The organism is Enterococcus sp. DIV1368f (assembly GCF_051712245.1).
Lineage (GTDB): Bacteria > Bacillota > Bacilli > Lactobacillales > Enterococcaceae > Enterococcus > Enterococcus faecalis.
In genome coordinates this window covers 1,288,529-1,403,871 of the sequence record NZ_JBIOON010000001.1, presented here as the reverse complement: position 1 = coordinate 1,403,871, position 115,343 = coordinate 1,288,529, and the positions used below count along the sequence as shown (strand labels likewise).

At 37.8% G+C, this 115,343-nt stretch carries 110 protein-coding genes, 1 riboswitch and 1 other annotated feature (2 of these 112 running past the window's edge); of the genes, 12 read left to right on the top strand and 98 right to left on the bottom strand.

Going from position 1 to position 115,343, the window contains the following annotated elements:
• The 19 genes from IGL07_RS07060 to IGL07_RS06970 form a co-directional block, all read right to left on the bottom strand.
• Nucleotides 1-204 carry the beginning of a cation:proton antiporter gene (locus tag IGL07_RS07060; RefSeq protein ID WP_002360309.1) on the bottom strand. It extends 1,851 nt beyond the left edge of the window, so the window shows 204 of its 2,055 coding nt (coding positions 1-204); it begins with the start codon at nt 202-204; the stop codon falls past the left edge of the window.
• Between the two features lie 35 nt (nt 205-239).
• The gene (locus IGL07_RS07055; protein ID WP_002357572.1) at nt 240-572 is read right to left on the bottom strand and encodes an ACP phosphodiesterase; all 333 of its coding nucleotides are present in this window, start codon (nt 570-572) and stop codon (nt 240-242) included.
• Between the two features lie 77 nt (nt 573-649).
• On the bottom strand, nt 650-1,126 hold the full coding sequence (locus tag IGL07_RS07050; RefSeq protein WP_002369392.1) for a hypothetical protein: 477 nt from the start codon (nt 1,124-1,126) through the stop codon (nt 650-652).
• 11 nt (nt 1,127-1,137) lie between these two features.
• Nucleotides 1,138-1,332, bottom strand: a complete 195-nt coding sequence (locus IGL07_RS07045; protein WP_002357574.1) for a hypothetical protein — start codon at nt 1,330-1,332, stop codon at nt 1,138-1,140.
• A gap of 193 nt (nt 1,333-1,525) precedes the next feature.
• Nucleotides 1,526-2,374 carry a DegV family protein gene (locus IGL07_RS07040; protein ID WP_002382324.1) on the bottom strand — a complete coding sequence of 283 codons (849 nt, stop codon included), beginning with the start codon at nt 2,372-2,374 and terminating at the stop codon, nt 1,526-1,528.
• Between the two features lie 75 nt (nt 2,375-2,449).
• On the bottom strand, nt 2,450-3,622 hold the full coding sequence (locus tag IGL07_RS07035) for an LCP family protein (protein WP_010817284.1): 1,173 nt from the start codon (nt 3,620-3,622) through the stop codon (nt 2,450-2,452).
• A 143-nt stretch (nt 3,623-3,765) separates the two neighbouring features.
• The gene (gene pheA / locus IGL07_RS07030) at nt 3,766-4,614 is read right to left on the bottom strand and encodes a prephenate dehydratase (protein WP_002374851.1); all 849 of its coding nucleotides are present in this window, start codon (nt 4,612-4,614) and stop codon (nt 3,766-3,768) included.
• Between the two features lie 7 nt (nt 4,615-4,621).
• Nucleotides 4,622-5,128, bottom strand: coding sequence for a shikimate kinase (locus tag IGL07_RS07025; RefSeq protein ID WP_010817283.1), 507 nt, complete (start codon nt 5,126-5,128; stop codon nt 4,622-4,624).
• 19 nt (nt 5,129-5,147) lie between these two features.
• On the bottom strand, nt 5,148-6,434 hold the full coding sequence (aroA, locus tag IGL07_RS07020) for a 3-phosphoshikimate 1-carboxyvinyltransferase (RefSeq protein WP_025189530.1): 1,287 nt from the start codon (nt 6,432-6,434) through the stop codon (nt 5,148-5,150).
• A 6-nt stretch (nt 6,435-6,440) separates the two neighbouring features.
• Complete coding sequence (locus IGL07_RS07015) at nt 6,441-7,535, bottom strand: prephenate dehydrogenase (RefSeq protein WP_010817281.1); 1,095 nt, start codon at nt 7,533-7,535, stop codon at nt 6,441-6,443.
• Nucleotides 7,536-7,568: 33 nt separating this feature from the next.
• On the bottom strand, nt 7,569-8,735 hold the full coding sequence (aroC, locus tag IGL07_RS07010) for a chorismate synthase (RefSeq protein WP_002357582.1): 1,167 nt from the start codon (nt 8,733-8,735) through the stop codon (nt 7,569-7,571).
• A gap of 1 nt (nt 8,736) precedes the next feature.
• Nucleotides 8,737-9,813 carry a 3-dehydroquinate synthase gene (gene aroB / locus IGL07_RS07005; protein WP_010817280.1) on the bottom strand — a complete coding sequence of 359 codons (1,077 nt, stop codon included), beginning with the start codon at nt 9,811-9,813 and terminating at the stop codon, nt 8,737-8,739.
• Nucleotides 9,814-9,835: 22 nt separating this feature from the next.
• Complete coding sequence (aroF, locus tag IGL07_RS07000; protein WP_010817279.1) at nt 9,836-10,861, bottom strand: 3-deoxy-7-phosphoheptulonate synthase; 1,026 nt, start codon at nt 10,859-10,861, stop codon at nt 9,836-9,838.
• Nucleotides 10,862-10,897: 36 nt separating this feature from the next.
• The gene (gene aroE, locus IGL07_RS06995; protein WP_002377421.1) at nt 10,898-11,764 is read right to left on the bottom strand and encodes a shikimate dehydrogenase; all 867 of its coding nucleotides are present in this window, start codon (nt 11,762-11,764) and stop codon (nt 10,898-10,900) included.
• 487 nt (nt 11,765-12,251) lie between these two features.
• Nucleotides 12,252-12,707: a hypothetical protein gene (locus IGL07_RS06990; RefSeq protein ID WP_002357586.1), complete on the bottom strand. Its 456-nt coding sequence runs from the start codon at nt 12,705-12,707 to the stop codon at nt 12,252-12,254.
• An 89-nt stretch (nt 12,708-12,796) separates the two neighbouring features.
• Complete coding sequence (locus IGL07_RS06985) at nt 12,797-13,171, bottom strand: thioesterase family protein (RefSeq protein ID WP_002398291.1); 375 nt, start codon at nt 13,169-13,171, stop codon at nt 12,797-12,799.
• The gene (locus tag IGL07_RS06980) at nt 13,171-14,391 is read right to left on the bottom strand and encodes a CCA tRNA nucleotidyltransferase (protein ID WP_025189529.1); all 1,221 of its coding nucleotides are present in this window, start codon (nt 14,389-14,391) and stop codon (nt 13,171-13,173) included. The genes IGL07_RS06985 and IGL07_RS06980 overlap by 1 nt, the downstream gene beginning before the upstream one ends.
• The gene (gene dapB, locus IGL07_RS06975; protein ID WP_438747274.1) at nt 14,388-15,167 is read right to left on the bottom strand and encodes a 4-hydroxy-tetrahydrodipicolinate reductase; all 780 of its coding nucleotides are present in this window, start codon (nt 15,165-15,167) and stop codon (nt 14,388-14,390) included. Before dapB ends, IGL07_RS06980 begins: the two co-directional genes overlap by 4 nt.
• Nucleotides 15,160-15,510: a nucleotide pyrophosphohydrolase gene (locus IGL07_RS06970; RefSeq protein ID WP_002363944.1), complete on the bottom strand. Its 351-nt coding sequence runs from the start codon at nt 15,508-15,510 to the stop codon at nt 15,160-15,162. Before IGL07_RS06970 ends, dapB begins: the two co-directional genes overlap by 8 nt.
• 123 nt (nt 15,511-15,633) lie before the next feature.
• On the opposite strand from IGL07_RS06970, the gene IGL07_RS06965 reads away from it, so the two are divergent.
• A complete protein-coding gene (locus tag IGL07_RS06965) occupies nt 15,634-16,518 on the top strand; it encodes a YitT family protein (RefSeq protein WP_002357595.1) in 885 nt (294 codons plus the stop codon).
• A gap of 37 nt (nt 16,519-16,555) precedes the next feature.
• Here IGL07_RS06965 and IGL07_RS06960 read toward each other — a convergent pair whose 3' ends face one another.
• The 10 genes from IGL07_RS06960 to IGL07_RS06915 all read right to left on the bottom strand — a co-directional run bounded on the left by IGL07_RS06960 (nt 16,556) and on the right by IGL07_RS06915 (nt 27,167).
• Nucleotides 16,556-17,095: a ReoY family proteolytic degradation factor gene (locus tag IGL07_RS06960; protein ID WP_002361802.1), complete on the bottom strand. Its 540-nt coding sequence runs from the start codon at nt 17,093-17,095 to the stop codon at nt 16,556-16,558.
• Between the two features lie 9 nt (nt 17,096-17,104).
• Nucleotides 17,105-18,361 carry a tetratricopeptide repeat protein gene (locus IGL07_RS06955; protein WP_002377424.1) on the bottom strand — a complete coding sequence of 419 codons (1,257 nt, stop codon included), beginning with the start codon at nt 18,359-18,361 and terminating at the stop codon, nt 17,105-17,107.
• Between the two features lie 9 nt (nt 18,362-18,370).
• Nucleotides 18,371-19,411 (bottom strand): hypothetical protein, encoded by a 1,041-nt coding sequence (locus IGL07_RS06950; RefSeq protein WP_002377426.1) that lies wholly within the window; start codon nt 19,409-19,411, stop codon nt 18,371-18,373.
• Nucleotides 19,412-19,717: 306 nt separating this feature from the next.
• Nucleotides 19,718-19,993: an HU family DNA-binding protein gene (locus IGL07_RS06945; protein WP_002357604.1), complete on the bottom strand. Its 276-nt coding sequence runs from the start codon at nt 19,991-19,993 to the stop codon at nt 19,718-19,720.
• Nucleotides 19,994-20,240: 247 nt separating this feature from the next.
• Nucleotides 20,241-21,551 (bottom strand): ribosome biogenesis GTPase Der, encoded by a 1,311-nt coding sequence (gene der, locus IGL07_RS06940; protein WP_002357608.1) that lies wholly within the window; start codon nt 21,549-21,551, stop codon nt 20,241-20,243.
• A 173-nt stretch (nt 21,552-21,724) separates the two neighbouring features.
• Nucleotides 21,725-22,936 carry a 30S ribosomal protein S1 gene (rpsA, locus tag IGL07_RS06935; protein WP_002360341.1) on the bottom strand — a complete coding sequence of 404 codons (1,212 nt, stop codon included), beginning with the start codon at nt 22,934-22,936 and terminating at the stop codon, nt 21,725-21,727.
• A gap of 113 nt (nt 22,937-23,049) precedes the next feature.
• The gene (gene cmk / locus IGL07_RS06930) at nt 23,050-23,730 is read right to left on the bottom strand and encodes a (d)CMP kinase (protein ID WP_010817276.1); all 681 of its coding nucleotides are present in this window, start codon (nt 23,728-23,730) and stop codon (nt 23,050-23,052) included.
• A gap of 236 nt (nt 23,731-23,966) precedes the next feature.
• Nucleotides 23,967-24,614 (bottom strand): LysM peptidoglycan-binding domain-containing protein, encoded by a 648-nt coding sequence (locus IGL07_RS06925; RefSeq protein WP_010710394.1) that lies wholly within the window; start codon nt 24,612-24,614, stop codon nt 23,967-23,969.
• A gap of 75 nt (nt 24,615-24,689) precedes the next feature.
• Nucleotides 24,690-26,132, bottom strand: coding sequence for a RecQ family ATP-dependent DNA helicase (locus IGL07_RS06920; RefSeq protein WP_025189528.1), 1,443 nt, complete (start codon nt 26,130-26,132; stop codon nt 24,690-24,692).
• A complete protein-coding gene (locus tag IGL07_RS06915; protein WP_010712448.1) occupies nt 26,133-27,167 on the bottom strand; it encodes a helix-turn-helix domain-containing protein in 1,035 nt (344 codons plus the stop codon).
• A 35-nt stretch (nt 27,168-27,202) separates the two neighbouring features.
• Between IGL07_RS06915 and IGL07_RS06910 the strand changes: the two genes are divergently transcribed.
• Nucleotides 27,203-27,421, top strand: a complete 219-nt coding sequence (locus tag IGL07_RS06910) for a ferredoxin (protein WP_002357617.1) — start codon at nt 27,203-27,205, stop codon at nt 27,419-27,421.
• A 22-nt stretch (nt 27,422-27,443) separates the two neighbouring features.
• Here the strand turns inward: IGL07_RS06910 and IGL07_RS06905 are convergent, their stop codons facing one another.
• From IGL07_RS06905 to IGL07_RS06870, 8 genes are all read right to left on the bottom strand, one after another.
• The gene (locus tag IGL07_RS06905) at nt 27,444-28,775 is read right to left on the bottom strand and encodes a zinc ribbon domain-containing protein (protein ID WP_025189376.1); all 1,332 of its coding nucleotides are present in this window, start codon (nt 28,773-28,775) and stop codon (nt 27,444-27,446) included.
• A 255-nt stretch (nt 28,776-29,030) separates the two neighbouring features.
• On the bottom strand, nt 29,031-29,696 hold the full coding sequence (locus IGL07_RS06900; RefSeq protein ID WP_002382314.1) for an ECF transporter S component: 666 nt from the start codon (nt 29,694-29,696) through the stop codon (nt 29,031-29,033).
• A 71-nt stretch (nt 29,697-29,767) separates the two neighbouring features.
• A riboswitch (FMN riboswitch) is annotated at nt 29,768-29,887 on the bottom strand.
• Between the two features lie 152 nt (nt 29,888-30,039).
• Nucleotides 30,040-30,756 carry a pseudouridine synthase gene (locus IGL07_RS06895; RefSeq protein ID WP_002357624.1) on the bottom strand — a complete coding sequence of 239 codons (717 nt, stop codon included), beginning with the start codon at nt 30,754-30,756 and terminating at the stop codon, nt 30,040-30,042.
• Nucleotides 30,757-30,759: 3 nt separating this feature from the next.
• Nucleotides 30,760-31,365 (bottom strand): SMC-Scp complex subunit ScpB, encoded by a 606-nt coding sequence (gene scpB, locus IGL07_RS06890; protein WP_002357625.1) that lies wholly within the window; start codon nt 31,363-31,365, stop codon nt 30,760-30,762.
• The gene (locus IGL07_RS06885; RefSeq protein ID WP_025189526.1) at nt 31,362-32,156 is read right to left on the bottom strand and encodes a segregation/condensation protein A; all 795 of its coding nucleotides are present in this window, start codon (nt 32,154-32,156) and stop codon (nt 31,362-31,364) included. The genes scpB and IGL07_RS06885 overlap by 4 nt, the downstream gene beginning before the upstream one ends.
• Nucleotides 32,157-32,220: 64 nt before the next feature.
• Nucleotides 32,221-33,111, bottom strand: coding sequence for a site-specific tyrosine recombinase XerD (gene xerD, locus IGL07_RS06880; RefSeq protein ID WP_002360354.1), 891 nt, complete (start codon nt 33,109-33,111; stop codon nt 32,221-32,223).
• A gap of 168 nt (nt 33,112-33,279) precedes the next feature.
• Nucleotides 33,280-34,209, bottom strand: a complete 930-nt coding sequence (locus tag IGL07_RS06875) for an alpha/beta hydrolase (RefSeq protein ID WP_002357629.1) — start codon at nt 34,207-34,209, stop codon at nt 33,280-33,282.
• Nucleotides 34,210-34,403: 194 nt separating this feature from the next.
• Nucleotides 34,404-35,495, bottom strand: a complete 1,092-nt coding sequence (locus IGL07_RS06870; protein ID WP_002360357.1) for a DUF871 domain-containing protein — start codon at nt 35,493-35,495, stop codon at nt 34,404-34,406.
• 181 nt (nt 35,496-35,676) lie between these two features.
• Between IGL07_RS06870 and IGL07_RS06865 the strand changes: the two genes are divergently transcribed.
• The gene (locus IGL07_RS06865; RefSeq protein WP_010712445.1) at nt 35,677-36,426 is read left to right on the top strand and encodes a peptidylprolyl isomerase; all 750 of its coding nucleotides are present in this window, start codon (nt 35,677-35,679) and stop codon (nt 36,424-36,426) included.
• A 43-nt stretch (nt 36,427-36,469) separates the two neighbouring features.
• Here the strand turns inward: IGL07_RS06865 and IGL07_RS06860 are convergent, their stop codons facing one another.
• The 5 genes from IGL07_RS06860 to obgE all read right to left on the bottom strand — a co-directional run bounded on the left by IGL07_RS06860 (nt 36,470) and on the right by obgE (nt 40,833).
• Nucleotides 36,470-36,844, bottom strand: a complete 375-nt coding sequence (locus tag IGL07_RS06860; RefSeq protein ID WP_002357632.1) for a YxeA family protein — start codon at nt 36,842-36,844, stop codon at nt 36,470-36,472.
• A gap of 142 nt (nt 36,845-36,986) precedes the next feature.
• On the bottom strand, nt 36,987-37,532 hold the full coding sequence (locus IGL07_RS06855; protein ID WP_002360361.1) for a TetR/AcrR family transcriptional regulator: 546 nt from the start codon (nt 37,530-37,532) through the stop codon (nt 36,987-36,989).
• A 218-nt stretch (nt 37,533-37,750) separates the two neighbouring features.
• Nucleotides 37,751-39,049, bottom strand: coding sequence for a PTS sugar transporter subunit IIC (locus IGL07_RS06850; protein ID WP_002363934.1), 1,299 nt, complete (start codon nt 39,047-39,049; stop codon nt 37,751-37,753).
• Between the two features lie 26 nt (nt 39,050-39,075).
• Nucleotides 39,076-39,378 carry a hypothetical protein gene (locus IGL07_RS06845; RefSeq protein WP_010817272.1) on the bottom strand — a complete coding sequence of 101 codons (303 nt, stop codon included), beginning with the start codon at nt 39,376-39,378 and terminating at the stop codon, nt 39,076-39,078.
• Between the two features lie 138 nt (nt 39,379-39,516).
• Nucleotides 39,517-40,833 (bottom strand): GTPase ObgE, encoded by a 1,317-nt coding sequence (gene obgE / locus IGL07_RS06840; RefSeq protein ID WP_002384537.1) that lies wholly within the window; start codon nt 40,831-40,833, stop codon nt 39,517-39,519.
• Between the two features lie 287 nt (nt 40,834-41,120).
• On the opposite strand from obgE, the gene gap reads away from it, so the two are divergent.
• Entirely contained in the window at nt 41,121-42,131 is a 1,011-nt protein-coding gene (gene gap / locus IGL07_RS06835; RefSeq protein ID WP_002357638.1) for a type I glyceraldehyde-3-phosphate dehydrogenase, read from the top strand.
• 50 nt (nt 42,132-42,181) lie between these two features.
• Here the strand turns inward: gap and fur are convergent, their stop codons facing one another.
• The 12 genes from fur to IGL07_RS06775 all read right to left on the bottom strand — a co-directional run bounded on the left by fur (nt 42,182) and on the right by IGL07_RS06775 (nt 60,602).
• Nucleotides 42,182-42,631 (bottom strand): ferric iron uptake transcriptional regulator, encoded by a 450-nt coding sequence (gene fur / locus IGL07_RS06830; protein WP_002357640.1) that lies wholly within the window; start codon nt 42,629-42,631, stop codon nt 42,182-42,184.
• 115 nt (nt 42,632-42,746) lie between these two features.
• Entirely contained in the window at nt 42,747-43,628 is an 882-nt protein-coding gene (locus IGL07_RS06825; protein ID WP_002361792.1) for a CvfB family protein, read from the bottom strand.
• A 73-nt stretch (nt 43,629-43,701) separates the two neighbouring features.
• Nucleotides 43,702-45,765, bottom strand: a complete 2,064-nt coding sequence (locus tag IGL07_RS06820) for a cell division site-positioning protein MapZ family protein (protein ID WP_010817271.1) — start codon at nt 45,763-45,765, stop codon at nt 43,702-43,704.
• A gap of 151 nt (nt 45,766-45,916) precedes the next feature.
• Nucleotides 45,917-47,023 carry an RNA polymerase sigma factor RpoD gene (gene rpoD, locus IGL07_RS06815; protein ID WP_002360364.1) on the bottom strand — a complete coding sequence of 369 codons (1,107 nt, stop codon included), beginning with the start codon at nt 47,021-47,023 and terminating at the stop codon, nt 45,917-45,919.
• Nucleotides 47,024-47,131: 108 nt separating this feature from the next.
• The gene (gene dnaG, locus IGL07_RS06810; RefSeq protein ID WP_010712442.1) at nt 47,132-49,018 is read right to left on the bottom strand and encodes a DNA primase; all 1,887 of its coding nucleotides are present in this window, start codon (nt 49,016-49,018) and stop codon (nt 47,132-47,134) included.
• A 316-nt stretch (nt 49,019-49,334) separates the two neighbouring features.
• On the bottom strand, nt 49,335-51,671 hold the full coding sequence (locus IGL07_RS06805; protein WP_002366662.1) for a cation-translocating P-type ATPase: 2,337 nt from the start codon (nt 51,669-51,671) through the stop codon (nt 49,335-49,337).
• 128 nt (nt 51,672-51,799) lie between these two features.
• On the bottom strand, nt 51,800-52,417 hold the full coding sequence (locus tag IGL07_RS06800; protein WP_010817270.1) for a lysozyme family protein: 618 nt from the start codon (nt 52,415-52,417) through the stop codon (nt 51,800-51,802).
• Nucleotides 52,418-52,643: 226 nt separating this feature from the next.
• On the bottom strand, nt 52,644-54,641 hold the full coding sequence (gene nagE, locus IGL07_RS06795; RefSeq protein WP_010817269.1) for an N-acetylglucosamine-specific PTS transporter subunit IIBC: 1,998 nt from the start codon (nt 54,639-54,641) through the stop codon (nt 52,644-52,646).
• A gap of 36 nt (nt 54,642-54,677) precedes the next feature.
• Nucleotides 54,678-55,511, bottom strand: a complete 834-nt coding sequence (locus tag IGL07_RS06790) for a PRD domain-containing protein (RefSeq protein ID WP_010817268.1) — start codon at nt 55,509-55,511, stop codon at nt 54,678-54,680.
• Between the two features lie 963 nt (nt 55,512-56,474).
• Complete coding sequence (locus IGL07_RS06785) at nt 56,475-58,127, bottom strand: peptide ABC transporter substrate-binding protein (RefSeq protein ID WP_002398278.1); 1,653 nt, start codon at nt 58,125-58,127, stop codon at nt 56,475-56,477.
• A 17-nt stretch (nt 58,128-58,144) separates the two neighbouring features.
• Complete coding sequence (locus tag IGL07_RS06780; protein ID WP_010817267.1) at nt 58,145-59,521, bottom strand: transglutaminase-like domain-containing protein; 1,377 nt, start codon at nt 59,519-59,521, stop codon at nt 58,145-58,147.
• 16 nt (nt 59,522-59,537) lie between these two features.
• A complete protein-coding gene (locus IGL07_RS06775; RefSeq protein ID WP_010817266.1) occupies nt 59,538-60,602 on the bottom strand; it encodes a dipeptide epimerase in 1,065 nt (354 codons plus the stop codon).
• A 274-nt stretch (nt 60,603-60,876) separates the two neighbouring features.
• Here IGL07_RS06775 and IGL07_RS06770 point away from each other — a divergent pair, with 274 nt between their 5' ends.
• Nucleotides 60,877-61,221 (top strand): metal-sulfur cluster assembly factor, encoded by a 345-nt coding sequence (locus tag IGL07_RS06770; RefSeq protein ID WP_002357660.1) that lies wholly within the window; start codon nt 60,877-60,879, stop codon nt 61,219-61,221.
• Nucleotides 61,222-61,409: 188 nt separating this feature from the next.
• Here the strand turns inward: IGL07_RS06770 and IGL07_RS06765 are convergent, their stop codons facing one another.
• Both IGL07_RS06765 and lysA read right to left on the bottom strand, forming a co-directional pair.
• Nucleotides 61,410-62,402: an alpha/beta hydrolase gene (locus tag IGL07_RS06765; RefSeq protein WP_025189525.1), complete on the bottom strand. Its 993-nt coding sequence runs from the start codon at nt 62,400-62,402 to the stop codon at nt 61,410-61,412.
• Between the two features lie 145 nt (nt 62,403-62,547).
• A complete protein-coding gene (gene lysA, locus IGL07_RS06760) occupies nt 62,548-63,858 on the bottom strand; it encodes a diaminopimelate decarboxylase (protein WP_025189524.1) in 1,311 nt (436 codons plus the stop codon).
• A 197-nt stretch (nt 63,859-64,055) separates the two neighbouring features.
• On the opposite strand from lysA, the gene IGL07_RS06755 reads away from it, so the two are divergent.
• Together IGL07_RS06755 and IGL07_RS06750 are read left to right on the top strand one after the other, a co-directional pair.
• A complete protein-coding gene (locus IGL07_RS06755) occupies nt 64,056-65,936 on the top strand; it encodes a fructose-bisphosphatase class III (protein WP_010817263.1) in 1,881 nt (626 codons plus the stop codon).
• A 154-nt stretch (nt 65,937-66,090) separates the two neighbouring features.
• A complete protein-coding gene (locus tag IGL07_RS06750) occupies nt 66,091-66,972 on the top strand; it encodes a serine hydrolase (RefSeq protein WP_025189523.1) in 882 nt (293 codons plus the stop codon).
• A gap of 57 nt (nt 66,973-67,029) precedes the next feature.
• Here the strand turns inward: IGL07_RS06750 and IGL07_RS06745 are convergent, their stop codons facing one another.
• The 10 genes from IGL07_RS06745 to IGL07_RS06700 form a co-directional block, all read right to left on the bottom strand.
• A complete protein-coding gene (locus tag IGL07_RS06745; protein ID WP_010817261.1) occupies nt 67,030-67,440 on the bottom strand; it encodes a hypothetical protein in 411 nt (136 codons plus the stop codon).
• 72 nt (nt 67,441-67,512) lie between these two features.
• Complete coding sequence (locus IGL07_RS06740) at nt 67,513-68,148, bottom strand: V-type ATP synthase subunit D (RefSeq protein WP_010712427.1); 636 nt, start codon at nt 68,146-68,148, stop codon at nt 67,513-67,515.
• 4 nt (nt 68,149-68,152) lie between these two features.
• A complete protein-coding gene (locus IGL07_RS06735) occupies nt 68,153-69,529 on the bottom strand; it encodes a V-type ATP synthase subunit B (RefSeq protein WP_002357674.1) in 1,377 nt (458 codons plus the stop codon).
• The gene (locus tag IGL07_RS06730) at nt 69,522-71,303 is read right to left on the bottom strand and encodes a V-type ATP synthase subunit A (protein WP_002366646.1); all 1,782 of its coding nucleotides are present in this window, start codon (nt 71,301-71,303) and stop codon (nt 69,522-69,524) included. Before IGL07_RS06730 ends, IGL07_RS06735 begins: the two co-directional genes overlap by 8 nt.
• Nucleotides 71,304-71,320: 17 nt before the next feature.
• A complete protein-coding gene (locus IGL07_RS06725; RefSeq protein ID WP_002357676.1) occupies nt 71,321-71,632 on the bottom strand; it encodes a V-type ATP synthase subunit F in 312 nt (103 codons plus the stop codon).
• On the bottom strand, nt 71,622-72,623 hold the full coding sequence (locus IGL07_RS06720) for a V-type ATPase subunit (RefSeq protein ID WP_002361773.1): 1,002 nt from the start codon (nt 72,621-72,623) through the stop codon (nt 71,622-71,624). Before IGL07_RS06720 ends, IGL07_RS06725 begins: the two co-directional genes overlap by 11 nt.
• 16 nt (nt 72,624-72,639) lie before the next feature.
• Entirely contained in the window at nt 72,640-73,221 is a 582-nt protein-coding gene (locus IGL07_RS06715; RefSeq protein WP_010817260.1) for a V-type ATP synthase subunit E, read from the bottom strand.
• A 16-nt stretch (nt 73,222-73,237) separates the two neighbouring features.
• Nucleotides 73,238-73,711, bottom strand: a complete 474-nt coding sequence (locus IGL07_RS06710; protein ID WP_002363905.1) for a V-type ATP synthase subunit K — start codon at nt 73,709-73,711, stop codon at nt 73,238-73,240.
• A 27-nt stretch (nt 73,712-73,738) separates the two neighbouring features.
• Nucleotides 73,739-75,718 carry a V-type ATP synthase subunit I gene (locus tag IGL07_RS06705; protein WP_010817259.1) on the bottom strand — a complete coding sequence of 660 codons (1,980 nt, stop codon included), beginning with the start codon at nt 75,716-75,718 and terminating at the stop codon, nt 73,739-73,741.
• Nucleotides 75,708-76,031, bottom strand: coding sequence for a V-type ATPase subunit F (locus tag IGL07_RS06700; protein WP_002381927.1), 324 nt, complete (start codon nt 76,029-76,031; stop codon nt 75,708-75,710). The genes IGL07_RS06705 and IGL07_RS06700 overlap by 11 nt, the downstream gene beginning before the upstream one ends.
• A 116-nt stretch (nt 76,032-76,147) precedes the next feature.
• Nucleotides 76,148-76,195 (bottom strand) — a sequence feature (sodium ion sensor (DUF1646 type); this cis-regulatory element may regulate processes involved in with the transportation of sodium ions).
• Between the two features lie 208 nt (nt 76,196-76,403).
• Here IGL07_RS06700 and nrdI point away from each other — a divergent pair.
• Both nrdI and IGL07_RS06690 read left to right on the top strand, forming a co-directional pair.
• Complete coding sequence (gene nrdI, locus IGL07_RS06695; protein ID WP_010817258.1) at nt 76,404-76,847, top strand: class Ib ribonucleoside-diphosphate reductase assembly flavoprotein NrdI; 444 nt, start codon at nt 76,404-76,406, stop codon at nt 76,845-76,847.
• A 58-nt stretch (nt 76,848-76,905) separates the two neighbouring features.
• A complete protein-coding gene (locus IGL07_RS06690; protein WP_002357684.1) occupies nt 76,906-77,085 on the top strand; it encodes a hypothetical protein in 180 nt (59 codons plus the stop codon).
• A gap of 65 nt (nt 77,086-77,150) precedes the next feature.
• Here the strand turns inward: IGL07_RS06690 and IGL07_RS06685 are convergent, their stop codons facing one another.
• Nucleotides 77,151-78,500: a glucose-6-phosphate isomerase gene (locus IGL07_RS06685; protein ID WP_002357685.1), complete on the bottom strand. Its 1,350-nt coding sequence runs from the start codon at nt 78,498-78,500 to the stop codon at nt 77,151-77,153.
• 181 nt (nt 78,501-78,681) lie between these two features.
• Nucleotides 78,682-80,028: an NADP-specific glutamate dehydrogenase gene (gdhA, locus tag IGL07_RS06680; RefSeq protein WP_010712422.1), complete on the bottom strand. Its 1,347-nt coding sequence runs from the start codon at nt 80,026-80,028 to the stop codon at nt 78,682-78,684.
• A 137-nt stretch (nt 80,029-80,165) separates the two neighbouring features.
• On the opposite strand from gdhA, the gene IGL07_RS06675 reads away from it, so the two are divergent.
• Complete coding sequence (locus IGL07_RS06675; RefSeq protein ID WP_010712421.1) at nt 80,166-81,452, top strand: NAD(P)/FAD-dependent oxidoreductase; 1,287 nt, start codon at nt 80,166-80,168, stop codon at nt 81,450-81,452.
• A gap of 40 nt (nt 81,453-81,492) precedes the next feature.
• Here IGL07_RS06675 and abc-f read toward each other — a convergent pair whose 3' ends face one another.
• Nucleotides 81,493-82,959, bottom strand: coding sequence for a ribosomal protection-like ABC-F family protein (gene abc-f, locus IGL07_RS06670; protein ID WP_025189522.1), 1,467 nt, complete (start codon nt 82,957-82,959; stop codon nt 81,493-81,495).
• A gap of 245 nt (nt 82,960-83,204) precedes the next feature.
• Between abc-f and IGL07_RS06665 the strand changes: the two genes are divergently transcribed.
• Entirely contained in the window at nt 83,205-83,711 is a 507-nt protein-coding gene (locus tag IGL07_RS06665) for a hypothetical protein (RefSeq protein ID WP_002357693.1), read from the top strand.
• Between the two features lie 25 nt (nt 83,712-83,736).
• Here the strand turns inward: IGL07_RS06665 and IGL07_RS06660 are convergent, their stop codons facing one another.
• Nucleotides 83,737-85,131, bottom strand: a complete 1,395-nt coding sequence (locus IGL07_RS06660; RefSeq protein WP_010712419.1) for a 6-phospho-beta-glucosidase — start codon at nt 85,129-85,131, stop codon at nt 83,737-83,739.
• Between the two features lie 141 nt (nt 85,132-85,272).
• Here IGL07_RS06660 and IGL07_RS06655 point away from each other — a divergent pair, with 141 nt between their 5' ends.
• Nucleotides 85,273-86,271, top strand: coding sequence for a LacI family DNA-binding transcriptional regulator (locus IGL07_RS06655; RefSeq protein ID WP_002357697.1), 999 nt, complete (start codon nt 85,273-85,275; stop codon nt 86,269-86,271).
• 35 nt (nt 86,272-86,306) lie between these two features.
• Here the strand turns inward: IGL07_RS06655 and IGL07_RS06650 are convergent, their stop codons facing one another.
• The 28 genes from IGL07_RS06650 to IGL07_RS06515 form a co-directional block, all read right to left on the bottom strand.
• The gene (locus tag IGL07_RS06650) at nt 86,307-87,569 is read right to left on the bottom strand and encodes an ABC transporter permease (RefSeq protein WP_002357698.1); all 1,263 of its coding nucleotides are present in this window, start codon (nt 87,567-87,569) and stop codon (nt 86,307-86,309) included.
• A complete protein-coding gene (locus IGL07_RS06645; protein ID WP_010712418.1) occupies nt 87,562-88,461 on the bottom strand; it encodes an ABC transporter ATP-binding protein in 900 nt (299 codons plus the stop codon). Before IGL07_RS06645 ends, IGL07_RS06650 begins: the two co-directional genes overlap by 8 nt.
• A gap of 104 nt (nt 88,462-88,565) precedes the next feature.
• Nucleotides 88,566-88,823 (bottom strand): DUF3884 family protein, encoded by a 258-nt coding sequence (locus IGL07_RS06640; protein WP_010712417.1) that lies wholly within the window; start codon nt 88,821-88,823, stop codon nt 88,566-88,568.
• Between the two features lie 151 nt (nt 88,824-88,974).
• On the bottom strand, nt 88,975-90,771 hold the full coding sequence (gene uvrC / locus IGL07_RS06635; RefSeq protein WP_002366633.1) for an excinuclease ABC subunit UvrC: 1,797 nt from the start codon (nt 90,769-90,771) through the stop codon (nt 88,975-88,977).
• Nucleotides 90,772-90,935: 164 nt separating this feature from the next.
• Nucleotides 90,936-91,250 carry a thioredoxin gene (gene trxA / locus IGL07_RS06630; protein ID WP_002357703.1) on the bottom strand — a complete coding sequence of 105 codons (315 nt, stop codon included), beginning with the start codon at nt 91,248-91,250 and terminating at the stop codon, nt 90,936-90,938.
• 97 nt (nt 91,251-91,347) lie between these two features.
• Nucleotides 91,348-93,714, bottom strand: a complete 2,367-nt coding sequence (locus tag IGL07_RS06625) for an endonuclease MutS2 (protein WP_002377617.1) — start codon at nt 93,712-93,714, stop codon at nt 91,348-91,350.
• A 110-nt stretch (nt 93,715-93,824) separates the two neighbouring features.
• Nucleotides 93,825-94,373, bottom strand: a complete 549-nt coding sequence (locus IGL07_RS06620; protein WP_002357705.1) for a CvpA family protein — start codon at nt 94,371-94,373, stop codon at nt 93,825-93,827.
• Between the two features lie 19 nt (nt 94,374-94,392).
• Entirely contained in the window at nt 94,393-94,836 is a 444-nt protein-coding gene (zapA, locus tag IGL07_RS06615) for a cell division protein ZapA (protein WP_002357706.1), read from the bottom strand.
• Nucleotides 94,837-95,104: 268 nt separating this feature from the next.
• On the bottom strand, nt 95,105-97,207 hold the full coding sequence (locus IGL07_RS06610; RefSeq protein WP_010712414.1) for a heavy metal translocating P-type ATPase: 2,103 nt from the start codon (nt 97,205-97,207) through the stop codon (nt 95,105-95,107).
• A gap of 121 nt (nt 97,208-97,328) precedes the next feature.
• Complete coding sequence (locus tag IGL07_RS06605; protein ID WP_010712413.1) at nt 97,329-98,333, bottom strand: ATP-binding cassette domain-containing protein; 1,005 nt, start codon at nt 98,331-98,333, stop codon at nt 97,329-97,331.
• Entirely contained in the window at nt 98,330-99,001 is a 672-nt protein-coding gene (gene modB / locus IGL07_RS06600) for a molybdate ABC transporter permease subunit (RefSeq protein WP_002357709.1), read from the bottom strand. The genes IGL07_RS06605 and modB overlap by 4 nt, the downstream gene beginning before the upstream one ends.
• An 8-nt stretch (nt 99,002-99,009) precedes the next feature.
• Nucleotides 99,010-99,810: a molybdate ABC transporter substrate-binding protein gene (gene modA, locus IGL07_RS06595; RefSeq protein WP_010712412.1), complete on the bottom strand. Its 801-nt coding sequence runs from the start codon at nt 99,808-99,810 to the stop codon at nt 99,010-99,012.
• 18 nt (nt 99,811-99,828) lie between these two features.
• Complete coding sequence (locus tag IGL07_RS06590) at nt 99,829-100,800, bottom strand: molybdopterin-binding protein (protein WP_010817256.1); 972 nt, start codon at nt 100,798-100,800, stop codon at nt 99,829-99,831.
• A gap of 3 nt (nt 100,801-100,803) precedes the next feature.
• Entirely contained in the window at nt 100,804-101,286 is a 483-nt protein-coding gene (locus tag IGL07_RS06585) for a MogA/MoaB family molybdenum cofactor biosynthesis protein (protein ID WP_010712410.1), read from the bottom strand.
• Nucleotides 101,279-101,713, bottom strand: coding sequence for an MOSC domain-containing protein (locus IGL07_RS06580; protein ID WP_002357714.1), 435 nt, complete (start codon nt 101,711-101,713; stop codon nt 101,279-101,281). Before IGL07_RS06580 ends, IGL07_RS06585 begins: the two co-directional genes overlap by 8 nt.
• A 2-nt stretch (nt 101,714-101,715) precedes the next feature.
• Entirely contained in the window at nt 101,716-102,690 is a 975-nt protein-coding gene (gene moaA, locus IGL07_RS06575; protein ID WP_075575360.1) for a GTP 3',8-cyclase MoaA, read from the bottom strand.
• Nucleotides 102,687-103,196 (bottom strand): cyclic pyranopterin monophosphate synthase MoaC, encoded by a 510-nt coding sequence (gene moaC / locus IGL07_RS06570; protein ID WP_002369470.1) that lies wholly within the window; start codon nt 103,194-103,196, stop codon nt 102,687-102,689. The genes moaA and moaC overlap by 4 nt, the downstream gene beginning before the upstream one ends.
• Nucleotides 103,197-103,959: 763 nt before the next feature.
• Nucleotides 103,960-105,162, bottom strand: a complete 1,203-nt coding sequence (locus IGL07_RS06565) for a molybdopterin molybdotransferase MoeA (protein WP_002397253.1) — start codon at nt 105,160-105,162, stop codon at nt 103,960-103,962.
• Nucleotides 105,163-105,179: 17 nt separating this feature from the next.
• Nucleotides 105,180-107,900, bottom strand: coding sequence for a formate dehydrogenase subunit alpha (fdhF, locus tag IGL07_RS06560; protein WP_010712408.1), 2,721 nt, complete (start codon nt 107,898-107,900; stop codon nt 105,180-105,182).
• 2 nt (nt 107,901-107,902) lie between these two features.
• Entirely contained in the window at nt 107,903-109,201 is a 1,299-nt protein-coding gene (locus IGL07_RS06555; protein ID WP_010712407.1) for a complex I 51 kDa subunit family protein, read from the bottom strand.
• A gap of 11 nt (nt 109,202-109,212) precedes the next feature.
• Nucleotides 109,213-109,701, bottom strand: a complete 489-nt coding sequence (locus tag IGL07_RS06550) for an NADH-quinone oxidoreductase subunit NuoE family protein (protein ID WP_002357722.1) — start codon at nt 109,699-109,701, stop codon at nt 109,213-109,215.
• Nucleotides 109,689-110,270, bottom strand: coding sequence for a hypothetical protein (locus IGL07_RS06545; protein WP_002377626.1), 582 nt, complete (start codon nt 110,268-110,270; stop codon nt 109,689-109,691). Before IGL07_RS06545 ends, IGL07_RS06550 begins: the two co-directional genes overlap by 13 nt.
• On the bottom strand, nt 110,260-111,084 hold the full coding sequence (locus IGL07_RS06540; protein ID WP_002357725.1) for a formate/nitrite transporter family protein: 825 nt from the start codon (nt 111,082-111,084) through the stop codon (nt 110,260-110,262). The genes IGL07_RS06545 and IGL07_RS06540 overlap by 11 nt, the downstream gene beginning before the upstream one ends.
• 15 nt (nt 111,085-111,099) lie before the next feature.
• Nucleotides 111,100-111,675: a molybdenum cofactor guanylyltransferase gene (mobA, locus tag IGL07_RS06535; RefSeq protein WP_002361748.1), complete on the bottom strand. Its 576-nt coding sequence runs from the start codon at nt 111,673-111,675 to the stop codon at nt 111,100-111,102.
• Nucleotides 111,676-111,815: 140 nt separating this feature from the next.
• Nucleotides 111,816-112,844, bottom strand: coding sequence for a lysylphosphatidylglycerol synthase transmembrane domain-containing protein (locus tag IGL07_RS06530; RefSeq protein ID WP_002360426.1), 1,029 nt, complete (start codon nt 112,842-112,844; stop codon nt 111,816-111,818).
• A gap of 19 nt (nt 112,845-112,863) precedes the next feature.
• The gene (locus tag IGL07_RS06525) at nt 112,864-113,130 is read right to left on the bottom strand and encodes a DUF1294 domain-containing protein (protein WP_010712406.1); all 267 of its coding nucleotides are present in this window, start codon (nt 113,128-113,130) and stop codon (nt 112,864-112,866) included.
• A gap of 145 nt (nt 113,131-113,275) precedes the next feature.
• Nucleotides 113,276-114,505: a peptidase T gene (gene pepT, locus IGL07_RS06520; protein ID WP_010712405.1), complete on the bottom strand. Its 1,230-nt coding sequence runs from the start codon at nt 114,503-114,505 to the stop codon at nt 113,276-113,278.
• 28 nt (nt 114,506-114,533) lie between these two features.
• Nucleotides 114,534-115,343 carry the 3' portion of a Nif3-like dinuclear metal center hexameric protein gene (locus tag IGL07_RS06515; RefSeq protein WP_010712404.1) on the bottom strand. It continues 309 nt past the right edge of the window, so only the last 810 of its 1,119 coding nucleotides appear in the window; the start codon falls outside the window, past its right edge; its stop codon occupies nt 114,534-114,536.

Here is a 115,343-nt window from a genome sequence, read left to right as displayed (position 1 = left end):
TTCTCTAAATAAAAGCGGTGCAATAATCATTACTAAAAACACTTCAGGCTCAAATTCAATTTCCTGCCCCATTTTAGTTAAACCAATCAGAACGCCTACAATAATTTGCACAATTGGCAGCGGAATGACGGGAACAATCCGGTTGAATATGTTTGAGAAGGTAATAGACAGTGCAAAAACAATGATTAGAAAGGTAAATTCCATCCTATCATTCCCTTCTATATTAAATTTTTATTGACTTACCGATCAAAACATTTAAGTAATTTTTTCTTTTTAAGAATAATTTTCTTTTCGACTTCTTCTAACTCAGAACTGCGTTCGCAAAGTTCCAATTGAGCGCGTCGTGCTTCTAAACGAAGAAGTTCTCCTTTAATTAATTCAATTTTTTTGTAGCGTAAGAAATTTTTCTTTTGCATACGTTCTGCAAAGTGTTGTCGTTTTTCTTCAGGGATTGCTTGATATTTCTTTTTCAAGTCAGCGACACACTTTTCAAATTCTTCACTCACCGAAACAACTTCCTTCCAAAATTTAATCTGACTAATTATAACAAATTTTACCAAAAGTACAAGCAAAATTGCTTTCTTTTTTTCAAAAGAAATTCAGACAAAACTTAACGCGGGAAAAGCTGATTTCTAGGAGCTGAACATGGTTAATCTTCATTAACAATAATATCAATTTCTGCCTCTTCATTCATCCGTGTTGAAAGAAAAAGAACCATTTCTTCTAGTGGCGCAGAAAAGCGTAAAACCACCCCTCTTCTGCCTTTTTTTAAATACCCTAAACGAATACCGTTCGGCTTTTGAACAAGGACAATCTTTTCGATATCTTTAAAGGCCGTGCCCCGATTGTCAAAAGGATGCGTAATAATACAGTCCTCCGCAAAACCTCTTGCATCGTAAAGAAAACTGAAGATGATCAAAATATATAACACACTTCGAATCATTTCAATTTTATCTCCTGCCGAAAATGCATTGGCCAGAATCATTAAACTAAAAAAAGCAACTAGATATTTTGTTGTAGGATGTTTTGCAGCCGGAATTACAATACTTTTACGTACGAAGTAAAAGTAACCATACATAACGACGACAAATAAAAATAGCAATAACGTAAATCCATCGATAATCACAAACGACTCCTTTATTTCTTTTTCTTTTGAATATCTGTTAATATATCATTTATTTCTTTAATTTCTTTTTTTGATTCGTTAATCTTTTTGATAACCGCCTCACGGTTTTTTCCAGGCGGTAAGTCAATTGATTCTTGGTAGTAGTTTGCTAAAGCTTGAACTTTTTTCATTTTTTCGCTTTGCAACAAGGCTATATTTCTTTTCATTTAACCGCCTCCTCTTCCTTAGTATACATTACTTTGTAAGGAATTGCTTAATTTGCAAGATATTTTCTAATAAAAAGGAGTAATTTTACATTTTCTTATAAACAAAAAGTATTCGGCTGAGTAACAGCAGCAAACGATAAAATAATAGAATAAAAGATGAGACAGAAGTAGTTCACTTTTGTCTCATCTTTTATTATTGAGCTGAAATCGCTAAACCAATTGCTTTTTCCCCTAGGTGGGTCCCAATAACTGGACCAAAATGACCGATTTCAATTTCTGCATTTGGGTATAGCTTTTGTAATTTTGCTTGTTCTTTTTCAGCAACGATGCGGTTATTGGCATGAATCACATACAGTTTAACTGGTGCTTCAATCCCTGCGTTTCGTTCACCAATAATCTTTTCTGCACGAGCAAAAGCTTTCTTTGTTGAACGGATTTTTTCAAATAATACAATTTTTCCATCTTCAAAAGTCAAGATAGGTTTAATCTTCAATAGCCCAGCGATCAAGGCTGCGCCATTCGTTAAGCGACCGCCACGAACTAAGTTGTTCAGATCTTCTACAATTAGATATGCATACGTATTGTCACGAATTAAATCTAATTTGGCAAAAATTTCTTCTAAGCTGGCTTTTTCTTCTGTTAAATCTAAAGCAGCTTCTACCATGTGTCCCATTGGCATACTTGTAATTTTTGAGTCATATGGATACAAAGCAACGCCTGGGATTTCATCAGTAAGTCCGTGCAATGTATGAACAAAACCAGAGATTCCTGAAGAAAGATGAATGCTGATGATGGTGTCGTACCCTTGTTCAGCGATTGATTTGTAAAGCTCTAACACTTCTCCTAAAGCAGGTTGTGAAGTCGTCGGAAATTCTTTACTATTATTTAGCAATGCATAATATTCATCTGCTTCAATGTCAATGCCTTCGTTGTATATTTTTCCATCTAAAATGACTGGGATGGGAATTACAAAAAGATTCGGATGATCTTTAATGCGCTCGGGTAAATAAGCTGTACTATCTGTCACAATAGCAATTTTCATTTTGTAACCTCGTTTCACTAATTTTCCACGTTGTTTCTAATATAGCATAAAAAAGGATATTTTAAAATGCTTTCCTTATTCGTTCAGGAATTTTTCGATGGCGTCAGCATTTTTTTGTTCATCTACTTCTAAAATACTGCCTGCATAAGAGGATTCACCAAAATTCCAAGAATCTGGTACCGGAACCGATAATGACTCAACCCCTGCTTTTCCTTTAATCAACAATGATGGTCCATTCGTTAACATGAAACTAACAGGCACATCTGTCGACATATAGCCGACTAATTTCCCAAGTGATTCTGGGGTTCTTAATAAAGTCATTGGGTTTTTCATTTGGCTCATTACAGCTGACATAACTTGTTGTTGGCGACGAACCCGACCAAAGTCGCCTTCTTCATCCATCCTAAAGCGAGCGTATTGAAGTAAGACATGTCCATCCATGACCTGTTGCCCTTTTTCAATATCAACGCCATCTAAATTCAGTGATTTTTCTGCATCGATTTTGACACCTTTTGGAAACATAGAGTCAACAATTTTTTCAAATGATTGGAAATCTACCTTAGCATAATATTTCGTATCTAAATTAAAGTTTTGTTTTAACGTTTCACGAACCAATTCAGCACCGCCATAAGCGTATGCGGCATTAATTTTATTCGGCCCGACACCAGGAATGTCCACGAATGTATCACGCATAAATGAAATTAATTTCGGTTTTTTTGATGGTCCATTTAGTTGGAGAACCATTATTGTGTCGGCTCGTCCAGCATCTTCCCCACGTGTATCGCTGCCAAGAATTAAAATATTCTTAGCCCCATTGCTACTTTTGACACCATTAAATGTTTCTACTTTTTCTTGAGGCAACGAGTCATCATGTTCTGCTGCAGATTTTCCTTTTAAAAACATGACTGTACTATAGGCAAATAACAGAATCAATAGGATCACTAGCCATTTGAAAAAGCGTTTTGTTTTTGATTTTTTACGTTTCTTTTTTGGTTTCTTGTCTTTTTTTCCGCGGGGTGGTTGGTCAGAACCGTTGCAACCACCTGAATCTGTTTGATGTCGCCTCTCACTTCTGCGACTGTCCTCAGTATAGCTGTCTTCGTAAACTGGCTCTTGAAGGCTTTCAGCTAGTTCTTCTGGTTCTTCTTCTCTATGTTCACCCATTGATTTTCGGGGATTAAAGGTCTTTTTATGCTCTGCTGGTCTCGATTTTTCATGAATATGTTTATAACGATCTACACGACTCATCGTGTCACTCCTTTACCTCTGTGTTTTATCACCTTTCTTAGGATACCTCATTTCGCAGGAAATTCCTATTACAAATATGTAATTTAATAAAAAATGAAACTCACTTTATCTAATAAGTAAGCTTCATTTTCATTTTTAACTCTTTAAAGTGTGGACAAAACATAGATCGGGTAATCCCCTAAAATTTTTATTTCTGCGCCAATCAGTTCCAGTTCTGTTAAAGCTGCTTCAATTAGTTTTTCTGGTTGATCATTCACTAAGTCCATTAAAAAGAAGTACTCTCCGAGCTTTGTTTTCAACGGCCGCGATTCTATTTTGCTAAGATTAATCCCTCGCCAACTAAACACGCTTAATGCTTTGTGTAAAGAGCCAGGAACATTACTTGGCATCGTAATCGCCAGCGTTATTTTTTTCTCAGATAGCGGGAAAGAAATCGCTAAATTTTCAGAACCAAGAACCCAAAATCGGGTTTGATTTACCGATAAATCTTGTATATTTTTTTCAACAATGGTCAAATCATACATTTCCGCAGAAAGTTTTGGTGCAATAGCTGCAAAAGGTAATTCTGGATGTTCTGCAATGTATTTGGCGGCGTAAGCTGTTGAAGGCGTTGCTTCTAAAATCGCTTCTGGAAAGTTTTTCTCTAGAAACATCTGCGATTGAGCTAATGCTTGCGGATGTGATAAAATTTTCTGACTTTGTTGCCAGATCGCTTGATTCTCTTTTGCCACCATTAATTGTTGTTGAATCGGTAAAACTAACTCTGCTTGGACAGGTAACTGCGCTTGATGATACAAATAATCTATCGATGCGTTAACAGTTCCTTCAATCGTGTTTTCTATTGGAATAATGCTACATGCCACTTCTTGCTGTTCAATTGCTTTCAAGCAAGCTGGAATCGATGCGTACGGTATCAATGTAGCATCAGGAAAAGCAGCCAACGTTGCACTGTACGTAAAGGAACCAATCGGACCTAAATAACCAACTTTCATCGTTTCTCTACTCCTTTAATTGTTGCAGAATTTCATTGATAATTTCTTCTGGCGAGCGATTGGTCGTATCAATTGTCATCTTCGCACATTCTTCATAAAAATTTTTACGAGACTCAAATAAAGTAATGATTTCTTTTGAAGAACGTTCTATAGCTAAGGGTCGTTGGTTTTCAGTATCTTCTTTGATTCTTTTTAACAGCTCTTCTGGTGTCGCATGTAAATAAATTACTTGCTGAAAAGATTTTAATAAGCTACGATTTTCTGGTCCGACAACAATCCCGCCCCCAGTTGAAAGGACGGCTGTATTTTTTGACAGCTCCTTTAAAAGTTGGGTTTCCTGTTTTCGGAAAGCTGCTTCACCATATTTTTCGAAATAGTCAGGAATTGAGCGTCCTATTTTTTCAATTAACGCTGTATCTAAATCAAGATGAGGCATCTTTAGTTTATTGGCCAAACTTTGGCCGATAGTTGTTTTACCCGCACCCATGAAACCAATTAAAACAATGCTTTCCATGGTTCGTTATCCTCCTTCGTTAACAACTTAAACGTTCCAAGTCGTCAAAAAATGTTGGATAAGAAACTGAAACTGCTTCAGCCTTATCTAATTCAACAGTGCCTTCTTTTACAAGTAATGCAGCAATTTGTAACATCATCCCGATACGATGATCCCCGTAACTGGTAACTCTTCCACCATGTAAAGAAGTTGGTCCATGTATAATTAAACCATCATCAGTAGGCGTGATGTCGGCGCCTAAAATTGTTAATTCTTTCGCTACTGCATCAATCCGATTGGTTTCTTTGACTTTCAATTCTTCTGCATCTCGAATGATTGTCGTGCCAGTAGCCTGAGTAGCTAACAAAGCAATAATCGGTAACTCATCAATTAAACGTGGGATAATAGCGCCACCAATCTCTGTAGCTGTTAATTGACTCGTTTTTACAAGTAAATCGCCAGAGTGATTGGCCTCATCTTCATTTAAAATAGTGACGGAACCACCCATGTTTTTAATCACATCTAAAATACCTGTCCGCGTTTGATTTAAGCCAACATTTTTCAGAAGTATCTCGCTATCTGGGACTACTAAACCCGCAACTAAAAAGAAAGCCGCAGAAGAGATATCACCGGGAACTACCACGTTTTGACCTGTTAATTGTTGTGGTCCAGTTAACATAATTTTTTTATGGTCTACTTCAAGCGTCCCACCAAATTGTCGAATCATCTCTTCTGTATGATCACGTGTCTTTTCTTTCTCAACCACTACAGAAGTGCCCTCGGCTTGCAAAGCGGCGAATAAAATAGCCGATTTCACTTGAGCACTCGCAACAGGCATTGTGTAGTCAATCGGTTGCAAATTTTGAGTCCCGCGAATAGAAATTGGCGGAAACTCTGTTTGCTGAACCCCTTGACATTCCGCTCCCATTTGGTTTAAAGGAAGCATTACACGATTCATCGGTCGTTTGGCAATAGACGCATCACCAGCTAGGCGCGTTTCAAAGGGACAGCCAGCTAAAATGCCCAGCATTAGACGAATTGTTGTCCCTGAATTTCCAACATCAATTGTATTCTTCGCCTTTTTTAAGCCTGCAAATCCTTGCCCCTCAACGGTGATTGTCGTCCCGTCATCTTCAATGTTCACACCCAAAGAACGAAACGCCGCTAAGGTACTTAAACAATCTTCGCCTCTTAGAAAATTTGTAATCGTCGTTTTTCCAGAAGAAATCGCTCCAAACATAATACTTCTATGGGAAATCGATTTGTCGCTAGGAACCATCAGAGTCCCTTGTAAATGTTTCACATTTGTACGTAGTTGCACCCTCATCACCTCTTATTTTTCATAACACGTATAGTTCGTTTTTTTAGATAAAATTTGTTTTGCAGCTTGGCAGTCTGGTTGATTTTTAAAAGACAATTGAAGAATCCCATAGATTTCTTCTCTCGTTTCTAAAATTTTAATATTTGTAAGAGAAAGGTCCGCTTCGCCTAAAATTTGCGTAATTTCAGCAATGATTCCTGGTTGATCTGGTACATCAACAAACAGATCATAGAAAGCGGGGATTGCGCCTTCTTTATGAATGGGCAACTGAGCACGTGTTTCTTTGGCCTTATCAAAAAAATTACGAATAGCTGGGGCATTTTTTTCTGTTAACCATTGGCAAACAGTAGTCATCTCTTTTTGCCAATTTTCTAGTAAGTCCAATAATACTAAGCGATTGCTTAATAAAATATCCGTCCACATCGTTGCATCAGAGGAAGCAATTCGAGTAATATCTCTAAATCCTCCAGCCGCTAGCTGCTGTGCTCTAGGGTAAGTGGTATTCAGTTGCTGACTTTCGTTCACTAAAGCTGCGGCAACAATATGTGGCAAGTGACTTAGAGCACCAGTAATTTCATCATGTTCCTGTGCAGGCATCGTAATAAACTTCGCATGCGTTCCTTTTAGTAACGTTTGTAACTCCTGAATCTGTTTGCTTTTTTCGCCATGGTCATCGGTAAAAATATAGTAGGCATTTTCAAACAAACGTTCATCAGCGGCTGTTACGCCGGATTTATGTGAACCAGCCATTGGATGACCACCAATAAAATTTTTCATGTTAAGCTTTGTTGCTAACTGATTAATTTCCACCTTGGTACTACCCACATCTGTGATCAGAGCAGTTTCTAGTGATAATTGGTTTAATTCTTCTAGTTGTACTAAAGTTGCTTTAACTGGGGAACAAAGAAAAATAATCTCTGCTCGTCTTGCCCCACTTGTTAAAGATTCAGCTACCTCGTCAATTAGACCCGTTTTCTTAGCAAATTCAGTTGTATCCGCTTGATTATCGAAACCGATAATCTCACTGCTGGGATGTCCTTTTTTGATACACAAAGCCAGTGAACTCCCGATTAGCCCTAATCCTACGATTAAAATACGTTTCTTCATTTTTTTCCTCCATATACTTGCGACTTTCTTCCATTAAAAGTTTTGAGTATATAGACGATAACGTTTCACTGCTTCTTTCATTTGTTCAAATGAGTCACTATCAAATTTTTCGAGCATAGCCTTCGCTACTTCCGTTGCAACAACGGCTTCACAAACAACGCTAGCGGCCGGTACCGCCGTGCTATCAGAGCGCTCAACGCTGGCCTTATAAGGCTCTTTTGTATCAATATTCACGCTTTGTAATGGTTTATAAAGGGTTGGAATAGGTTTCATGACACCACGAACGATGATTGGCATTCCGTTGGTCATTCCTCCTTCAAAACCACCCAAATTGTTGGAAGTTCTGGTATAACCTGTACTTTCGTCCCAAACAATCTCGTCCATCACTTGACTACCAGGGCGTTGTGCCATTTCAAATCCAATGCCAAACTCAGCACCTTTAAAAGCATTGATGCTTACAACAGCTTGCGCAATTTTGGCATCTAGTTTACGATCCCATTGAACATAGCTACCTAAGCCAGCTGGAACGCCACCCACAAGTACTTCTACTACCCCACCAATTGTATCGCCATTTTTCTTGGTTTGGTCAATTAGTTCTTTCATTTTTTCTTCTACGGAAGGATCTAATACGCGAACGGCAGATTGTTCAGATCGTTCTTGAATTTCACGAATCGTTAAATTTTCAGGAATCGTAGCTTCAATCCCGCCTAATACCGCGACATGCCCAGCGACTTGGATATCCAGTTCAGCTAAGAGTTTTTTAGCAACCGCACCAATCGCCACACGCATCGTTGTTTCTCGTGCCGAAGACCGTTCTAAAACATTCCGTAAATCATCATGTTGATATTTCATGCCACCGACTAAATCAGCATGTCCTGGACGTGGTTTGCTGACGCGGCGGATTTTCTTTTGTTTTTCAGGAACTGGCTCTACTGACATCACGGAGGTCCAATTTTTCCAGTCTTTGTTTTCGACAATCAACGTTACTGGTGAGCCAAGTGTTTTACCATGCCGAATACCCGAAGTAATACGTACTTGGTCTTTTTCAATTTTCATCCGTCCCCCACGACCGTAACCGCCTTGACGTCTTGCTAATTCTCGGTTAATCTCTTCGCTACTTAAAGGCAAGCCGGCTGGTAAGCCTTCAATAATAGCAGTTAATTCAGGTCCATGTGATTCGCCTGCTGTAATAAAGCGCATCTTAAATTCCTCCTTCTCTATTTAAAAATGCTCGAATTTCTTCCGTTGGTAAAGAGACAATTTTCGCTTGACCAATTTTTTCTAAGACAATGATTTTAATCTGTCCCCCACGTGTTTTTTTATCATGTGTAATTGCTTGATAGAGACGTCCTTCTGGCCAACGATCTGTCGTTACTGGTAAATGAAACTTTTCTAGCATGGTGACCAACTCTTGGGTAGTCCCAAGTGGGGAAAGCCCTCGTTGTTCTGCGACTTGAGTTATTTGAATCATTCCTAAAGAAACGCCTTCACCGTGAGCAATCACCCCGTAACCAGCTGTATTTTCTAATGCGTGGCCGATCGTATGCCCAAAATTCAGAATCAAACGTAAGCCCAAATCTAATTCATCTTCTTCGACGACATCACGTTTAATCTTGCAACAGGCCGTGATAATTTCTTCTGCATGTACCACTAAATCTTGTTCATTTTCCAAAGAGGATAAACGATGCCACAATTCAACATCAGCGATAGCTGCTGATTTTACAATTTCTGCAATTCCTTCACGCACACGTCTAGGTTCTAATGTTTTAAGTGTATTAGGATCAATTAAAACCCCATCTGGTTGGGCAAAAGTACCGACAAGATTTTTGGCTTTTTTAGTATTAACCGCTGTTTTACCTCCAATGCTACTATCTACTTGTGCCAGTAAGGTTGTTGGTACTTGCAAAAAGTGAATGCCGCGCATATAGGTTGAAGCGACAAATCCAGCTAGATCTCCCACAACGCCTCCACCTAAAGCAATTAGACCATCACTTCGAGTCAATTGCTGTTCCGCTAAAAAATCATAAAGCAGTTGAGCTGTTTCGAGGCTCTTACTTTGTTCACCTGCCGCTACAGCAATCAATGATGTTTCAAAACCAGCAGCTTGCAATTCTTTCTCAACAGCTGCGCCATATAATTTATTCACCGTTTCATCGGTAATAATCGCTACCCGTTGTGGCTGCCACAGGCTACGTACCCAAGTGCCAATTTTATCTAAGGCACCTGTTTCGATGGTTAAATCATATGAATGTGTAGGTAACGTTACGGTTAATTTCATGTCCTCTACTCCTCTGTCTTTACTAATCTTCTAAAGCATTAATTTCTTTCATTGCTTTTTCGATGATATGAACTTCTTTCATCATACGTAGGTAAGTTTTTTCATTCAAGGATTGTGGCCCATCTGACCACGCATTCGCTGGATCTGGGTGAATTTCTACAATCAAGCCGTCCGCACCTGAAGCAACACCTGCTCGGGCCATTGGCGGTACTAAATCCCAGATACCAACACCATGACTCGGATCAACAATAATTGGAAAATGACTTAATTTTTTAATTAAAGGCACCGCACTTAAATCAAGTGTATTGCGCGTAGCGGATTCGTACGTACGAATCCCACGTTCAATGAAGATCACATTGAAATTTCCTTGCGCAGCAATGTATTCAGCTGCGTTTAGCCATTCATCAATCGTACCGGCAATCCCGCGTTTTAAGCCAATAGGTTTTCCAGTTTTACCAACCGCTTGTAATAACTTGAAATTTTGCATGTTGCGCGCACCGATTTGTAAAATGTCACTGTATTTTGCGACAAGTTCTAAATTCGCTTCATCCATCACTTCTGTAATGACTTGCATATCTAATTCATCAGCCGCTTGGCGAATGTATTTCAGTCCTTCTTCTTCTAGTCCTTGGAAAGCGTATGGCGACGTTCTAGGTTTGAATGCACCACCTCGTAAAATTGTTGCACCGCCAGCTTTAGCAATTCGCGCACATTCACGAATCTGATCTAAGCTTTCGATTGAACAAGGGCCCGCCATCATGGTCATACTGCCGTCACCGATTTTAACACCGTTCACATCAACCACTGTATTCTCTGGATGAAATAAACGACTCGTTAGTTTGTAAGACAACGAAATGCGGACACTTTTTTCCACGCCTTCTAATGCTGTTAACTCTGCTTCAACTAATTTTTCTGTATCACCAATCAAGCCTATCACTGTTTTTCCATTATCTTGACTTGTTTGAGTAGTTAAGCCTGCACCTGTTACTAAATCAATGACTTGTTTCATTTGCTTTTCGGTTGCATTTTCTTTCATAATTACGATCATTATATTCTCTCCTCATGCCTTTAAACGGCGCTCTTTTTATCTATTTTCAATTTTACGTTTTACGACTGATACAGGCATTTTTTGTCCTGTCCATTGTTCAAAAGCAGCAGCTCCTTGATAAAGTAGCATGTCCAAGCCGTTGCTTGTTTCTGCGCCACGTAAACGGGCTTCTTTTAATAACTGTGTTTCTCTGGGATTATAAATAGCATCATACACAAATAACTTTGGTTGAATCATTGCATAATTTTCTATAGGACTACTATGCGCATGTGGATGCATACCCACACTCGTTGCATTAACTAACAAGACGCTTTCAGCAACATCTTTTGCTAGTTTTTCAGTATCCGCTAAATCGTTTAAATGGATTACACAGTTGGTTCGTTCAGTGAAATTTGCCAGTTTTTTTTGACTGTCGTTAAACCCCGCGCTTTTCCTGTTGTAAACGGCGATTTCTTTCACGCCATCTAAAGCAGCTTGGGCAATGATTGATAAGGCTGCACCACCTGTTCCTAAGATGGTCATTTTATTCTGAAAAACGTCAACCTTTTTCTCTTTCAAACTCCACATAAAACCAGTACCATCTGTGCTGTCTCCGTAAAGTTTTCCATCTTTGTTGACAATCGTATTAATTGCGCCAACCAGTTGAGCGGTAGGACTTAGTTCATCCATATAACTTACAGCCGCCACTTTATTGGGCATTGATAAGTTGGCCCCTAACATGTGAAACGTTCGAATCGCTTCAATTGCTTGTGGCAATGTCTCTTGTCCAACGTCAAACGCCAGATACCGAGCATCAACTCCTAAATTTTGAAATGCTGTATTATGAATCAACGGTGAAATACTGTGTTGGCTGGGTTTCGCGAATAGCCCAGCTAAACGAGTAGATCCAGTTATTTCTTTCATCCTGTGTGCTCCTTTACGAAATTTTTTTAGTAAGTTTCTGAAATCCTAATTTTTGGCCAAACAAAAAGGATATTCACAGTAAATTTTAAGAAAAATCTACAGTGAATACCCTACAAAAAAGCAATATAAAAGCCACTATAGATTTTCTTAAATCTACATGGCTGAAAGTCATCTTAAATTTCCCTAGCCATTATAGATACAAACGTTTGTTGTCTGTACCCATAATGTTATGAATACAAACCTATCTAAAATAGCTAAAGTAAAAGTTATTCAGTTGTGTATGGTTTTTCTTCGTTGTTGTCATAAGAATCACTCCAAAACTGATTTAATTAAGAATTGTTAACAGTATACCGCTAGAAAAAACATGTGTCAACACTTATTCGCTTATTTTTTCGACTATTCCATTAAAACCAATGTTATTTTATTCGCCAAAAGACTAAAAAAGCCACAGGAACCAGTCATTTCACTGATTCCTGTGGAGCAAAAATTATTTTAATTCTTCAGCGTATACATCGTCAACTGTTTGTGTTGGGTCGATAACAATGTATAAGTTTTTAGTTTTTTCGCTGACTTTTGTAGATTGATAGATGTTATCCAAGCCCTCATCTGTTTTATCTTTGTAAGGGAAATAAACTAAATCTGGTGTGCCATTTTTGTAAAGAATTTCCATACGTTCGATATCTTCATATTTTAAAGCACGAGAGAACATCCCTAATTCTAAGCCACCTAAGTTAATATCGTGGGTTTGAACATGATCTCCTTCTTGGAAAATTTCAATTTTGAACCCTTCACATGGATGAATTTCAACAAATTCACTACCATGGATACGGCCAAAACTTGTTGTAATATGTTTGATCCATAAATCACCAATAAAACGACGATCAATCGTCCAAGTTTCACCATTTCTGAAATAAAATTTAAGTCCTGTCATTTCTCTAGCCATAGCACAAATCTCCTTACTTAAAAATAATTTCTTACATTATTAGTTTACCATACTTTTGATAAACGGTCACAAACTTTCGCTGTAGATTCTTAATCTTTTGTTATTCTTTTTAAAAAAGAATCAATCTCAACTACTGCACGTTGGTGAGAACCTTTGGCAATTTGTCGTTCTCCTTCATAAGCAACAAATTCATAGCGTATTTTGTGTGCAGTCTGTTCAATGCTGGTCATCGTAACAACGATTGTCGCCCCTACCGCGGATGGATATAAGTGGCGCAATTCTAACACCGTTCCGACAGTTGTTTCCCCAACTGATAATTGCTCCTTCACAGCTTCTTTGGCTGTTTGTTCAACCATGGCAGCTAAAGCAGGGGTTCCTAAAACTTCTAAGTCACCAGAACCGAGCATTTTAGCCGTTTGTGATTCTTTCACCAAAAATTCTTTTGTAAACATTTCTGTTGGCATTATGCTTTCTCTCCTTTTGAACGTTGTTTTTTGGCAAACGAAAGCAGAACTTCTTGTTTATTCTCTAAGCTACCTTCAACAACGTGTTGCTCGATTTCAGCAATCAGTTCCCCTAACCATTTGCCTGGTGTTTCTTCTAAGACGGCTAAAAGGTCTTTTCCTGTTATGGCCAATTCATGTCTTTGGTGGATGGGTAATGCCTTAACTAACTCTTTTGTTACTTGTACTTGACTCTCTTGTTGGTAATAATATAAAAGCCTTTCAACAAGTACTGCTGATTCTTCGCCTAATTCATAAAGCATCATTGGCTGCCAGTCGTTACTCAAGCGAAAACGCAAACCGCGTACTAATTGTGAAACGTTTTGGATTAATTGATTTGAAAGTTTCCAAGCCTTTAAGAAGGAGCGAATTTCTGCTTCTGGTAAATTCAATGATTGGATAAGTAACGTCCACGCTTCTGCTTCTGTTTCAATTTGAAGAGCAGGCAAGTCCATTAAACGAAAAAGTCCAGCCCCTTGTTCTCGTAATTTTGGACAGTATTGATAGCATTCTGTTTCAATAAACGGAGCTAAGCCACCTTGTCGATTAACCCCTAAAAGCATTTTTACAAATTCAATTGTAATGCGTTCTACTGAAATTTTTTCCAATAAAGGATGAAATTCAGCAATAGCGGCTAAGGTTTTTTCTTCAATTTTAAAATCTAATTGGCTAGCAAAGCGTAAGCCCCGCATCATCCGCAGAGCATCTTCATGAAACCGCTCATGGGGATTACCGACTGCACGAATGGTTTGACCAGTTAAATCTTCGATACCATCAAATAAATCAATGATTTCGCCTGTGCTGTCAAGCGCCAAGGCATTAATCGTAAAATCTCGTCGTTTTAAATCTTCTTTCAAGGAGCGAACAAAGGTGACTTCATCTGGTCGACGAAAGTCTTGATAAGTTGACTCGGTACGAAAGGTTGTTACTTCATACTGTTGGTCTTCCATCAATACAAGGACTGTGCCATGTTCGATGCCCACATCAACGGTTCGTTTAAAAATTTGCTTGATTTCTTCTGGATAGGCACTTGTCGCAATATCGACATCATGGATTGGTTTATTTAATAAAGCATCACGGACACTGCCCCCGACAAAATACGCTTCAAAGCCCTGTGCATTGATTTCACGAATAACGGGAGCGGCTTCTTTAAATTCGTTTGGAATAGTTGTCAATTTCATAGCATCTGTTCCAATCCGTAAAGTAGTTCTGTTCTCTGTACCACTTGCCGACAAGCTAACGCCACTCCTGTCATGAATGAACGCCGATCATAAGAATCATGCCGAATAGTGAGCCCTTCACCTACACTGCCAAATTGGACTTGTTGGTGTGCCACTAAACCAGGTAAGCGGACACTATGGATTCGCAGACCCTCGAAATCAGCCCCGCGTGCCCCTGGTATTGATTCTACCTCTTGCGGATTCCCTTGTTTTTTTGCTAGCCGAACTTCTTGAATCATTTCTGCAGTTTTTATAGCCGTTCCGCTCGGTGCATCCAATTTGTTATCATGATGTAATTCAATGATTTCCACATCTGGAAAATACTGCGCCGCTTTTTGGGCAAATTGCATCATTAAAACTGCCCCAATTGCAAAGTTTGGCGCAATTAAGCCGCCGATGGCTTTTTCTCGAGATAGGTTTGTCAATTCGTTGATTTGTTCCTCCGTAAAGCCTGTCGTCCCAACAACAGGCGCCATACCGTGTTCCAACGCAAAACGCGTATTTGGATAGGCGGCTTCAGGAACCGTAAAATCAATCCAAACATCTGGTTTGACAGCTAGGACTTCTTCTAAGCGCTGAAAAACGGGAATTGCGGTTTCATCATCGAAAGAAACAGTTTCTTGTGCTTCATGAGGATCATACACACCTACTAATTCAAAGTCTGCGGTTTCTAAGACCATTTGGGTAGCAGTACTGCCCATCCGTCCTTTAAACCCAGCGACAATTATTTTAATCATGTGTTTTCCCATCCTTTCTTTCAAAGCGATAGCGATCCCGCTTGTTAAATTTGGCCATATTTTCTTCAAAAACTTCGGTTAAATCAATCTCTAAAGAATTTGCCATGCTAATCAATACAAAAAAGACATCTCCAAGTTCCTCTGATACTGTCTTTGGTTTTTCGTCTGCTTTTTTCTGTTTTTCACCATAATAATGATTGACTTCACGGGCTAATTCTCCGACCTCTTCCGTCAAACGAGCCATTTGTCCTAATGGTGAAAAATAGCCTGTTTTAAACTGTTGAATATAATCATCAACTTCTGTTTGCATCGATTGCAAACTACGTTGTTCTGATTCTGACATTTTACCCCAACCTTTCTTACTCTACCTCCTACATCTTATCAAAAACTTGGCTATCTGGAAAGGTTCTACTTGTTGTTTTATATAGAGAATGATACAGTTTATACTGTAAAAGGACGTGATTAAATGGAAGAACAAAGATTTTATTTTAAAGATGTGTTATTTATTGTATTAGGAAGCTGTATCTATGCCTTTGGTTTGGTTACTTTCAATATTGCCAATGACCTAGCCGAAGGTGGTGTCACGGGGATTACTTTGATTTTAAGAGCCTTATTTCATTTTAACCCAGCATATACGACATTATTAATCAATATTCCGCTCTTATTAATTGGTGGTAAAATTTTAGGCAAACGTTCCCTCTATTATACGCTAATTGGCACCGTGTCGTTATCGGTATTTTTGTGGTTTTGGCAAAAATTTCCTGTTGAAATTAATTTAGATCATGATTTATTGATTGCTGCTCTCTTAGCTGGTTTGGCCGCAGGATTCGGTAGTGGCCTTGTTTACCGCGTAGGCGGAACCACTGGTGGGACCGACGTCATTGCCCGCATTTTCGAAAAATACTTTGGGATTAGCATGGGCCGCTCGTTGTTACTTTTTGATGTTGCAGTCTTACTCCTCTCGTTGACCTATATTGATGTCAAACGAATGATGTATACTTTAATTGTGTCCTTTGTTTTCAGTCGTGTTGTTGATTCTGTACTCGATGGAGCCTATGCTGCGAAAGGAATTTTAATTGTTTCCAATCATTCCGAAGAAATCGGTCAAAGTTTAATGGCTTCTTTAGAACGTGGGGTAACATATTTAAATGGTGAAGGTGCTTATTCACAAGTGGAAAAACGGGTTCTCTACACGGTAGTCAGCCCTCGAGAAATAATGGAAGTCAAACGGATTGCTAATGAAATAGATGAAAAAGCCTTTGTGTCCATCATTAACGTACATGAAGCAATTGGCGAAGGCTTTACTTATGCAAAACCCAGCAAACAACGGCGCTTTAAATTAAAACAATAAATAAAACCCAGCATTTATTGAAAATGCTGGGTTTTATTTATTGTTGTTTCAAACGATTTAATTCATCGGATAATTCTAAAAACGCTTCTTTGTTGCCTGTTTCTAAAGCATCATCAATTTGAGCTTTAATTAATGCCATTCGTTGCGTTTGTTCTTCTTGCTTAAAGTATTGATCAATCGCTCTGGCAACTTCCTGATCCACTTGTTCATTCCATGGCGCAAACGGATTATCTTCTAAAACAGATAAATACTGGCTCGTTTGCCAAGCCTCTGGAAATACACATTCTAAATAAAGAGCTTTCCTCCAATTCATCCGAATCTCATGAAAAATTTGTTCCGGATCTGTAAATTCTTGTGCTTGGATAAAAAGCAATAACGGCTCCTTACCTAAACCATCTGCTACCACGCGGATCCCTCGATCAGTCTTCTCTACGTTCTCAACAAAATGAACATTATTTAAAATCGCATCGTGCGTTAATAAGTAATTTAAAATCCACAGTACTTCTCTTCTTCCAAAAGGCACGGTATTTACTAACCAAGTTAAAAATTTTTTCTTTTCTGATAAACTAACAAACATCGTTGTTTCCTATCTTTCTTCCATATCTGCTAGCACAGATTGCATGTCGACATCACCAGGTTCATGTTCCAAATAATGGTGCAACAAGTGTTTTGCTTTTTCAAGTTCGCCTTCTTCTCGTAAGAACAATGCGTATTCTTTTAGAAATTCTGGTTCGTGAGACAATTCTTGCGCTGCTTGTTCGTAATGAACTTTAGCGACGGCAAAGTCTTCTAATTCGTTGTACGCTTTTGCTAAGTTCCATTCAGCATAAGGATGATCCGTTTCCTCTAAATCATTTAAGATAGTAATTACTTCCTCAAAACGCTCTTCCGTGATGTAGAGATTACTTAAGGTCAAACGACTTTCATCTGTTTTCTCACCTAATTCCAAAGCTTTTAACAACCAGTTTTCAGCACCAGCAATATCGTGTAAGCGATAGGCATTTTCAGAGGCAAATTGGTATAACTCTACTTGGAAGGGATTTTCCGCAATTCCTTCTTCGATCACCGCTTTTGCTTCCTCTAATTGCTCTTCTTCTTGGAGCGCTTCCGCTAAATATAGATAAAGTGATTGATAATGTGGGTTTAGTGTTTTTAATTGCTGGAACAACGCAATGGCTTTTTGATTCTCATGTAACTGTAAATAAGTGAAAGCTAATTGGAATAAACGATCATCTGTTTGTTCTTCTTTGACCGCGGCTTCCAAATAAGGAACTGCTTCTTCAAAATCACCTAACATGCTGTAACTACTTCCTAAGCGTTCATTCAAGGAAATAGCAGAGATTTGCGCTGTCCCGCTTTCTACAATGCTTTGATAACGAGTGATAGCCTCGACAAATTGACCATTTGTAAAATATAGTTCTCCCAAAGCAAATTGAATTAACGGCTCTTCTGGCATAAGATTGGCTGCTTCTTTTAATTTCGCTTCACTGACTTCTGGAATCCCTAAAACTTGGTACAAATCCGCAGTGACTAAGAGGCTTTGGACATAACTGTCACTAGTTTCTGGAATTTTTTCTAAATAGATGAATGCGTCATCTATTTCATTATTTTCAATGGCGATTTCTGCTAATGGAATGTTTAAGCCGTCTGCATCGGGAAATTGTTCCAACAATTGTTGGAAAATTTGTTTGGCTTCTTCTAGAAAACCTAAAGATAATAACGTTTCCCCTAAATCAGCTAAGGTATTTTCATCATCTTTCTTTAATGCTTCTTCAAACATCAACTGTGCTTCTGCTAAATTTTCAGCTTGTAATGCTTGAACCATTTTTTCACTATATGACATAATTTCCCCTCAAATCTCTTTTAAAATTTCTTGGTATCTTTCAATCGTTGTTAACAGTTGATCGGGCGTTGGCTTTAAAGCTACTCCTAGTTGACCGATTTTTTCCAACACCATAGGAGGACCTAGTGTTTCTGTGTGAGCCAAGACTTGTTCTGCGTAATCAGCACTTAAAATTTCTTTTGGAAACGCCACCGGAAAACCTAAGCGAATAAACCAAACGATAAAATTTTTAAATTGAAAGTCAAAGTGATTGACTTGCTGGCTCCATAAAACTTGTAACAATAATCCCAATAATCGTTTCATAGGACCTGATAACAAATGGCCATTTTCGGTTGTAGCAAAGGCCGCTTCAAAAACTCGGCCAAATTGATCCACTTTTTCCCCTGCTTGTTCATAAAAGGATAACAACTCGTCTAAAATACCATTAAATGACGTTTGATTCAACCGTTTTTTATCTGGATACGTTTGGTATAGCATTTGTAAATAAGCATAATCACAGACAAGACCCGCTCGAATAAAAACGAGCAAATCAATTAAAGGAGCGGCACCTTTTTTATTGGTCAAGGTACTATCAAACAAAATTTCTTCTGAATGATTTTCTATATGCATAGTTGCATGCTGTACTTGCTGAATTGTGACACTTGGTAAAAGTCCTTGGCGTAATGCTTGAACAGACACAGGCATCAGCCAACATTTGGAGGAACACTTACTTACTTGATGCAAAAATGCGGTTAATTGTAGTACCCCTTCATTACCCAAACCAATCAATAAAACATCCTGATTTTCTGGCCAATCAGCTAAGAAACGTAACACACTTTCTAATTCTGATAAGTCATTGCAATGAACATCATTGCGACAAATATACCAGTTTAATCCCAACTGTTCCCCAAAGGCATAATTAATCTTCTCCGAAAAAAGATCATAGTAACGCTGATTCGCCAAAACAACGATTGACTCCGTCGTTACTGGTCGTTTTTTTAGGACAGAAGCAAATGTTTCTCCATAAATAATAGCGACCTTGTTTTCCCCTCTAGAATAGTTGTATTTCATTGATTCACCACCTTAAGACTGTTTCCTCTTCCTTCACCCCAAGTCTAGCATAACCACTAAAAAACAGCTACTGGCAACAACTTATTTTTGTCCTTCATTCACAAATCTTTCTCTTTTTATCAAAAAAGCAAGGAGCGAGTGTCGAACCGTTCCCGCTTGATTCTCGGAGCGAAGCACGTTTTTCTCACCCAAGGTTCGTTACAATTTAGCCTTTTAGCGTGCTGTTTCGACCACCTCTTAAAATAACATTTTTTATGTATGATTCAAAAAAGAACCCTTGGAAACCAAGGGTTCTAATTGTCTGTCTTATTTCACTGCATCTTTCAATGCTTTACCTGGTTTGAATGCAGGTACTTTGCTTGCAGCGATTTGAATTTCTTGTCCAGTTTGTGGGTTACGTCCTTTACGAGCTGCGCGTTCGCGAACTTCAAAGTTACCAAAACCGATTAATTGAACTTTTTCACCTTTAGCAAGAGTTTCTTGAATTGTTGAAAAGACAGCGTCTACTGCTGCAGTAGCATCTTTTTTAGTTAAACCAGTTGAAGATGCAACGTTTTCGATTAATTCTGCTTTATTTGCCATGGATCATTTCACCTCCTCTATAAGAGATACGATGTTTTTACACACCTAAAGTTCCGTCTATTTTTGAGTGGTCCAAAAACAGACAGCAAATATTGATCTGGTTCAATATTCTGTTAACAAGATAGCATAAGAAAGTTGTAATAGCAAGGTTTTTAGTGTATTTTAACCAGTTTTTTCAAAAAATAATCATTTTTTCTCAAAGTTGATAAATTTATTTGAATATCTAAAAAAAGTATGGTAGAATGCACTATTTTCGGCGTCGCGGAATGATTTTAATCGGTGTACCCTCAAACGTAAATGCTTTTCTGATTTGATTTTCTAAAAACCGGGCATAAGAAAAGTGCATTAGTTCTTCTTCGTTGACAAAAATAACAAATGTAGGTGGTTTGACTGCCACTTGTGTTGCATAAAAAATCTTCAAACGTTTTCCTTTATCGGTTGGTGTCGGATTAATTGCTACAGCATCCATTACAACGTCATTTAACAACGCTGAAGGAATCCGTAAGTTTTGATTCATACTTACTGTTTCAATTAGTTCAGGCAGTTTGTTTAAACGTTGTTTGGTTAATGCAGACACAAAAATAATAGGTGCATAATCTAAATATTGGAATTCATCACGAATTTCCGCTTCAAAATCACGCATTGTATTTGTATCTTTTTTGACTGTATCCCATTTGTTGACCACGATAATAATACCACGACCTGCTTCATGGGCATAGCCCGCCACACGCTTGTCTTGCTCACGAATACCTTCTTCTGCATTCAAGACCATTAAAACAATGTCTGAGCGTTCAATGGCCCGCATTGCGCGCATGACGCTATATTTTTCAGTTGATTCGTATACTTTCCCACGTTTACGCATACCAGCAGTATCAATCATTAAGAACTTTTGACCTTCTTCAGATTCAAAATACGTATCGATTGCGTCTCGCGTTGTTCCTTCAATATCTGAAACAATCACACGATCTTCACCAAGAATAGCATTAATCAATGATGATTTACCGACATTTGGACGCCCGATTAAACTAAATTTAATTGTATCTTCGTCCTCTTCTTCTGAAGTGTTAGGAAAATGTTTAACTGCTTCGTCTAACACATCGCCAATGCCTAAACCATGACTACCAGAAACTGGGAAAGGATCCCCTAGTCCTAAAGCATAAAATTCATAAATATCATTACGCATTTCAGGATTGTCAACTTTATTAACAGCTAAGATCACTGGTTTATTACTACGATATAAAATTTTTGCTACTAACTCATCTGCATCAGTAATTCCTTCACGGCCACTAGCAACAAAGATAATCACATCTGCTTCATCAATCGCAATTTCTGCTTGGTGTTTGATTTGATCCATAAATGGTTCGTCACCTAAATCAATCCCACCTGTATCAATAATACTAAATTCACGCCCTAACCATTCTCCAGTTGTATAAATACGGTCGCGTGTTACGCCAGGAGTATCTTCTACAATCGAGATACGCTCACCGGCAATGCGGTTAAAAATAGTCGATTTACCGACATTCGGTCTACCGACAATCGCAATAGTTGGATTTGCCATTTGATTCCCTCCTTGAGAATTTCAATCCTTACTAGTTTACCTAATCAAACCTTAAAGTGCAAGAAAAGTTTTAGTTTCTGCTGATTTTCTAACCAATTCAAGAAAAAATGAGTTTGACATAGCCGATCTGTTTACGGCTATGTCAAACTCATAAATTTCAAGAAAGTAACGTGTTATTCCTCTTCTTTCGCATCAGATAAAGCGTCACCTAAAATATCGCCCATGGTAAAGCCAGTATTTTCTTCAGGCAATTCATATTCCTGTTCTTCTTTTGGTTCTTCTTGAGACTCAGGTTTTGGTTCTAACGCTTTGATACTTAAAGCAATACGATGTTCCTCTGGATTAACTTCTAAAACTTTCACTTGTACTTGATCCCCTTCATGAAGGACTTCATGAGGCGTTGCAATATGCTTGTGAGAAATTTGAGAAATATGCACTAATCCTTCCACACCAGGGAAAACTTCCACAAAGGCACCGAAGCTTGTTAGGCGTTTTACTGTTCCATCTAAAACAGTCCCAGCGGCTGCTTTTGTTTCGATATCTGTCCATGGTCCAGGCAATGTTTCTTTAATAGATAAAGAAATACGTCCTTCTTCTGGATTAATTGAAAGAATTTTTACTTGAACATCTTCGCCAACAGTTAACGCATCACTTGGTTTGCCCACATGCTGATGAGCAATTTCAGAAACATGAACTAAACCATCCACGCCACCTAAATCAATGAATGCGCCGAAATCTGTTAAACGAGCTACTTTCCCTTCAACAACGTCTCCGTCATGTAAAGAAGAAAGTAATTCTTCTTTTTTCGATTCTTTTTCAGCTTCAACAACTGCTTTATGTGAAAGAATTAAGCGGTTTTCTGAAGGTTCGATTTCAATAATTTTAAATGCTAGTGTTTGACCTTTATATTCAGAAAAATCTGCAACAAAATGATCTTCAACCATTGAGGCAGGAACAAATCCGCGAACACCGACATCAACAACCAAACCACCTTTAACAACATTTGTAACAGGTGCTTCGATTACTTTGCCCGCTTGGAAATCTTGTTCAATTTCTTCCCAAACTTTTTTAGCATCTAAACGGCGTTTTGACAGTAAATAACTGCCGTTTTCTTTATCTTTGCCAATTGATGTGATAACAACTAAATCTAACACATCACCGACTTTCACAAGTTCGTGTACATCTTCAACTGGTAAAGTCGATAATTCCTTTGCAGGAACAACGCCTTCAACGCCCGCTCCTTCAATGCCGACAACAACTTGTTTGTCTTCAATGGCTAAAACTTCGCCTTTAACAATATCGCCAACACTGACTTCTTGAACGCTGTTCATTGCATCTTCCATTGTTTCGTTGTTTGCTACTTGTTTGTCTTCAAAATCTGTCATGCCTCTTATCCTCCTATGCCAACAAAAATTCCAAAACTTAGCTATATATACTTACATAGTACGAGATTTTTGTAAAAAAATAAAGCGATTTCTTCTATTTTTCTTAAAATTCTTTAAAAAAGTTCAAAACCTTTTTGTTTAATCACATTTTGTATGGCGGCGACGACTTCTTCAATCGTCAACCCTGTTGTATCGATTTTCACAGCATCACTTGCTTGGACAAGGGGTGATACTTCTCTGGTTGAATCTAAATAATCCCGACGTTCAATCTCCGCCTTCAAGGTTTCAAAATCCGTCTTAATCCCTTTTTCTTGATTTTCTTTAAAACGACGTTCTGCACGTTCTTCAACGCTAGCCACCAAGAATATCTTTACTTCGGCCTTTGGTAGAACTGCAGTACCAATATCTCGACCATCCATGACAACTCCGCCGGCTTGACCAATTTTCTGTTGTAACGCCACCATTTCTTCTCTAACTTTTGCATGTTTTGAAACAGCTGAAACAGCATTCGTTACATCTGGCTGGCGAATCGCTTCGGTCACTTCATGACCGTCGATAAAAACACGTTGGCCATTCTCTGCTTGCTGAAAAGAAATAGCGTGGTTGACACAAAGCGCTACTAATGGTTCTTCCGCTTGAATGTCGATTTGATTTTGCAAGGCCAGATACGTAATCGCTCGGTACATGGCACCCGTGTCACAATACACATAATTCAATTGTTTTGCTAAAATTTTTGCAACTGTACTTTTGCCTGACGAAGCTGGTCCGTCAATAGCAATACTGATTTTCCCCATGAAAAAACTCCTTAACTGATATGCATCCTTTAAAATGCGCTTCTTCTTTTATATTAAAATCAGAAGAAAAGAACTTGGATTTAAACTGATGACGAGTCTCTAACGAAAAAGCAATAAGCCGAAATCCCTCGAAAGACGCAAAACATCTTTCGGAAATTTCTGCTTATTGGCATTCTCATGTAATCATCCGTCGCGGTTTAGCCCTTGAAAGTGCTGTCCAAACCTCTTTTTCTGGATTATTTAATACGTAATGGTTGTCCTGGATAAAACACAGAGGTATCAATCCCAGGATTTAACGCTAAAATTTGTTCTAATGTCATTCCGTTACGTTCGGCAACTTGACGTGCCCCTTCGCCACTTTGAACGGTATCATAAACAGGTTGTTGGTTCTGCGCTTGTTGCTGTTGTTGATTTTGAGCTTCTTGTTGTTGTTGCTGCTCTTGTTGTTGCTGTTGCTGTTGTTGTGCTTGTTGGTCCTGTTGTTGTGCTTGTTGGTCCTGTTGTTGCTGTGCAGCAGCATCTGAACTTGAAGGTGTTGTATTTTCAGCTGGTTGGCTACTTGCTGGTTCTGAGCTTTCCACTGATTTTGACGTACTTTCTTTTTTCTTCTCTTTTGATGATGATTGGACTAATGAAGAAGATGGCTGGCTATTTTTGCTAGCACTTTCGTTCGGTTTCTTGTCTTGCATCATCCATAAGAAAGTCCCAATTGGAATGGCAATAATTAATAATAGCAAAATAACTAAAACAGTTAGAAATAATGAATTTCCTCGTTGCTGTTGGCGTTTTGCTAAACGAGAACCACCACCATTTTGATCAGGTTCATAAATTGATTGTTCCCATGGCTCACGAGCTTGGTTTTTCTTTTTGTCCTTTTTACTCACTGCTAATTTCCTCCTAAACTTCTCTCGCTTGTTATTATATCATAGCTTTTGCCAACTGCCGACTAAAAAAATGAATTAATCACGTTCTTTAAATAATTTTAGAAATTTAGAACGCCAACCTTCTTCATTTTGATTGCTGGTCTTGTTCGATTTTACTATTGAATCTTGGTAAATGTCAAAGAATAACGCACAATTATCACAACAAGTTTCCGGTGATTGTTTTACAATCGGTTCTTGAAAATAAGTTTGAATCAACGTTCTTCGACAGGTTGTGGTTTCAATATACGTCAGCATCCCTCTTAATTGCGCTTGACGATCTTTTTCTTTCTCCTCTAAACGATGCTCTAGCTCTTCAAAAGAATAATCCTTGGCTAAATAGCCTTGAACCCATTTTTGTTGTAACTCGGTGGCATTTTCTAACAAACCTGCTTGTTCTTCTCCTTCAATCAGCGATTTTAAGGTCGCTCGATTCGCTCTTGTCTCTTCTAAGAAAAACCGATGAATAAATTCATCCCCTTTTTTATATAATAATAGCGCCCAACTTTTTTGACCATCACGTCCAGCTCGCCCGATTTCCTGCAGGTAATTTTCTAAGCTATCAGGCAAATCAAAATGAATCACTCCACGAACATCAGGTTTGTCGATCCCCATCCCAAAAGCATTCGTTGCACAAAGAATATCGATTTGATTATCAATAAATTGTTCTTGCAAGCGACTACGTTCACTAGCCTCCAAGCCCCCATGATAATAGGCTACCTTAAAACTGGTTTTTGCCTGAATAAGTTGACTGATTTGTTCTGTTTTGTTGCGCGTGGCGCAATAGATAATGATTTTACCAGCCGTTTTAGATAAGTAATCTAGTAACACTTCTTCTTTTTCTGACGTTTCCTTCACGAACAAGCCAATATTTTTTCGATTCACTGAAGAAAGAACTTCTTGATAGCTACCATGAGAAAATAATTGTTTTATAATTGCGTGCTGTACAACGGGTGTCGCTGTGGCAGTTAACGCCAAGGTCAAAGGAAAGTCTAACTGTTTTTGGACCAGATCTAATTTACTATATTCAGGGCGAAAATCGACGCCCCACTGATAAACACAATGGGCTTCATCCACCACAAATAATGCAATTTTTTGGCGTTGTAACACACTAAGTACTTCTTGCTGCAAAAGCATTTCTGGGCTTAAAAACAGATAATCGTATTGGAACATTTTCGCTAAAACATAACGCTTTTCTGAATATTGTAACGTACTGTTTAAGGCAACCGCACCTTTAATTCCTTGTCTTTGTAATTGACGCACCTGATCTTCCATTAACGAAAGTAAAGGAGAAACAATTACCGTTAGTCCCTCTAACTTCTGGCCCACAAATTGATAACACAATGATTTACCAGTCCCTGTTGGCAAAACAGCCAATGTATTCATACCGTCAAGTAAGTTTGTAATCACTTCTTTTTGACCAGGCTTAAATGCTGCATAACCAAATCGAGTGAATAATTCTTGTTCTAATGTCAACAACACTCACTCCTTTTCTTGCCAAATTTGTTGGATTTGATATAAGCGGAAATCTAAATAAGAAAGCGTCGCTTCTTGCGCTCGCCAATCCCGATACACCCACAACCGCGGATCTTGTTCTGTTTGAGCCAAGTTTTGGAGCATTGCCTCCTTTTCAAGATAAACAGACGCCTGCAGCTGCCCTTGAATAGCCAACTCTAATAGATGGTCATGAATGGTACTCAGTTTTATTTTTCGCTGCTCAGCAATTTCTTGAAGTGTCTTACCTTCCGTTAACAATCGTTGGGTTTCTTGCATACTTTGGTTTAGATTTTTTTCTAGATACGGCCATACAAGCGTTTGTAAAGCAGGATAATTTCCTCCGTACATTATCAACTGCAGTAAATGATGGACCGCTTGCGTGTGCCACAAACGCTGTTCAAGAGCTGTCTTATGGCTTGTTAATTGCTGAGGAACTTTGCCAGTTTGCTGATAACCAGAAAGTTGCGCAACCAAATAGTCGCTTTCTGCTTCAGGTAGTAACTCAAACCCTCGCAACAGTTCTTCTTTGATTGATTGAACGCGCTGCTCTTTCTTGTCTTGTTGTAACCATCGTTTCAAATATAGTTGCGGAATCGGTGTTGATAAAAGTGGAATATACTGTTTTTCCTCAAATGATAAATATGAAGTCACTTGCACGGTAAATTGAATGAGTTGCCAACTTTCTCGATCACTTCTGCCAAAACGATAAAGATCAATTGCAGGATAATCCAGCAACGAAAAATGGTGCTCCTTTAAAAATAGTTGCCCTTCTTTTGTTAGTTGAATCTCATTTGTCTCTTTGTGATACTGAATTTGTTTCGCCTTCGAAAGTTTTTCAAGAAATTGAAAATAGGCTTGTTCGGAAATCGTTGGCCACCAGCCAATGAATCGTAAACAATCATATAAAAAACCATAAATCAAAACAGAGCTAGTCCGTTTGCCTTTTAAAAGATGATACAAAGTTGATGCACGTACCTTGTATCCGTGAGATAATAACGCTAAAATAAAAGTTGCTTCCATAGTAAACCTCTTTTAGATAGGATGTGTCACTGTTTATGCAATCACGTTTAGTTCCTGAAAAATGTATTGCTTGTGGACTTTGTCAAGTTTATGCGCCCAATATATTTGATTATGATGATCATGGAATTGTCCTTTTTAAAGACGAGCCGCATGCTCGACAACAATTTATTCCAGAAAACGAACGCGAGAATGTGTTAAAAGCGTACCGCAAATGTCCCACGCGTGCAATAGAAATAAGCAAAAATGAGTGCTAAATAATTTAGCACTCATTTTTGCTTAGAGTATTTTTTCGAGCCAAGCAAGTGTTTGCTCATCTATCGAAACAAACTGTAATTGTCCTTCTTTTAGCGGTTCTTTGACTAGATGAATTTGATCATTTAGGCCATTGATCCATTCATAACGAAGACCATTTTCTTTTGCTTTAGAATTTTTGGCTTCTAAATAATAATTGACATGGTAATTTTCTTTACCATCCAATTGTAGCGTATTAATGGTTACTTCAAAATCTGGTGAAACATCGGTCGATTTCTTTTCACGTAATCGTTCAAGTGCTTCTATAAAAGAAGGAAATTGAGGATTATTTTCCCCACCAACGAGATATTTTTTAGCAAATTCTGTACTATCCGTATGACTTTTCACTTGTTTGGCAAATGCTTGATAAAAGGTTTCTAGTGCTTTGCGGGCATCATAGTCGCTAGCTAACGGAAAATTCAATTGTAGCGTTGGATTATCGGAGAGCGCTTCGACAAAATCATTTTCACCAATCGTTTCTTTTGATGTTTGAATTTCTTCTCCATTAATCGTCTTTTTAAGTTGAATCGTCATCCCTTTGGACCAGAACAAAGGGCCAATCGTTTTGCTTCCATTCGTTAGCGTACCAACTTTCCGACCATTAATATAAATATCTGCGTCTGGCAGATTGCTTTCCACAACAAAATTCATTCGTTTAAAATCTAAAGGAATACTAGAAATATAATTTTCCTCTTCTAATAAACGATACTCTTCTGTGATAACAGGTTCGCCGGTGCTATCTTTCACTGTGGCTGTAAAAGTATATTGTCCTGGCGCTAAGGGGCCCAATTCCTTTTGATAAGTGGTTGAGTCGGAAGTGCCCACTTCCCGCCCGTTCATTGCCAGCGTCACACCGCGCTGATTCGTCGTTAACTGAACAGAAACAGGCGTTAAAATGAATTGATAACGGTGAAAGAAAAATGCTGTTTGACTTGTTTCACGAATAGTTAAACCATGTAGCTTTTTATCCTTTAATAGCGCTTTTTCTAATTTTTTTAGCTCAGTTGGATTTTTTTGATAATAAGTGATTAAAGGCTTAATGCTTTGCGGATTCACTTGAAATTCAGACTCGTTCGTCCTCATTTTTTTACTTAATTCTTGGGCATCACCATTCTCAATCGCTTCAATAAAATGAGAAATTTGTTGTTCCTTAGAAAAATAATGCGTCCCGAGAAAATAGCTACCCGCTCCAAGAACGATGAACACAAAAAGAAACACCCAGATCCAGCTTCTTTTTGATCTGAGAGGAGTAGATTCGTTCCCTTTATTCATTGATGGTTGTGCTTGGTTTTCCTCTTGATGCATTGATTCATTCATTAGCGGAGCGCCGCATTCTTCACAAAAGGACTCCGTATCACGATTCACGTGACGACAATTTTTACACTTTTTCACTCAGGAAAACTCCTCTTTCTTTGATGGTTTCTATCATACCAAGGGAAAGTTAAAATTACAATGCAGATGGTTTAGTATTTTTTAACAGAATGATGACAGATTATGACAACCTCTTTTCTTTTAGGCGTAAATTTTAAAAACCCACTGTCAAACATTGTTCAACAGCAGGTTTTTTATCATTTATTTTGTTAACGGTGTTTTTTTCTGAATAGTATGTTGTTTTTTTGATAGCCATGGCAATAACTTCGCATGTAGTACTAGAAAAACACCACTGACTAAGAGGCCTTTAATAAGGTTGAATGGCACAATACCAATCGCCACATAGCTTGCTAAAGATGTTCCTAAAAATTGTTGTGTGGTCACACCATATAATTGTAAGTAAATGGGTGTAATGACAAAATAATTCGCAATACTCATGAAAATTGTCAAGGCTAAGATCCCACTTACTAAGCCCACTATCCGATTTGTACGGATATTTTTCTTTTTACCAAAGAAATAAAAAATTGGCAAGGTGAAGATACTACTTGCTAAAAAGCTAGCGAAATCTCCCACCATATTTTGCGGTGCTAGTCCGGTTAAGAACAGGTGTAGCAACGAACGAACAAAAGCAGTAATTACTCCTGCTAACGGTCCGTACAAGAACATTCCGAGTAGAATCGGAATATCACTAAAATCGATTTTCAAAAAACTAAACGCCGGCATAATCGGAAATGCCACAAATTGTAATACTGTACCGATTGCAGCCAACATTGCAATGCTGACCATTTTTTGTACCTTGTTGTTCATCTGAAATCCTCCAATTAAGGACCCATCTTCAACGAACTTTTTGATTCGCTTCTTTGTCATACAAAAAAACCCTATTTTTCTGCAGGGAAAAATAGAGTAGGATTATCTGATGAAAAAGCGTCTCAAATAAGCCCTATCTTCTTTATCCAGACTATACTGTCGGTATTGGAATTACACCAATTCAATCGTTAAAAACGAGTCGTGGACTATAACCACCGGTCGGGAATTACACCCTGCCCCTGAAGACGAACCTTGTATTATATTTTTTTACTTACTTAGTGTAACCGATTTGAACAATGAATGCAACTAACTAAGCCTTTTTATTAAATTTCATTGATTGTTTCGTTTCTCAAAAAAAAACAATCCCTCCGCCATAAGCGCGAAGAGATCGAGTCATTTTATCTTATTTAGCTTGATTTAATAATTGACTGATTTCTTTTTTAGTTAAATCACGATATTGCCCTGGTCGCAGACCTTGTAAGGTTAATTCACCGTAACGTTCACGTTTTAATTTTTGAACAGGGAAACCAACAGCTTGAAACATTTTCTTCACTTGATGATTACGCCCTTCATGGATCGTTAATTCCACGACACTGCTACCTGTTTTAATATCCGCTGAAAGAATTTGAAAATTGGCTGGTGCTGTGCGTTTGCCATCAATGCGAATGCCTTTGGCTAATGGCAATAGATCCCGTTTAGTTGGTACACCTTTAATTTTTGCTACGTAGACTTTATCTACTTCATGTTTAGGATGGGTTAATTTTTGTGAAAAACTTCCATCATTCGTTAAAAGTAACAACCCAGAAGTATCATAATCCAGACGACCGACTGGATAAATTCGCTCAGTAACATCTGTAAAATAATCCGTTACTACTTTACGGCCTTTATCGTCAGACACCGCAGAAATAACCCCTCTTGGTTTATAGAATAAATAATAACCATATTCTTCTTGATAAATTGGTACACCATCAACCTCAACAGTATCTTGTTTACTTACTTGTGTTCCTAATTCTTTGACCACTTGGCCATTGACTTTTACGCGACCTTTGACAATTAATTCCTCTGCTTTGCGACGCGAAGTCACCCCAGCATGAGCAATTGCTTTTTGTAATCTTTCCATTGTTTAAGCTTCCTCGCCTTCTGTTGTTTCAGACATTGGGTTCGTTTCTTGATAACGATCAAAAAATAGATCCATTGGTAGTTCTTCTTCTAATTCATCTTCCATTTGTTGGATATCTGGTAATTCATCTAAACTTTTCAACCCAAAGTAATCCATAAAATACTTCGTTGTGCCATACAAAATTGCTCTACCAGGACCATCTACGCGGCCTTTTTCTTCTATCAACTGACGGGCAACTAACTTTTGGATAGAGCCAGAAGTCTGTACGCCACGAATTTCATCAATTTCAATACGCGAAATTGGTTGCTTATAAGCAATAATGGATAATGTTTCTAGCGCCGCTTGTGATAAGGCGTTCGACATAGGCGATTGCGCATATTTTTTTAGTAATGAGGCATATTTTTTCTTAGTTGTTAAGACAAAATGATTGCCGACTTCTAAAATATTCAACGCCGATTTATTGTCAGAAGCATAATGTTCTTTCAATTTCGTTAATTCTTCATAGGTTTTTGCTGTTGACTTCTCTAATAAGTACGCAAGCTCTTCCAAGCCAATTCCTTCTTCGCCAACCACAAATAAAATTGCTTCAATTTGACTAACTAATGTCACTGTGTTTCCTCCACCTCTGTTGTATCTTCCTGCTGGGTTTCTGTATTAAATAACAAAATTTCACTATAATTATTTTCTTGTTCAACATAAATCGCGCCCGTTTTCATTAATTCTAAAAGAGCCATAAACGTTGTCACAATTTCTTGTTTGGAATAAGAATCGAAGAAAGAATCAAACGACACTGCCTTCCCTTTCTGTACTTGACGCATACGCTCTGAAATAGCGGAGATTTTTTCTTCGATGGAAACATCGTCACTGGCAACAGTTGTTTCAACAGGCTGGCGATTTTTTTTCTTTTCTAACATGGCATGAAAGGCTAGAAATAAATCAATTGTATTGATTTGATTAGGCGGTAGTGTTGTATCTTCCTCTTTATAATCATCCATATCCATTGGTTCTTTTGTATAATAGAGTTTACGTTCTTCTTCTTTTTCATGTAAAACAGTCGCTGCATATTTAAATTTCCGATACTCCAATAACTGAGCTACTAAAGCTTCCCGTGGGTCTTCCTCTTCAAAAAAATCTTCATCATCAATGATTTCAAGCTCTTGTTTTGGAAGCAACATCTGACTTTTAATAGCCATTAAGGTGGCAGCCATGACTAGATATTCTCCAGCGACTTCTAACTCTAAGGTTTGCATCGCATGAATATAAGACATGTATTGTTCAGTTACTGCTGTAATGGGAATGTCATAGATATCGATTTCTAATTTTTGAATTAAATGTAGTAGAAGATCCAGTGGTCCTTCAAAGACATCTAGTTTTAAATTAATTTCTTGCAAAAACGACACCTACTTTCTTTTCTCGACTTCCTAGTTTACCATAAATTTATTCGTTTGTGGGCATTCTCGCAAATTAAGCCCGAGGAAAATGTTCCTTATAAACATCTGCCATTCGTTGTTTGGTAATATGTGTATAAATTTGTGTCGTGGAGATATCTGCATGTCCTAATAATTCTTGCACGATTCTAAGATCTGCGCCATTTTCCAACAAATGTGTCGCAAAGCTATGCCGCAATGTATGCGGCGTAATATTTTTCTCTATCTGGGCTTCTCGAACAATCTGTTTTAAATTTTTCCAAATGCCCTGTCTAGATAACGGTTCGCCATGATGATTAACGAACAGGTGTGTTTCATTCGGATGGTTTTTAATCAATTGAGGTCTGGCTTCGTTCATATAGCGCTCAATCCATTGAATCGCATAATCGCCTAAAGGAATAATTCGTTCTTTGTCCCCTTTTCCGATTGTTTGCAATAAACCAATGGATAAATGCAGATCCCCTAATTTTATTTCAATTAGCTCACTAACTCGCAGGCCCGTTGCATACATCACTTCTAAAATAGCACGATTCCGCATACCTAGTGGTTTACTTGTATCAGGCGTTTCAATTAATCGAGTCACTTCGTCAACAGATAATGTACTTGGCAATTTTTGAACTTTCTTGGGGGAGTCAATATGTTGCATCGGATTATGTTCGCTTAAGCGTTCTTGACGTAAAAATTGATGAAATCCTCTCAAACTAGAAATCATCCGAATCACACTTGCTGAAGCTTGCTGTTCTTCGTGAAGGGATTGCAAAAATTCTGTAATCATGTAACGGTCAACTTCGTCCCAAGAATGCAAGCCTTGTTCTTGTAAAAAGGCTACGTATTTTTTTAAATCTCGTTCGTAACTCCGTCGTGTGTTATTTGATAAGCCCCGCTCTATTTGTAAATAGTGTAAATAATCGACTAATTGTTCTTCCATTATCCTTCCCTCATTTCTAGTACTATCCTATCAGATTATGCCCTAGATTGCATGGGTAAATTCCAACTTATTAAAAAAAATCAACTGACAACAAAAGACTTGTTCACTAAGTCGTTAACTTAAGAACAAGTCTTTTGTTTTTGCTACTATTAGTAAAGAATAAATTTGTTATTTTATATATTTATCTAGAAAAGCAGCTACTGTTTCCTTATATTTTTCTGGGTTTTTATTATAAGCTTTCGCATGCTCTGCTCCAGGCACGACATATTTCTCTTTAGGTCCTTGGGTTGCATTATAAACTTCGTCTAACATACTAAACGGCACAAACGTATCATTTTCACCATGAATAAAGAGCATTGGTAAATGATTCTTTTGCAATTGCTTAACAGCGCTTGCTTCCCCAAAGAAATAGCCAGCTCTAAGTTTCGTAATCCCGCTAGTAACATTAACTAATGGGAAACTTGGTAAATTGAAAAGCTCTTTCAATTGATATTGTAACTCCTGATTGACTGTAGAATAGCCACAATCTTCCACAATGGCTTTCACGTTATCTGGTAATTTTTCCCCGCTCGTCATCATGACTGTAGCAGCACCCATACTGACACCGTATAAAGTGATTTGTTCTTGCTGACCATTTTCGGTTAAAACTTTCTCAATCCATTGGACATAATCTTTACGATCGGGCCAGCCGAACCCAATATAATCTCCTTGACTTTTCCCGTGACCACGCGCATCTGGAGCTAACACATTGTAGCCCCAATCATGATACATTTTCGCAAAAACAGACATCGTTTCTGCCGAACCCATATAACCATGCGCCATAATAACGGTACGATTACTTTTTTTGTCGGCTGGTAAATAAATAGCCTTTAGACGTAGCCCATCTTCTGAAGTAATTGACCATTCTTGTCGATTTTTGTCATCTTTAAACCACGCGCCTTCAGGTGTCTGGACCACTTTTGACCCTGGGGTATTCTCATTTATAAAGTCTTTCTTTCCTGGAACTACTGCATAATTATAAAAATATAAGCCTGCCGCAATTAAACCAATTGCAATTACTACAATAAGCGCAATCAAAATTTTTAACCATCGATTCATCTACGTACTCCTTTTATTTAAACTGTATGATTCATTATAAGTTGTCGCCCTTTTTTTGACAACTACCATTCAAAGATTCAGCCATCTTTCTTTACCACTACAATGAGACAATTTTGTTGCGACAAAAAAAGCATAGCACAAAAATATTACCTTTTACGCTATGCTCCACTTATCTATTTATAGGAAACTAAAAATTATTTATTTTCAATAAGTTTAAAACTTGACCATGGTTTCAAAAATTCTAATAAGAAACGTTCGTCATCAGAAATACGACCAACCACATTTACACGGCCATCATTTTTCATTTCTTTTAAAGCAATTTGTGTTTCCCCTTTGTATTGTCCATAGCCAACGTTGTCAATCAAGACATCGCCTCGAACAATATCTCTCGTTGTATGAGCTGGGAAAGGACGATCTTTATAGTAAACACGTGTCATTGTTGAACGCAAAACGTAATCAGAACGATCTCCACGATAACTGTGTAAGTTATCGAACAATGCAATTCTTTCATCTTCTGTGATTTCTGGTTCTGTATCCACTTTGATCGAAGGATACGGTGCATGAAAGGCTTCTGCCATTGCTGCTAATTCTGCTTCTGAGGCATAAGCATTTCCGACAGAAATATCATCGATTAATCCTGTTAAAACTAAATGCTTAACTTGCGTTGCAATTTCTAAATCGCGGTGATCTTCCAAAGAACATAACCCATCTTGTGTCGGCCATGGCCCAAATGTAGCATCGTGTGAGTTCACAAACGCCATCGTATTTAAATTATATTTTCTAAATTTTTCTGAACAATAAACAAAATGCTCATAGCCTAAGCCGGTATAGCGATGTGGATAGAAATTATGTGAGCCTAGTAAATTTTCTGTGTTTGGTGAGTAGGCCATAATATTATCTACATAACTTGTCCCTGAACTCATATTAATTTCAATTTTAATGCCATAAGGGTTTCTTGTCATATTCGCCTCTTCTTGCCCAGTAAAACCAAGATCTAAACGAATGCCGTAAGCGCCCATATCATGGAAAAATGATAAATCATCATAAGAGATGCCTAATTGTTCAAACAATGCAGGATTAATATCGACCATCACTTCCATACCTAATTGATTGGCGTAATCTACGACTTTTTTAAACTCTGCTAATACCTTTTCCCGATCATCATTGATTTGCAATAAACTAGTAAAGACACGCTTAAAGCCGTATTTATGAGCCAAATCCAAATATGCTTTGTCCTTTTCAAATGTTGAACGTTCTGGATAAATTGAAATACCTAATTTTCCCATGTGATTGCCTCCTAAATTGTAAAACATAATAATGTATCTGCTTACATTGTAACAAAAAAAACAAAAGTGGTCTACACCTTTCCTATAGGAAATCTTATAAAAATTCCACTGGTTTGTTATCTTCTCTTTTGTTATGATAAAAAAGAACCTAATTGTCAGTGTGAAAGGAAGAGGAAAACAGATGAAACATAAGAAAATGCTTGCTGTTGCTTCAGTTGCAGCATTCACCTTGCTTTTAGCAGGCTGTAACACAACCAATAATAAAGGCACGACCGCAACGAGTGATTCTGTCGCTAAATCCAGCGAAAGTAAAACAAAGGATTCGGTCGACTTAAATTCACTAGATTTACCACAACTAGATGACAAAGTTACCGAAGATCAAGACTTAGTCCAAATGGTTACTTCAATGGGAAATATTGAAATCAAACTATTTCCTAAACAGGCTCCAAAAACTGTCGAGAACTTTATGAAACATGCCAAAGATGGCTATTATGATGGCTTGACTTTCCACCGCGTCATCAATAACTTTATGATCCAAGGTGGCGATCCTAGCGGTGATGGAACTGGCGGAAACAGCATCTGGAATAAACCATTTGAAGATGAATTTTCAAACCAGTTATATAACATTCGTGGCGCATTATCAATGGCGAATGCAGGACCTAATACTAACGGCAGTCAGTTCTTTATTGTCCAAAATACAGATGATCAATCTGATGGTCTTTTATATGATGATTATCCAAAAGCAATCATTGATGCTTACAAAAAAGGCGGCTATCCTTCTCTTGATAAAAAACATACTGTTTTCGGTCAAGTAACCAAAGGAATGGATATTGTCGATAAAATTGCCAAAGTCGAAGTTGGTGCCAACGATAAACCAAAAACTGATGTTAAAATTGAAAAAATCAATATTCTTCAAGAAGCAAAAAAATAACAAAAAGTCAGAACGTATCTTCAGCGTACGTTCTGACTTTTTGTTATTTTTGAATCGCTTGTAATGCCTTTTCTGGCACTTGGTCTTGATTGACCTCTTCATACGTATTGATGTGGGCCCCTTTATTTGAGACTTTTAGATAATGATCTGTTTTTAATTCATGGTCCGCTGTGAAAGTAATTTCTCGCGTTTTGCCTTCCTCATCTGCGGCTACTTGCGTATAACTAGCAATTCCATAGCCATTAACACTATCGGCTTTCTTTGTTTTAACATACACATTTCCTTCTTTAACCAATGGATTTAATTGATCTAACACACCAGCTAATTCGCCAGAGTTCTTCTCTGCGTAAAACTTGGCCCCAAATAAACCACCACCAATAACAATTGCTGTCACCACTAAAAATTTAATAAATTTCATCACATAAATCCTCCCGAGTAATTATTCTCTGTTACTTCTTCCAAAGTATAGCAAGTTTTAAACAATCCTTCCTCGGGCGCAACGACCAGTTTTTTCTCAGACTTATGTCGTATTTTTGTTATTTTGAATAAATAACAAAACACTACTCTTCTATCAATAATTGACTTAATAATTGAATTTCTTGATTCTTAGTTAAGTCAATTGTTTTCATTGTAACCGCTGTGGCTAAACCTAAATAGATTACCACCATTTTAGGAAATAATTCGACAAATTTTCCTTTGTCCATTTGTACATATTTTTTATCCAATAATAAACGCTCTTCAAAAAAAGTTTGAAGCATTTGCTGCAATTCTTCTTCATAACCATGTGCTTTCATAAATAACGCCGTATAGATTTTTTGATGTTTTTGGGCAAATAATATAAAGTTCAGACCCAATGCAATCACTGGGTCTGAGGCACCGACATCTGCTTTATAAAATAATTGCATACGATGAAATAACGATTTAATTAAGGTTCGTTTTAAATCGTCCATGTTGACAAATTCTAAATAAATTGGCTGCGTAGAAATCCCCATAGTATCTGCAATATTTCTAGCAGTTAAATTAGAAAAACCTTTATCTACTAAAATTTTTTCAGCTACGTTTAAGATTTTTTCCTTTGTATATACCTTCGTTCTAACCATTTTCATACCCCTTTTCTCTTTTAGTTAACAATAACTTTATTATGTTCACACAAAAGAAAACCATTTTCATTATATATATAATATTTTACACTTTTTTATGCGTTTCTTTTCTCAAAATTTTCTATACATTTCAAAAAAATTGAGAATTTTCATCACCTATAAACAAATAGGTCCAGAACAAAAGGTCATCACCTTTTGTTCTGGACACTAAACGGCTGCACTCTTTATTCTTCTATTTGTTTGCCTTGCTCTTTGGCAAGCTCATTTTTATCATAAGCTACAAAGAACGGATAGTAAATCAAGATGGCCACTAGAATTAAAACAATATTCAAAACAGCAGCACGCCAATCGCCACCTGTCGCCATAAAGGCGCCAATTGGTCCTGGTAAGGTCCAAGGTGCGGTAAAGACAACTTCACTAACTAAACCTAATTTAGTGGCAAACCAAGCAATCGTTGCTAAAACCATTGGTGCAAAGATAAAAGGAATCATTAAAATCGGATTTAAGACAATCGGTACACCGAAAATAACTGGCTCATTAATATTAAAAATAGACGGTGCTAAAATAGCTTTTCCTAGTTTTGAACCATATTCTGATTTTGCCCGAAAGGCTAATAATATAGCTAAGCCAATTGTGGCTCCAGCACCACCAATCCAAATGAACCATTGGTAAAATGGCTCTGCCGCAATCCGAGGCAATGCTTCGCCAGCTGCTTTAGCAGTCGTGTTTTCCTCTAATAGTTGTAGCCATAGAGGACGCGCCAACGATCCTACGATTGAAGCACCGTGAATCCCAAAGAACCAGAAAAATGTGGTTAAAAAGACTAACAGCAAGACACTCAATAAAGAATCTGCTGCTTGAACTAGTGGTCCTACTAAGTTCCCTACAAATGTGTGCCAATCAAAGCCTAAATAATAAGTGATTGAACCAATCAATAACATGACAATTAACGTCGGCGTCAATGATTCAAATGAACGAGCAACAGCAGGTGGAACGTTATCAGGCATTGTAATTTTGAACTTAGACTTATCTGTTACTCGATAGATTTCGACAGCAATAATTGACGTCACAATCCCGACAAACATCCCTGCACCACCCAAATTAGCCATTGGTAAAACAAACCCAGAAACGCCAGCTGCTTTACTGGCTTCTTCAGGAATCGCTACAGGTACTAATGTTAATAAAAAAGCAATCGTAGCCAAAATCCCTCCAGAGACTTGATCAAGATTATATGATTTCGCTAAACTAGCGCCAATGCCAAAAGTCGCATATAACGCCATAATGTACATTGTCATTCGGTAAGGCAGTAAGATTGTAGCAGCATTACTTGTTAAAAATTGAGTAATGCCCCAAGATTCTGGTAACGGCGGAAACGCAATAATTAGAAAAAAAGAACCGACAATAATTAAAGGTAATGTCGCAATAATTCCATCCCGCACCGCACGTAAATGGCGCTGATTGGCAATTTTAGCCATTGGTCCAGCTAGATGATTTTCAATCCAAACAGTCAGTTTATCTAACATAAATAACACTCTCCTCTGTTTTTCTCTTAAAAAATAACTCCTTTAATCAGCCATAAATAAGAGATAAGCTCTAATAAAATAAGAGAAATTAAAAACAACCAAATAAAACGCTTACAAAAACCTGTTTTCGTTTCAATAAAATAATGACTATACGCTAACGCAAAAGCAATCCCAACAGGCAAAAAAATCATGGCACCAATATTAAACGGCAGATTGAAAGTCCATAATAAAACACTCGGCAACAGGACACCACATAAGAGCCCCATACTAAAAAGAAAACCAGCACTTTTAACTGAAAACTTAGGAACAATTGCTTGATTGTTTTCCATTTCAATTTCGCTCCTTTCGTTTGTTATTTTGTTACATTTAAAATTATAAGCTATTAAAAATATTATTTCAATCTATTCGCTGATTTAATACTAATTTTAAAATAAAAAACCAGTTCACTGAGTGAACTGGTTTTATGCTTATTCGACAAATTCAAATTCAAAATTACCAATCCGAACAATGTCGCCATCTTTCGCGCCACGTGCTCGTAATGCCTCATCGACACCCATACCACGTAATTGACGTGCAAAACGCATTACTGTTTCATCATGATCGAAATTCGTCATTTCAAATAATTTTTCTAATTTTTCACCAGATAAAACCCATGAAGCATCTGGTTCACGATCAATCGTAAATTCTGGACCTTCTGGTTGGAAGCCATAACGAACGGTTTCTTCCTCTACTACTTCATCTTCATATAATGGGAATTCAGGCGTTACTTCCAACAAGTCAGCTGTTGCATTTAATAAAGGTTCAATACCTTTACGAGTAACCCCAGAGATTGGGAAAATAGGTAGCTCATCGGCGTACTCATCGGTGCGTTCCTTCGCAAGTTGCTCTTTAAATTTCGCTAAATTCTCTTCTGCTTCAGGCATGTCCATTTTATTGGCAACAATAATTTGAGGTCGCTCCATCAAACGTAAATTGTGTGAAGCCAATTCTTTATTGATTGCCAAATAATCTTCATAAGGATCGCGTCCTTCCATACCACTCATATCAATGACATGTAAAATAACACGCGTCCGTTCAATGTGGCGTAAAAACTGTGTTCCTAAGCCGACACCTTGAGAAGCTCCTTCAATTAAGCCTGGCAAATCTGCTGCAGCGAAGCTTCGACCGTCACTAGTAGTCACCATCCCTAAGTTTGGAACTAACGTCGTAAAATGATAGGCACCAATTTTCGGACGAGCGGACGAGATAACAGAGAGTAACGTTGATTTCCCTACAGAAGGAAACCCAACTAAGCCAACATCTGCTAAAACTTTTAATTCTAATTCGATTTTACGTTCTTGGCCCGGTTCGCCGTTTTCGGCAATTTCTGGTGCAGGGTTTCTTGGGGAAGCAAAGCGAATATTCCCGCGACCACCGCGTCCGCCTTTTGCTACTACTAAGGTCTGACCATTCTCAATTAAATCCCCAATTAAAGCTCCAGTTTCTGCATCACGAACTGTTGTACCTGGTGGAACTTTGACAAGTAAATCTTCTGAACCACGACCGTGCATTCCTTTACTCATACCATTTTCTCCAGGTGTCGCCTTAAAATGACGATTAAACCGGAAATCCATTAATGTGCGTAATCCTTCTTCAACAACTAAAACAACGTCGCCACCGCGACCGCCATCACCACCAGCGGGACCCCCGTCTGGTACATATTTTTCTCTACGGAAAGCAACCATTCCGTCGCCGCCTTTACCAGCTTTGACATCAATCGTCACTTGATCTAAAAACATGGACATATAATTTGTCCTCCTATTCTACTTCTACTATCTTTAATCACCTCAAAAAGCATGATTCGAAAGTCTTTATTATTGTATCGGGAAAACAACCGTTTGTCTAGCAATTCTAGTTAGTTATCGTTGGAAAAAGCAAAATTTCTCATGAATCTTTCGCTTTCTTTTTGTCGCTTCGCTATCAGTCTTTTGACAAAAAAATTTTAGAGGTTCATACTATAGATAGTTGAAGAAAATCACTTTTTCAGCAAGGGTCCAAAGAAACACAAACATCTAAAGGAGGAATTTTTGTTATGACAGTCAAAGTAGGAATTAACGGTTTTGGAAGAATTGGTCGTTTAGCCTTTCGCCGAATAAAAGAAGTTTCTGATGATATTGAAGTTGTGGCAATCAATGATTTGACTAGCCCAACAATGTTGGCTCACTTATTACAATTTGACTCTACGCATGGCACCTATCCTGGCACCGTGACAGCCACTGAAAATGGCATTGTGGTTGACGGCGAAGAAACCCGTGTCTACGCAGAACCAGATGCAAGTAAAATCCCTTGGGTTAAAGAAAACGGAGTAGACATTGTCCTTGAATGTACAGGTTTTTATACCTCTGAAGAAAAAGCACAAGCTCATTTAGATGCAGGTGTGAAACGTGTGGTTATCTCTGCTCCTGCAGGCGCAATGAAAACAATCGTTTACAACGTCAATGATGATACACTTGATGCCAACGATAAAATCATTTCTGCTGGTTCATGTACGACAAACTGTCTAGCACCGATGGCTTACTTCTTAAATAATGAATTCGGTATTGAAGTTGGTACCATGACAACTGTCCATGCCTACACATCAACACAAATGCTATTAGATGGCCCTGTTCGTGGCGGAAATCTTCGTGCGGCACGCTCTGCTGCAGACAATACTATTCCCCATTCAACTGGTGCTGCTAAAGCAATTGGCTTAGTTATTCCAGAACTTAATGGAAAATTACAAGGCCATGCCCAACGTGTTCCCGTTGTGGATGGATCCTTAACAGAATTAGTTAGCATTTTAAAAACAAAAGTAACAGCTGATCAAGTAAATGAAGCAATGAAAAAACACACCATTGATAACCCTTCTTTCGGTTATGATGATCGTGAAATTGTTTCTGGAGACATAATCGGCACGACAGAAGGTTCGATTTTTGACCCAACGCAAACAGAAGTAACGACAGCTGGCGATTTCCAATTAGTGAAAACTGTGGCTTGGTATGACAATGAATATGGTTTTACTTGCCAAATGATTCGCTTATTGGAAAAATTCGCTAATTTATAATTCCAATGAATAAAAAACTGCCTTGCATAAATTAATGCAAGGCAGTTTTTTTAATGTTTACTTTGACAACTTTGACAAATACCATGAAAAGTTAAGCGATGATCTTTGACTAAAAAATGATACCGACTTTCAACAATTTGCTCTACTTCACCAAGCAAGTCTTCTTCCACTTCCTCAATTGTGCCACATTCTAAGCATAACAAATGGTGGTGAAAGTGTTTGGCGCCTTCTTTTCTTAAATCATAGCGAGCTAAACCATCGTTAAAGCTCACTTTATCAACGACTTTTAAGTCTGTTAAAATTTCTAGCGTTCGATAGACTGTTGCTAGACCAATTTCCGGACTTTTTTGTTTTACCAAGAAGTAAATTTCTTCTGCTGATAAATGATCTTTTTCATTTTCCAATAATACAAGTACGGTTGCTTCCCGTTGTGGTGTTAATTTAAAGCCTGATTCATGTAATTGTTTTTTTGTCTTTTTTAAAGCAGCAGTCGAATCCATTATTACAGCTCCTTGTTTAGAATGATTACAAATTAAGAAACTTAATTTATCAATCAAATTAAAATAATTATAAAAGAAATAACTGTAATTTGCAAGATATTCTCAATTAGCTACCTTAATTTTTTTCTTTTGATTGTTCCAACGAGCCAATTAGAATTGTTTTACCATCTTCTTGTTTAATTAATTTTTGTTTCATTAAATGACCTAAAGCGCGTTTAAATTGAGCTTTACTAATGCCAAAGGTTTGTTTAATTTCATCAGGGCTTGATTTATCGGTGAAAGGAATTTGGTGATCGTTTGCTCTTTCTAAGAAAGTTAGAATCATTAACGCATCATCGCTGATTACTTCATGACTTCTTGGTTTTAATGAAAGATTCAATACGCCGTCCGGCCGCACGCCAATCACACGTCCCACTACTTTTTCACCTAAACGTGGTTCCTGGAATCGTTCAGAAGGATGGATAAATCCAATGTATAAATCATCAGTTAAAATATACGTTCCTGCAAGTTTCAGACGATACACATGCCCAGTTAAGTTTTGGTTTTGCATTTCAGCATTCCCGCGTTTTGCCATGGCTTTAAAGACTTTTTCATCTGCTAATTCGCCCCAAATGCGGTCTTTACTGTCCACTTTTAAAGTAACCATTACTCGGTCTTCTTTTTTAGGCCAAAGTTCCCGCATGGTTGGTAATTCATCCAACGAAATAACAACATCTTTATCTGGTAAGCCAACATCCACAAAAACACCTAAATCACGTCTCGTTCCTGTGACAGTACCAAAGCCATAGCTACCAATGCGCACAGTAGGAATTGTAGTTGTCAGTGCTGGCTCTTGTTTTTGATTTAAATAACCAAACCCTTCTACAGCCTCCCCTATGGCATGCGTACCTTCTTCTTTTTTTAAACGGAATGTGATGCCATTTTTTTGAACAAAATAAAATTGTTCATTTTCATCGACCACAATGCCGGTAAATGTTGTTGCTAGTAATTCTCTCATTTATCATTAACTCCTCAAGGAAAATCAATCGAACAAAAGATTTCCGCTTTTGTTCGATTGTTTCTATTTTCTTTTATTGCCCTGCATTACGAGAAGCGTTCCCTTTGAACCAACCTGTTTTAGCATTGATTGTAACTAAATACATGTGAACATTTTTCTCTGTAGTGCCTTCTAATAATTTTGATTGATTGTTTGTTGCATAAAGATTGTAGTAACCTTCGCCATTCACAATTTTGGCAGGTTCTAAAGAATATCCGCCAGGAACCACATAGCCACGAGCAATCACTGTGTCTAAGACTTTTTCTTTCACACCTGGTGCCCATGTCCACGCTGGATTGCTACTATCAGCGATATCGGCAGCATCTGGCGCATAAAGCGGACTAGTGTAAACCCCGTCACTATTCGGCGCCGTGTAGCCATTCGCTTCTGTTTTTGCTGTTTCTTCCTTCTTAGCGTTCTCTTTTTTCGCGGCAGCAGCTTGTTTCGCTTGTTCTTCTGCTTGTTTTGCTTGCTCTGCGGCAGCTTGTTCTTCTGCAATTCTTTTCTGTTCTTCTTCAACCTTGGTTAACGCTTGGTCAGCTGTCGTGACTTGTTTGACCAATTCTTTTTTCAGCTTATCACTTGTTACTTTATCTACTTCTGCCTTAGCAGCTTGATACGTGTCTCGATTCAGCTGATTGGTAGTTTTTCCATCTTTATAAATGACCTCAACCGCTTTTTTAGCTTTTTGTAATTGGTTGTATTGTTGGTTCGCTTGATCGATTGCTTGGTTCATCAATTGTTCAAATGGATCATTTCCTGTTAATTTCTTTACGGAAATTGGTTGATCAGCAGCTAGAATCGCCGGTTTCAACTCATTGCCATTGACAATCGGCGCCTCAAATAATTGGTTGATTTGTTGAATGGTTTGTTGCTTCTCTTTCAATGTTTGAATTTGTTTATTTAATTGAGAATACTCTTCTGAATCTTTAATTTCCGCGACTTGTTTTGAGAGTTTTTCTGGACTAACAGTCACCATATCGGGTTTAATAAAAACTTGCTCCTTCGTGGTATAAAAGGCTGCTAGTTCATCTTTCAGCGTATCTGTTTTCTTGGTTAGTGCCGCCGCCTCTTGCGCGGCAGCTTTTTGCGTTTGATCATGATACGCCCAAGCACTACCTCCAGCTAATAAAACAACCGCAAGCGCAACGAAAGCCACTTTTTTTGATGGTTTCTTCGGAGCAGGCGCTGGTTGAGCATTCCCAGTTTCATTCATCGGTGGTATCACACCTGAATCTGAAACTTTTTCCTCGGTTGTATCAGCGTCGCTCGGTGCCTCTAGCGACGCTGCACTTGTTAACCCTTCTTCAGAATCTGAAATGGATTCAGTTGGTGTTTCGGCTTGGGTTAATACTGCCTCACCGCTGGTTTCTAACTCTTGGGTCTCTGCTGTTTCTTCTGATGGATTTTCAGACATTTCTGTATCTGCTCGATGCGCTTGAATATAAGCTTGCAAAGTTTCGTTTGGTGTTACATCTTGATCTTCTATCGGTGGTTGTGAAAAAATTTCTTCTTCAGAAGTGGTAGAGATAACTTCAGTTCCTGAAATCTCTGTTAAAGCTTCCTCTTCTGACTTCACTGTCTCAGATACCTCAGCTGTTTCTGCTTCAACAGTAGTTGTTTCTTCTGTTGTTTCCTCTAAATTAACTGCTTCGTCCGTTGCTAGTTTTTCTTCTGTTGAATGAGTAGGCATCGCTTCTGTCGCTGGTATCGTTTCCTCCACCGAATCATGAGTCTCCTCACTAACCCCTTCTTGAAGCACTGCTTCTGAATCAGAAACATCCTCTGAATCAGAGACTATTAAGTTATCTTCTATCGACTCTTCTTTTTTGTCATCATTACTTTCTTCTTCAGGTGATTCGCCAAACAGTTCCATCACATGGCCTAAGCTCATATCTTTTAACTCAGACCATTCAATATTCTCATTTAATTGATCTTCATGTTGTTCATTTTCCTGTGTTTTAAAATCTATATTTGTTGAAGTCGTTTCCGCTTCTTCTTTATCAACTGTTGTGTCAGTTAGTGAATAGCCACATGTTGGGCAGGTCGTTAATTCTGCATCGAATTCGTTCCCGCACTTCGGACATTTCTTTGTCATTCTTCCGCCTCACATTCTGCTAATATTCCATTACTTCTAATTTACCACAACTTGCGCCTTCTTCCAATAACTAGCAATGACATTTAGAGACTTTTTAAAAATCAAAAGCGGCTCTTCTCGCATGCACGAAAAGAGCCGCTAAACGGTATGTTTATTCTAAAAAGTCTTTTAATTGTTTTGAACGAGAAGGATGTCTTAGTTTTCTTAACGCTTTTGCTTCAATTTGACGAATACGTTCGCGAGTGACACCGAAAACTTTTCCGACTTCTTCTAGCGTACGTGTCCGACCATCATCTAAACCAAAACGTAAACGTAAAACATTTTCTTCACGGTCTGTTAAAGTATCCAGAACATCTTCTAGTTGTTCTTTTAACAATTCGTAAGCTGCATGTTCAGCAGGACTTGTAGCATCTTGGTCTTCAATGAAATCACCTAAATGTGAATCATCTTCTTCACCAATTGGTGTTTCTAAAGAGACTGGCTCTTGTGCGATTTTTAGGATTTCACGAACTTTTTCTGTTGGTAAATCCATTTCCGCACCAATTTCTTCTGGCGTTGGTTCTCTACCTAAATCTTGCAATAGTTGGCGTTGAATCCGAATCAATTTATTGATTGTCTCAACCATGTGAACAGGAATTCGAATCGTTCTAGCTTGATCCGCAATTGCCCGCGTAATCGCTTGACGAATCCACCAAGTAGCATACGTAGAGAATTTGAACCCTTTACGGTAGTCAAATTTTTCAACAGCTTTCATTAAGCCCATATTACCTTCTTGAATTAAATCCAAGAATTGCATACCACGACCTACATATCGTTTGGCAATTGAAACAACCAAACGTAAGTTGGCTTCTGCTAAACGTTGTTTTGCTTCTTGATCGCCTTCTTCAATTTTAAGTGCCAATTCAACTTCTTCTGCGGCAGTTAATAATTGAACGCGCCCAATTTCTTTTAGGTACATACGCACGGGATCATTAATTTTAACACCTGTTGGCGCAGATAAGTCTTCTGCTTGGGCCTTTTCCGCTTCTTTTTCATCTTTTTTCAAGCTATGTTCACTTGGGTCTCCATTTTCATCGACTACGCTGATACCAGCATCTTCAACTTTTTGGATCAATTTTTCCATAGCTTCTGCATCCAAAGTATACGGTGTGGCTAATTGATTCGCTAAATCATCATAAACCACTGTTCCTTTAGGCTTGTTTTCTTTGATAAATGCTGCCACTGCAGCTTCATATTTTTTACTTGTTTCTTTTTCCATGAAAGAAGGCCCCCTTCATTTTTCGGTTCACGCTTGAAATAACTGATAAATCACTGGGACTTATCAAAATAAAATGAACAAAACGCTTAGTTCTATTCATTATATTGCTTAAGTAAATGTTCGTTGAGCTTTAAGCTGTCGAGCCAATTGGATAATCTCCATTGTTAATTCGGCTTCAAGCTGTTGGTTGCCCACTCGTTTTGCTTCTTGCTGTTGAATCTTTTTCTGCTCAATTGCCTCTGCAATACTTGATAAGGCAATTACATGTAATAAATCGGCAACTTCTCGCTCAGAGCTTTCTTCCGATAAATTCTGATACGCAATTTCAATTGCTAATTGTTTGGTTTGATTATCTTGCAAGAAATTAATAAAATCGGCAATGTCGAAACTTTGATGCAGTGTCGCATAACTTTCTAGCAAGAAATATAATTCTTGGTATTCATCATGAGCGAATGAAAAATCTGGCAATTGTTGAATGGTTTGCCGTACTCCTTGTTCATTCATTAAACGAAATAATAAAGAACGTTCTGCTTTTTGAACTTGGGTTAACGGTAACTTGTTCTGGACGTGATTCTCTTCAAAAACAGGTTCTTCCATTGGTGGTGGCATCATTTCATCTTGATAAAATTGTTGCCTTTCTTGCCGTTGGACTGAACGTTGCTCTTGCTTCAATTGATTGAATTGTTCTTCTAAACTATGAACAGAAAGTTGAAATTCCTGAGCAATTTGGTTTAAATAACGATCACGTTCCAAGGGAGATTGAACATTGGTTAACTCCCGTAACAATTCGTTCACATAATCCAATTGTTCTTTTTCGTTATTCATGTTTCTAGTTAACCGATGATAATTCATTTTAAAACTAAAAACTGTTTCTCGGCCATGATTGGCTAAATTTTGAAAAGCTTCTGCGCCATATTTCCGCACATATTCATCAGGATCCAGCTTTTCAGGGATGCTGACAATACTCAAGTCAAAATGACTGTTTTCTTGCAATAATTGAATCGCACGGTTTGTGGCTTGAACACCGGCATTATCGCCATCGTAACAAATAACTACTTCCTTAGCGACCCGTTCCAAACGCCGAATTTGTTCATTGGTCAAACTAGTCCCCATTGAAGCCACCCCGCTTTTTACGCCTGATTGCCAAGCAGCGATAACATCCATGAATCCTTCAAAAAGCAAGACTGTATTTTCTTTACGAATTTCTTTTCTGGCTTTATCAAAGTTAAACAGCGTTTCTCGCTTATTAAAAAGTGTTGTTTCAGGACTATTCAAGTATTTAGGCATCTCATCCCCTGGAAAATCAGCTGTTTTTAACAAGCGACCAGAAAAGGCGATGACATTGCCTTGGGGATCATTAATTGGAAACATGATTCGTTGATAGAAACGATCCAAAAACGTACCGTTATCTCTTTGGACAAACAGCCCCGAAGGCTCAAAAAGCGCTTCATCCAGTTGTTCATTTTTAAAAACTTGACTTAAGAAATCACGTTTTTGCGGCGCAAATCCAATTTGAAAGGTCTCAATTAGTTCTTGTGTTAACCCTCGCTCTAATAAATAGTTTAATGCGGGTTCGCCAATTTTAGTATTCACTAAAATATGATGGTAAAGTTCTGCGGCTTTACTATGCAGTTGTAACAAACTCCGTCTTTGTTGGTTTTCTGGGGTATCCGCTACTTCACGCGGCTCTGACCAATCAAAGTCCACAGATAAATGTTCCAAATCTGCAACACGTTTCACGGATTCTGGAAAACTAATGCCTTCAATTTCTTGCAAGAAATTAAAAACAGTTCCACCTTTCCCGCAGCCAAAACAGTGAAAAATTTGTTTGTCTTCTGCTACTGAAAATGAAGGGGAACGTTCTTCGTGAAACGGACATAAACCCATATAATTTTTACCGGATTTTTTTAACTGGACATACTGCCCAATAATATCTACTATATTCGTTCGGTGACGAACTTCCTCAATGACTTCCTGAGGAATGCGTTGTGCCATTGTCCTCACCTCCTAAGAATAGCATTGTGCTAACTCATGTGATTGACCGTTTAAAAAACGCACTGTCATTTCAGTGCGAATTCCAATGGACACATTTACACATGATTTATTGTATCACATAATCTCTGTTTTTCAAGTATCTTGTTTCAACTCAACAAAAAAAGAAAGTATCTAGGACAAAAGTCATCCTGACTCCTGCCCCAGACACTAACTCTTAAAATAATCAGTTAAACATCAAGCTTGCTCCGACTTCCTTCAAGATTTAAAGAAGAACTGCATTTCTGGAGACGAATACTTTTAGCTCAACCTCTGTTTTTTATAAATCTTTAATTGTTTTTCCAGCACGTTTCATTTGTACGAAACCAATTGCTACACGCACCACAATATTAATGGCCATCATAATAAAGAAGAGACCCATTGTTTGCGAAGTTAAGAAACCAATTTCTAAAATGTTGTGGAATAACATAGCTGCTACATAAATACCAATAATGGTACTGAAAACCAAGAAAATGCGTAATGGATTTAAAGGCAGACATGCTCGAACAACAGCCATACAGCTAATTCCAACTAATAAATAATACATTAACGTCGTGGTGTCTAAAGAAGAAAATCCTTGATTTTGTCCAATCAGATAAACAGCAATGATATTCGCTACAACTAAAAGCGCATTAACAGACGCATTTTTCAAAGCCGTTGGTAAAAACTTCCCGACAACTTTTCGTTTGTCCCCTTCGAAAGATAAGAAGAAGGCTGGATACCCTTCAATTGCTAAATCAATCAAGGTCACTTGAATCGGAATGAACGGGAACGCAATGGCCGTTAAGGCACAAATGATTGAGAGAATAAACGAATAAATCGTTTTAATGAAGAAAACGCTGGAAACTCGGGTTACATTATTTACCACACGTCGTCCTTCAAACAAGACATCTGGTAACGTTGTAAAATCAGAATCTAGCAAAACTAGATTAGAAATTTGCCGAGTAGCGCCATCTCCTTCTGCCATGGCGATACTACAATCCGCTTCTCGTAACGCTAAAACATCGTTAACGCCATCGCCGGTCATAGCCACCACATGCTCTGTGTCTTTCAACTCACGCACAATGGTTCGTTTTTGCTGAGGCGATACACGTCCGAACACTGTGTATTGCTGAACTGCTTCACGCACTTCTGCTTCTGTCGTTTTGGTCGACAAATCAATATAAGACTCATAACCGGGTAGCCCAGCACGACGAGCAATATTTGAAACAGTTACCGGATTATCACCAGAAATTACTTTTAAGTCGATTCCTTCTTCTTTTAGATAAGCCAGTGTTTCTTTGGCATTTTGGCGAATTGGATCATCAATTTCTAGAATTGCTAACGGCTCTAAATAAGGCATTTTGGTTTCGTTTAACGGTTGTTGCTCCGCAATAGCTAACATCAAGACGCGATACCCATTCTCTTGTGCTGTAAAAACAGCTTCTGGCAACCGACTATCGTCTACCAAACGCTCAGGAGCCCCTAAATAAACTGTCCCAATTTCTGGAAATTCAATAGCCCCCCATTTTCGTTCAGAAGAAAAAGCCAAGACTTCTTTTGCGCCAAATCGATTGGATACTTCATAATGATCACGAATTGCTTGCATTGTAATATTATTATCCGTACTTTCAGATAGGTAGCTTCCGATAATCTGCGGGAAAAGTTCTTCATATTTGTCATGCAAGATAATCGCCTTTTGCACTTTCATTTTACCTTCTGTAATCGTTCCAGTTTTATCTAAACACAAAGTGTCCACATGGGCCAATGTTTCAATTGAGTACATATCTTGTACTAGAATACGTTTTTTGGCTAACTTAATGACACCTGTTGTCAGCGCAATACTAATTAATAGTACTAATCCTTTTGGTAACATCCCTAACAAAGCTGCTGCAGAAGCAACAACAGATGTTTTGATACCAGCATCTCTTAACCAAAAAGCTTCAACAAATAAAATAATCCCTAGAGGAATAATCACCCAACTTGTAAATTTAGAGACTTTACGAATCGAATTAACTAACTCTGATTGAATTGGTTTATGCACTTTGGCTTCTTGGGTGATTTTCACAGCATAGTTTTCGGCACCAACGTGGATAACACGGGCATAGGCTTGTCCGCTAACAATGAAACTTCCAGAAAGCAAGGTATCGCCGATTTCCTTTTCAATTAAATCTGATTCACCTGTTAACAACGCTTCATTCGCTTCGACTTTACCATCAATAACTTCCATATCAGAAGGAACTTGTTCCCCTGCAGAGATAATAACAATATCTTCCATAACTAGTTCTTTTGTATCAATTTCTTGTTGTACGCCATTTCGAACAACATGAACATTTTCTTTTGCCACAATAGATAATTTTTGAACTAAATTACGGGCATGAATTTCTTGGAAAATCCCGATTGACATGTTCACAATAATAATCGCTAAGAAAGCCAGATTGGAATACGCTCCGACAAATAGTAAACAAACAGCGATTGCAAAGTTTAAAAAGTTGAATAACGTCATGACGTTATCAAAAATAATATCTTTTGTAGATTTTGCTACATTTTCCTCATAATTATTTTGAAGGCCTAACTCTTTCTGCTTGGCAACTTCTTCTGTACTTAACCCTTTTTTCAGGTCGACTTTATTCAACATCCAGCTCTTTCCCTACCTTTTCAATTAATCAGTTACATCCCTTCTAGTTTACTTGCATTTTCATGAAACTGCAAGAAAAGCCTAAAAAATTCCTGTAAGTTGAAAGAATTCTTTAGACTTTTCTCGTTTTAATTTAACTTTTCAATAAACCAACGATTCATTTTGACAATTTCCGCATAGAACATATTGCCACCATTTTGATAAAGGTAACCACCATTGTAAACTAACGCTTGCCAACGATAATAACGATATTTCGTATTTTGGTCATTCCCTAGCAACGGTGAAAGGACTTCTCTTGAATATTCTTCTGCTAACTCTGTCGTGTGTTTCCCGCCGCGTTCTTTAACAAACTGAATATAATCCAGTCCATAATTATATGCTTGTACGCCTGTCCATTCATCACAGCCAGCTTCTTTTGCTTTCGTTAACGCTTCCGCGAGAAATTTGACGCCATGTGCGATACTTTCCTCTGGTGTTTCAATCACTTCTTGTTGTCCATAAACACTTTCACTGCTCTGCATAATATCGCCAGATTTCCCTTTAGATTCTGTATAGATAATCGCTAAAGCTAATGTTTTGTATTCAGGTATTTTATTTTTTTTGACTTCTGCTTCTACTTGTTTTTCAAAGGTCATTACCGTTTCAACATTTTGATGTATTTTATAGCCAAGATAGCCAAGACCAGCAACTAAACCAACAAAAAAAAGTAGCATGATTTTATAAATTATTTTTCTTACTCTACGCATCGAATCATCCAAACTTTTTCTTTTAAGATACGTTCTATGTTACTTGAAATAACTGAAAAAAGCGAAGTTTTTGTTACTTCTTTAGTTTTATTTAATAAAAGTAACTTTTTTGTGAACAAACCGTAACTTCGCAAGATTGAACGTTTTCACCTAGAATAGAATAACAAGTAATTTTATCGAATTTCATCAAAAAAAGGGCTGCCTTACGGCTAGCCCTTTTTTACTTTTATTTTACGGTAACATTCCCGATTACATCATTTATTGAAGTCGTTTGACCTGCTTTTTGTAAATCGTATTGAGCAACGATATCTTGATTTGTGAAAACAACAATTAAATCTGATTTTTTGCCAGCTTGTTCTAATGCGGCTAAATCAATGGTTGCAATTTTATCGCCTTGTTTTACAACTTGGCCTTCTTCAACATGTAATGTAAATGGTCCACCTTGTAACTCAACAGTATCTAGACCCATGTGTAATAATACTTCAATGCCTGAATCTGTTTGGATACCTAACGCATGTTTTGTTGGGAAAATGCTAGTAATTTTACCAGCAACAGGTGTTGAAACTTCGCCGTCTGTTGGTACGACAGCAAAACCGTCACCCATCATTTTTGCTGAGAAAACATCATCTGGTACTTCAGAAATAGGAATAACTTTACCATTCGCTACAGAATATAATTCAGTTTCTTTTGTTGAAACTGGTGCTTTTTCTTCAACAACTGGTTGAGAAACAGTTGTTTCTTTGACTGGTGTTGCTGGCGCTTGGTGGTTATATAATCGTTGCATTTCGTCAGCAACAAATTGTACTTCCGTACCAACGATCACTTGGATATTGGTGTCATCAATGACTTTCACACCAGGAACCCCAGTTGCTTTAATTTTTGCTTGATCCACTTTGCCTGTATCTTTCACTGTTAAGCGTAAACGAGTTGTACAGTTATCAATAGAAGTTACATTGGCATCAGCGCCTAAACCATCATAAATACGACGAGCTAGAGAAGCGAATTTGTTGTCTCCGTCTGCAACATCTGGTGTTTCTTCGCCATCGCCTTCTTCGCGTCCTGGTGTCATTAAGTTAAACTTAGTGATTGCAAAACGGAAACCGAAGTAGTAAATTGCTGCAAAGACAAGTCCTTGAACCACCAACATCATTGGGTGATTTGCGACTGGGTTTTTCAAACTTAAGAAGAAGTCTACAAAACCTGCACTAAAGGCAAAGCCAGCTGTCCAATGCATAAACGCAGCGAATGCTAAAGAAATACCTGTAAAGACTGCATGTAAAACATATAAAGGCCAAGCAACGAACATAAATGAGAATTCTAAAGGTTCAGTAACGCCTGTAAAGAAAGCCGCAAAACCAGCAGCTAACATTAATGAAGCTGTAACTTTTTTCTTCTCAGGACGTGCACATTGATAAATAGCAAACGCACCTGCTGGTAAACCAAACATCATTACTGGGAAGAAACCAGCTTGGTACATCCCTGTTTGTCCTACAATTGCTTTACCAGTATCTAACGCTTGTTGACCAGCTAAAAAGTTCCCAATATCATTGATACCAGCAACATCAAACCAGAAAACAGAATTCAAGGCATGGTGTAAGCCTGTTGGAATTAATAGTCGGTTAAAGAAACCATACAAGCCAGCTCCTACGAAACCTAAGCTAGAGATTCCTTTACCAAAAGCAACTAATCCGTTATAAACAACTGGCCAGAAGAAGAATAAGACAGCTGAGATTGCTAACATCGAAATAGCTGACATAATAGGAACTAAACGTTTTCCACTAAAGAATGATAAAGCCATTGGCAATTTCACACCAGAGAAACGATTATACATTGCCGCGGCAACTAAACCAGCGACAATCCCGACAAAGACATTGTTGTCCATGCTGTTGAAGGCTGGGTTTACTTCAGCAATATCCTTGAAGCCTTTAATGGCTTGGATAGAAGCAGGCGCTAAAACAGTTTTTGGCACTAAATAAGCGACTAAACCAGCTAATGCTGCCGATCCATCTTTATCTTTTGACATTCCTAACGCTAAACCAACCGCAAATAATAATGCTAAGTTGTTTAAGATAGCCAAACCACCATTCATTAGAAAAGTTGTGGCTGGACTAGCGCCGATTGTTCCCACGATCCAGTTAGCAATACCAACTAATAAAGAAGCCGCCGGTAATACAGCAACTGGTAACATTAACGAACGTCCCATTCTTTGCATATACGCTTTCATTATACGTAACTCCTCACATAAACTATTTAATTTTTATTATTTGGTCATTCTTAATCGTTCAATGTGAATCGATAAATAACCAAGTTCTTCATTTGGTACTTGATAATGAAAATTTCTCATTAATAAGACTTGTACTTTTTTTGAGATTTCATAGCTTTCAGCATACTTTTTCTTTACGACTTCCAAAATTTCTTCATCTAAAACAGCATATTGATTTTGTTGGAAGCGATGAATAAACAAACGTAAATGATTCACCAAACGTGAATAACTGAGACTATTTTTATCATCATGAATATCAATAGCCAATTCCTGCTCGATTAAATGAATAATTTCAGAAACGATTGTAACTTCACGGATACTTTTACTATTATCAGTACGCCCGCTGCGAGCACTATGGATATGAATTGCAATATATCCCGCTTCATCATAACTAAATGGAATCTCTAAGATTTGTGTTAAATATTCTACAGCCCATTGAGCAATAGCAAATTCTTCACTATATAAAATCTCAATTTCACTTAAAAGCTTGTTCCGAACAATAATATTATTTTGAATATTTTCAGCTGCAAAAGCAATGTGATCACTCAACCCAATATTAATATGTTCATTCAACTTTTCACCCAATACCGTTTCAGCATGTTGGATAATTTCTTCACTCGCTAAAAAGTATTTGTCTTCAATTTGTGATAGCAATACTTGAAGTTTTTTCAGTCCTTCTGGCTCCATCACAAACATCCGCTCCACCAATTGTCGAGATAAGACATCATTTTTAGTCTTATTAAACCCGACGCCTTTACCGACAGCTACTTTCTCCTGTCCTTCGTCAAGAACAAGTACAGCATTTTGATTTAGCACCTTTTTAATTTTCATAAATGACCCTCTTCTGCAGAAGTAATTCTAACATTTTCAGTGAAAACAACAAAAAAAGCATAGAACAATCCCGTTAAACATGTTGCGTAACCATTGTACACCACATTGTATTACGAAATTCTTCCATGCCTAGTATTATCTAGTCACATGAAAACGCTATTCATTTGTTAACAGTGCTTATTCTAACGAGTATCATTATTTTTGTCAACCTTTTTCAATTATTTTTTTATTAATTGTTGACTATTAACAAAAAAGAAGCTCTTATCGGGAAGAGGTCGGGACAGAACCGTTTAGCTCCGAGAACCAAGTAGGTACTGTTCAACATCTATTTGCTTTGCAAATAGTGTTTCTCAGCAAATAAGAAGGAATTTCCGAAAATTGTCATAAAACACAACGAGGAACGAGTTGATGTTGCATGATACACTACACTCCGTTTCGTTCGCATCAATTTCTACGCATGGAACATGCTAGAATTGAAGGACCCGGTGCTCTTTAATTTTTGGAGACCAAGTCCTTCAATTCTTAGTGATTTATCACTTAGAGATTGATGAGATCGGAGCTCTGCGAAGTAGGTATTGTTCATCATCGAATCACTACGTTCTTCGTGATTCTCAACACTTGGAAGGATTAAGATGCGCCGAACACTTGTGTGAGAAAGTCAATTTCGGCTTATTGTTTTCTCGCCAAAGGCTCGTCACAGTTTTATCCTTGTAAGTTCCGAAGGACCTTCACCAAGTAGGTACGATGATTTCATCTGTTCATGCTTCACAGTGAAACATCGCAACTCTTAGAGCTGTAGCTCTTTTGAAGGCTGTACTGTGACGAGACGCATGTCGAGAAAACACCTTAGAAGTTGTTGAGATCGGAGCAACGCGTAGTGTTGCTTCTGTTCCCGCCGTTTATCAGTTTTTGAGCGTGGAGCAAAAATCCAAAGTGATTTTTGTCCCACGCTCGTTCACTAATTTATTCTTTATAGGCATACTTATATGTGCTCGTTGCACCGAAGTTATGATACTGAATGCCTTTGACACCTGGTCGTACAAGCTGACTACGGGCCTCTTGGTATAAAGGAATTAAAGCGGCATCTTCTTCCACCAATACTTTTTCAGCTTTAATTAATGTTTGCCAACGAGTTTCAGGATCATTTGCGTATTTAGTTGTTGCTTCTTCAATTAGTTGATCAAACGTTGGGCTAGAATAGTTCATACGGTTACCACTAACTGAGCTTTCTAAGAAAGTCATTGGATCCTGATAATCGGGTCCCCACATGCCAACAGACAATTCATAATCCCCTTTTCTCATTAATTCAATCGCATTATTTAAAGGAACTGTTTTGACATTAATAGTGAGACCAGGCAACGTTTCTTGTAACTGGCCTTGGATAAATTCAGCAACTTTTCGGTCACTATCACCATCTCTTGAAAGAAGTTCAATGGCTACATCTCCGTTTAACTCTGCTTTTGCTTTATCTAAATACTCTTTGGCTTTTTTGGCATCTGTTTTGACAAGGGCGCCTGCTTCTTGACGAAAATCTTCATTCGTTTCTGGGTTATATACAAATTTTTCTGGAATGTACCCATAAATTTCTTTTGAACCATCTGCTAAAATATTATCGACTAAACTTTTTTTATCCAAAGCATAAGCTAAAGCTTTGCGGACATTCTCATTTGCAAAAATGGATGGTTTTTCGTTTCTTTTTTGATTTAAACGTAAGGAATAGACTTTTGACCGTTCGATTGCTTCATAGTCTGGGTTGTCTCGATTTTGTTTAGCAAAATCTCCTGTTAAGACAGCCACATCTAATTCACCTGATTCGTACAAATTATAAACGGTATTGGTTTCTTTAAGAACTTCAAAATGAATCGTTTCTGATTTTACTTTTTCTTTATCGTAATAGTCGGGATTACGCACAAAATCCCACGACATCGCTGACTGATCCCAATTTTTCATTAAAAACGGACCATTAGATACAATCATTTCACTAGAAGTGCCATAGGCTTGTCCTTTTTCTTTCACGAATGCTTCGTTTTGTGGGAAAAATGGAGAAAATGCCAATAAGGACGTAAAATATGGTACAGGCTTTTCCAAAGTAACCTCCAAAGTATAATCATCAAGCGCTTTGACACCCAATTCCTCTGGTGCTTTTTCCTCTTTTGTAATAGCTGTTCCGTTCAGAATCGTTCCTTCTAACAAGAAAAAGTAATTGGCTTGGTTTTTGGGATTCGCTAATTTACGCCAAGCAAAAACGAAATCATTGGCTGTTACAGCATCACCATTGGACCACTTGCCATCTTCTCTTAGTTTAATGGTATATCGTTTGCCATCTTCAGAAATTTCAGGCATCTCTTTAGCGGCAGCAGGTATCAGTTGATCCTTCTCATCTAATTGATATAGCCCTTCAAAGACATTGGACTGTGCGTTAATACTGGCTTCATCTTGTGTAAAAATAGAATCCATTGAACCGATTTCCGAGTTCTCCATTAAATTTAAAACTTTTTTCGAGACACTGGTTTTCTCAGTTGCTTTCTCGTCTCTTTTTGTTTCTGCTGTTGTGCCACAACCTACCAAGACCGTACTAACAAATAACATAATCCCCATCATTTTTAACTTTTTCATACTATTCCCCCTATGTGTCAGTCAAACGGCAACTCTTCCATGGAAAGCCGTTCTTGCGAAACTATCAAGCATGCGTAGGGCAAGCCCTCATTTTCGTACTCAAATTCTCCCCGCTGGTTGTCAATTGGGTCTGCACGCAATTGCATTTTCGCCGGCTGAAAGTCTGTCTGGATCTCGCTATTTGCGACCATTCTAAAAACATCTAAATTGCCGAAATAATGATTCCACCGCTGTCTATCCCCGTCTCGGTAAGCACCTCCGCCAAAAGATAAATCCGCAAAGAGCCAGCCGTACGGTTCTATATAAAATTGTGTCCAATCATGACAGCCTGTATAATGTGTAGAAACATATAATCCCGATTGCCATTTGGCTGGTATCCCTGCAATCCGACAAAGCGTGATAAACAAAATCGCTTGCACGCCGCAGTCACCTTTTAAATTAGTTGCAGCATACTCTGAAATATTGGAAATTGTAAAATATTCACGCATGAAAGAATAATGAATCTTTGTCGTCACAAAGTCATAAATCAAGCGTGCCTTTTTTAAGGGATTACTTTCATCGCCTACAATCTCATCTGCTAAATTTCTTAAATAAGGCGTGAATCGAATATGCGGTAACTGTTCCTCTAAATCAAAGCTTGGTTGCATTTTGTCTACGTTATTTTCTTCTAACTGTTGGTAAACCATCCGATTAACATAACAATATTCAACTGTAAACGTTTGATTTTCTTTTAAGATTGTTTCAAAACACAGTGTTCGTTGAGGCGCATCTTCTGCCGCTATATAGGTTGCTTCAGGTGACGTAGCTAGGATTTCAATTTCTGATTGTTGTTGACACGCTTTGGGCAGCGGCAAATGGACACGAACACGCTCACCTGGACGCTCAAATTCTTTTTTCACCTGAATGGTGGCTTTAATTGTTGTTCTCACTTTTCTACCACCGTTTTTTTGCATTTGTTCGATGTTCTCTTTTAGTTCTTTTTTGCGGAGAATTTCTAATTGATTGCTTTCTGCTTCCCGCAAACGTGCAACATATGCCGCATTTGTTTTAATTAAATTGGCCAAAAATCGAAGTTGGAAATACGGTTCACCGTCAATATAAACCCAGTCCACTAATCCCGTTTCTTTTAAACGAATTAATTCCTCTGTTTGATAATCCTGAAAAGTATCTCTCATCATTTGATCAGCTTTTGCAAAGCTATGAGGATACTCATTCATACGCATCATTTTAATGACATCTTTTTCAATTATCAAACGTTCTTTTAATGCCTGCGGAAGTTCTTTTGTCAACCAAAAATCAATGGCAATATCCGCACTTGCAAAATCGCCAAATTCTTTCACCCTTTGAATTTCCTCAGGCAAAGGGACACTAAGATACTTTAAATCATACTTCATTTGCTTTACTCCTTTTTTAATGAGAAATGCCTAATCCAGCTGCTTCTCCTAATTCCAATAATGGTTTTGCTTCTAAGGATACGCCCCCAGTTACGGGCGCAGTTTCTAAACCGAATGTCGCATCTAAATCTGCTCGTGTGATATTCTTTTGAGCAGCAGCTAAATGGGCAGCAGCCGTGATGCCAATGGTTGTTTCTTCCGCCATGCAACCAATCATGCATTCGATGCCTGCTGTTTCACAAATCTGATTAATTTTCAGCGCTTCATGAATGCCGCCACACTTCATTAATTTTATATTGATAACATCGACTGTGCCTTTTTTAACTAATTCCAACGCATCTTGAGCATCAAAACAGCTTTCATCAGCCATAATTGTCGTATTGACTTGTGAGGTAACGTATTTTAGACCTTCTAAATCGCGCCTTTTAACTGGCTGTTCCACTAATTCAATTTGATAATCTGCTAATTCTTGAATCGCTTTAACTGCATCTTTGGGTGTCCAAGCCTGATTCGCATCTAAGCGGAGCTTGATATCAAAGCCAACTGCTTCACGAATCGCTTTTACTCTTGCGATATCAGCTTCAATTCCTGTTCCGACTTTAATTTTTAATGTATCAAAACCTAGTTTGACTTTTTCGACGGCTTTTTGTGCCATCACATTTGGTTCATCAATACCTAGTGTAATATCCGTTATTACTTGGTTATCATAGCCGCCTAACAATTGATAAAGAGGCAGTTGAGCTTTCTGACCCATCAAATCATAACAAGCAATATCGATTGCTGCTTTTGCCGCTGGAGCGAAAGCAGATATTTTATCCATCACTTCATGAATTTTCTCAATATTAAAGGGGTTTAAGCCAATGATTGCTTGGCCAAATAATTCGATCGTTTCAATCGTGCCAGCCAACGTTTCACCGGTAATAAAAATGCCTGGCCCTCCTTCTCCATATCCAATGAGCCCCTCTTCTGTTTCAATTTCTACAATCGCACTATCCGCTGATTCTATCGTCCCCAAAGCGATCGTAAATGTTTCTTTCAGTTTAATTTTCGATGCCCTAACATGTACCTGCTTAATTTTCATAAAATCCTCCCTTTGATATTTCCAATTGACTGAATATTCAGTTTTTTAAAAATGTCCAAAAATTAAATTTAGATTGTTATCGATCATTCTAAACTCATTATTTTCTAATGTCAACAAAATAATGAGATTTAGATTAAAATAAAATGAATCTCAAGTTTTATGAGCTTTTTAATAAATCAGTAAATTCCAGGACATGTGAGATACTTCTCATTTACAAACATTCCTAAAAAAGGTATGATAGTAAAGAGGCAACTTGCAAAGGAGTAGAAGACGAATGAGTGAACAACCTCAACAACGCTCAACCGAAGAAGTTGAAGCAATTAAAGAAGATATTTTAACTGCATTAGAAACAGTGATTGACCCTGAATTAGGCATCGATATTGTTAATTTAGGACTAATTTATGAAGTTGAATTTGCAGAAGAAACTGGTGATACTGTCATCAAAATGACCTTAACCACAATGGGTTGTCCGTTAGCAGATGTTTTAACAGAACAAATCCATGGTGTTTTAAAAGATATTCCTGAAGTGAATAATATCGAAGTAAAATTAGTCTGGTACCCTGCTTGGACAACGGATAAAATGAGCCGTTACGCACGAATTGCTTTGGGTATTCGCTAGTTATTTCGAGACTTTGATTAATGATAAAAACCGCCTGAAAGAACTGACTGATTAGTTTTTTTATGTGGTTTTTTGTTTAGCTAATAGTTTGCTAGTCCAACTTTATTATTTTTCTTTTTAAGCACTTTAAATTTAGCTAAACGAGTCAGACAAAAAAAGACATGGAATCATGAAAATCCATGTCTTTTTTAGTCGGATGTTGTTTTTACTGCAGGACAGTTTTCTTCCAAAAACTCAAAAATACTACTGTAATAATTTTCAGGTTCGTAGACACTTGAAGATAAATGTGGTGCTTTAGCCACAATGAGACCTTTTTTTATCCCCTGAGTTGCCGCTAAATTTTCTTCAAACATTATCATTGGAACAAAGCGATCACCTGTACCGTGAATAAAGAATGTGGGCAACGTATTTTTGTGTAATTTTCTCACGGAAGAAGCGGTTTTCAATTGAAAGCCATAGTTATTTAATGCTAATTGATTAGCAATTGTTAAAATAGGAAAAGCGGGTAAATGAAAAGATTCATGTAGGACATATTTAAATTCATCATAAACAGAAGTGTAGCCACAATCCACTATTAATCCGCGGACATTCGTTGGTAACTTTTCACCACTTGCCATCATGACAGTAGCCGCTCCCATGGAACCGCCCACTAAAATAATTTCTGCTTCCATATCAATGGCAAGAACTTCACTAATCCAACTTAATAAATCTAACCGATCCAGCCATCCCATCCCAATTTTATTCCCTGAACTTTTCCCGTGCGCACGCAAATCGGGAACTAAAACATTGTAGCCTTCTTCTGCAAAACGTAATGCAGTATATGCCATATCGCGTTTTCCGCTTGAACGATAACCATGCACACAAATCGCCCAACGATGGTTATCTGGATAAGGAATAAAGCACCGTGCATACAATGTTTCGTCTTTAATTTTCAACCAACGATCTTCAGCAAAAGACTCTGTCCAAAAAGCTTCGCCTTCTTGTTTTTGTTGTTCTTCTATTTTTGTATATCTTGTTTCCCGTTCTTGAAAATTATCAGGATTTAATAACCGATGCCCTTTTTTATGATACCAAGGGTTGTCTTTAAGCAACGCAATTTTCAAAAAATAATTGGCAATGTAAAAAGAAAAAACAACGCCAATTATTGCAAAAATGATCAGTAACCCGAGGAGCCATTTCATCTGCAAATCACACCCTCTTCTAAAGTATTTCCTTCTTCATTTAATATACTATGGATTTTTCATTTCTGAAAGAAATCACCCTTACATTTTGTTATTTTTTGAAAAAAAGCAGCCGTCTCAAAAAGAGGCGGCTACTTTTAATCTATCAACAATCCAACGTTGTCATATCTTCATATGTCTCACGGCGAGCAACTAATTTTGCTTGTCCATCTTCGACAAAAACCACCGCTGGTCGAGGATTTCGGTTGTAATTACTTGCCATTGAATAACCGTAAGCCCCCGTACTACTAATGGCCAATAAATCCCCTGCTTTAACTTCTGGCAATAAAATATCTCGAAGTAAGACATCTCCTGATTCGCAATATTTACCAACCACTGTGACTTTCTTGACTGAGTCATGCCCCTCACGATTCGCTAGAAATCCATCATAAACCGCTTGATACAAAGCAGGCCGTATATTATCACCCATGCCACCATCTACGGAAACAAAATGACGAACACCAGGAACCTCTTTTTGCGCGCCAACTGTATATATCGTTGTGCCCGCTTCGGCAATTAAACTGCGGCCTGGTTCAATCCAAAGCTCAGGCAGTGGATACCCTAATTGTTCACAATGACCTTTCAAGGAATAAACAATTTTTTCAACAAATGTTGCTGGTGCTAATGGCTCATCTTGCTGCGTGTACTGCACACCAAAACCACCACCCATATTTAAAACATGTGCTGTAAATTGATGGACTTGCCGCCAGTCTTCTAAAATAGTGAACATTTTTTCAACAGCAGCTAAAAAGCCTTCCACAGCAAAAATTTGCGAGCCAATATGGCAATGGACCCCTTGTACATCAAAAGAGGGATTTGATAAAAGGCGAACGAGTGCTTCTGTCGCCTGGCCACTTGCAACATCAAAACCAAATTTTGAATCTTCTTGGCCTGTCAAAATGTAATCATGTGTTTCTGCATCCACGCCAGGACTCACCCGAAAAAGAACTTTTTGTGTTTGGTTTCGTGTAGCTAATAATTCTTCCAACAAGTCAATTTCGTAAAAATTATCAATGACAATTGTACCTATTTTGTTATCCAAGGCGTAACGTAATTCTTCAGGGGTTTTGTTATTTCCATGGAATTCAATTTCCGCTGGCTCCATGCCCCCTTTTAAAGCTGTGAATAGTTCTCCACCAGAGACAACATCACAAGCAATATCTTCTTCCTTTAACACTTGATAAATAGCTAAACAACTAAATGCTTTACTTGCATAAACCACTTTATTTTTGATACCTAATTGATTTAACGTTTGTTTAAAACCACGTGCTTGTGCGCGAATATGAGCGACATCATAGACAAATAACGGCGTCCCGAATTTTTGCGCCAACTTTACGGTGTCACAACCACCGATTTCTAAATGATCTTCCCGATTCATTTTTGCTGTACCAAATAACATGTTTTCCCGCCCCTTCATTTTGTTTTATTAAAAATCATAGCATAAAACCCAGTAGCTTCCTATAATTTTCCACATTTTTCTCTGACTTTCTCCTGTTGCTTTTTTTCGCCAAATAGCCTACAATAATTGGCATACGAATAAAAAACCTTTATTATCAAGACTTTAATCTTTTAAACAAAAATTGGTATATACGAAAAAGAAAGAAGGCAGATGACTTGGCTACACTGAACCGCGATCAACAAATTGAAGAAATTATTAATTTGGAAGCAATTTTGAATTTACCGAAAGGAACAGAACATTTTGTCAGTGATTTACATGGTGAATTTGAAGCTTTTGACCATATTTTAAGAAATGGTTCTGGGCGAATCAGAGAAAAAGTTCAATTTTTATTTAAACAAGAATTAAATGCTCATCAGATGGACGAGCTTTGTTTTATTATCTACTATCCAGAAGAAAAATTAACACTTTTAGAAAATGAAAGCGCCCTCTCTTATGAATGGTGGCTATTAACGATTCGCCGTCTGGTTGAAATCGTCCGTTCTTCTTCGATGAAGTACACACGTTCTAAAGTTCGCAAAGCCCTTCCTGAAACCTATGGGTATATTCTCGAAGAATTGATTTATCAATATGATGAAACAACAACCAAAAACGGTTACTATCAACAAATTATTGAAAAAATTATTTTACTAGGTGAAGCCAAACGTTTCGTGACAGAATTAGCTTATCTAATCCAACGTCTGATTATTGATCACCTACATGTTATTGGTGATATCTATGATCGGGGGCCAGCACCAGATAAAATTATGGACCGATTAATGTCCTATCACTCCTTGGATATTCAACTAGGCAATCACGATATGATTTGGCTGGCTGCTTATAGTGGTTCACTGGCTTGTTTAGCCAATGTAGTACGTATTTGTGCTCGCTATGGAAATTTAGATTTGTTAGAAGAACGTTATGCTATCGATTTAACCGCCTTAAAAAAATTTAGTTTAGAAACGTATAAAGAAAATCCTGCTTTTGCACCCAAGAAAAATCCCTATCGTGCGTTAACTGAAGATGAAAAACAAGTAGCGATGCGTGTGCAACAAGCCATTGCCATTATTCAAGAAAAACTAGAAGGGCAAATTATTGGTCGACGCCCTGATTTTAACTTGGCACATCGGCTACGCTTAGATAAGATTCAAGGGGAAACTATTACTTTTGACGAATGTCGTTATACATTAATTAACAGCTGTTTTCAAACCGTTTCTGAAGAGCAGCCTTACCAATTAACACGTGAGGAAAAACAGATAATTGATGACTTATTAACGCAATTTCAGTCTTCGCCGCGGTTAACAAAACACATGCGCTTTCTAATGGAAAAAGCTTCTCTTTACCTTGTGTATAATCAAAATTTATTGATCCATGGCTGTCTGCCTCTGAATGCGGACGGTACTTTTCAAGCTTATACATTTAAAGGCCACTCCTATTCAGGAAAAGCTTTAGTTGACTTCTTTCAGAAAATGTTAGAAGAAGCTTACGCTCAGCCTGCTATTACAGATGACTATGCGACAGATTGTTTATGGTATCTTTGGTGCGGCGAAGGCTCCTCATTATTTGGCAAACGAGCTATGAAAACCTTTGAGCGTTATTTTCTCGCTGAAAAAGAAACACACCATGAAGAAAAAAATCCTTACTACTCTTTGCGTGATACGGTTGAAGTTTGTGAAAGAATCCTAGATGAATTTGAAGTGACTGGTGAAAATCGACATATCATTAATGGCCATACACCAGTTAAACGAACAAAAGGCGAATCGCCAATCAAAGCAAATGGCACGCTTCTCGTAATTGACGGCGGCTTTTCAAAATCTTATCAGACAATTACTGGAATTGCTGGTTATACATTGTTGTACAACTCGTTTGGGTTACAACTGACCGCGCATAAATCTTTTTCTAGTAAAGAAACAGCCATTTTAAATAATCAAGACATTCATTCCATCAAACAAGTCATCGATCGCCCCTTACAGCGGCTATTGGTGAAAGATACCACTATCGGCAAAGAGCTATTAAAGCAATCGCAAGCACTCCAAAAACAAATGAAACAAAACCAGTAGTGCCGTTAAAAAGACGCTTGCGCTCTTATCCGAAAAATGATTAAATGGAGGAGTTGAGAAAAATATCTATTAGAGAAACGGAAAGGGTTTTACATTGAAGAAACAGCAACTCTCACTATACGGCATCATTTTCTTTCTTTGCTTTTTCCTAATTGTGGGCTTCTTCTTCTCAAGTCGTGGCGAAGATTATGCCAAAGAATCTGAACAAAAAGTTACAATTGATTCCGCCAAACATGAGAAGCATACGAAAGACAAGGAAGAAAATAATTCAGCAAATACAGTATTTTTTGATAAAATAAATGACCTGCTCGTCGCTTCTGTCAAAGAATTTGAAGGAACGGTCGGGATTAGTTATTTAGATTTGGAAACTGGCGAACAGCGTTCTGTGAATGGCCAACATGAATTTTATACAGCTAGTACTATTAAAGTGCCGCTGACGATGCTAGTCGCCGACACGGTTGCTTCTGGTCAAAAAAAATGGACAGACCTGATTCCCTACAACGCCGAAGAAGATTATGAAGAAGGAACTGGGATCATTGCCTATAATATCCAACCAGAATATCCATTAAAAACGTTACAAGAATATGCCATCACCTATTCTGATAATATCGCTAAAAATATGCTCTATGATACATTGGGTGGTGATGAAAAAGCAAAACGAGAAATGTATCAGCGTTATTTGCACAAGTCACCTTCGATTGAAGAACCACAATTTTCTTCGGAAGATGCGCTAGTTATTCTACAAAGATTATATACTGAAAAAGCAACAAAACCAGATTACCAAGCGATTTATGATTCTATGAAACAAAGTGTTTTCCATGAAAGAATGGAAACTCCCACAACTCAAGGAAAAGTTGCTCATAAAATTGGTTCCTATGATGAATTTATTCATGATATGGGGATTTTAGAAACACCTCACCCCTTTGCTTTAGCAATTTTTACTAAAGGACCTGATAATGCTAAGAGTGCTGCGTTTATTGCTTCAGTGACAGATAAGTTATGGCAATTACAGGTGTCTGAATATCCTAATCAATAACAGTTAAGAAAATACCCTTGGTTTATTAAGACGACTTAATAAACCAAGGGTATTTTTTTATTGTTTGTTATCATTATCCATTTGTACAGACAACAACTTCGTAAAACGTTCTGCCAACATTTGGTGGGCATCAATTTTTTTGGTTCCTTGTGCTTTTGCTGCAAAACTAGCAAAGTTTAAGCCAGCCCCAAATAGTTGTAATGCACCGTTGCCTAAATCTCCCTTTTTAAGGGCTTCAAGCCCATCTTCGATAAACTGGTTACTTTCATCTAAATGACACTCAGGAAGATATTTCACGCCGTGATGATAACGTTTTACATTCAGAATGATTTGCTTCGCGGCTTCTTCTGAAATAGCTGCTCCCAAGTTTAACAGTAGCTCATTAATTGGTTCCACCAAGCGAGCATAGTCACTTTCGTATTTTTGACAATTCAGTGCAATCGCTTTACGGCGTTCTTTATTTTTCATTTTTTCCACTCCTTTTTATTAAAAACGAGTACGAAAGCTACCAACTGGCTTCGTACTCGTTCTTTCTAACAACTAATTGTCTTTGTTCATGCTTTTAATTTTAATTAGACGTGTAATTTCGCCACGTTCATTTTCTTCTAATTTCATTTGAATGTAGTAAATTGTTTCTTCTAATTGTGGAATCGTCATGTACTCTAAGGCGTTGACACGACGACGCGTTTTTTCAATTTCTTTTGATAATAATTGGCACGTCTTTTCAACATTTGCAAGTGCTAATAATTTCGGTAAAATGCTTGAAATTTTAGCAAAAGCTTGATCAAGCTCGCTGTTTGAATTCACGTAACCATAGTCTAAGGGGGCTTCTTGAACCGATTCATCGTAATCAAAAATCATTTTAGGAACTGGCACACTTAAGATGTTCTGCTCAATAATTTCTAATTCAACTTTTTCGGCTGGAATTGCCACTAACTCTTCAATAAAGGCTTCGTTCAAAGTTGCGTTTGCCAATACAAAATTTGATAACGCATCCGTCACTTCTTGTTCAACCTGAATACGTAACTCATTGTTTTCTTTGACTAGCGCAATAAACCGTCGCATCAATTCATCTTGTTTGTCTTTCAGCAACTTATGGCCTCTCGTGGCCGTAGTTAACTGTTTTTTTAATCGGGAAAGTTCCATACGGGTTGGATTAACATTTAATCGAGCCATTTTTCTACTTCCCTTCAGTTAAATATTGATCGAGCATATCCTCTTTAATTCGTTTTAGTTCTGTTCTCGGTAGCATGCTTAATAGTTCCCACCCAAGATCTAACGTTTCTTCAATCGAACGGTTTGTATCGAATCCTTGATTGACATATTCTTCTTCAAAACGTTGGGCAAAAGCTGCGTAAATTTTATCGACATCGGAAAGAGCTGATTCTCCTAAAATGACAGCTAATTCTTTGGCTTGTTTGCCTTGTGCATAGGCTGAGAACAATTGATTCATCGTCGCTGCATGATCCCCGCGCGTTTTGCCTTCGCCAGTTCCTTTGTCTTTAAGACGGGAAAGTGATGGCAATACATCAATTGGTGGTTGGATACCGCTCTTATATAGTTCCCGGGACAAGATAATTTGCCCTTCTGTAATATAGCCAGTTAAATCGGGAATTGGATGTGTTTTATCCTCCTCTGGCATCGTTAAAATAGGAATCTGTGTTACGGAGCCTTTTGAACCACGAATTCGGCCTGCCCGTTCATACAACGTTGCTAAGTTCGTATAAAGATAACCTGGGTAACCACGACGTCCTGGAACTTCACGGCGTGCTGCTGAAATTTCTCGTAACGCTTCGCAATAATTGGTCATATCCGTCATGATAACTAAGACATGCATGCCCTTTTCATAAGCTAAATATTCAGCGGCTGTCAAAGCCATTCTAGGCGTTGCAATCCGTTCAATGGCTGGATCATTCGCTAAGTTCATAAATAAGACTGAACGATCAATTGCGCCTGTTTGACGGAAATCTTCCATAAAATATTCCGCTTCTTCAAAGGTAATCCCAATGGCCGCAAAAACTACGGCAAATTCTTCTTCACTATTTAACACGTTGGCTTGTCTGGCAATTTGTGCCGCTAATTCTTTATGAGGTAAGCCAGATGCTGAAAAAACAGGTAATTTTTGACCACGAACTAAGGTATTTAAATGGTCAATCGCTGAAATCCCTGTTTGGATGAACTCATCGGGATAATCACGAGCGACTGGATTGATAACTTCGCCGTTAATATCTAATTTTTTTTCAGGTAATAATTCTGGTCCATTATCTTTTAAGCGACCTAAGCCGTCAAAAACGCGCCCCATCATATCTGGTGAAACCCCTAATTCTAAAGGATGTCCCAGAAAGCGAACTTTTGAATCACGAATATTGATGTTACTCGTTCCTTCAAATATTTGGACCATCGCTTTATCTCCATTGATTTCTAAAACTTGCCCTTGGCGAATTTCGCCATTTTGCATGCGTACTTCAATTAATTCTTCGTACTTTACGCCTGCCACTTTTTCAACAATCATCAGAGGACCAACGACTTCATTGATTGTGCGATATTCTTTAATCATTCGTCATTCCTCCTTCAGCAATGATTTCTTTTATCGTTGTTTTAATTTCTGCTTGTAAACGATCCAATTTCTCTAATTCTTCTTCTGGTAAATACTTGCTACGAGCAATGCGATCACGGATTTCAACTGTTCCCGCCATTAACTCAGAGAAATAAGTGCCTAAACTTAAGGCTTTTTGACCTTCTTCACCAAAAGTTAGAATCAATTGCAACATTTTCGCTTGTTTTGTTCGAGAAGTGAACGTATCCACGTCATCAAAAGCATTTTGTTGCAAATAGTCTTCCCGTAATGATTTGGCTGTTTCCAACGTTAAACGGTCTTTATCCGACAAGGAATCAATCCCAACCAAGCGAACAATTTCTTCCAGTTGAGATTCCTCTTGTAAAATCCGCATCCCTTCAGCTACCATAGCGGCCCAGTTTCCTTGCAATTCCAAGTCTAAATATTGCCCTACTTCTGTGGAGTAAAGAGAATAACTTTGCAACCAGTTAATAGAAGGAAAATGACGTTTTTGTGCTAATTGAGAATCTAAGCCCCAGAATACTTTAACAACGCGTAACGTATTTTGGGTGACAGGTTCTGATATGTCCCCACCAGATGGCGAAACCGCACTAATCGCTGTAATGCTTCCTTCACGATGATCTTTTCCTAACGCGATGACTTGTCCTGCTCGTTCATAATATTCAGCTAAGCGGCTACCTAAATAGGCTGGATAGCCTTCATCACCAGGCATTTCTTCTAACCGGCCACTCATTTCTCGTAACGCTTCTGCCCAACGAGAAGTAGAATCCGCCATAATTGCGACTGAGTAACCCATATCACGGAAATATTCTGCAATGGTAATCCCTGTATAAATCGAGGCTTCCCGTGCCGCCACCGGCATATTTGACGTATTCGCAATTAAAATCGTCCGATTCATCAAAGACTCACCAGTTGTTGGATCAATTAATTCTGGAAATTCATTTAAAACATCTGTCATTTCATTCCCGCGTTCCCCACAACCAACGTAAACGACTAAGTCGACATCGGCCCACTTAGCAATTTGGTGCTGAACGACTGTTTTTCCAGCGCCAAATGGTCCTGGAACTGCTGCCGCTCCGCCTTTCGTAATTGGGAAAAAGGTATCAATTACGCGTTGTCCGGTCACCATTGGTACTTTGGGACTTAGTTTTTCTAAAATGGGACGTCCCCGCCGAACGGGCCATTTTTGCATCATGCTAAAACTTTCCGTTCCTTTAGCCGTTTTCACTGAGTAAACTGTTTCATCAATGACAAAGTCACCTGCTTTAATTTCGACAATCGTTCCTGAAACGCCGAAAGGCACCATAATTTTATGTTGAATAATCGCTGTTTCTTGAACCACACCGACGATGTCACCTGCCGACACTTCTTCACCCACTGCCACAGTCGGTTCAAACGTCCATTTTTTCTCACGATCTAATGCATCAATTTTAACGCCACGGCCTAAAAAGTTACTGTGGGTTACTTCTTGAAATGTATCCAATGGTCGTTGAATACCATCAAACATTTCGGCAATTAAACCTGGGGCTAATTCAACAGATAATGGTTCTCCTGTTGAAATAACTGGTTCTCCTGGTCCAATGCCTGTTGTTTCTTCATATACTTGAATCGAAGCGACGTCGCCTCGCATTTCAATAATCTCTCCGATAACGCCTAAATCTCCTACATGACAAATGTCTTGGATACTAGCATCTGACATGTTTTCAGCTAAAATCAAAGGACCTGAAACTTTGACAATTTTTCCAATTTGCACGCTCATTCTCCTTTGCATTATAAAATATTTTGTCCAATTGCTTTTTCAACATTTTTTTCAATCTCACTTAAACCGATTCCGATTGTACCATTATGACTTGGGATTAAAATAATCGCTGGTGTCACTTGTTCTTTGTATCGTTCAATCGTTTCTTCTGCTAAAGTAGAGGCTTCTTCCGTTATGAAAATGACCCCAAACTTATTTTTTGCCATAGTTTCAATGGCTTCTCTAACTTGCATTTCTGAAATGGCATGATGGACCTCAAAGCCAAACAGTTTAAATGGTAAGATTGAATTTTTGTCTCCAATGACACCAATTTTATACCCCATTGACTTTTCGCATCCTTTCTCGAATTTTTTCATTTGAAAACCCACTATGTTTTCCGACCAAAATTAAACGTAGATTTTTCCATTCAACCTCTTTCGCATTCAAAAAGGCTAGTAATGGGAGCGGCCCAAAAGCAACCGTTCGACCGTTTTCATACATTGAGGTCAGGTAGTCATCTTTGAGTTTTTCAAAAGCCAATAAATTTAATTCATTGGTTTCTTTATTGATAATCTTTTCTAATAGTTGTCCGTAATTCGTTGTTCTGACAAATGCTGTAAATTCTACAAGTGACTTTTCCGCATAGGTCAACAGCTCTTTCTTTGAGAGACTGCCAGCGCTAGAAAGCACGGTTGATAAAAAGTTACTGTTTTGATGTTGAACAATCCCTCTAGCCATCGTTGATAGATTGGTTAAATCAATAAAAGCGATGACTTCCTTCGTTAACTCTTCATAGCCCAATTCATCCGCTAATTTTCGCTGTTGCTGTAAAAATGCTCGATCATAAAGGATATCAATTGCTTGCGGCAAACCGCCTTCTTCCAGATAGGCAAAAACATCACGGATCACTTCTAATAATGCTGGCTCAAGTTCGGAAGAGTTTTTTGTATGAATGGCACTTTTGACTGTGTTTAGAGAATAACGACCATCTTCTAAATAAAGATAATCAAAATCTTTACCTGTTTGCTCAGCTTTCGTCAAAATTTTCAAGTTATGGAAGGTAAAACGCATCGTATACAACGTTACTACAGCTGGTTCTGGAGCCATTTCATATAACCAGCGATAAAGACTTCCCAGCGCTTCAGAAGAATGGTAGTCAAATTTTTCTTCAAAAGTTTCGGTTAAATAAGGTTGATAAACCGTACTTTTTAACATATTTTTAACGTCTTCAACTGTTTCCGCTTCTAAAAGTTGTTGAAACTGTTGCTCAGAAAGCAGCTCCGTTTCTTTTAAACGAATCAGCGGATTAATTTGATGATACGTTGGTTTTCTCATTCTACGTCCTCCCTTCTTAACTGAAAAGTTTTTCTGCTACTTTAAAGCCTTCTGTTTTTTGAATCTCTTCAACTAATGCTGAAAAGAGAAAATTATAATCCAAACCGTCTTTTGCAACGATAAAGCCACTTTCTTTTGGAACAACTTCCTCTGAAAGCTCCCATTGAACAGTAGCATCAGAAAGAGCGGTCAGCCATTCTTGCGTCACTTTCGTTTGAGAATACTCGCCTAAAAGAATGGTCGCTTTTCCTGTTAATTCAAGTGAACCTAATTGTGCTTTCATAAATTGTTGAAATTCTTCCGCTGACCATTCATTCATCTTTAAGACCACTTCATCAAATAATTGGTTAAGATATGCTTGTTTTTTATTTAATGCATCCTGACGAATTTCTAGTGTTTGCCGTTGTTGGCGTTGTTTAAATTCTTTTAATAATTGTTGTTGTCGTTTTTCTATTTCATGTTCTTGCTTCAGCAAAATTTCTTGTTGTGCTGCTTGGAATTCTTGATCGATGCGCGTTTGTTCACTGGTGACATAGGCTTCGACTTCTTGCTTTCCTTGCTGCTTAATTTCACTGATGATTTTTTCAATGGCATCCATCCATCTGCCTCCTCAATTATTTGACGTTCAATACAAGTAAGAAGGAAATTACGAACCCTAAGATGGCATAAGTTTCAACCATGGCAGCATAGATAATTCCTTTTGTTGCATGTTCTGGTTTCTTCGCTAAAATTTGGATCCCCGCAGCGGCTACACGACCTTGGGCAATCCCAGAGAACAATCCTGCAAAAGCAATTGGTAAAGCTGCTACAAAATAGTTCAATCCTTGAACCATACTCATATCGTTTCCTAAGTTAATATAAATTAAGAAAGCAATAACGAAACCGTATAGTCCTTGTGTACCTGGTAATAACTGTAAAATTAACGCTTGACCAAATTTTTCTGGCTGCTCCGTCGTTAAAGCTGCTGCTGCTTCCCCAGTAAAGCCAACCCCTTTGGCTGATCCAATCCCAGCAAAAATTGTCGCCATTGCCATTCCTAATACTGCAAAAACAATTCCACCATTATTATTAATTAAGTAATCCATCATCTCTATTTTCCTCCAATAAATAATTTTCTATTTTTTCTCAACATTGACATACTTTTCTTTTGTTTTTAGCGGATTAAACGCCCGGCCACCGCCTGTGTAAAATTTTCCAAAGAACTCAACATATTGCAAACGTGCGCCATGAACATACGCACCTAATAACGATAAGAATATGTTTAACGCATGTAAAACAATTAACAGCAAGATGCCCACGCTAAAACGGGCAACTGGCGGCATGAACTCTACGAGCATATTAAACGCTGAAGCAATACTTCCCCCAGCAATTCCTAACGCCATCAAACGTGTATAACTAACTAAATCACCGACATAACCTGTCACACCGTATAGTCCATACAGTCCTTTGGCTAAGCCTTTTAATTTGGCCTTCGATTGAATCATTGGAATCACAATAATTGCAATGGCAGAAAGGCTTGCTAAAATCGCACCTGCTGTAAATAAGCCTTCATTTTTAACCACTAATTTACCAACGACTAACAATGCTAAACCAAACAAAATCCCTAACCAAGCGTAACTTTCGTTAATACTATCTAAATAGCGCTTTTGTTTTGATAACTGAATCCCATTAATCATTAAACCGACAACCAATTGGATAAACCCAAAAATAACCGATAAAATAAGAATCGTATTTACATCTTCGGTCGTTGATAAAATCGGAAATGGTGATTTGATTCCAAACATTGTTGGCGGTAATGCTGCACCGAAAAACGAACCGTAAATGAAGCCCCAAATAATTGTTGGAAATGATAAAATCAAGAAAAAGTCGGCAAAACGCTTCATGCCTCTCGGTAAGACAAATGCTTTCAACGCAATAATAGACAAGAGTAGCATCAGTAAGCCATAGCCAATATCCGCTACCATCATGCCAAAAAAGACTAGATAAAACGGCATCATCGCAGGTGTCGGATCAACTTCTTCATATTTTGGTAAGCTATACATCTCTGTTAACATTTCAAACGGCTGCACCAGTTTATTATTCGCTAGTTTAACCGGTATATCTGTCTCAATTTCCGCCTTCGTAGGATTTTCAAAAGTAAGAGCTATTTCGTCCTTAGGAACTTTTTCTTCAATCGCTGTCAAAATACCGGCTTTTTCTTCGAGTGGAATCCACGTTTGCAAGATGAAAAATGACGAAGCATTTAACAAATGTTGACGTGCTTGTTCTCTTTGGATAACCGCCAATAAGACTTCTTCAGCCAAGCAAAACGTTTCATAAAAATCATGATAAGAAGCCAGCTGTTGCTTTAAGGCTTTTTCTTCTTTTTGTAAAACTTCATATCGTTCTTTGACTTGTTGATATGCCTCTTTAGGCGGAACATCATAACGGTATTGGAGTGGTTCAAAACTATATTGGTTTAATAACTCGGTTACACTCTGCTGATGTTCCTTCAGGTAAACGAGTGTAAAGTAACTATGATGCATACTTTGATAAATTTCTTCAAAATAAACCGTTGGCCATTGAGACAAAGCGCTCAAGAAACTGGCTTTATTGGCTAGATTTATCGAACCATGAACGACATAACTACTTTTTAACTGCTGTTTGTGCGGTAGAACATCCAGATATTGCCAGCGGCCTAATAATTCTTCTTCGGCTTCTAATCCTTGACGATCCGTTTGAATTTGTTTCAAAGATTCTTGAATATTCTTTAATTCCGTCAAATAGCTTTGTAATGTTTCTTCATCAAAGGTTTGTTCCAGCTCTTCTAAGGTATAGACTTTTCTTTTTATCTTTAAACCTTTTCCTGAATAGCGTGTCAAAAATAAAAGAAGCTCTTGCAATTGTTGTAGCATCGTTTCATATTTACGTAGCTGTTCAGTTGACTGTTCTGCTTGTAAAAAAGAATATTGACTCTTTAAGGCTTGTTCTTCTTCAGGCGAATGAAAAATCCGTTTTACTTCGACAATTTGCAAGCCTTGAATGGCTTGTAGAATTGCTGCTTCTTTTTCGGCAGCGGCAATTATTGTCATTTTTTCCATTTTACTAACTGCCATAAACGTCTTTCACCCTCTCAATAATTGAATCAATGACTTGTTCTTTGTTCGCTTCGTAACGTTCGTGAAGCGCTTGTTCAGTGCGCTTTGTTTCATCTAAAAGTTGTTCTTTTTCAAGTTGTAACATCTTTTCTTGCGTTGCTAGTGAATCCGTCAGCACTTTTTCAACGGCTTCTTCACTCTCTTGACGTAGTTCAGCTAAACGTTCTTGCTTCTGTTCTTCATATAAACGACAATTCATCTTAGCTTGTTGCCGATGCTCTTCCACCGCATCTTCCGCTGCCTTGATTTGCTCTAGTACTTCTTGTACCATTGTCTCCACCTCCTTAGTTTTTACACCTTTAGCATATAAGAAAAAGGACTAGCGAAATAGAGATACGCTCAGCCCTTTTGTTTTAGGTATGCAAAAAGGCGCAAACTCAAAAATTGTTCTTCTCACCCCTTGAAGAACTGAATCCTTGAAGCTTTCGCCCAACCATTCTTTATTCAATACTCTACCATCTTAGCAAAGTTTTTCGCAAAATTCAATACTTACCCAAATGAATTAAAATAACAAATTTTCACTTTTATAATGGGTAATAAAAAGGCATTATTTTTTTCGCTTTATAATTATTGATCTTGAATTTTTTTCACATAGATGTGCTATACTTACGTAAACAATTAAATTTATTTGGAGGGATCTCTGATGAATATACGATATATTTCAATCTCTGGTAATACACGCTCATTTGTTCAACGTTTAACAGTTTATGCCGAAGAGCAACATCAGCAAAATGAAAAAAATCCTACGATTACTTTCAAAGAAATTTCGGAAAATTCTCCGTTAGAAGTAGAAACAGAACCATTTTTTACTTTTGTGCCTACCTATTTAGATGGTGGCGATGGCATTAATAACGGCAATACCGAAATTTTAACAGAAGTCATGCGTGAATATCTTGCTTTTGAAAATAATTATCGTTATTGCTCTGGCGTGGTGGGCAGCGGCAATAAAAACTTTAACCACCAATACTGCCTGACAGCTAAACAGTATGCGGAACAATTTAACTTCCCCTTCTTAGCTGACTATGAATTAAGAGGTACCCAAGCGGATATTGAACGAGTTTATGCTATTTTAAAGGAAAACCAATAAGCAAGTTTCATTACTAAAAAGCTCACCTATGATAGACTACATTTTGAGGTGAAGAAAAATGAGAAATACATGGTTAGCAGAACAACTTCAGTCAATCAGTGAAGAACCCAATTCTTTTATTATCGAGGAAACCATCAAATATATTGAACAATTAGAAGATGATAATGAAAGTCTTCAAGTTGCATTGGAAGGAACCATTTGGAGTCCTAAAAAATGGAACGAACCATTGGAAAAATAATTTAAACAGAAGAAAAGAGCCAGAAACACTTACGTTTCTGGCTCTTTTCTTCTGTTATTTACAAATTATAGGCGTGCATTTAAATCTTTTGCTAATTCTTCAAATCCTGGTTTACCTAATAAAGCGAACATGTTGCGTTTGTAAGCTTCAACACCTGGTTGATCAAATGGATTAACCCCATTTAAGTAACCTGAGATACCCACCGCAATTTCGAAGAAGTACATAACATAACCTAATGAATAAGCATCCATTGTTGGCACTTTAACGATCATGTTTGGCACACCACCATCTGTGTGAGCAAGCAACGTACCTTCGAACGCTTTTGTATTGACGAAGTCAATTTCTTTTCCTTGTAAATAGCCTAGGCCATCTAGATCTTCATTTTGTTCTGGAATTGAAATGCTATGGCGTGGATTTTCAATTTTAACCACTGTTTCAAATAAGTTACGCATCCCTTCTTGAACATATTGACCCATAGAATGTAAGTCAGTTGAAAAGTCTGCGGCTGCTGGGAAAATACCTTTGCCATCTTTTCCTTCTGATTCACCGTATAATTGTTTCCACCATTCAGAGAAATAGTGCATGCCAGGCTCATAGTTAATTAACATTTCAGTTGTTTTGCCTTTACGATATAAAATGTTACGTAACGCAGCATATTGATAGGCTTGGTTTTCTTTTAAGTCGCTCGTAGCGCCGTATTCTTTACGTGCATCATTTGCACCTTCCATTAAACGATCAATATCCGCACCGCTAACAGCGATTGGTAAAAGACCTACTGGCGTTAAAACAGTGAAACGTCCGCCTACATCATCAGGAATCACAAATGTTTCCCAACCTTCCGCATCAGCTTCAACTTTTACTGCTCCTTTAGCACGGTCAGTTGTCGCATAAATACGTTTATTGGCTTCTTCTTTGCCATATTTATTAATTAATAACTCTTTAAAGACGCGGAAAGCAATCGCTGGTTCTGTTGTCGTTCCAGATTTTGAAATAACGTTGACAGAAAAATCACGATCACCAATCACATTGATTAAATCAGCTAAATAAGTTGAGCTGATGCTATTTCCAGCAAAGAAGATTTGTGGCGCTTTCCGTTCTTCTTTTGATAATAGATTATTAAATGAATGTGTCAAAAATTCAATTGCTGCACGGGCACCTAAATATGAACCACCGATACCAATGACTACTAATACCTCAGAGTCAGATTGAATTTTTGCTGCTGCTTTTTTAATACGCGCGAATTCTTCTTTGTCATAGTTTTCTGGTAAATCAATCCAGCCAGTAAAATCATTACCAGCTCCTGTACCTTCACGTAATGCTTTGTCCACTGCAGTGACTTGTGTTTGCATGTATTCCAATTCATGGTCAGCAACAAATGGTGCTAATTTGGAATAATCTAATTGAATGTGTGACATTCCTTTTCCTCCTCGAAAGTAAACTTACTACATGTATACTTTACGTGTTTTTAGACATTTTTTCAAGCAAATTCTTTTGGATAGACCAATTGTTTAATTTTAACTATTTAATTAGAGATATTTATTCTCTTAATCAAACAAACCAATAAAAAATGCTAGGAAATCCTAGCATTTTTTGTTATTAAACGAGTCCTTGACTTAGCATCGCTGCCGCTACTTTTTCAAAGCCAGCAATATTCGCACCTAAAACAAAGTTATCTCGTTCCTGATATTCGTTAGCTGTATCACGACAAGTCTCATAAATGTTTTGCATAATTTGATCTAGCATACCGTCAACTTTTTCAAAGGACCAAGCTAAACGTTCAGCATTTTGGCTCATCTCTAAGGCAGAAACCGCAACACCACCTGCATTAGCGGCTTTGCCTGGACAATAAATTACAGCTGATTTAGCAAAAACGGCGACTGCTTCTAGTGTACAAGGCATATTTGCGCCTTCTGCCACGACTTTCACTCCGTTTTTCACTAAAATAGCGGCTTGCTTTTCGTTGATTTCATTTTGTGTTGCACATGGTAACGCAATGTCATACGCTGTTTCGAAATCCCAAACAGATTCTTTATCATAATAAGTTGCGCCTTTACGTGTTTCAACATATTTTGAAATGCGTTCACGATTTTTTTCTTTTAGTTCTTTTACTAACGCCACATCAATTCCTTCTGGATCATAGACAAAACCAGACGAATCGGAACATGTGATTACTGTGGCGCCTAGCTCAGTTGCTTTTTCCATGGCATAAATTGCGACATTCCCGCTACCAGAAACAGCGACTTTTTTGCCTTCAAACGTATCGTTTTTATCTGCTAATAAATGTTTAACAAAATAAACCGTTCCATAACCCGTCGCTTCTGTTCTTGCTTGGCTTCCCCAGTATCCTAAAGGTTTGCCAGTCAACACTCCTGCATCATAGTTGCGCAAGCGTTTATACATGCCAAACAAATAACCAATTTCACGAGCGCCTACGCCAATATCGCCTGCTGGAACATCTGTACTTGGACCAATATGTTTTTGAAGTTCGGTCATGAAACTTTGACAAAAGCGCATCACTTCAGCATCTGACTTACCTTTTGGATCAAAATCACTACCACCTTTGCCGCCACCGATTGGCAAACCAGTTAAACTATTTTTAAAAATTTGTTCAAAGGCCAAAAACTTCATCACACTTAAATTCACACTTGGATGAAACCGCAAACCACCTTTGTATGGTCCAATCGCTGAATTATATTGGACACGATAGCCTCTGTTCACATGCCAGTTGCCCTGGTCATCTTGCCACGGCACACGAAATTGAAAAATACGTTCAGGTTCAATCAAGACACCTAAAACATTTGCTTCAATGTATTGAGGATTTTTTTCTAAAAAACCTTCTACGGTTGGTAAAAACTCATCGACTGCTTGTAAATATTCTGTTTGACCTTGGTCTAATTGGTGAATCTTTTCTTGAATATTTTTAACATATTGTTTTGCGTCCATTTAATCATCCTCTCATTGTTATAGGTTTATTTTAACTGAAAATTCAAAAATTACCATAGTCAAACGTTTATTTTTTCCTTAAATCCAGAAAAAATCCCGTAATTATGGTACACTACCTATTGAATTGGAGGAGAACTATGAAGAAATTTGATGTAATTATTGTCGGTGCTGGGACGAGTGGTATGATGGCCACGATTGCGGCCGCAGAAGCTGGTGCTCAAGTATTATTGATTGAAAAAAATCGCCGTGTTGGGAAAAAATTATTAATGACTGGTGGCGGCCGCTGTAATGTAACCAATAATCGGCCCGCAGAAGAAATCATTTCATTTATTCCTGGGAATGGAAAATTTTTATACAGCGCATTTTCACAATTTGATAACTATGATATCATGAACTTTTTTGAATCCAATGGTATTCACTTAAAAGAAGAAGATCACGGACGCATGTTCCCTGTTACAGATAAATCGAAGTCAATTGTTGATGCGCTATTTAACCGCATTAACGAATTAGGAGTTACTGTTTTTACAAAAACACAGGTCACAAAATTACTACGAAAAGACGATCAAATAATTGGCGTTGAAACCGAACTGGAAAAAATTTATGCACCGTGTGTTGTATTAACAACTGGCGGCCGCACTTATCCTTCCACGGGAGCAACTGGTGATGGCTATAAACTAGCCAAAAAAATGGGGCATACCATCAGCTCGCTCTACCCTACCGAATCGCCTATTATTTCTGAAGAACCTTTTATCCTTGATAAAACGTTGCAAGGTCTCTCTTTACAAGATGTTAATTTAACTGTTTTGAACCAAAAAGGAAAACCTTTAGTTAATCATCAAATGGATATGCTGTTTACACATTTTGGCATTTCAGGACCTGCCGCGCTCCGCTGTTCTAGTTTTATTAACCAAGAATTAACTCGCAACGGCAATCAACCTGTCACGGTAGCCTTGGATGTGTTTCCGACAAAATCTTTTGAAGAAGTGCTGAAAAATGTTGATTACATGATTGAGGAACAGCCAAATAAAGTGGCAAAAAATGCCTTTCATTCTTTAATACCAGAACGGCTGCTCACTTTTTATCTAGAGAAACTAGCAATTGAAGAAGTGCCTGCCAAACAACTAACAGAAAAGCAACGTCTTTCCTTTGTGGAACTACTGAAAGACTTTCAGTTCACTGTTACGAAAACATTGCCTTTGGAAAAATCTTTTGTCACAGGCGGTGGGATTTCCCTCAAAGAAGTGACCCCTAAAACAATGGAGAGCAAATTAGTCAATGGTTTATTTTTTGCTGGTGAACTTTTAGATATTAATGGCTATACTGGAGGCTACAATGTTACAGCTGCATTTGTCACTGGACATGTTGCTGGCTCCCATGCCGCAGAAATTGCAGAATACACCTATTTACCAATTGAAGAAGTCTAAACAAAAAGTCGCTAAAATAGCGACTTTTTGTTTACTTTTTTTATTTATCAATAAATTCCCCGTTTTCTAAATAAATAGTGCGGGTGGCTACTTTTTCCACAAACGTTTCATCATGCGAGGTGAAAATTACTGTTCCTTGATAGGCACTTATAAATTCTTCAAGTGCTTGGATTGTCTCTAAATCAAGAAAATTGGTGGGTTCATCCAATAAGATAATATTATTTGGTTCTATAAACAGTTGCGCCAAAGTAATTTTTATGGCTTCGCCACCACTTAGAGAAGATATCTTTGTCTGTAAATTTTCTTGTTGAAAACCTAGCCGATATAAAAGTGAACGCACAATCTTTTCAGAATAATTTGTCCGCTTCAATAAATAAGTCAACAGTGGTTCATCATTTTTTAATCGATAATCTAATTGATGATACGTTCCTAACCGGACTTTGGGAGAAAAGTAAATGGCCGGGTGACGAGCTTCAATTTGTTGAAGGAAGGTACTCTTCCCAGCACCATTTTTTCCACAAAGTGCTATTTTTTCGTTTAAAGGAATTTGAACGTTCACTTGGTTAAGAATTGTTCGATTCTCATAAGCGAAAGTTAAATTTTCAATTCTAATTGGATATGGATTGTATAAAGAGAACTGATTATTAGTAGGAAAAATAATTTTTCGCTCTTGTTTTGCTTGCGCAACATCGGGTAATCTGTCAATTCTGGCATTAATCGCTTTCGCTTGTTTTTGGAGTGCTTTTTGTACGGTATCTTTTTGTTTAGAACCAGCTAAACGACTAGGTTTAATTTGCTTTTGTTTTTGTTTTTTTGAAACATGACTAGATTTTTGCGCTTGTGCTTGTTTCTTTGCGTAAGATTCCTGTAATTTTTTCTTTTCCTTTTGATATTGATGATAGACATTATATTGTGTTTGCTGTTCCAATTCTTTTTGACGACAATACGCATCGTAGTTTCCTAAATATTCTTTGACATGTCCATCCGAAACTTCCCAAATTTTCTCTGCTAATTGATTCAAGAAAAAGCGATCATGACTAACAAACAAAACGGTCCCATAATAATACGTTAAATCCGCCACTAACAACTGACGATGTTCTTTATCTAAATGTGTGGTTGGTTCATCTAAAATAACCCCGGTTGGATACTCTGAAAATAATGTTGCTAAGCGTTTTTGGACTTTTTCGCCACCACTTAGTTTTTGATTTTTCTGATTTAGCAAACAGTTTTTGTCAGTTTTCTCTGGTTCATTCGTTATTTCTTCAGCTACTTGTGCCAAGTAATGAAAATCGTTCAATCTTTGAACTTTTCCTTTGTCTGATTGAATCTTACCCATAATTAAATTGAGCAGTGTTGATTTTCCTGCGCCATTTTTACCAATAATCCCAATTTTTTCATTTTCATATACAAATAATTCATCAATTTCTAGAATTGGTTTTCCCGAAAAGTGAATACTTACTTCTTTCAGATGAATACTTAATTTTTTCATTTTGCCCTCTTCTTTCATTTCTGAAACGAAAGAATCTTGGGTACGCAAAAAAGGACAGCCTAATCGCTATCCTTGTAGTTTCGTATAAAAGTACACACGCCACCCATGAATTTTAATTTCAGACTTTTTGATAAGATTTATTCAATTTATTTTGTCAAAAAGTCAATCCAAATTCTGATAGATGCCAACATACAATTATACCTCCTCGTTTAATTACTCCCACACTAACACCTCTGCTTTCTTTTGTCAATTCTGACCCTAAAATCAGAGAATCGGACTTTAGTAGGATACAATTTTACCGAAACTATGGCAAAATAAAGACGGAGGTGAAAACCATGAAGATTACATTGACACGAAAAACATCAGCTTGGGGCGCGTTACGCTATTTTACATTTTATAAAAATGGTGTGCATCAAGGGAAACTTTTTACTAATGTACCTATTGAAATTGAGGCTGATCCTGGGGATGTTTTAACGTTCTATGAAGGCTGGTTCCAGTTTTATCGGCGCATTGAAGTTACTGAAGATACCAAAGAAATCACGATTATCAATTCTAAAAAATTGCAACACGTTTTTTATACCTGTGTCGTCTTATTTTTAATTTTAACGCTATTATTCCTTTCCGCACAGAAACTTTCGACATTTATTATTGCTGAAATTTTAATTTACTCTGGTATTCAGTGGCTGTTCCGCCAACAAACCTATCATTTTACTGTCAAGAAAAAAACGGAATCCTTTGCTTCCTATTCTAAAAAAAGTATCGCACACTAAACGAATCTTTAGCGTGCGATATTTTTTAATTACTTTTCATTAATTCGGCCACATATGTGACTGTTTCTGGTTGTGTTTCTTCAATTTTATTAATCGCATCTGCAAAATTCGGTAAATGCGCTTTGTGGGCAATTAATAATTCGTCCAACAAGGTCTTCGCCATGACGCCGCCAGGAACTAATGGATTAATAGTGAAAGCATGCAATGCTGCGCCGTAATCACCATTTATGGCTGCTCGAATAACCGTTTCTTCCATAGCTTTCATATTTTGAATAATTCCTCGTGCTGCTGGCGGAAAGGCTCCCCAGTTGTAAGGTTCATGGCCATGTGCTGTCACAGGACCAGACACTTCTACAACACAATCATACGGTAAATCAGTAATTGTCCCATTGTTTTCAGTAGAAACAACCATATCCGTTCGTTTATCATTATAAATTGATGCAATCATTTCACAAGCTGCATCGCTATAGTGTGTGCCGCCCCGTTCTTCTAATTCTTTTGGTTTGTAATCTAGTTTGGGATCTTTGTATAGTTCAAACAGACGACTTTCCGTTTCTTTAACCACTTGTGCTCTTGTTTCGCCCCGTTCATACTCTTCGATGGAATGCTTCAACATCTCATCTTCAATATAATAATAGCGATGATAACCACATGGTAACATTCCTAAATCTTTCAACTGTTCATAATGGAACGGCGCATCAAAAATATTTTTCAAATGACTTTCTTGCTCTTGCTTAGGCCCGTAAATTAAATCAATGAGTTCTTGTGTTCGCTCTTGTCCTTCTTTGTCCCAAACGCGGTGCCAATGGAAATGATTAATTCCAGCAAATTTAAAGAATAAGTCTTCTTCTGGAATTCCCAGCATTTCGGCCGCTTGTTTTCTATGACCAATCGGCACATTACATAAGCCAACTGTTTTTTTCCAACCGCCATGTTTAATTGCGGCTTCCGTAACCATTCCAGCTGGATTGGTAAAATTCACTAACCAAGCATCTGGGCAAAGACGTTTCATATCGTCAATAATAGCTAAAATGACAGGAATTGTTCGAAATGCTTTAAACATTCCTCCAGCGCCATTTGTTTCTTGGCCTAATACCCCATGGGACAAAGGAATCCGTTCATCTTTAATGCGAGCATCTAATAATCCTACACGAAACTGTGTTGAAACAAAATCCGCCCCTTTTAAGGCTGCTTCACGGTCCAATGTTAAATGAACTTCCCAATCTAAACCAGCAGCTTTAATCATGCGCTTCGCCATTGCACCAACGATTTCCAATTTTTCTTTACCAGCTTCAATATCGACTAACCAAATTTCCTTAATTGGCAGTTCATCTTTTCTTTTAATGTATCCTTCAATTAATTCAGGTGTATAACTAGAACCGCCACCAATTGTTGCAATTTTTAATGCTCCTCTTGTCATCCGTCTTCTTCCTCCTTGATTAAATTGTTATCGTTTACATATTTAGGATAAATTATGGGAATGTTCCCATGTCAAGCACTATTTTCAAAAAAATGTATGCTATACTTCTTATAAGAATACATTCCACTTTGGAGGTAAAAAATGACGTCTATCATTGATGTAGCAAAAGTTGCCGGTGTCTCGAAATCGACTGTTTCTCGCTTAATTTCTGGAAAAGGATATGTGAGTGCCGATAGTCAAGAAAAAATTCTCAAAGCAATGAAAGAATTAAATTATACCCCGAATTATGTGGCGCGGAATTTACGAGCAGGTGCCACAAAAACCATTGGCTTTTTAGCCCCTAGCTATTTAGGTTCCTTAGGTATTTTCTTGAATCGCTTTATTTCAATTGCCAAAAAATACAATTATTCCGTAACCTTATTTTTTACAGATGGCGATCAGCAGAAAGAAATTGATGCCTTGAACCAATTAAAATACAAACAATTAGATGGCTTGTTTTTATTGACACGAACAAATGAATGGTCGGTGATTGAGCCTTACAGCGCGTATGGCCCTTTAGCAACCTGGCATCGTATCGATTCACCCAATATATATTCTTCCTACATTGATCATTACTCTGGTTATTATCGTTCCTTAGAATATTTACAACAACAAGGATACCAAAAAATTGGTCATGTCCTCGGTAATCCCGAAAATTTAAACACGCACGCACGAAAACGTGCAATGAAAGATTTTTATGAAAACACTCAGGCACCTTGGCAAGCTGAATGGCTGATTAATGATCAGTATACTAACCATTCTGGTCGTAAAATTGCCCATTACTGGCAACAATTAACCGACAAGCCGGAAGCTTTGGCCTTTTATAATGATCACGTAGCAGCTGAGTTTATTTCAGAACTTGAAAATCTAAATTATGCCGTTCCTCGCGATGTCGCTGTCATTGGCTTTGATAATAGTTATGTCAGTGAGTTGATGCATATTACGACTGTTGATTATGCCATTCAGTATCAAGCCGAAAACTCATTTATTTACCTATACAACCAATTAAATCAGACGAAGATTCCTGAAAAAAAATTAACCGTTCGTCTAGTTGAACGACGAACGGTGCCTAAAAAAGACCCGGCAGATCAGTCACTTTGACTGATTTACCGGGTCCTTTTAGAGTTAAACAAAAATTATTTATGCTTTTGTTCATTTTTTAAAATAGAAATTGACTGTTTTAAGGATTGAATCATGCCGCCTTCGCTGTATACAAGAACGTTTGATTTGTATAAACGAGCAGAGAAGATTGTTAAAATAATTCCAAAAACTGCCAAAATCACTAATGAGACAATTGCTTCCATTGTTGATGCCGTTTCGGTCGCCAAGCGTACTGGCATAATGTATGACGAAATCAGCGGAATAAAGGAAGTCACTTTCACCACGATATTTTGTGGATCATTCGTCCCAAACGTAATGCCAATCATATAACCGATTAAACCAATATACATGATGGGCTGAACTGCTTTTGCTGTATCCTCTGGTTTGGAAACAAGAGAACCACAAAGTGCTGCCAAAACAGCAAAAACGAGAATACCAATAATGAAAAAGCCTAATGTAAAAATAAAGGTTGATGAAAAAATACTTTGTGGTGAAATACCACTTAATAGACTTTTCATAAAATCAAGATTTTTCAATTGAGAATAGCCGAGAACAAACGCCACTCCGTAAATGAAAATTTGTGTTAAAGCTACTAGAATAACCCCAGTTAATTTGCCATAAAAATGGGTTTGCGCTTTTGTACTAGAGAGAATAACTTCCATGATTCTAGTGCCTTTTTCAGAAGCAATCTCTTGGGCAATAATTGAAGAATAACTGCTGATGAAGACAAATAACAAAATTGTTATCCCCATTGCTAACGCCATTTGAATCCCTGTGTTATCTTCTCCTGTTTTTATTTTGCCATTTTCATCAAAACTAATTTTGGCTTTTTTAAATGTTGCTTGTTGATTCAACATGGCAACTTGCTCAGCTGTTAGGTTTAAACGATTGGCATTCGCCATTGTTTGTAATTGGTTTAACATTTGAGGAATTAGCATCTCGGTTGCATTTCCTAAAGAGCGTTCAGAGTAAAGCTGACCAGAAATCTGATTATCTGTAGTGTCCAAAAGTAAATAGGCATCAATTTTCTCGTCTTTTAATTGTTCTTGGGCCTTTTTCTCAGAAGAAACAGCTTTGAAAGAAAAGTCCTCTGTTTTATTCTTTGTCAACTCTTTAACCAACGCTTGGTTTTCCGAAACCAGACCAATGGTAGTATCTCCTGAAAAACCGCTAGCTAGAGAGCCCGCTAAGTAAACAATTCCTACAAGAAGAAATGGCGCTAAAATCATGATTAAGAAAGACAGCGACTTCACATTTTTCTTATAGACATCAGTCGCAATAATCCAAAATTTACTCATCTTGCCCACCTACTTTCATTTTGAAAATTTCTTCCAATGTTGGTGGTTGTTGATTAAACATTGGAATGTAGCCGTTGGCTGTCGCTTTATCAAACAACACTTTGCCTACTTCAGCGTTTTCTAATGTCGCTTCTAAGACGCCATCTTGTCGCAAGTGTGCTTCTTTCACACCTACTGTAGCAGCAACTTCCTCAACAGATAACGGTGATTCTAAGAATAATTTTGTTCGACCAAATTGTTGTCGAATTTCATGAACCTGACCATCTAAAACCATGCGTCCATTTTTTAACATGACTAAATGGTCACAGATTTTCTCCACATTGTCCATATTATGACTGGAAAAAATGACACAAGAACCTTGATTTTTCAATTCAATAATGCCGTCTTTTAATAATTCTGCATTAACTGGATCCAAGCCGCTGAATGGTTCATCTAAAATAATTAACTTCGGTTCATGAATAAGTGTCGCAATCAATTGAACTTTTTGTTGATTTCCTTTTGATAAAGATTTAACTTTATCTGTTTTTTTGCCTTTAACTTGAAATTTTTCCATCCAAAAGTCAATTTTAGGTTCAATTTCTTTTTTAGTTTTCCCCCGCAATGAAGCGAAATAAATTAGTTGGTCTTCAATCGTAATTTTAGGATATAAACCCCGTTCTTCTGGTAAATAACCAATAATATTGTACTCTTTTTCATTTAATGGTTGACCATTCCATAAAACCGACCCGCTATCTTGTGTTAAAAAATTTAAAATCAAGCGAAATGTAGTTGTTTTCCCGGCACCATTTTGGCCAATTAATCCTAAAATTTTCCCGTCCGGTATCGTAAAGGATACATGATCAACTGCTTTAAAATCCCCAAAGGTTTTGACTAACTCTTTTACCTCTAACACATAAACGCCCCCTTCACTTTTTCTAAACCGCTGTTTAGTTACTCATATCGTATCTTTCCTGTGTTGGCTTGTCAATGACAATTGTTATGGAAAGATGTTGCACTTTAATCAGACGCTTTATTTTCTGCTAAGCGAAAAAGACCATCCGTCTCGGCAGAAATATACACTTCATTGGCGGACAAGCCTGTGCTTTCATAAAATTTATTTTTAAATTCCTTTGCCGATTTTGATGATTGACAGACCCAAATTCGACCTGTACGATTCAGCCACGTCCCCAATTCATTCATTAAACGCTCATCAATCAGTAATTGATTTGGTACTTTTTTAAATTTTATTTGATAAACGGGTGTTAGTATTTTCATGATCAGACGTCCTCTCTTTTAAGTTAGTATTAGTATATCACGAAAGAAATCGTTATCATATTTTCTTGAGAGTTCAACTTTTCATGAAAAAATTGAATAAAAAAAACAGACAAATTAGGAAAAGCACCTAATTTGTCTGGTTCATTTTCATTTATTTTTCTATCTCAGAGGTTGTTTCTTGGTGCAAATGACGATACACATTCTTTGCGACAGTTTCAGGTAACCCAGCTTTTCTTAATTCTTCAACACTGGCTGCCGTAATATTTTTAAGCGATTTAAATTCTTTTAAAAGATTTTTTTTGCGTTTTGGTCCCAAACCTTCAATGTTATCTAATTTGGAAGCAAAACTATTTTTACTACGTAATTGACGATGGAATGTGATGGCGAAACGATGGACTTCATCTTGGATTCGTTGCAACAAGAAAAATTCTTGTGAGTTTCTTTCCAATGGTACAACTTCTAAGTTTGGACCAAATAAAAGTTCACTCGTTTTGTGCTTGTCGTTCTTGGCTAATCCAGCTACAGGAATATCGACTCCTAGTTGATTGGCTAACACATCTTTAGCAACATCGACTTGACCTTTACCACCATCGATTAAAATTAAATCAGGAAAAGGCAAGCCTTCTTTTAAAACTCGTGAATATCTGCGATAAATGACTTCTCTCATAGAAGCGTAATCATCAGGACCTTGGACGGTTTTTATTTTATATTTTCGATACTCATTTTTAGCTGGCCGTCCGTCAATAAACACAACCATCGCAGAAACAGGGTTTGTTCCCATAATATTTGAATTATCAAATGCTTCAATTCGAATGGGCGCAGGTATGTTCATCGCATTGCCTAATTTTTCAACTGCGCCAATTGTTCGTTCTTGTTTCCGTACAATCAAATCGAATTTTTCATTTAGAGCAACTGCAGCATTTTTACTGGCTAATTTAACCAGTTTTTTCTTTTCTCCCCGTTGCGGCTGCAAGATTTTCGTAGCTAATAAAGCTTCAACGCTTTCTTTATCAATGTCATCAGGAATCAAGACTTCTTTTGGCACAAAATGCTCATTCTCTTGATAAAATTGTCCAATAAAAGTTAAAAATGCTTCACTGGCATCATCATAAAATGGAAAAATCGATACATCACGTTCGATTAATTTTCCTTGTCTGACAAAGAATACTTGGACACACATCCAGCCTTTATCAACAGCATAACCAAACACATCACGATCAATTAAATCTACATTCGTCATTTTTTGGCGGGTCATAACTGTTTCAATCGCTTTAATTTGATCGCGAAATTCTGCAGCTTTTTCAAATTCCATATGCGCAGCTGCATAAGCCATTTTTTCTTGTAAGCGGTCTTGAATTTCTGTATGTCCACCAGAGAGAAACCCTTTAATCTCTTCCACCATATCTTTGTAGACTTGCGGATCCACATCAAAAGCATAGGGACACAGACATTGTCCTAAATGATAATACAAACAAGGTGTTTTTTGCGACGGATTACATTTTCGCAAAGGAAAAAGCCGATCTAACAGTTTCTTTGTTTCATTCGCTGCATTTACATCTGGATATGGTCCAAAATATAACGCTTTGTCTTTTAAAACCTTTCGAGTAATCATTAAACGAGGATATTTTTCGTTTGTGATTTTAATAAAAGGATAGGTTTTATCGTCTTTTAACATGATGTTATATTTGGGATTATTTTTATGGATTAAATTAATTTCTAATAAAAGTGCTTCAATATTCGATTCTGTCACAATATATTCAAAATCATCGATTTCACTGACTAATCGTTCTGTCTTAGTATCATGGCTACCACGAAAATAAGACCGGACACGGTTTTTCAAAATTTTGGCTTTCCCAACATAGATAATCGTGCCGTTTTTATCTTTCATTAAATAACAACCAGGTTGATCAGGAAGCAGTGCTAATTTATTTTTTATTCGTTCGTTCATACGATACTTCCTTTCTAACAAAATGCTTCATCTATTATACACCTCTTTTTGTAATTAAACAAAAAAAGCCGCTACTTTATGTACGAAAGAAACAGCCCGAAAAGACAATCGCTAATGATTTCTCTTCAGACTGAATCAGACTATTCGTAATGACTAATCAACGTTTATAAGTGTTTGGCAATCATTGCTTGCAATTGGTCTTTTGTATGAACACCGACTGCTTTTTCAACAACTTCGCCATCTTTTTTCAATAGCAATGTTGGGATGCTCATGATTCCAAAACTTGCTGGTGTTGCAGGATTTTCATCCACATCCATTTTGACGATTTTCACTTCGTCTTCATCATATTCTTCAGATAATTGTTCTAAGATGGGTGCTTGCATACGACAAGGGCCACACCAAGTTGCCCAAAAGTCGATTAAGACTAATCCTTCATCTGTTTCTGTTGCAAAATCTTTATCGGTAATTGCTTGTGTCATTTCACAAACCTCCTACTCTTTACTCTTATTACATGCTTAGTATAACACGTCATCTCTAAGATAGCGAGTGTTCTGCTTACTTATTGTAAGTCTTTATTTATTGGAATTTCACGACAGTCGCACCATTACCACCTTGGTTTTGTGGCGCAAATTCATAGCTTTTCACACTACGGTGGTTTTTTAAAAATTCCGTTATTCCGGTTCTTAATGCACCTGTTCCTTTGCCGTGAACAATGGTTACTTGTGGATAGCCCGCTAGAATCGCAGCATCAATGTATTGGTCAACTTCTGCCAATGCTTCTTCGTAGCGTTTGCCACGTAAGTCTAGTTGTGTGCTAACATGACTGCTTTCTGCAGAACGAACCGTTGTAACTCTTGGTTTTGCTTCTTTTTGTGGAGCGACAGGCGTCATATCCTCTTCAGATACGTTCATTTTTAAAATGCCTAATTGGACTTGCCATTGTCCTTTGCCGTTGTCTTTTAATAAGGTCCCTCGTTGGCCGTAGGTATTGACAATTACTTCATCGCCAGCTTTTAATTTTTTCTGCTCTTTCGCCTTCTTCAGCACTTTGTTTTTAGCAAGCTTGGTTTCTTCGTGGTGTAATTGAGAAAGTTGTGTTTTCGCATCAATTAACTGATGTTCTTTGACACCACCTTGTTGGCCACTTTCCAATTGCATTTTGCGAATATCAGAAATAATGGTTTCTGCGTTTTCTTCCGCTTCTGCAATAATTTTATTCGCTTCTTTCCGCGCTTTTTGTAATTCTTTTTCTCGTTCTTCAAAAAATACTTGATAGGCTTCTTTCAGTTCTTTATGCAAAGCGGCCGATTCATCGACATAGTGGCGAGCTTCTAAATATTCAGTTTCGGCCATTTTGCGACGGTTTTCCAAATCTTCAATCATTTCGTTTAAATCTTGACTTTCACCGTCCATTATTTGTTTTGCAGCTTCAATAATACTGTTGTCTAATCCAAGACGTTTCGAAATTTCAAAAGCATTACTTCGGCCAGGCACGCCAATTAATAAACGATAGGTTGGACTCAAAGTATCTACATCAAATTCCATACTGGCATTGATTGTTCCAGCTCGATTATAGCCATACACTTTTAATTCAGGATAATGGGTTGTTGCCATCACATAGGCTCCTTTAGCACCCAATGAATCTAAAATGGCAATCGCTAAAGCGGCTCCTTCTTGCGGATCTGTCCCAGCACCTAATTCATCAAATAGTACTAAACTTTGATGATCGACTTTCTTTAAGACAGACACGATATTCGTCATATGTGAAGAGAAAGTACTTAAACTTTGTTCAATCGATTGTTCATCCCCGATATCCGCAAATACTTCTGTAAAAATCCCCATTTTACTCTCTTCTTCAACTGGAATAGGTAATCCAGCTTGACCCATTAATTGTAAAAGACCTAACGTTTTCAGAGTAATGGTTTTCCCGCCGGTATTAGGCCCTGTAATCACAATTGCTTGATATTCTTCTCCAATCACAATGTCATTGGCTACAGCTTTTTCTGGATCCAATAGTGGGTGCCGGGCTTGTTTAAAAACTACATGATTTGCTTGACTAATTTCTGGAACAACTGCTTTTAGTTCTTTTCCAAGTCGCGCCTTAGCATTAATAAAATCAAGTTTACCGATGACATAAGCATTATGCGTAATTTCACGGCGATAAGGGACCAACTCGGCCGACAGTTCTGCCAAGATGCGAGTAATCTCATTTCTTTCGGCAATTTGTTGTTGTCGCAAGCGATTATTCATTTCTAAAATTTGTTTAGGTTCAATAAATAAGGTTTGACCTGAAGCACTTTGGTCGTGAACCACGCCACCAAAAATATTTTTATATTCTTGTTTGACTGGAATCACGTAGCGTTCATTTCGCATAGTAACAAGGGCATCACTTAGGTAACGTGCGTTTTTCCCACGAATAATACTATCTAGTTCTTCTCGAATGGTCTGCTCACTACGACGAATATTTTGCCGAATTGCCTTTAAGGCTGGCGAAGCTTCATCTGTGACGTAGCCATCATCATCAATGGCATGCTTGAGTTGGCGATTTAATTCAGGCAAAACTTCTAGTTGCTCTCGCCACATATATAAACGTTCAAAATCCACTTCATTTTCACTTAACTCATCAAAAAAACGAGTCAGTTCTGAAGTAGTCGATAAGACACGACCTACTTGTGCTAATTCTACACCATTTAAATCCGCACCAATTTCAATCCGTTTCATGTGTGGTTGGATATTTTCTAATTTGGGAATGGGGATTCCACCACGTAATCGTTGAACTTTTAAACCATCCTGTGTTTCATTTAGCCATGCTTGAATTTTATTTTCATCAGCAATCGGTAATAATTCCGAAACTTCGTTTGTCCCCTGAGCTGTCACAATAAATTGCAACAACTGTTGTTTTACTTTATCAAACCCTAATGTTGATAGAATACGCTGATTCATTTTTCCACCTACTTTTCTAACTTTTTCATTTGTTGAAAAGACTGAGACATAACATAAGAAGTTTCGCTTTGCTCACTTACTTCTTATCTCTATCTCAGTCCCATTCAGCTTTATTTCGTAATTGGTTCAACCCATAATTCATATGCTTGTTTTGTTAGAATTGGGGTATTTTTTACAATGCCTCGTGCCAAGCCACTTGACCGAAACTGATTTTGGACAATATCTGACGGAATCATTGACGCCGTAGCTAACACTAGAAAAAGACCCACGTATAATACAAGAACACTTAATACGCCACCTAATAGTCCATTTACCTGTTTCAAAACTGGAATAAATGTTAATCCATGTAAAAAGATAGCTAAAAAACGAACGACTAACCAGCCTGCAAACAGCAATAATAGAAACGCAACCGCTGAATAAAAGGCTTTGTCCAAGTCTAAAGAAATCTCTTGATTAAAAAAGACAAGCTTTGACGTTGGCGTAACCGATGGATATGGAATATACAATTCTAAATGAGAAGCGACCTCTTTGTAATAGGTTCGAGCAACAAAATATGAAATTAAGTAACCCACCGAATAGAGCACTTGTAAAATCAAGCCTCGTTTAGCTCCTGTATAAAATCCAAAGGCTAAAAGTAATAAAATAAGTATTGTTAACATCTTGTCATCCTTTCAGGAACTACTCCGAAACACCTTTATTTTGAATCTGCTGTTTTCGATTTTCATTCAAAATTTGTTGGGCTTCCACATGATTATGAATTTCTACATCTTCTTGTCCATTCTTTTTCAAAACATCTCGTGCTTCTTCTTCGATAATTTCCATTCGGCGCACACGATTCTCTAATTCAGCCAAACGAATGGTTTTCTGTTTTAAGTCTGCTACTTGTTTTTCCAATTTTAAAGCATATTCTTGTTTTTTTAGTTGATCTGAAATTGCATTAATTGCTAATAAAACAGAAGCTTGTTCCGTATCAGTTTGCGGAGAAAGATGTTTAATTTCCGCCAGTTGTTCGTTGACAATTTTTGTGACTAAATCCATATGTTGTTTTGACTCTTGGCCAATAATTGTATACGTATGGTCTGCAATGATTGCTTTATATCGTGTTTTTTCATTTGATGCCATGTTGAGGTTCCCTCCTGTAAATCAATCCATTCTTGCTTATTGTACCATGAAAAAAAAGCGAAGCGCAATTTTCGTACAAATTCTCTCTTATTATATGCCACAAAGCGAAAAATTTAAAGATTTCTTTACAAGAACTCTGGCAATTTAAGAACGAATAGAAATTGTGTAGGAGAAAAAGCGTGGAACAAAAAGTCAAAGTGATTTTTGTCCCACGCTCAAAACCTGATAATCAGCTAAAAATGTTTGTTTCAGCTGTACTTTTTAAGGCTTAGTTATTATCTTGCATCTTTTCTACACGTAAACAACGCATAGCATTTAAAACAGCGATAATAGTTACACCAACATCAGCAAAGACTGCTGCTTGCATTGAAGCCAAGCCTAATGCACCTAGTACCAAGACAATGATTTTAACAGCAATCGCAAAGATAATGTTTTGTTTAACAATTCTCAATGTTTTTCTTGATAATTTAATTGCAGAGGCGATACGACTTGGTTCATCATTCATAATCACCACATCAGCTGCTTCAATTGCCGCGTCACTTCCTAAACCACCCATGGCAATCCCAACATCAGCCCGGGCTAAAACAGGTGCATCATTCATGCCGTCACCAACAAAGGCAACTTTGTTTTTAGGTGAAGATGCTTTTAACAACTCTTCTAAACGATCCACTTTGCCATCTGGTAAAAGTTCTGCATAAACTTTGTCAACACCAACTTCTTTTGCAATAGCTTCTGCAACTTGTTGATTGTCTCCAGTCAGCATAACAGTTTGTTTGACCCCTTCAGCTTTTAATTCTTTTATTGCTGAAATGGCGTCTGGTTTCAATTGATCCGCAATCACTAAGTAGCCTGCAAATTGATTATCAATAGCGACAAAAATTAAAGTTCCCGCTTCCTTCACTTCTGGTGCTTCGATACCAAATTGTTTCATTAACTTCGCATTACCGACTAAAACTGTTTTACCTTCAATTGTGGCTTTGATACCGTGTCCGGCAACCTCTTCAATTGCTGTTGCTGGAACAGTTTCTTTGCCATAGCTTTCTTTAATAGAAATAGCAATAGGATGAGTGGATAATTGTTCTGCTGTTGCTGTTAAACGTAACAACTCTTCTTCAGGTAAAACAACACTAGTTATGTTTTGAACCACAAAATTTCCTTTTGTTAGCGTACCAGTTTTATCAAAAACAATCGTTTCCGTATTCGCTAAAATTTCTAAATAGTTGCTTCCTTTAATTAAAACACCTAGTTTGCTGGCTCCGCCAATTCCACCGAAGAAACTTAAAGGAACAGAAATGACTAAGGCACATGGACAAGAAATAACCAAGAACGTTAATGCCCGATAAACCCATTCATTAATAGAAGTATCAGGGAAAATAAATGGTGGAATCACTGCCAATAAGACAGCTAAAACAACGACAACTGGTGTATAGTAACGAGCAAATTTAGAAATAAAGTTTTCTGCAGGGGCTTTTTTACTGCTAGCATTTTCAACTAAATCTAAAATTTTGCTAACTGTTGAATCCCCAAATTTTTTCGTAACATTAATGGTCAAGGCCCCATTTTTATTGATAAAACCACCTAAGATTTCATCGCCGACTTTGACCGTTCTTGGAACGGATTCACCAGTTAACGCAGAGGTATCTACCATACTTGATCCATCAATAATTTGACCATCTAATGGAACTTTTTCACCTGGTTTCACTAATATTTGTTGCCCAATTTCAATTGTATCTGGAGCGACCGCTTTTATTTGTCCATTTACTAAAAGATTTGCTGAATCCGGACGAATATCCATTAATTTGGCAATTGATTTTCTGGATTGATCAACCGCAGCACTTTGGAACCATTCGCCGACCTGGTAGAACAACATTACTGCCACAGCTTCGGGATATTCCCCAATAAAGAATGCCCCAATCGTTGCCACAGACATTAAGAAATTTTCATCAAACACTTCCCCACGAAAAATATTCGTTACCGCTCGTTTGACAATGTCGCCACCAATTAAGACATAAACGACTAAATAAGACGCCAAAGCAACCCAATTATTACTTGGCTTAATGATAATAAGTGCTAAAAATAAAACAAATGCAATAATGATACGAATTAAGCGATTCTTATTTGGATTACGTCCCTCTTCTTCTTTGACATCTTTTAAAGAAATAACTTTGACATCTGGTTCTAACTTACCAATCACTGCACGCGCTTCATTTTCGACTTCTAAATCATGTCCTGATTCAACTTCCAGTGTCATCTTTTCAGCCATGAAGTCCACACGCGCTTTTTCTACTCCGTGAATTTTTTGGACAGATTTTTCAATTTTGTCTGCGCAACTTGCACAATCAAGTCCTTCTAGTTTATAACTCTTTTGCATTTAAACACCTTCACTCCCTATATAATAGCGATTATTCCGTTTACATGAATAACCTTTCATGAATCTATTATAAATGAAGATGCAATCATATGTCAACCGCTTCACGTAATCTTTTTCTATTTTATAGACATAATGGCATAATTGCTGTAGGTGGAATGGATAACTGAGTAATAACTTTCGGATTGAGTCTATTGCTGCCTTTCCACCAAATTTTGGTTTGTTGGTGTTGAAACCAAGCACTTTGTTCAAAAGGTGCTGACAATGTTTGTAAGTGATGCACTTCGATTTGATTGGTTGCCTGCGGTTCTGTTGTGAAATCATGGGCCCGAATACCTATAGAATGACAAGAAATAGGAACTTCTTGTGTAACCATTAGTGTTTGTTGCCAGCCAATCACTTGGACTCTGTGCGCATCTATGCGTTTGACAGGCCAAATATTTTTACAACCAGTGAGTTTAGCTGCTTCAATCGTTTGAGGTTGGTTAAATAATTGATTTGTTGCATCAAAAAGTGTTTGGTTTTTTGTGATTATCACTAAACTCTGACATAACTTATACAGTTCATCTAAACTATGACTCACAATTAAGGCATGTTGATTTAAATTACTTAATCGCTGTTGAAGTTCAATTTGCAGCTCTTCCTTTAAGGGTGCATCTAATGCGGAAAATGGCTCATCTAATAATAGGTAAGCCGGCTGAGCCGCTAGCATTCGTGCAAAAGCCACTCGCTGTCTTTGTCCTCCAGAAAGTTGACTAGGATATTGTTGTTGGACTTTAGTTAAGTGAAAAGACGCAAGCAATTGAGTGACCAATTGTAAATCTTTTGTCACGCACGTCAGATTTTCTACTACCGATAAATGAGGGAACAACGCATACTGTTGAAACAAAAGACCAATTTTTCGTTGTTGCGGCGACAAATTGATCTTTTGTTCAGCATCGAATAAGACTTGATCATTTAAAACAATCTGACCTTTATCCGCAGTCTCAACACCTGCAATACATTTTAATAACATACTCTTGCCACAACCAGAAGCTCCTAAAATTCCTGTTGTTTGAGTCTTTGTTTCAAACTGAATTTGCAAAGTATGACTTTTCAATTCTTTTTGAATATCAACAATTAATCTCATTCCGATCTTCTCCAAGCGCGCTGACTAAAAAATTCCGTAAAAAATAAAATAATCAGGCAAAGTAATAACATAATCACAACATATTGATTGGCTAAGCGCCAATCCCCACTTGCTACAGCAGAGTAGATAGCTAAAGGAAGCGTTCTTGTTTTGCCAGCAATATTCCCTGCTAACATTGTCGTCGCTCCAAATTCGCCTAACCCGCGGGCAAAGGCTAACACGCCACCGGCCAAGAGACCGTTCATCGACAAAGGTAACGCAATTTTTCTAAAATATCGACTTTCCGAAAATCCGAGTGTCTGGGCCACAGCCAACAATTCACTATCCATTTGTTCAAACGCCGTTAAGGCTGAACGATACATTAAAGGAAATGAAACAGCAACGGCAGCAATAACCGTAGCTGGCCATGAAAAAACAACTTGAATGGCAAAAAAATCAAGTAAAAACTGGCCCACTGGTTGCTGAACACCAAAAATAGTTAAGAGAAAAAAACCAAAAACCGTCGGCGGTAAAACTAATGGCAACGTAAATAAACTATTCAAAAGAATTTTTAATTTACGATTTTTCAAACGAAAAACAATATACGCAACGCCTGTTCCTAAAACAAAAGTAAATAAAATGGCGATTATTGCTGTCTGAAAAGATAAAAGAATTGGTCGAACATCCATTTTCCCACCTACTTTGTTAACTTAAAGCCAATATTTTCAAAATATTTTCTGCATTGTTGACTCTGTAAAAAATTTAAAAAAGCATCCGCTGATTTTTGTTTCTTAGAGGCGGCAACTTTACCAACTGGATAGATGATTGGCTTCTTCAAAGCAGCTTCAGGCATGGTCGCAACAATCGCTACTTTTGAATTGGTTGCTGCATCTGTCGCATAAACTAAGCCAGCTTCTGCACTTGCATTAGCCACCCATTCAAGGACTTCTGTTACATTCGTGCCAAAGCTTGCGTGTTTTTCTACATAAGACCAAGCGTCTAAAGCTTTTAAGCCTTCTTCGGCATATTGACCAGCTGGAACACTCGCAGGATCACCAATTGCTATCATTTGGGCCTTTTTTAAATCAGAAAAATCATGCCACTTTGCTTGATCTTGGTTAGGCACGATAAGAACGAGCTGGTTTTCCAATAAAGGAACGACACTTTTCTTATTAATTAGTTTTTCTGCAACCAATGCATTCATTTGTTTTGTCGAAGCCGAGAAAAATACATCGGCTTTTAGGCCTTTTTCAATTTGCATCTGTAATTTTCCAGAACTATCATAGGTTCCAGTTACCTGAATATCTGGATGCTCTTTTTCAAAGGCTGGAATAATTTTCTTCTCCATGACTGATTCTAAGCTAGCTGCTGCCGCAAGGGTTATTTCTTCTTTTTTTGTTGAAACTATTTCTTTTTGCGGCTGATTTGTACATGCAGCAATTAGGGCAACTAAACTGAATAAACTAAGCAAGAACACAGCCTTTTTTTGTTTAGACATTTGAACGCCTCTTTTCTTTTATAAATACCCGCCATAACTCAAGTCAATAATTTCAGATTTTTTAATCACTTCTTTGGCCATTAATCTTGGTAACAACAAATCAAAAACCGTTTTTTCTGAAAATAAAACACCACCTGGTAAGCCAATGATCGTTTGCTCTCCTTTATAAGCTAGCAAAAACATTGAGCCTGGTAAGACTGGTGTCCCATGGGTGACGATTTCAGCACCTGTCTGCTTAATTGCTAACGGTGTCAAATCATCAGGATCTACACTCATACCACCTGTACAAACAATCAGATCAAGACCTTGTGCTAACATCTTTTTGATCGCAACAGTAATTTTTTGCGGCTGATCATCGACAATTTCTTGATTGACAATCGTAACTAAAGGATACGCGGAGAACTTGGCTTTTAACACAGGGTAAAAAGCATCCTCAACCAATCCTGTGTAAACTTCACTGCCAGTAGTTACAATCCCGACCCTTATTTTTTTGAAAGGTTTCACAGAGATTAGTGGCTCAGACGTGCTGAGCTGGCGTGCCTTTTCTAATTGCCCTCTAGAAATTGTTAGTGGAATCACTCGAAAGGCTGCAACTTTTTCATCTTTCTGAACTTCTATATTGGTAATTTTAGTTGACAAGGCAAGACCTTCAATTTCATTTAAAGCAATTAATTTTTCTCGATTGACTTTTAAAAGGCCTCTCGTGCTAGCTTTAGCAACAATTTTTCCTTCATGGACTTCACTCGGCTGACATGAGTCATCTGTTAACAGGTTATACAAAAATGTCGCTGCCTCTTCTTCATGTATTTCTGCTGGATCCAAGGCAACAAACAGATGTTTTTTCCCTAATGATAAAAGAATTGGAATATCTTCTTGAACAACTATATGTCCTTTTTTAAAACACACTTCCTTGGTTTTCCCATAGTCAATTCGCGTAATATCATGACTCAATGGAAGGCCAACTGCCTCTTCTGTTCGAATTGTTTTCATGGTTTATTCCTCATCATGTATGATTTTTTTATTTGTGATTAAATCCAAAGCGTGGGACAAAACAGGCAACAAAAAATGCAAATGTTCTGTTACACTTTTTGGGCTACCAGGCAAATTAACAATGAGCGTGCGTCCTCTTTGAACAGAAACGCCTCGACTTAACATAGCAAATGGTGTTTTTTCCAAGCTAAGTTGACGTAAGCCCTCACTAATCCCAGGAATGATTCGCTCTGCTACACGTAAGGTAGCTTCTGGGGTCCGATCCCGTTCACTCAACCCTGTGCCGCCTGTCGTTAAAATCAAATCACAGGTCTTAGACCACTCTTGCAATAGCTCTACTAATTGATTTTCTTCATCTGGTAAAATGGTTTGTTTGGTTACCTGGTAGAGCACAGGTAACTGTTCACGAATCAAGGGACCCGATTGATCGACAGCAAGCCCTTGAAAGCAACGATCACTTAATGTTACAATGCCCACTTTAAACAACGTCTAACTGGTCTCCTTTTTTAATATGACCTTCTGTCACAACAACTGCAAAAATTCCTTCTCTAGGCATGATGCAATCGCCCACTCGCGCGTAAATCTGACAGTGTTTATGGCACTCTTTCCCAATTTGAGTAACCACCAATTCGGAATCGCCTATTTTCATTTTCGTTCCAACGGGTAATTGACGTAAATCAATCCCTGAGACGATTATGTTTTCCCCAAAAGCACCATTGCCAACCCGAGCTCCTTTTTCATTGAAAGCCGTTATTTCTTCAAAAGATAACAAACTGACTTGTCGATGCCAATTCCCGCCGTGCGCATCATTTTCTAATCCAAAGCCTTTAATTAAGTTGACTTCAGGAATTTCCTTTTTCTGTGTGCCTCTTCGTGGGCTAATATTTATTGCAATAATTTCTCCTGTTTTCATACTTACCCTCCTATTTGTGACATAAATCGTTGTTCTCCTTGTTGTTCCAAGAAAAGATGTTTTTCAGGCTTACAGGCAATGCCACTCTTGATAATCCCTAACAATTCTGCTGTTTGTTCCTTAGCTAAAGCTTCCTTTAACGAGTAGCCGTCTGCAGAATGCAGGCACGTTTTTAAATGGCCGTCTGCAGTAATTCGGATTCGATTGCACGTCTCGCAAAAACAATGCCCTAATGCACTAATAAAACCTATTTTTCCTTTAAAATCTTTTAAGGCGTAATATCTAGCAGGGCCATTGCCCAATGTTTTTTTGTATGGTTGCAACGTTCCATAATGTTTGGTTAAAATAGCTTCTACTTCTTCTTGTTGCTTACCTGGATGCGCCTTCCCTAATCCAATTGGCATCATTTCAATGAAACGAAGGTGCACAGTCTCTTTCTTAGCGATTTCAGCCAGTTCTACAATTGTTGCTTCACTTAGCTCTTTCCTAGCTACAGTATTAATCTTGATATTAGGTAGTCCCACATCAATCGCTTGTTCTAAGCCCGCCAGAACATTCCTTAACTGACCAACTCTTGTTATTTCTCGAAATTCTTCTGGATCCAAAGTGTCTAAGCTAATATTAACGCCGTCCAAGCCCACCTCTTTTAATCCTTGAGCCTCACGAGCTAACTTCATGCCATTAGTCGTTAGGGTTACTTTTTCGATGCCTGAGATTTGCTTTATCCTTTTAATTAAAGAGAGTAAATTTGGTCTAACAAGCGGTTCACCACCTGTTAATTTAACTTTTTTGATGCCTTCTTTCGCTAATATCCTCAATAAAAAAATAATCTCATCATCTGTTAGAAGCTGCTCTTTTTTTAAAAAGCAAAGACCTGTTGCTGGCATGCAATACGTGCAACGTAAGTCACAACGATCTGTTAAAGACAAACGAACATAATCAATTTCACGGTTAAATGCATCTTTCATGCTGTTCACTCATCACTTTCCTTTGATTTAATTGAAGAACGAATGAAATGACCACTACGTCCACCATTTTTCTCTAATAAACCAATGTTTGTCATTGTCATTCCTCGATCAATTGCTTTACACATGTCATAAATTGTTAAGAGTGCTGCCTGCACACCTGTTAGCGCTTCCATTTCAACACCAGTTGAACCCACTGTTTTTGTAAAGCAACGTACTTCTAAACAAGTTTGATTGCGCCAATCAAACTGAATTTCACACTTTGTTAAAGCAACTAAATGACACAAAGGAATCCATTCAAACGTTCGTTTTGCGGCGGTAATCCCAGCTACTCTTGCTACCTGTAATACTTCACCTTTTTTAATCATTTGGGTCTGGATCGCTTCTGCTGTCGCTTCCAACATGTGAATTTCTCCATAAGCGAGGGCTGTTCTTTGAGTGTCATTTTTTTCCGAAATATCAACCATATGCACTTCTCCTTGTGTATTCAAGTGCGTAAATTCCTTACTTTGAACCATTTCTCCACCTCACATTTGACATTTGTTAACGTTTACACAATACTTCTTTTTCAAGTGTATCACTCTTGCATCAAAAAAACAATCTGGCATCCACAATTTTTTTTAGCGAGAAATCGAAGTAAAAAAACGTTAAGCGTCAAAAATTACGTGCTTCGCTTAGTCTGACCAAACTTTTGTCTAAGTTTTAAAACTTGATAAGCAATAAGAGGTCGGGACAGAAGTGCTTAACTCCGAGAACCAAGTAGGTACTGTTCAACATCTATTTGCTTTGCAAATAGTGTTTCTCAGCAATAAGAAGGAATTTCCGAAAATTGTCATAAAACACAACGAGGAACGAATTGATGTTGCATGATACCTATCCGGTGTTCTTTAATTTTTGGAGACCAAGTAGGTATTGTTCATCATCGAATCACTACGTTCTTCGTGATTCTCAACACTTGGAAGGATTAAGATACGCCGAACACTTGTGTGAGAAAGTCAATTTCGGCTTATTTCCGAAGGACCTTCACCAAGTAGGTACGATGATTTCATCTGTTCATGCTTCACAGTGAAACATCGCAACTCTTAGAGCTGTAGCTCTTTTGAAGGCTGTACTGTGACGAGACGCATGTCGAGAAAACACCTTAGAAGTTGTTGAGATCGGAGCAACGCGTAGTGTTGCTTCTGCTCCCGCCGTTTATCAATTTTTAAGCCTGGAACAAAAATCCAAAGTGATTTTTGTTCCAGGCTCTTACTTTCATACTAATCTTAGGTCAGGTTGTCATCAAGTTTGCCAATAATAGACTTTTACAAGCGCGCCTTTTTTGAGTAACACACCAGCTGGTTGTTCTAGTAGGCAATTTGTTTCTAAAGTATTTGATAAATTGGATGAAAGATGACTTTTTGTCACTAAATTTACTTTGCCATCTATTTCTTTCGCTCGGTAAAATCGACGTAGTCTACTGGGGGCTAATTCATGCGCTAAAATTACTGTTCGTTCCTTGAGATTTAACTCGACACAATTAAAAAAAGTAGCTAATAATGTCCAGTAAAAAAGATGTAAATTAACCATTGCCGCAAACGGATTGCCTGAAACGCTTAAAATGAGTGTTTCTTGAAATTTACTTCCCATAACTGGGGTTCCAGGTTTCATATTTACAAAATGAAACAACTCTGTTCCTCCGATACGTTTAATCGCCAAAGGTAAATTGTCCTTTTCACCTACCGAAACACCACCACAAGTAATTAATAAATCAAGTTTTGGTGAAATCTCAATCAGCCTATTCGCTAATTCTTCAGGGTCATCTGAACAATGGTCTAGGTGGATTACTTCATTACCACTCGCTTTGACAAAAGCTGCTAACATGTAGAGATTACTATTATAAATTTTCCCAACTGACAGCGGTTCTTCCAAAGAAACTAACTCACTACCGGTCGCTAAAATCCCCACTTTCATGCGCTTCAAAACAACAACTTTATCAATCCCTTGCATTGCCAACAAACCAATCATACGACTATTAATCTGTTGATGTTTTGCTAAAATTTTTTGCTGAAAAGCAATATCTTCTCCAATTTCCGCATAGTTTTGGCCCGCTGTGACAGAGCGAAAAATTTTAACATGGTCTTGCCCAAAATCCGTCCATTCTTGTGGCACTACAGCATCAAAATCGGTTGGAATAAAAGCACCTGTTGTTATTTTAATCGCACAGTTATTCGTCTGATTACAATAAAACATGGAATCCCCTGCCACTAAAGAACCGACGACTTTTAAACAACTTGGGCTTTCAGCAGTCGCACCTCGTGTTTCTACTGCACGAACGGCATACCCATCCATCCCGGCACGAGGAAAATGAGGAATCGCTGTCTCTGCAAAAATGGTTTCTCCGCTAATCCGTCCCAAGGAATCAAGCAGCGCCACTTCTTCTGTTTCACATTGACTCTTCATATGTTGGGTCATTTTCTCTCGTGCTTCTTCCAACTCGATCATGTTTTAACCATCCTTTTTTATTTATTCACTGGTTTAATCGCAACGGCACAAACTTTATATTCAGGAATTGTGGCGATATCATCAAATACAGCATTAGTGATTTCGTTAACATTCCCATCTGGAAAGTGGAATGTCATAAAGACTTCTTGCGGAAATACTCGATTTCCGACAGCCGCATAGGTTTCAATTTTGCCACGTCGAGAATGAACTTCCACTTTGTCACCTTCTTGGATTCCCAGAGCTTGTGCATCGACTGCATTTATCTCAATATAAGAGTGATTCGCTATTTGGTTAATCCCTTCCGTTCGTCCTGTCATTGCTCGGGTATTGTAATGGTAAAGCATTCGGCCTGTCGACATTAAATACGGGTACTCTTCATCTGGTAATTCTTGTGCTTGCTTATACGGAATTGCTTTAAATAAACCTTTCCCACGAGCAAAACTGCCCACATGCATAATCGGCGTGCCTGGATCTGTCAAGCTCCGACAAGGCCATTGTAAGCTCTCCTTCTCTAATCGTTCATAATTAATTCCACCAAACGAAGGCGTCAAAGCTGAAATTTCTTCCATAATTTCTTTTGCAGATTCATACGCACAAGGATAGCCCATCCGTGTCATGACTTCACAAAAAATTTCATAGTCTTCTCGTGCTTGTCCTCTTGGTTCAACAGCTTTACGGACTCTTTGCACGCGCCGTTCTGTATTTGTAAATGTCCCGTCTTTTTCTGCATAACTGATGCCAGGTAAAACGACATCCGCATAAGCGGCCGTTTCGGTCATAAATAATTCTTGAACGACTAAAAAGTCTAAACTTTCTAAAGCTTGGCGAACATGTCCTGTGTCTGGATCCGTAACAATTGGATCTTCTCCAAAAATATAAAGGCCTTTGACGTTTCCTGCCGTTGCTGCTGGTAAGACTTTAGTAGAAGTTAAACCTGTGTTTCGATTTAACGGCACATGCCAAGCTTTTTCAAATTTGTCGATTACTTCTGGATTGTTGACTTTTTGATAACCTGGGAAATCATAAGGCATACAGCCCATATCGCAAGCACCTTGAACATTATTTTGACCTCGCAAAGGATTGACACCACAGCCTGGTTTTCCAACTTTACCAACCAACATTGCCAAATTAGACATACTCATAACACCCTCAGTTCCTGTCGAATGTTCCGTTACGCCTAAACAATAAATGATTGGTGCTTTCTCTGCTTTTGCATACATGCGTGCTGCTTGAATTAAATCTTCTGGATGAATATGACAAATTTCTGCGACTTTTTCCGGCGTATAATCAGCCACCATTTTTTCTAAATCTGAAAATCCTTCTGTCCGTTCTTCAATAAAATGGCGATCTGCTAAACCTTCTTTCAAAATCACATGCATCATGCCATTAGCAAATGCGACATTCGTTCCCGCCTGAACTTGTAAATGCAGTGCACTATCCTTCACTAAGTTAATTTTCCGCGGATCAACAACAACAACTTGCGTTCCTGTTTGGATGGCTTGGCGAATTTGCGCACCAATAACTGGATGAGCTTCCTCTGGATTGGAACCTACTAATAAAATCATGTCGACATCTTCAGTGATATCAGCAATAGGATTGGTCATCGCACCAGATCCTAAGGTTTGGGCTAAACCATGGACCGAAGCCGAATGACAAACACGGGCACAGTTATCAACATTATTGGTCCCAAAAGCAGCACGCACCATTTTTTGAAAGACATAATTATCTTCATTTGTCGCTCTAGAGCACGAAAAACCAGCAAGAGCATCCGCGCCGTTTTCTGCTTTAATTTCGTTAAATTTTGACGAAACAAGCGTTAAGGCTTCTTCCCAAGAAGCAGGTTCAAAAATCCCATTCCGTTTAATTAATGGCTCCGTCAAGCGATCTCCTGACCCAACAAATTTATATGAAGCAAATTTTCCTTTCACACAAAGTAAATTTTTATTAGCTGGTCCATCTAGGGGTTCAACACCCACCAAACGATTATTTTTAACGAGTAAATTCATCTGACAGCCTGTCCCACAATGCGGACAAGTTGTAGGAATTTTCTGGGTTTCCCATTTGCGGTACTCTTTCGTATCTTTTGCTGTTAACGCTCCTGTAGGACAGGAAGAGACACAATTGCCACATGATTCACAGATAGATTGATCAAACGCCTGCCCATAACTTGGCATCATTTTTGTTTCAAAGCCACGATTAGCAATACTGAGTACATCTCTTCCCTGCCGCAATTGACAGACACGGGCACAACGACGACACATGATACACTTTTCTGGATCATAAGAGAAAAATGGATTACTGGTATCTTCTTGATGGCAAGGCATTCTTTTTCCCTCGGTAAAGCTAGTGGCATCAATCCCATAATCTAGCGCATACTGTTGTAATTGACAATCCCCGTTTTTTCCACAAGAAAAACATTCTAATTTATGATTACTCAATAATAAATCAAGAATAAAACGTCTGGAATCAGCAACTTTTTCAGAATGTGTTGACACAACCATGTCCTCTTGACAATGTGCCGTACAAGCAGTTGTTAAGCCACCACGTCGGCCGCCTTCCACCTCAACCACGCACATCCGACAAGAACCATCAGGTGCTAATTCCTTTAAATGACAGAGCGTTGGAATTTCAACACCTAGCGCTTTCGCTGCTTCGAGAATAGTAGTCCCTTTAGGCACAGTTACTTCTTGGTTATCAATAGACAACGTAACTGTTTGCGTATGCAACTTTGTTTTCATTTTTACCAACCTCCTTTGCTGGTGGCATAGATTTCTGTTTCAGCAGTCGTTTCAAATTCTTCTGGAAACAAAGCCAATGCACTCTTCATTGGATTTGCGACGGATTGGCCCAAACCACAAGCTGATAATCGCGTGACATGCGTGAGCATCTTTTCCAATCGCGGCAAATCACTAGCTGTTGCCTCGTTCCGATTGAATTTACTCAATAATTCCAAAATCCTAGTTGTTCCCAATCGACAAGGGGTGCATTTACCACAGGACTCATGAGCAAAAAAGGCCGCCACGTGTACTAAATAGTCCACAACATTGACTGAATCATCCATTACTACAATTGCGCCAGAGCCGACAGATAAGTCATGGGCCCATAAATCTTCGTAAGAATACAAACAATCCGTTAACGTTGCGACAGCACCAATTGGACCGGATTGTCCACCGAAGTGAATAAATTTCAATGCTCGACCAGTTGCAGAGCCTCCGCCGTATTGCTCGCCATAAATTATTTCTTCTAATGGTGTTCCAAGGTTGACCTCGTATAAACCCCGATTTTTAATATGTCCAGACAAACAAATTAGCTTTGTTCCGCCACCATCGGCAGTACCCATCTCTAAAAAGGCTTGTCCACCTTCTCGTAAAATTACAGGAACACTTGCAAATGATTCAACATTATTTACTAATGTTGGTTGCAAATATAAACCAACATCTGCTAAGTGTGGTGGTTTGACACGCGGCCGCCCCGTTTTTCCTTCAATTGAATTTAAAAGTGCTGAATTTTCCCCACAAATATAGGCACCAGCACCAGAAATAATCGTAATATCATAATTGAATCCTTCAATTCCTAAAATGTTTTCCCCTAAAAAGCCAGCTTGTCGTGCATTATCGAGTGCTTCTTGAAATGTTTTTTGGATTCTGCGATATTCTCCTCGCATATAAATATAACCTGCTTTTGCTGAAAATAAATAGCCAGCAATGATCATTCCTTCAATCACACTCAATGGATCTTCAGATAAAAGTACTTTATCCTTAAAGGTCCCTGGTTCGCCTTCATCAGCATTACAAACAATGTACTTTGTGGTTCCTTTTGCATGATAAAGATGGCGCCATTTTTTTCCTAAGGGATAGGCTGCTCCACCGCGACCTCTTAAGTGAGCAACATCCAATTCGTTTAAAATTTCTTCATCCGATAGTGAAATTGCTCTTTTTAAACCATCAAATCCATCGTATTTACAATATTCAGCAACATCGGTCGCAGATTGCATTTTCCCCATTCTCTCTAATAACATTGGTTGGTTTCTTTTAAGCATTGACTCACCTCCTACAATCCTTCATAGCAATCATTTTGTAAATGTTGAATTAATTGATAAATTTTCTCTTCTGTTAGTTGACTAAAAACGGTGTCCTTAATTTTAATTACTGGACCCAAATCACAAGCCCCGATACAAGGAATACTGTGATACATAAATAAGCCATCTGGTGTCGGCTGATTCTCTGGCACTTCTAAAATAGTTTCTAAAACTTCGGCAACCATCGCCCCACCAGTATAATGACACGGTGTGCTGTTACAAATCTTCAAGACATACTTCGCTTGCGGTTCCGTCTTTAAAATGGCATAAAAACTGACGATTTCATAGACTCGCGCTTCCGTTAAATGTAGATGCTCTGCAACTAATTGAGCTGTCTCCTGATCGATATACCCTTCCTCTGAAGCAAATTGTAATTCAATTAAAATATTTAAAATTCGTTGTGGATCAGCATCGTTTTCTAGAATAATCGCTTCTTTTTCAATTAAGCTTAATGCACACATTCCTTTTTATTCCCCCTTTTTAGTGAAACTTGAAGTTGTTCTCCTTGATAATAGATACGCAATTCTTTTGGTATTTCAGCAGATAGTAAACAAAAATCGGCTTTATCTATGACTTTTTTTGCTGATTCTTTTTGGCGATTCTGGTTATTCATCATAAGAAATAGTCCTGGCTGCACAACATTACGTAATGAATTTGATTCACAAATGATTAATGCTTGGGCCGGCACAGCTTTCAGAAATTGCTGAATGGCTTCCACCAAATTTTCTTGAAAAACTTTCAATAGAAAAACTTTTTGACAGCCTGCAGCTAATAATTTCATGGTATCTTTATTGCCAATCGTCTCTTGCTCTTCTACTAATTCATAACCAGCTGTAATACTGGTACAAATTCCGCACCCTTTTGTGCCTCGTTGACACACCCCTCGTTGACCACTAATCGTAATAATCTTCAAGCCATAAATTGGATAGACTTCTTGGTACTGTTTAATAAGAGCTTCGGCTAATGTCGTTTTGCCACTATTCCGACCAGTAGATCCAATTTGAATCATATTTGGTACCTCAATTGCCATAGAGCTCCTCCGTCTGAATCGTTTTCTCAACTCTTGGTTTGACAGTTGCTGGTTTTGTCATAAAGATCAATGGTACAGCCATAAAAAGACTGCCCCCTACCGCATTGCCTAAAAATACCCATAGTGTATTTTGCAAATAATCCCACCAACTAATTGTGGTGCTTTGTGAAAAAATTGCCGCTGGAATAATAAACGCATTGGCGACCACGTGTTGAAACCCACAAACAACGAAAACCATGACAGGAAACCACAAGCCAAACATTTTACCTAAATATGATTTTGCCAACGCTCCGAGATAAACCGCTAAACAAACAAAAATATTACAGCCAATCCCTGAAACAAAAGCAACTAGCGGTGGATCAGCAATTTTCGCCTGAGCAACTGCGACTGTTTTATCCAGAAACGCACCTTCAGTTAACCCAACAATATGGCCAAATAAATACGCCACAAGAAATCCGCCTAGACAATTGGTCAATAAAACAACTATCCAGTTATAACAAAGAGCGCCCACTCGAACCTTTTTTTGTAATACGCCTAATGTCATTACCATCATATTGCCTGTTGCTAACTCACCACCAACAAAAGTAAGCGCTATCAATCCAACTGGAAATAAAGCTCCACCCAGAAAATTGTTAAAACTTCCCCATTCTGTGGGGGCGGTTCCAGTGATACGAATAAACGCCAAGTAACCCAGTGCAATACAAAAACCAGCCATGATGCCTAAAATACAGAGTCGAACAAACGATAATTTCCCTTTCATTTCTGCCTTATCACCTAAGCTTGCAACTATTTCTTCACTACTGAAAAAATCCATTACGATTCCTCCTTTTTATCGATACCACTGAGACAATTCTTCTTTTCGATTGACATTTTTAAGTTGATTCTCTTTTGATAGTTGCACCGTTTTTACAGATAGATGCTCAAATTCTTGCCGAATCTGATAGTTATTTTGCGCAAGCTGTTTTTGAAATGTTGGTAAACAAGAACATCGATAAAAGCCAAATAATGGTTCTTGACGACCTTCAAAGTCAAAGATTGTTACTTGATTTTGTCCACGCTTAGAGGCTAACTGATACACAAGTTTAGGAGAAAAAGTTGGTATATCACAGGCAATTACAAACACTTCAGCTTTCTGAGTATAGTTCATTGCTGTCACAATCCCACCTAATGGCCCCTTTCCAAGATACATATCTTGAATGATTGTGCATTTTCTAAACGCCTTAGGAAATTTTTGACTATCATTCGTTACTAAAATAACCTCTTCGAACAGTTCCATTAACTTTTCAGCTGTTTGCAAGATCACGTATTGGCCTTGAATTTTCAATAATGCTTTATCAAATCCCATCCGTGAACTTTTCCCGCCGCATAACAGCACTGCTGTACAATCAGCAATAATTTTCGCCACCCCTTTACCATAATTTTTATTAGTTCAAAAAAATATTTTTTAGTCATGTATTAAGTCTATTATAAGACATCCCTCGTACAAGTCAATTCCTTTTAAAAAAAAAGAACGAGAAAAAGAGTCGCTCTTTTTCTCGTTCTACCTTATTCATCTGTTTGACGTTTTATTTCTTCAATCTCAATGCGTAATGATTTTCGTTTCTCAATGGCGACATAAACCAAGCCAATCAAAAAGGGTAACACAAAGCTACCAAATCGATACAGTAAAACAGATGCTACAGCATCAACATTGCCGACCAATGGTTTAAACAACAATAAGTAAACAAATTCAAATGGACCAATGCCAGCAGGTGTTGGAATAACTCCTGAAAGAATAACAGCAAAACTGGTAAAGGACATCACTAATAATAAATCAATATTCGGGTGATTTTCTACTAAAACAATGTAAGGAATAATGTACCAAAATAATAATTTAAATACATTCCATGAAAAGATTCGAAGCAACGCTGAGCGATCTTGTGTAATTGTTTGGACAGCCGCCCGCAAGGAATAGATTTGTAAATTACAATTATCCACCCAATCTCTTAGTTTTGGTCGTTTAAACCAACGATTGGCAAACTTAACCAATAAAACTTGCAACTTTAAGCTACTAGATAAAATAAGCAATGCTGCAATTATTACTAATGTTAAAATAACACCTGCTAAAATGAATGGAATCATCTTAGGCGCATTTTCATAAAACAGGGAAAATTGAATAATCAAACCAATAATTGCTAAAAAAATCACGGCTGCTTTGTACATAATCATATGTAATGCCGTTATCCCTACACTTTTAGAAACAGGAATTCCCTTTTTCTTATAAAAATAAATTTCTGAAAGCAAGGTTCCCGTGCCAAATGAAATAATCCGATAAAATGCTACATAACAAGAAGTAAAAAAACCATCCACTGTTGTAAAGTCTTTGTTAAAATAACGAGCTATTTCCTTGATTGAGCGCCCTTCTGCAAATTGATAAACTACACCAAAAAAAATAACAGCAATCAGCACCAGCCAACTCGTTTCCATCAGTTGAGCAAAAATATCACTTAATGAATTATCCATGACATAAAAGATTACGCCTAAAACGATAATCATTAACAACATATTTAAGCCAATTTTTACTTTTCCTTTCATCGCTTCTCCTTTTTTGTTCTTACTTAAATGTTAGATAGATGCAACTAATCATCGCGATTACGCCAATTGAATAACACAATGCAAAAACTGGTTTTTGGGTTTTATGATGAAATTTCTTTTGTCCCATTAGCCCACCTAGACCGCCACCGACAAGTCCTATCATCAATAAGCGGCGTTCCGGCATACGCCAGTTCCCACGTTTTGCTTGTTTTTTATCATAACCCATCATACTAAACAATACTAAATTAATGACGAGGAAATAAATGATTACTATCCACTGAAGCATTCTTTCTGGCCTCCTAACTAGTTACTGTACTAGGATACCTTGTTCTGATTCTAATTGCAAAAAAATTTTCAATGACTCATGAAACTACAACAGGAAAGTAAGCTCTCGGTTGCCCGTTTTCTTACTTTCCTATTGAGTACCTCATTTATTTTGCATTTAATTCAGCAATTTTAATAATCACATTGGTCGCTTTTTCCATGGCTTGTAATGAAACAAATTCAAAACGGCCATGCATATTTTCGCCACCAGCAAAGATATTTGGTGTTGGAATCCCTAAATAAGAAATTTTTGAGCCATCCGTTCCACCGCGAACAGGTTCAATAATTGGTTGAATTGACAATTCTTCCATTGCTTGTTTAGCAATTTCGACAATGGACATATCTTTTTCAATCACTTCTCGCATATTATAGTATTGATCAAATAAATCAACTTTGATTCGTTCTTCATCAAATGGTGCATTCAATGTTTGCTGAATTTCTTTAATTTTAGCTTTACGTGCTTCAAAAATCTCGCGATTGTGATCGCGAATAATATACGTCATTGTAGCTTCTTCTGGCGTTCCAGCAAACGCTGCTAAATGATAAAAGCCTTCTTCACCTTCTGTTTTTTCTGGAACTTCGTCAGCAGGTAAGGCATTATGGAAATCAATTCCTAATTGTAACGCATTAATCATTGTATTTTTTGCTGTTCCTGGATGAACGTTTTTCCCTTGAATTGTAATTTCTGCTTGCGCCGCATTAAACGTTTCAAATTGTAATTCACCTACTGGTCCGCCATCCATTGTATAAGCAAAATCCACGTTAAATTGAGCGACATCAAATTTGTCGGCACCTACACCAATTTCTTCGTCAGGACCGAAAGCCACACGAATGGTGCCATGTTTAACTTCTGGGTGATTAATTAAATATTCCATGGCTGTCATTATTTCCGCAATACCTGATTTATCATCAGCTCCTAATAAAGTGGTACCATCGGTTGTGATAAGTGTTTCACCACGATAATTTTTTAAGTTAGGAAAGTCTTTCGTATTTAAAGTGAATTTGCCTTCTTTATCTAAAGGAATCGTTGATTCTCCGTCATAGTTCTCAACAATTTGCGGAGAAACATTCACTGCATTAAAATCAGCGGTATCCATATGGGCAATAAAGCCGATTGAACGAACATCTTTCTCCACGTTACTAGGTAACGTAGCAATCACAAAACCATTTGTTTCGTTATAAATAACATCGCTCATCCCTAATTCTTCTAATTCTTTTTTTAAGGTTTGTGCAAAGGCTACTTGTGTTTGTGTTGATGGTGTCGTTGTGCTTGTTGCATCTGAGCGTGTTTCTGTTTTCACATAGCGTAAAAAACGAGGTAATAAATTTTCATACATAAAAGAACACTCCTTTAATCTTCATTTTTTATTTAAAACGAAATGGGTTGGTATTCGCTTCTGATTCAAAAATGGATACATCCCACTCATTTTCTTGTTTCCATTGATTCATTAATTCCACAAGTTTCGGCTTACAAAGCGCTTCAATGTAATGACCAGGATCGATGACTGGTAAATCTTCAGCAATCATGTCATGTGCCGTATGATAATACACATCACCAGTAATATAGACATCGGCTTGTTTACGTAATGCATCATGATAGAATTTTTCACCACTTCCACCACAAATGGCTACCCGTTGAATCATTTTAGTGTCATCTTTTGCAATGACCCGCAAGCCATCCAATTGGAAAGCTTCCTTGACTTGCTGTACAAAATCAGAAAATCTCACAGGCTTGTCTAATACTCCAACCCGACCTAAACCAAATTCTTTTGATTGATTTTCAATGGTATAAACATCATACGCCGGTTCTTCATAAGGATGCGCCTGTAACATAGCTGCAAGAACTTGTTCTTGCTTAGTTTCAGGGAAAATCACTTCGATTTTTGCTTCTTGGACGACACTTTCTTGACCAATTTCGCCAATCGTGGGATTTGCTCCTTGTGTTGGTGTAAAACGTCCTGTTCCAATTAAAGAGTAACTTGTTTTAGAATAATCACCTTGAGCTCCAGCGCCAGCTAGACCTAAAGCTTCTCTCATTTGCGGAGCTTCATCAATTGGCACAAAAACGGCTAATTTTTTATAAGGAACAGTATGTGTTTTAGTTAAAAAGGTGGTCTGTTTAATTCCCAATAATTCACAAAACCAATCGTTTAAGCCATTGTCAATAATATCCAT

Coding starts and splice junctions, on each gene's coding strand:
- IGL07_RS07045 (WP_002357574.1), bottom strand. CDS start 1,332: ATGAAAAGAAATATAGCCTTGTTGCAAAGCGAAAAAATGAAAAAAGTT.
- IGL07_RS07040 (WP_002382324.1), bottom strand. CDS start 2,374: ATGAAAATTGCTATTGTGACAGATAGTACAGCTTATTTACCCGAGCGC.
- IGL07_RS07035 (WP_010817284.1), bottom strand. CDS start 3,622: ATGAGTCGTGTAGATCGTTATAAACATATTCATGAAAAATCGAGACCA.
- pheA (WP_002374851.1), bottom strand. CDS start 4,614: ATGAAAGTTGGTTATTTAGGTCCGATTGGTTCCTTTACGTACAGTGCA.
- IGL07_RS07025 (WP_010817283.1), bottom strand. CDS start 5,128: ATGGAAAGCATTGTTTTAATTGGTTTCATGGGTGCGGGTAAAACAACT.
- aroA (WP_025189530.1), bottom strand. CDS start 6,434: ATGAGGGTGCAACTACGTACAAATGTGAAACATTTACAAGGGACTCTG.
- IGL07_RS07015 (WP_010817281.1), bottom strand. CDS start 7,535: ATGAAGAAACGTATTTTAATCGTAGGATTAGGGCTAATCGGGAGTTCA.
- aroC (WP_002357582.1), bottom strand. CDS start 8,735: ATGCGCTTTATTACAGCAGGCGAATCACATGGACCTGAATTAACTGCT.
- aroB (WP_010817280.1), bottom strand. CDS start 9,813: ATGAAATTAACCGTAACGTTACCTACACATTCATATGATTTAACCATC.
- aroF (WP_010817279.1), bottom strand. CDS start 10,861: ATGATCGTAATTATGAAAGAAAATGCAACCGAAAAGCAAATGAAACAA.
- aroE (WP_002377421.1), bottom strand. CDS start 11,764: ATGAAAGAAATAACTGGATCTACTCGTTTAGCTGGGCTATTCGCGAAA.
- IGL07_RS06990 (WP_002357586.1), bottom strand. CDS start 12,707: ATGGCTAGAGAAATGACAGGACTTAAATTTTATTTCAGAAATGGTGAA.
- IGL07_RS06985 (WP_002398291.1), bottom strand. CDS start 13,171: ATGCCAACAGAAATGTTTACAAAAGAATTTTTGGTGAAAGAATCACAA.
- IGL07_RS06980 (WP_025189529.1), bottom strand. CDS start 14,391: ATGAAATTGACAACTATTCCAAACGAATTTAAAGAAGCCGCTCCCGTT.
- dapB (WP_438747274.1), bottom strand. CDS start 15,167: ATGATTAAAATAATTGTCGCTGGGTTTAAAGGACGGATGGGCAGTACT.
- IGL07_RS06970 (WP_002363944.1), bottom strand. CDS start 15,510: ATGTCAGAATCAGAACAACGTAGTTTGCAATCGATGCAAACAGAAGTT.
- IGL07_RS06965 (WP_002357595.1), top strand. CDS start 15,634: ATGGAAGAACAAAGATTTTATTTTAAAGATGTGTTATTTATTGTATTA.
- IGL07_RS06960 (WP_002361802.1), bottom strand. CDS start 17,095: ATGTTTGTTAGTTTATCAGAAAAGAAAAAATTTTTAACTTGGTTAGTA.
- IGL07_RS06955 (WP_002377424.1), bottom strand. CDS start 18,361: ATGTCATATAGTGAAAAAATGGTTCAAGCATTACAAGCTGAAAATTTA.
- IGL07_RS06950 (WP_002377426.1), bottom strand. CDS start 19,411: ATGAAATACAACTATTCTAGAGGGGAAAACAAGGTCGCTATTATTTAT.
- IGL07_RS06945 (WP_002357604.1), bottom strand. CDS start 19,993: ATGGCAAATAAAGCAGAATTAATCGAAAACGTTGCATCTTCAACTGGT.
- der (WP_002357608.1), bottom strand. CDS start 21,551: ATGGCAAATCCAACTATTGCGATTGTCGGTAGACCGAATGTCGGTAAA.
- rpsA (WP_002360341.1), bottom strand. CDS start 22,936: ATGACAGATTTTGAAGACAAACAAGTAGCAAACAACGAAACAATGGAA.
- cmk (WP_010817276.1), bottom strand. CDS start 23,730: ATGGGGAAAATCAGTATTGCTATTGACGGACCAGCTTCGTCAGGCAAA.
- IGL07_RS06915 (WP_010712448.1), bottom strand. CDS start 27,167: ATGGAAGCAACTTTTATTTTAGCGTTATTATCTCACGGATACAAGGTA.
- IGL07_RS06910 (WP_002357617.1), top strand. CDS start 27,203: ATGCAATCACGTTTAGTTCCTGAAAAATGTATTGCTTGTGGACTTTGT.
- IGL07_RS06905 (WP_025189376.1), bottom strand. CDS start 28,775: ATGAATGAATCAATGCATCAAGAGGAAAACCAAGCACAACCATCAATG.
- IGL07_RS06900 (WP_002382314.1), bottom strand. CDS start 29,696: ATGACAAAGAAGCGAATCAAAAAGTTCGTTGAAGATGGGTCCTTAATT.
- IGL07_RS06895 (WP_002357624.1), bottom strand. CDS start 30,756: ATGGAAAGATTACAAAAAGCAATTGCTCATGCTGGGGTGACTTCGCGT.
- xerD (WP_002360354.1), bottom strand. CDS start 33,111: ATGGAAGAACAATTAGTCGATTATTTACACTATTTACAAATAGAGCGG.
- IGL07_RS06875 (WP_002357629.1), bottom strand. CDS start 34,209: ATGAATCGATGGTTAAAAATTTTGATTGCGCTTATTGTAGTAATTGCA.
- IGL07_RS06870 (WP_002360357.1), bottom strand. CDS start 35,495: ATGGGAAAATTAGGTATTTCAATTTATCCAGAACGTTCAACATTTGAA.
- IGL07_RS06865 (WP_010712445.1), top strand. CDS start 35,677: ATGAAACATAAGAAAATGCTTGCTGTTGCTTCAGTTGCAGCATTCACC.
- IGL07_RS06860 (WP_002357632.1), bottom strand. CDS start 36,844: ATGAAATTTATTAAATTTTTAGTGGTGACAGCAATTGTTATTGGTGGT.
- IGL07_RS06855 (WP_002360361.1), bottom strand. CDS start 37,532: ATGAAAATGGTTAGAACGAAGGTATATACAAAGGAAAAAATCTTAAAC.
- IGL07_RS06850 (WP_002363934.1), bottom strand. CDS start 39,049: ATGTTAGATAAACTGACTGTTTGGATTGAAAATCATCTAGCTGGACCA.
- IGL07_RS06845 (WP_010817272.1), bottom strand. CDS start 39,378: ATGGAAAACAATCAAGCAATTGTTCCTAAGTTTTCAGTTAAAAGTGCT.
- obgE (WP_002384537.1), bottom strand. CDS start 40,833: ATGTCCATGTTTTTAGATCAAGTGACGATTGATGTCAAAGCTGGTAAA.
- gap (WP_002357638.1), top strand. CDS start 41,121: ATGACAGTCAAAGTAGGAATTAACGGTTTTGGAAGAATTGGTCGTTTA.
- fur (WP_002357640.1), bottom strand. CDS start 42,631: ATGGATTCGACTGCTGCTTTAAAAAAGACAAAAAAACAATTACATGAA.
- IGL07_RS06825 (WP_002361792.1), bottom strand. CDS start 43,628: ATGAGAGAATTACTAGCAACAACATTTACCGGCATTGTGGTCGATGAA.
- IGL07_RS06820 (WP_010817271.1), bottom strand. CDS start 45,765: ATGACAAAGAAATGTCCGAAGTGCGGGAACGAATTCGATGCAGAATTA.
- rpoD (WP_002360364.1), bottom strand. CDS start 47,023: ATGGAAAAAGAAACAAGTAAAAAATATGAAGCTGCAGTGGCAGCATTT.
- dnaG (WP_010712442.1), bottom strand. CDS start 49,018: ATGGCACAACGCATTCCTCAGGAAGTCATTGAGGAAGTTCGTCACCGA.
- IGL07_RS06805 (WP_002366662.1), bottom strand. CDS start 51,671: ATGTTGAATAAAGTCGACCTGAAAAAAGGGTTAAGTACAGAAGAAGTT.
- IGL07_RS06800 (WP_010817270.1), bottom strand. CDS start 52,417: ATGCGTAGAGTAAGAAAAATAATTTATAAAATCATGCTACTTTTTTTT.
- nagE (WP_010817269.1), bottom strand. CDS start 54,641: ATGAAAGCGTATATGCAAAGAATGGGACGTTCGTTAATGTTACCAGTT.
- IGL07_RS06790 (WP_010817268.1), bottom strand. CDS start 55,511: ATGAAAATTAAAAAGGTGCTAAATCAAAATGCTGTACTTGTTCTTGAC.
- IGL07_RS06785 (WP_002398278.1), bottom strand. CDS start 58,127: ATGAAAAAGTTAAAAATGATGGGGATTATGTTATTTGTTAGTACGGTC.
- IGL07_RS06780 (WP_010817267.1), bottom strand. CDS start 59,521: ATGAAGTATGATTTAAAGTATCTTAGTGTCCCTTTGCCTGAGGAAATT.
- IGL07_RS06775 (WP_010817266.1), bottom strand. CDS start 60,602: ATGAAAATTAAGCAGGTACATGTTAGGGCATCGAAAATTAAACTGAAA.
- IGL07_RS06770 (WP_002357660.1), top strand. CDS start 60,877: ATGAGTGAACAACCTCAACAACGCTCAACCGAAGAAGTTGAAGCAATT.
- IGL07_RS06765 (WP_025189525.1), bottom strand. CDS start 62,402: ATGAAATGGCTCCTCGGGTTACTGATCATTTTTGCAATAATTGGCGTT.
- lysA (WP_025189524.1), bottom strand. CDS start 63,858: ATGAAGGGGCGGGAAAACATGTTATTTGGTACAGCAAAAATGAATCGG.
- IGL07_RS06745 (WP_010817261.1), bottom strand. CDS start 67,440: ATGAAAAATAAAGAACGCCGTAAAGCGATTGCACTGAATTGTCAAAAA.
- IGL07_RS06740 (WP_010712427.1), bottom strand. CDS start 68,148: ATGGCTCGATTAAATGTTAATCCAACCCGTATGGAACTTTCCCGATTA.
- IGL07_RS06735 (WP_002357674.1), bottom strand. CDS start 69,529: ATGATTAAAGAATATCGCACAATCAATGAAGTCGTTGGTCCTCTGATG.
- IGL07_RS06725 (WP_002357676.1), bottom strand. CDS start 71,632: ATGGGGTATAAAATTGGTGTCATTGGAGACAAAAATTCAATCTTACCA.
- IGL07_RS06720 (WP_002361773.1), bottom strand. CDS start 72,623: ATGAGAAAACCAACGTATCATCAAATTAATCCGCTGATTCGTTTAAAA.
- IGL07_RS06715 (WP_010817260.1), bottom strand. CDS start 73,221: ATGGATGCCATTGAAAAAATCATCAGTGAAATTAAGCAGCAAGGAAAG.
- IGL07_RS06710 (WP_002363905.1), bottom strand. CDS start 73,711: ATGATGGATTACTTAATTAATAATAATGGTGGAATTGTTTTTGCAGTA.
- IGL07_RS06705 (WP_010817259.1), bottom strand. CDS start 75,718: ATGGCAGTTAGTAAAATGGAAAAAATGACAATAATTGCCGCTGCCGAA.
- IGL07_RS06700 (WP_002381927.1), bottom strand. CDS start 76,031: ATGGTACAAGAAGTACTAGAGCAAATCAAGGCAGCGGAAGATGCGGTG.
- nrdI (WP_010817258.1), top strand. CDS start 76,404: ATGAATATACGATATATTTCAATCTCTGGTAATACACGCTCATTTGTT.
- IGL07_RS06690 (WP_002357684.1), top strand. CDS start 76,906: ATGAGAAATACATGGTTAGCAGAACAACTTCAGTCAATCAGTGAAGAA.
- IGL07_RS06685 (WP_002357685.1), bottom strand. CDS start 78,500: ATGTCACACATTCAATTAGATTATTCCAAATTAGCACCATTTGTTGCT.
- gdhA (WP_010712422.1), bottom strand. CDS start 80,028: ATGGACGCAAAACAATATGTTAAAAATATTCAAGAAAAGATTCACCAA.
- IGL07_RS06675 (WP_010712421.1), top strand. CDS start 80,166: ATGAAGAAATTTGATGTAATTATTGTCGGTGCTGGGACGAGTGGTATG.
- abc-f (WP_025189522.1), bottom strand. CDS start 82,959: ATGAAAGAAGAGGGCAAAATGAAAAAATTAAGTATTCATCTGAAAGAA.
- IGL07_RS06660 (WP_010712419.1), bottom strand. CDS start 85,131: ATGACAAGAGGAGCATTAAAAATTGCAACAATTGGTGGCGGTTCTAGT.
- IGL07_RS06655 (WP_002357697.1), top strand. CDS start 85,273: ATGACGTCTATCATTGATGTAGCAAAAGTTGCCGGTGTCTCGAAATCG.
- IGL07_RS06650 (WP_002357698.1), bottom strand. CDS start 87,569: ATGAGTAAATTTTGGATTATTGCGACTGATGTCTATAAGAAAAATGTG.
- IGL07_RS06640 (WP_010712417.1), bottom strand. CDS start 88,823: ATGAAAATACTAACACCCGTTTATCAAATAAAATTTAAAAAAGTACCA.
- uvrC (WP_002366633.1), bottom strand. CDS start 90,771: ATGAACGAACGAATAAAAAATAAATTAGCACTGCTTCCTGATCAACCT.
- trxA (WP_002357703.1), bottom strand. CDS start 91,250: ATGACACAAGCAATTACCGATAAAGATTTTGCAACAGAAACAGATGAA.
- IGL07_RS06625 (WP_002377617.1), bottom strand. CDS start 93,714: ATGAATCAGCGTATTCTATCAACATTAGGGTTTGATAAAGTAAAACAA.
- IGL07_RS06620 (WP_002357705.1), bottom strand. CDS start 94,373: ATGTTAACAATACTTATTTTATTACTTTTAGCCTTTGGATTTTATACA.
- zapA (WP_002357706.1), bottom strand. CDS start 94,836: ATGGCATCAAATGAAAAAACACGATATAAAGCAATCATTGCAGACCAT.
- IGL07_RS06610 (WP_010712414.1), bottom strand. CDS start 97,207: ATGCAAAAGAGTTATAAACTAGAAGGACTTGATTGTGCAAGTTGCGCA.
- IGL07_RS06605 (WP_010712413.1), bottom strand. CDS start 98,333: ATGAGATTAATTGTTGATATTCAAAAAGAATTGAAAAGTCATACTTTG.
- modB (WP_002357709.1), bottom strand. CDS start 99,001: ATGGATGTTCGACCAATTCTTTTATCTTTTCAGACAGCAATAATCGCC.
- modA (WP_010712412.1), bottom strand. CDS start 99,810: ATGTCTAAACAAAAAAAGGCTGTGTTCTTGCTTAGTTTATTCAGTTTA.
- IGL07_RS06590 (WP_010817256.1), bottom strand. CDS start 100,800: ATGAAAACAATTCGAACAGAAGAGGCAGTTGGCCTTCCATTGAGTCAT.
- IGL07_RS06580 (WP_002357714.1), bottom strand. CDS start 101,713: ATGAAAACAGGAGAAATTATTGCAATAAATATTAGCCCACGAAGAGGC.
- moaC (WP_002369470.1), bottom strand. CDS start 103,196: ATGGTTCAAAGTAAGGAATTTACGCACTTGAATACACAAGGAGAAGTG.
- IGL07_RS06565 (WP_002397253.1), bottom strand. CDS start 105,162: ATGATCGAGTTGGAAGAAGCACGAGAGAAAATGACCCAACATATGAAG.
- fdhF (WP_010712408.1), bottom strand. CDS start 107,900: ATGAAAACAAAGTTGCATACGCAAACAGTTACGTTGTCTATTGATAAC.
- IGL07_RS06555 (WP_010712407.1), bottom strand. CDS start 109,201: ATGCTTAAAAGAAACCAACCAATGTTATTAGAGAGAATGGGGAAAATG.
- IGL07_RS06550 (WP_002357722.1), bottom strand. CDS start 109,701: ATGTGTGCATTAAGCTTAATTGAAAAAGAAGCGATTATTCTAGAAAAC.
- IGL07_RS06545 (WP_002377626.1), bottom strand. CDS start 110,270: ATGGCAATTGAGGTACCAAATATGATTCAAATTGGATCTACTGGTCGG.
- IGL07_RS06540 (WP_002357725.1), bottom strand. CDS start 111,084: ATGGATTTTTTCAGTAGTGAAGAAATAGTTGCAAGCTTAGGTGATAAG.
- IGL07_RS06530 (WP_002360426.1), bottom strand. CDS start 112,844: ATGAAAGGAAAAGTAAAAATTGGCTTAAATATGTTGTTAATGATTATC.
- IGL07_RS06525 (WP_010712406.1), bottom strand. CDS start 113,130: ATGCTTCAGTGGATAGTAATCATTTATTTCCTCGTCATTAATTTAGTA.
- pepT (WP_010712405.1), bottom strand. CDS start 114,505: ATGTATGAAAATTTATTACCTCGTTTTTTACGCTATGTGAAAACAGAA.